The 111834-nt window shown below is 70.3% G+C and carries 102 protein-coding genes and 2 pseudogenes (1 of these 104 only partly in view); 55 read left to right on the forward strand and 49 right to left on the reverse strand.

What is annotated here, in order from left to right; genetic code table 11:
• The 10 genes and pseudogenes from ABIC63_RS17975 to ABIC63_RS18020 all read right to left on the reverse strand — a co-directional run.
• Positions 1–158, reverse strand: a pseudogene (locus ABIC63_RS17975) (energy transducer TonB); the annotation flags it as partial.
• A complete protein-coding gene (locus ABIC63_RS17980; RefSeq protein ID WP_354320788.1) occupies positions 155–829 on the reverse strand; it encodes a DJ-1/PfpI family protein in 675 nt (224 codons plus the stop codon). The gene ABIC63_RS17980 and the pseudogene ABIC63_RS17975, both read right to left, overlap by 4 nt.
• 167 nt (positions 830–996) lie before the next feature.
• On the reverse strand, positions 997–3165 hold the full coding sequence (locus tag ABIC63_RS17985) for a TonB-dependent siderophore receptor (protein WP_354320789.1): 2169 nt from the start codon (positions 3163–3165) through the stop codon (positions 997–999).
• Positions 3166–3240: 75 nt separating this feature from the next.
• Positions 3241–4881, reverse strand: coding sequence for a PepSY-associated transmembrane domain-containing protein (locus ABIC63_RS17990; protein WP_354320790.1), 1641 nt, complete (start codon positions 4879–4881; stop codon positions 3241–3243).
• A gap of 13 nt (positions 4882–4894) precedes the next feature.
• Entirely contained in the window at positions 4895–7078 is a 2184-nt protein-coding gene (locus ABIC63_RS17995; protein ID WP_354320791.1) for a TonB-dependent receptor, read from the reverse strand.
• A gap of 106 nt (positions 7079–7184) precedes the next feature.
• Positions 7185–7646, reverse strand: a complete 462-nt coding sequence (locus ABIC63_RS18000) for a DUF2946 family protein (protein WP_354320792.1) — start codon at positions 7644–7646, stop codon at positions 7185–7187.
• A gap of 9 nt (positions 7647–7655) precedes the next feature.
• Positions 7656–7973: a c-type cytochrome gene (locus tag ABIC63_RS18005; protein ID WP_354320793.1), complete on the reverse strand. Its 318-nt coding sequence runs from the start codon at positions 7971–7973 to the stop codon at positions 7656–7658.
• Between the two features lie 107 nt (positions 7974–8080).
• Entirely contained in the window at positions 8081–8554 is a 474-nt protein-coding gene (locus tag ABIC63_RS18010) for a copper chaperone PCu(A)C (protein ID WP_354320794.1), read from the reverse strand.
• Positions 8555–8603: 49 nt separating this feature from the next.
• Entirely contained in the window at positions 8604–8771 is a 168-nt protein-coding gene (locus tag ABIC63_RS18015) for a hypothetical protein (protein WP_354320795.1), read from the reverse strand.
• Positions 8772–8864: 93 nt separating this feature from the next.
• Positions 8865–9236 carry a DUF2946 family protein gene (locus ABIC63_RS18020; protein ID WP_354320796.1) on the reverse strand — a complete coding sequence of 124 codons (372 nt, stop codon included), beginning with the start codon at positions 9234–9236 and terminating at the stop codon, positions 8865–8867.
• Positions 9237–9340: 104 nt separating this feature from the next.
• Between ABIC63_RS18020 and ABIC63_RS18025 the strand changes: the two genes are divergently transcribed.
• On the forward strand, positions 9341–10363 hold the full coding sequence (locus ABIC63_RS18025; protein ID WP_502935885.1) for a formylglycine-generating enzyme family protein: 1023 nt from the start codon (positions 9341–9343) through the stop codon (positions 10361–10363).
• Positions 10364–10403: 40 nt separating this feature from the next.
• Here the strand turns inward: ABIC63_RS18025 and ABIC63_RS18030 are convergent, their stop codons facing one another.
• Positions 10404–10898, reverse strand: a complete 495-nt coding sequence (locus ABIC63_RS18030; RefSeq protein WP_354320797.1) for an Lrp/AsnC ligand binding domain-containing protein — start codon at positions 10896–10898, stop codon at positions 10404–10406.
• Between the two features lie 86 nt (positions 10899–10984).
• Here ABIC63_RS18030 and putA point away from each other — a divergent pair, with 86 nt between their 5' ends.
• Positions 10985–14836, forward strand: a complete 3852-nt coding sequence (gene putA / locus ABIC63_RS18035) for a trifunctional transcriptional regulator/proline dehydrogenase/L-glutamate gamma-semialdehyde dehydrogenase (protein ID WP_502935886.1) — start codon at positions 10985–10987, stop codon at positions 14834–14836.
• A gap of 3 nt (positions 14837–14839) precedes the next feature.
• On the opposite strand, the gene ABIC63_RS18040 is transcribed toward putA, so the two are convergent.
• The 3 genes from ABIC63_RS18040 to ABIC63_RS18050 all read right to left on the reverse strand — a co-directional run bounded on the left by ABIC63_RS18040 (position 14840) and on the right by ABIC63_RS18050 (position 17952).
• Entirely contained in the window at positions 14840–16765 is a 1926-nt protein-coding gene (locus ABIC63_RS18040; RefSeq protein WP_354320798.1) for a glycoside hydrolase family 15 protein, read from the reverse strand.
• Entirely contained in the window at positions 16762–17547 is a 786-nt protein-coding gene (gene fabG, locus ABIC63_RS18045) for a 3-oxoacyl-ACP reductase FabG (RefSeq protein ID WP_354320799.1), read from the reverse strand. The genes ABIC63_RS18040 and fabG overlap by 4 nt, the downstream gene beginning before the upstream one ends.
• A gap of 237 nt (positions 17548–17784) precedes the next feature.
• Positions 17785–17952, reverse strand: coding sequence for a hypothetical protein (locus ABIC63_RS18050; RefSeq protein ID WP_354320800.1), 168 nt, complete (start codon positions 17950–17952; stop codon positions 17785–17787).
• 210 nt (positions 17953–18162) lie between these two features.
• Between ABIC63_RS18050 and ABIC63_RS18055 the strand changes: the two genes are divergently transcribed.
• Complete coding sequence (locus ABIC63_RS18055) at positions 18163–18387, forward strand: DUF3606 domain-containing protein (protein WP_354320801.1); 225 nt, start codon at positions 18163–18165, stop codon at positions 18385–18387.
• A gap of 47 nt (positions 18388–18434) precedes the next feature.
• On the opposite strand, the gene ABIC63_RS18060 is transcribed toward ABIC63_RS18055, so the two are convergent.
• From ABIC63_RS18060 to ABIC63_RS18075, 4 genes are all read right to left on the reverse strand, one after another.
• Complete coding sequence (locus ABIC63_RS18060; RefSeq protein WP_354320936.1) at positions 18435–18893, reverse strand: copper chaperone PCu(A)C; 459 nt, start codon at positions 18891–18893, stop codon at positions 18435–18437.
• 92 nt (positions 18894–18985) lie between these two features.
• Positions 18986–20929: a hypothetical protein gene (locus tag ABIC63_RS18065; RefSeq protein WP_354320802.1), complete on the reverse strand. Its 1944-nt coding sequence runs from the start codon at positions 20927–20929 to the stop codon at positions 18986–18988.
• An 87-nt stretch (positions 20930–21016) separates the two neighbouring features.
• The gene (locus tag ABIC63_RS18070; protein ID WP_354320803.1) at positions 21017–21331 is read right to left on the reverse strand and encodes a hypothetical protein; all 315 of its coding nucleotides are present in this window, start codon (positions 21329–21331) and stop codon (positions 21017–21019) included.
• A 12-nt stretch (positions 21332–21343) separates the two neighbouring features.
• Entirely contained in the window at positions 21344–22327 is a 984-nt protein-coding gene (locus tag ABIC63_RS18075; protein ID WP_354320804.1) for a tripartite tricarboxylate transporter substrate-binding protein, read from the reverse strand.
• A gap of 74 nt (positions 22328–22401) precedes the next feature.
• Between ABIC63_RS18075 and ABIC63_RS18080 the strand changes: the two genes are divergently transcribed.
• The gene (locus ABIC63_RS18080; RefSeq protein ID WP_354320805.1) at positions 22402–23349 is read left to right on the forward strand and encodes a tripartite tricarboxylate transporter substrate binding protein; all 948 of its coding nucleotides are present in this window, start codon (positions 22402–22404) and stop codon (positions 23347–23349) included.
• Positions 23350–23355: 6 nt separating this feature from the next.
• On the opposite strand, the gene ABIC63_RS18085 is transcribed toward ABIC63_RS18080, so the two are convergent.
• Positions 23356–24303 carry a LysR family transcriptional regulator gene (locus ABIC63_RS18085; protein WP_354320806.1) on the reverse strand — a complete coding sequence of 316 codons (948 nt, stop codon included), beginning with the start codon at positions 24301–24303 and terminating at the stop codon, positions 23356–23358.
• 113 nt (positions 24304–24416) lie between these two features.
• On the opposite strand from ABIC63_RS18085, the gene ABIC63_RS18090 reads away from it, so the two are divergent.
• The 11 genes and pseudogenes from ABIC63_RS18090 (at position 24417) to ABIC63_RS18140 (ending at position 34784) form a co-directional block, all read left to right on the forward strand.
• Positions 24417–25613, forward strand: coding sequence for a CaiB/BaiF CoA transferase family protein (locus ABIC63_RS18090; RefSeq protein WP_354320807.1), 1197 nt, complete (start codon positions 24417–24419; stop codon positions 25611–25613).
• A 70-nt stretch (positions 25614–25683) separates the two neighbouring features.
• Positions 25684–26760, forward strand: a complete 1077-nt coding sequence (locus ABIC63_RS18095; protein ID WP_294372348.1) for an AraC family transcriptional regulator — start codon at positions 25684–25686, stop codon at positions 26758–26760.
• A 124-nt stretch (positions 26761–26884) separates the two neighbouring features.
• On the forward strand, positions 26885–28084 hold the full coding sequence (locus ABIC63_RS18100; RefSeq protein WP_354320808.1) for a lipid-transfer protein: 1200 nt from the start codon (positions 26885–26887) through the stop codon (positions 28082–28084).
• Positions 28081–28524, forward strand: coding sequence for a MaoC family dehydratase N-terminal domain-containing protein (locus ABIC63_RS18105; RefSeq protein WP_294372355.1), 444 nt, complete (start codon positions 28081–28083; stop codon positions 28522–28524). Before ABIC63_RS18100 ends, ABIC63_RS18105 begins: the two co-directional genes overlap by 4 nt.
• Positions 28517–28978 (forward strand): MaoC family dehydratase, encoded by a 462-nt coding sequence (locus tag ABIC63_RS18110; protein WP_354320809.1) that lies wholly within the window; start codon positions 28517–28519, stop codon positions 28976–28978. The genes ABIC63_RS18105 and ABIC63_RS18110 overlap by 8 nt, the downstream gene beginning before the upstream one ends.
• 43 nt (positions 28979–29021) lie before the next feature.
• Complete coding sequence (locus ABIC63_RS18115) at positions 29022–29849, forward strand: SDR family NAD(P)-dependent oxidoreductase (RefSeq protein ID WP_294372360.1); 828 nt, start codon at positions 29022–29024, stop codon at positions 29847–29849.
• A 22-nt stretch (positions 29850–29871) separates the two neighbouring features.
• Entirely contained in the window at positions 29872–31023 is a 1152-nt protein-coding gene (locus ABIC63_RS18120) for an acyl-CoA dehydrogenase family protein (protein WP_354320810.1), read from the forward strand.
• A gap of 64 nt (positions 31024–31087) precedes the next feature.
• Positions 31088–32788, forward strand: a complete 1701-nt coding sequence (locus ABIC63_RS18125; RefSeq protein ID WP_354320811.1) for a long-chain-fatty-acid--CoA ligase — start codon at positions 31088–31090, stop codon at positions 32786–32788.
• On the forward strand, positions 32785–33591 hold the full coding sequence (locus ABIC63_RS18130; protein ID WP_354320812.1) for an enoyl-CoA hydratase/isomerase family protein: 807 nt from the start codon (positions 32785–32787) through the stop codon (positions 33589–33591). Before ABIC63_RS18125 ends, ABIC63_RS18130 begins: the two co-directional genes overlap by 4 nt.
• Before the next feature lie 2 nt (positions 33592–33593).
• Positions 33594–33743: pseudogene (locus ABIC63_RS18135) on the forward strand (acyl-CoA dehydrogenase family protein); the annotation flags it as partial.
• Between the two features lie 45 nt (positions 33744–33788).
• The gene (locus ABIC63_RS18140) at positions 33789–34784 is read left to right on the forward strand and encodes a Bug family tripartite tricarboxylate transporter substrate binding protein (protein ID WP_502935887.1); all 996 of its coding nucleotides are present in this window, start codon (positions 33789–33791) and stop codon (positions 34782–34784) included.
• Positions 34785–34925: 141 nt separating this feature from the next.
• Here the strand turns inward: ABIC63_RS18140 and ABIC63_RS18145 are convergent, their stop codons facing one another.
• From ABIC63_RS18145 to ABIC63_RS18165, 5 genes are read right to left on the reverse strand one after another with little or no spacing between them, the layout of a single operon-like run.
• The gene (locus ABIC63_RS18145; protein ID WP_354320814.1) at positions 34926–35243 is read right to left on the reverse strand and encodes a hotdog fold domain-containing protein; all 318 of its coding nucleotides are present in this window, start codon (positions 35241–35243) and stop codon (positions 34926–34928) included.
• Positions 35240–36058 (reverse strand): SDR family oxidoreductase, encoded by an 819-nt coding sequence (locus ABIC63_RS18150; protein ID WP_354320815.1) that lies wholly within the window; start codon positions 36056–36058, stop codon positions 35240–35242. The genes ABIC63_RS18145 and ABIC63_RS18150 overlap by 4 nt, the downstream gene beginning before the upstream one ends.
• Positions 36059–36099: 41 nt before the next feature.
• On the reverse strand, positions 36100–37086 hold the full coding sequence (locus ABIC63_RS18155; protein ID WP_354320816.1) for a tripartite tricarboxylate transporter substrate binding protein: 987 nt from the start codon (positions 37084–37086) through the stop codon (positions 36100–36102).
• A gap of 46 nt (positions 37087–37132) precedes the next feature.
• Positions 37133–37579, reverse strand: coding sequence for a PaaI family thioesterase (locus ABIC63_RS18160; RefSeq protein WP_354320817.1), 447 nt, complete (start codon positions 37577–37579; stop codon positions 37133–37135).
• A complete protein-coding gene (locus ABIC63_RS18165) occupies positions 37576–39093 on the reverse strand; it encodes a class I adenylate-forming enzyme family protein (protein WP_354320818.1) in 1518 nt (505 codons plus the stop codon). The genes ABIC63_RS18160 and ABIC63_RS18165 overlap by 4 nt, the downstream gene beginning before the upstream one ends.
• A 234-nt stretch (positions 39094–39327) precedes the next feature.
• Here ABIC63_RS18165 and ABIC63_RS18170 point away from each other — a divergent pair, with 234 nt between their 5' ends.
• Positions 39328–40017: a LuxR C-terminal-related transcriptional regulator gene (locus ABIC63_RS18170; RefSeq protein WP_354320819.1), complete on the forward strand. Its 690-nt coding sequence runs from the start codon at positions 39328–39330 to the stop codon at positions 40015–40017.
• Between the two features lie 8 nt (positions 40018–40025).
• On the forward strand, positions 40026–41951 hold the full coding sequence (locus ABIC63_RS18175; RefSeq protein WP_354320820.1) for a sensor histidine kinase: 1926 nt from the start codon (positions 40026–40028) through the stop codon (positions 41949–41951).
• Here ABIC63_RS18175 and ABIC63_RS18180 read toward each other — a convergent pair.
• The gene (locus ABIC63_RS18180; RefSeq protein WP_354320821.1) at positions 41917–45213 is read right to left on the reverse strand and encodes a two-partner secretion domain-containing protein; all 3297 of its coding nucleotides are present in this window, start codon (positions 45211–45213) and stop codon (positions 41917–41919) included. The two genes, ABIC63_RS18175 and ABIC63_RS18180, sit on opposite strands and share 35 nt — an antisense overlap.
• Positions 45214–45248: 35 nt before the next feature.
• Positions 45249–46982: a ShlB/FhaC/HecB family hemolysin secretion/activation protein gene (locus ABIC63_RS18185; RefSeq protein WP_354320822.1), complete on the reverse strand. Its 1734-nt coding sequence runs from the start codon at positions 46980–46982 to the stop codon at positions 45249–45251.
• 192 nt (positions 46983–47174) lie between these two features.
• Between ABIC63_RS18185 and ABIC63_RS18190 the strand changes: the two genes are divergently transcribed.
• Positions 47175–47432, forward strand: a complete 258-nt coding sequence (locus ABIC63_RS18190) for a helix-turn-helix domain-containing protein (RefSeq protein ID WP_114803182.1) — start codon at positions 47175–47177, stop codon at positions 47430–47432.
• Positions 47433–47435: 3 nt separating this feature from the next.
• Positions 47436–48764 (forward strand): M16 family metallopeptidase, encoded by a 1329-nt coding sequence (locus ABIC63_RS18195; RefSeq protein WP_354320823.1) that lies wholly within the window; start codon positions 47436–47438, stop codon positions 48762–48764.
• Between the two features lie 47 nt (positions 48765–48811).
• On the opposite strand, the gene ABIC63_RS18200 is transcribed toward ABIC63_RS18195, so the two are convergent.
• From ABIC63_RS18200 to ABIC63_RS18210, 3 genes are all read right to left on the reverse strand, one after another.
• Positions 48812–49480, reverse strand: coding sequence for a universal stress protein (locus tag ABIC63_RS18200; protein ID WP_354320824.1), 669 nt, complete (start codon positions 49478–49480; stop codon positions 48812–48814).
• A 281-nt stretch (positions 49481–49761) separates the two neighbouring features.
• Positions 49762–50043 (reverse strand): ATP-binding protein, encoded by a 282-nt coding sequence (locus tag ABIC63_RS18205; RefSeq protein ID WP_354320825.1) that lies wholly within the window; start codon positions 50041–50043, stop codon positions 49762–49764.
• A gap of 86 nt (positions 50044–50129) precedes the next feature.
• Complete coding sequence (locus tag ABIC63_RS18210; protein WP_354320826.1) at positions 50130–51077, reverse strand: trypsin-like peptidase domain-containing protein; 948 nt, start codon at positions 51075–51077, stop codon at positions 50130–50132.
• Between the two features lie 402 nt (positions 51078–51479).
• On the opposite strand from ABIC63_RS18210, the gene ABIC63_RS18215 reads away from it, so the two are divergent.
• Together ABIC63_RS18215 and ABIC63_RS18220 are read left to right on the forward strand one after the other, a co-directional pair.
• Positions 51480–52787, forward strand: coding sequence for a hypothetical protein (locus tag ABIC63_RS18215; RefSeq protein WP_354320827.1), 1308 nt, complete (start codon positions 51480–51482; stop codon positions 52785–52787).
• 574 nt (positions 52788–53361) lie between these two features.
• On the forward strand, positions 53362–54390 hold the full coding sequence (locus ABIC63_RS18220) for a hypothetical protein (RefSeq protein ID WP_354320828.1): 1029 nt from the start codon (positions 53362–53364) through the stop codon (positions 54388–54390).
• A 485-nt stretch (positions 54391–54875) separates the two neighbouring features.
• Here ABIC63_RS18220 and ABIC63_RS18225 read toward each other — a convergent pair whose 3' ends face one another.
• The 9 genes from ABIC63_RS18225 to ABIC63_RS18265 form a co-directional block, all read right to left on the reverse strand.
• Positions 54876–55301 carry a PPC domain-containing DNA-binding protein gene (locus tag ABIC63_RS18225; RefSeq protein ID WP_354320829.1) on the reverse strand — a complete coding sequence of 142 codons (426 nt, stop codon included), beginning with the start codon at positions 55299–55301 and terminating at the stop codon, positions 54876–54878.
• Between the two features lie 33 nt (positions 55302–55334).
• Complete coding sequence (gene denD / locus ABIC63_RS18230) at positions 55335–56315, reverse strand: D-erythronate dehydrogenase (RefSeq protein WP_354320830.1); 981 nt, start codon at positions 56313–56315, stop codon at positions 55335–55337.
• A gap of 14 nt (positions 56316–56329) precedes the next feature.
• A complete protein-coding gene (locus ABIC63_RS18235; protein ID WP_354320831.1) occupies positions 56330–58381 on the reverse strand; it encodes an amidohydrolase in 2052 nt (683 codons plus the stop codon).
• A gap of 18 nt (positions 58382–58399) precedes the next feature.
• A complete protein-coding gene (locus tag ABIC63_RS18240; protein ID WP_354320832.1) occupies positions 58400–59389 on the reverse strand; it encodes a tripartite tricarboxylate transporter substrate binding protein in 990 nt (329 codons plus the stop codon).
• Positions 59390–59446: 57 nt separating this feature from the next.
• A complete protein-coding gene (locus ABIC63_RS18245; protein WP_294374556.1) occupies positions 59447–59812 on the reverse strand; it encodes a cupin domain-containing protein in 366 nt (121 codons plus the stop codon).
• A gap of 24 nt (positions 59813–59836) precedes the next feature.
• Positions 59837–60844 (reverse strand): quinone oxidoreductase family protein, encoded by a 1008-nt coding sequence (locus ABIC63_RS18250; RefSeq protein WP_354320833.1) that lies wholly within the window; start codon positions 60842–60844, stop codon positions 59837–59839.
• Positions 60841–61731 carry a beta-keto acid cleavage family enzyme gene (locus ABIC63_RS18255; protein WP_354320834.1) on the reverse strand — a complete coding sequence of 297 codons (891 nt, stop codon included), beginning with the start codon at positions 61729–61731 and terminating at the stop codon, positions 60841–60843. The genes ABIC63_RS18250 and ABIC63_RS18255 overlap by 4 nt, the downstream gene beginning before the upstream one ends.
• A 79-nt stretch (positions 61732–61810) precedes the next feature.
• The gene (locus ABIC63_RS18260; protein ID WP_294374551.1) at positions 61811–62575 is read right to left on the reverse strand and encodes an SDR family NAD(P)-dependent oxidoreductase; all 765 of its coding nucleotides are present in this window, start codon (positions 62573–62575) and stop codon (positions 61811–61813) included.
• A 48-nt stretch (positions 62576–62623) separates the two neighbouring features.
• Positions 62624–63490: a dioxygenase family protein gene (locus tag ABIC63_RS18265; RefSeq protein WP_354320835.1), complete on the reverse strand. Its 867-nt coding sequence runs from the start codon at positions 63488–63490 to the stop codon at positions 62624–62626.
• Positions 63491–63613: 123 nt separating this feature from the next.
• On the opposite strand from ABIC63_RS18265, the gene ABIC63_RS18270 reads away from it, so the two are divergent.
• Entirely contained in the window at positions 63614–64645 is a 1032-nt protein-coding gene (locus ABIC63_RS18270) for a LacI family DNA-binding transcriptional regulator (protein ID WP_354320836.1), read from the forward strand.
• Between the two features lie 18 nt (positions 64646–64663).
• On the opposite strand, the gene ABIC63_RS18275 is transcribed toward ABIC63_RS18270, so the two are convergent.
• Together ABIC63_RS18275 and ABIC63_RS18280 are read right to left on the reverse strand one after the other, a co-directional pair.
• Positions 64664–65671: a Bug family tripartite tricarboxylate transporter substrate binding protein gene (locus tag ABIC63_RS18275; protein WP_502935888.1), complete on the reverse strand. Its 1008-nt coding sequence runs from the start codon at positions 65669–65671 to the stop codon at positions 64664–64666.
• Positions 65672–65724: 53 nt separating this feature from the next.
• Positions 65725–66756: a Bug family tripartite tricarboxylate transporter substrate binding protein gene (locus tag ABIC63_RS18280; RefSeq protein WP_354320838.1), complete on the reverse strand. Its 1032-nt coding sequence runs from the start codon at positions 66754–66756 to the stop codon at positions 65725–65727.
• Between the two features lie 142 nt (positions 66757–66898).
• Here ABIC63_RS18280 and ABIC63_RS18285 point away from each other — a divergent pair, with 142 nt between their 5' ends.
• The 6 genes from ABIC63_RS18285 (at position 66899) to ABIC63_RS18310 (ending at position 74016) form a co-directional block, all read left to right on the forward strand.
• Positions 66899–68353, forward strand: coding sequence for an FAD-dependent oxidoreductase (locus ABIC63_RS18285; protein WP_354320839.1), 1455 nt, complete (start codon positions 66899–66901; stop codon positions 68351–68353).
• Positions 68354–68421: 68 nt separating this feature from the next.
• The gene (locus ABIC63_RS18290) at positions 68422–69267 is read left to right on the forward strand and encodes an IclR family transcriptional regulator (RefSeq protein ID WP_354320840.1); all 846 of its coding nucleotides are present in this window, start codon (positions 68422–68424) and stop codon (positions 69265–69267) included.
• A gap of 59 nt (positions 69268–69326) precedes the next feature.
• Positions 69327–70619: an aconitase X gene (locus tag ABIC63_RS18295; protein ID WP_354320841.1), complete on the forward strand. Its 1293-nt coding sequence runs from the start codon at positions 69327–69329 to the stop codon at positions 70617–70619.
• A 130-nt stretch (positions 70620–70749) separates the two neighbouring features.
• Positions 70750–71229 (forward strand): aconitase X swivel domain-containing protein, encoded by a 480-nt coding sequence (locus ABIC63_RS18300; RefSeq protein ID WP_354320842.1) that lies wholly within the window; start codon positions 70750–70752, stop codon positions 71227–71229.
• The gene (gene ilvD, locus ABIC63_RS18305) at positions 71226–72938 is read left to right on the forward strand and encodes a dihydroxy-acid dehydratase (protein ID WP_354320843.1); all 1713 of its coding nucleotides are present in this window, start codon (positions 71226–71228) and stop codon (positions 72936–72938) included. Before ABIC63_RS18300 ends, ilvD begins: the two co-directional genes overlap by 4 nt.
• Before the next feature lie 103 nt (positions 72939–73041).
• Positions 73042–74016, forward strand: coding sequence for a Bug family tripartite tricarboxylate transporter substrate binding protein (locus tag ABIC63_RS18310; RefSeq protein ID WP_294374519.1), 975 nt, complete (start codon positions 73042–73044; stop codon positions 74014–74016).
• On the opposite strand, the gene ABIC63_RS18315 is transcribed toward ABIC63_RS18310, so the two are convergent.
• Entirely contained in the window at positions 74003–74938 is a 936-nt protein-coding gene (locus ABIC63_RS18315; RefSeq protein WP_354320844.1) for a LysR family transcriptional regulator, read from the reverse strand. The two genes, ABIC63_RS18310 and ABIC63_RS18315, sit on opposite strands and share 14 nt — an antisense overlap.
• A gap of 95 nt (positions 74939–75033) precedes the next feature.
• On the opposite strand from ABIC63_RS18315, the gene ABIC63_RS18320 reads away from it, so the two are divergent.
• Positions 75034–76566, forward strand: a complete 1533-nt coding sequence (locus ABIC63_RS18320) for an MFS transporter (RefSeq protein ID WP_354320845.1) — start codon at positions 75034–75036, stop codon at positions 76564–76566.
• Between the two features lie 6 nt (positions 76567–76572).
• Here ABIC63_RS18320 and ABIC63_RS18325 read toward each other — a convergent pair whose 3' ends face one another.
• The 4 genes from ABIC63_RS18325 to ABIC63_RS18340 form a co-directional block, all read right to left on the reverse strand.
• Entirely contained in the window at positions 76573–77451 is an 879-nt protein-coding gene (locus ABIC63_RS18325; RefSeq protein ID WP_354320846.1) for an EAL domain-containing protein, read from the reverse strand.
• Between the two features lie 4 nt (positions 77452–77455).
• Complete coding sequence (locus tag ABIC63_RS18330; RefSeq protein WP_017760111.1) at positions 77456–78202, reverse strand: Crp/Fnr family transcriptional regulator; 747 nt, start codon at positions 78200–78202, stop codon at positions 77456–77458.
• A gap of 161 nt (positions 78203–78363) precedes the next feature.
• Positions 78364–79080, reverse strand: a complete 717-nt coding sequence (locus ABIC63_RS18335; RefSeq protein ID WP_294374467.1) for a hypothetical protein — start codon at positions 79078–79080, stop codon at positions 78364–78366.
• Between the two features lie 10 nt (positions 79081–79090).
• On the reverse strand, positions 79091–80416 hold the full coding sequence (locus tag ABIC63_RS18340; protein ID WP_354320847.1) for an EAL domain-containing protein: 1326 nt from the start codon (positions 80414–80416) through the stop codon (positions 79091–79093).
• 263 nt (positions 80417–80679) lie between these two features.
• Here ABIC63_RS18340 and ABIC63_RS18345 point away from each other — a divergent pair, with 263 nt between their 5' ends.
• Positions 80680–81426 (forward strand): GntR family transcriptional regulator, encoded by a 747-nt coding sequence (locus ABIC63_RS18345; protein WP_354320848.1) that lies wholly within the window; start codon positions 80680–80682, stop codon positions 81424–81426.
• A gap of 57 nt (positions 81427–81483) precedes the next feature.
• On the opposite strand, the gene ABIC63_RS18350 is transcribed toward ABIC63_RS18345, so the two are convergent.
• Positions 81484–81699, reverse strand: a complete 216-nt coding sequence (locus tag ABIC63_RS18350) for an acyl-CoA carboxylase biotin carboxyl carrier protein subunit (protein WP_294374459.1) — start codon at positions 81697–81699, stop codon at positions 81484–81486.
• A gap of 113 nt (positions 81700–81812) precedes the next feature.
• Between ABIC63_RS18350 and ABIC63_RS18355 the strand changes: the two genes are divergently transcribed.
• The 6 genes from ABIC63_RS18355 (at position 81813) to ABIC63_RS18380 (ending at position 88366) form a co-directional block, all read left to right on the forward strand.
• Entirely contained in the window at positions 81813–83078 is a 1266-nt protein-coding gene (locus ABIC63_RS18355) for a CaiB/BaiF CoA transferase family protein (protein WP_354320849.1), read from the forward strand.
• The gene (locus tag ABIC63_RS18360; protein ID WP_294374454.1) at positions 83075–84649 is read left to right on the forward strand and encodes an acyl-CoA carboxylase subunit beta; all 1575 of its coding nucleotides are present in this window, start codon (positions 83075–83077) and stop codon (positions 84647–84649) included. The genes ABIC63_RS18355 and ABIC63_RS18360 overlap by 4 nt, the downstream gene beginning before the upstream one ends.
• A 34-nt stretch (positions 84650–84683) precedes the next feature.
• The gene (locus ABIC63_RS18365; protein ID WP_294374451.1) at positions 84684–85673 is read left to right on the forward strand and encodes a tripartite tricarboxylate transporter substrate binding protein; all 990 of its coding nucleotides are present in this window, start codon (positions 84684–84686) and stop codon (positions 85671–85673) included.
• On the forward strand, positions 85670–87082 hold the full coding sequence (locus ABIC63_RS18370) for an acetyl-CoA carboxylase biotin carboxylase subunit (protein ID WP_354320850.1): 1413 nt from the start codon (positions 85670–85672) through the stop codon (positions 87080–87082). The genes ABIC63_RS18365 and ABIC63_RS18370 overlap by 4 nt, the downstream gene beginning before the upstream one ends.
• A gap of 140 nt (positions 87083–87222) precedes the next feature.
• A complete protein-coding gene (locus ABIC63_RS18375) occupies positions 87223–87783 on the forward strand; it encodes a dihydrofolate reductase family protein (RefSeq protein ID WP_354320851.1) in 561 nt (186 codons plus the stop codon).
• Between the two features lie 133 nt (positions 87784–87916).
• Positions 87917–88366, forward strand: coding sequence for a carboxymuconolactone decarboxylase family protein (locus ABIC63_RS18380; RefSeq protein ID WP_354320852.1), 450 nt, complete (start codon positions 87917–87919; stop codon positions 88364–88366).
• Positions 88367–88602: 236 nt separating this feature from the next.
• Here ABIC63_RS18380 and ABIC63_RS18385 read toward each other — a convergent pair whose 3' ends face one another.
• On the reverse strand, positions 88603–89931 hold the full coding sequence (locus tag ABIC63_RS18385) for a GGDEF domain-containing protein (protein ID WP_294374444.1): 1329 nt from the start codon (positions 89929–89931) through the stop codon (positions 88603–88605).
• A 162-nt stretch (positions 89932–90093) separates the two neighbouring features.
• Here ABIC63_RS18385 and ABIC63_RS18390 point away from each other — a divergent pair, with 162 nt between their 5' ends.
• Both ABIC63_RS18390 and ABIC63_RS18395 read left to right on the forward strand, forming a co-directional pair.
• Complete coding sequence (locus ABIC63_RS18390; protein ID WP_354320853.1) at positions 90094–90570, forward strand: prepilin-type N-terminal cleavage/methylation domain-containing protein; 477 nt, start codon at positions 90094–90096, stop codon at positions 90568–90570.
• Between the two features lie 5 nt (positions 90571–90575).
• On the forward strand, positions 90576–93182 hold the full coding sequence (locus ABIC63_RS18395; RefSeq protein WP_354320854.1) for a putative bifunctional diguanylate cyclase/phosphodiesterase: 2607 nt from the start codon (positions 90576–90578) through the stop codon (positions 93180–93182).
• 44 nt (positions 93183–93226) lie between these two features.
• Here ABIC63_RS18395 and ABIC63_RS18400 read toward each other — a convergent pair whose 3' ends face one another.
• Positions 93227–94306, reverse strand: coding sequence for a LacI family DNA-binding transcriptional regulator (locus tag ABIC63_RS18400; RefSeq protein ID WP_294374438.1), 1080 nt, complete (start codon positions 94304–94306; stop codon positions 93227–93229).
• Between the two features lie 96 nt (positions 94307–94402).
• On the opposite strand from ABIC63_RS18400, the gene ABIC63_RS18405 reads away from it, so the two are divergent.
• The 5 genes from ABIC63_RS18405 (at position 94403) to ABIC63_RS18425 (ending at position 99842) form a co-directional block, all read left to right on the forward strand.
• The gene (locus ABIC63_RS18405) at positions 94403–95395 is read left to right on the forward strand and encodes a Bug family tripartite tricarboxylate transporter substrate binding protein (protein WP_354320855.1); all 993 of its coding nucleotides are present in this window, start codon (positions 94403–94405) and stop codon (positions 95393–95395) included.
• An 11-nt stretch (positions 95396–95406) separates the two neighbouring features.
• A complete protein-coding gene (araD, locus tag ABIC63_RS18410) occupies positions 95407–97152 on the forward strand; it encodes an L-arabinonate dehydratase (protein ID WP_354320856.1) in 1746 nt (581 codons plus the stop codon).
• Positions 97153–97160: 8 nt separating this feature from the next.
• Positions 97161–97970 carry an HpcH/HpaI aldolase family protein gene (locus tag ABIC63_RS18415; RefSeq protein ID WP_294374432.1) on the forward strand — a complete coding sequence of 270 codons (810 nt, stop codon included), beginning with the start codon at positions 97161–97163 and terminating at the stop codon, positions 97968–97970.
• Between the two features lie 31 nt (positions 97971–98001).
• On the forward strand, positions 98002–98967 hold the full coding sequence (locus ABIC63_RS18420; protein ID WP_354320857.1) for a tripartite tricarboxylate transporter substrate binding protein: 966 nt from the start codon (positions 98002–98004) through the stop codon (positions 98965–98967).
• Positions 98968–99050: 83 nt separating this feature from the next.
• Positions 99051–99842, forward strand: a complete 792-nt coding sequence (locus ABIC63_RS18425) for a TSUP family transporter (RefSeq protein WP_354320858.1) — start codon at positions 99051–99053, stop codon at positions 99840–99842.
• A gap of 20 nt (positions 99843–99862) precedes the next feature.
• Here ABIC63_RS18425 and ABIC63_RS18430 read toward each other — a convergent pair whose 3' ends face one another.
• A complete protein-coding gene (locus ABIC63_RS18430; protein WP_354320859.1) occupies positions 99863–100885 on the reverse strand; it encodes a LacI family DNA-binding transcriptional regulator in 1023 nt (340 codons plus the stop codon).
• Positions 100886–101071: 186 nt separating this feature from the next.
• On the opposite strand from ABIC63_RS18430, the gene ABIC63_RS18435 reads away from it, so the two are divergent.
• From ABIC63_RS18435 to ABIC63_RS18490, 12 genes are all read left to right on the forward strand, one after another.
• On the forward strand, positions 101072–102370 hold the full coding sequence (locus ABIC63_RS18435; protein WP_354320860.1) for an ABC transporter substrate-binding protein: 1299 nt from the start codon (positions 101072–101074) through the stop codon (positions 102368–102370).
• A gap of 5 nt (positions 102371–102375) precedes the next feature.
• On the forward strand, positions 102376–103149 hold the full coding sequence (locus tag ABIC63_RS18440; protein WP_354320861.1) for an SDR family NAD(P)-dependent oxidoreductase: 774 nt from the start codon (positions 102376–102378) through the stop codon (positions 103147–103149).
• A 10-nt stretch (positions 103150–103159) separates the two neighbouring features.
• Positions 103160–104029 (forward strand): carbohydrate ABC transporter permease, encoded by an 870-nt coding sequence (locus tag ABIC63_RS18445; RefSeq protein ID WP_354320862.1) that lies wholly within the window; start codon positions 103160–103162, stop codon positions 104027–104029.
• Positions 104030–104039: 10 nt separating this feature from the next.
• Positions 104040–104855 carry a carbohydrate ABC transporter permease gene (locus tag ABIC63_RS18450; RefSeq protein ID WP_354320863.1) on the forward strand — a complete coding sequence of 272 codons (816 nt, stop codon included), beginning with the start codon at positions 104040–104042 and terminating at the stop codon, positions 104853–104855.
• Between the two features lie 11 nt (positions 104856–104866).
• Positions 104867–105841 (forward strand): alcohol dehydrogenase catalytic domain-containing protein, encoded by a 975-nt coding sequence (locus ABIC63_RS18455; RefSeq protein ID WP_294374417.1) that lies wholly within the window; start codon positions 104867–104869, stop codon positions 105839–105841.
• A gap of 10 nt (positions 105842–105851) precedes the next feature.
• Positions 105852–106922, forward strand: a complete 1071-nt coding sequence (locus tag ABIC63_RS18460) for an ABC transporter ATP-binding protein (RefSeq protein ID WP_354320864.1) — start codon at positions 105852–105854, stop codon at positions 106920–106922.
• A complete protein-coding gene (locus ABIC63_RS18465; RefSeq protein ID WP_354320865.1) occupies positions 106919–107869 on the forward strand; it encodes a PfkB family carbohydrate kinase in 951 nt (316 codons plus the stop codon). Before ABIC63_RS18460 ends, ABIC63_RS18465 begins: the two co-directional genes overlap by 4 nt.
• 2 nt (positions 107870–107871) lie before the next feature.
• Positions 107872–108921, forward strand: a complete 1050-nt coding sequence (locus ABIC63_RS18470; RefSeq protein WP_354320866.1) for a tagatose 1,6-diphosphate aldolase — start codon at positions 107872–107874, stop codon at positions 108919–108921.
• Positions 108918–110069 (forward strand): mandelate racemase/muconate lactonizing enzyme family protein, encoded by a 1152-nt coding sequence (locus tag ABIC63_RS18475; protein WP_354320867.1) that lies wholly within the window; start codon positions 108918–108920, stop codon positions 110067–110069. The genes ABIC63_RS18470 and ABIC63_RS18475 overlap by 4 nt, the downstream gene beginning before the upstream one ends.
• A gap of 107 nt (positions 110070–110176) precedes the next feature.
• The gene (locus ABIC63_RS18480) at positions 110177–110779 is read left to right on the forward strand and encodes a DUF4337 domain-containing protein (RefSeq protein ID WP_294374403.1); all 603 of its coding nucleotides are present in this window, start codon (positions 110177–110179) and stop codon (positions 110777–110779) included.
• Between the two features lie 266 nt (positions 110780–111045).
• A complete protein-coding gene (locus ABIC63_RS18485) occupies positions 111046–111399 on the forward strand; it encodes an alpha/beta hydrolase (protein ID WP_114803130.1) in 354 nt (117 codons plus the stop codon).
• Positions 111400–111722: 323 nt separating this feature from the next.
• On the forward strand, positions 111723–111834 hold the 5' portion of the coding sequence (locus ABIC63_RS18490; RefSeq protein ID WP_354320868.1) for an SDR family oxidoreductase. Its footprint extends 677 nt past the window's final position; the window shows 112 of its 789 coding nt (coding positions 1–112); the start codon lies at positions 111723–111725; its stop codon lies beyond the right edge, outside the window.

Genomic DNA, 111834 nt, shown 5'->3' on the forward strand with positions numbered 1-111834 from the left:
AGGATCTCCACCGGCACGATCACTTCGGCGGCCTTGCGGATGAGCCCGCTCTGCAGCGCCCAGAGCGCTGCGGCATGGAAGAGCACCACGCCGCCGACGATCAAGGTCGTGCGGGAGACGCCGAGGGGAGAAGAGGGGGGAGAGGAAAAGCGGCTCACAGGGGCCTTGTTCGCGCGGCATGCCGCCCGAGGGCGGCGCGGCCCTGTTCGTTGAAGTCGTCGAACATCGGTTCCACGATGGCCTTGACCGATGCGGACGCTGTGCGCGGCGAGCCCGCATCGAAGGGCGGTTCAGGCGCGTACTCGGCCAACAACTGTACGGCCTCTGCGTAGGGCCGGTCACGCAGCATCGCCACCATCGTGAGCCCCAGATCGAGACCGGCGCTGACACCGGCACCGGTGATGCGGTTGCGGTCACGCACGACACGCGACGGGACCGGAACCGCGCCGGCAACAGGAAGCAACGGCATCGTGGCCCAGTGCGTGGTTGCGCGATACCCGTGGAGCAGTCCTGCGGCACCAAGGACGAGCGCGCCTGTGCAGACGCTGCTGACCCATCTGGCCCGTTGGCCCCGGTCCTGAACGAAGCGCAGCAGTGCCTCGTCGCGCATCGCCGCGAGCGTGCCGTCTCCACCGCCGGGCACGAACAGGATGTCCAGATCAGCGGGGCACTGGTCGAACGTCGCGGTCGGCGAAAGCGCGAGCCCGGAATCACTGACCACCGGATCGAGGGTCTTGGCGACATGGTGGACCGTGGCGCCTATCAGGCTCGCGAACATGTGCTGGGGCCCGACGAAGTCCAGTGCGGTCAGGCCGGGATACAGCAGCATGCCGATCTGCTCCTTGCCGGTCCACTCCGGTGGCAGGGCCGACATGTCATGGGGCGCAGGCACGGGGGTACCGGAGGCTTGCGCGCCAGCAAGCCATGGCGAAGCCGCAAGTGCTGCTGTGGCTGCTCGGAGGAATCGTCTTTTTCCGTGTTCCATGTGCAGCGGCCTCAGTAGTCGACGCGCAGTGTCAGCTTGGCCGTGCGCGGGGTGCCGAGCTTGATCCAGTCCTGCACGAACTGGTGGCTGCCCGTGTAGTACTTCTTGTTGAAGACGTTGTCCAGGTTGAACTGCAACGACGCCTTGGAAGCGCCCCAGCCGAAGCGATAGGCCAGCATCGCGTCGACGCGGCCATAGCCGGGAAGCTGGAACGTGTTGGCTGTGTCGCCTGCCCGGCTGCTCTGCGCGAACACGCCGGCGCCACCGCTCCACTGCGCGTCGAACGCGTAGCGGGCCCAGATGCTGCCCGTGTGACGGGCAACGTTCGCCAGGCGCTTGCCCTGGTAGGTCGGATCCTCGGTCACCTCGGCATCGGTGTAGGCATAGGAGGCGATGACCGAAAGCTTCTTCGTGATCTCGCCCATCACATCCCATTCCAGGCCACGCGAACGGGCCTTGCCGACCGTGAGCAGGTTGTAGAAAGGCGGCTGGTCGATCACGACGTTCGCGGCGCGGTTGCGCTTGACGAGTTGAAAGAGGGCCACCGTCGATGTCAGCTTGCCGTCGAAGAGCGCCGCCTTGTGGCCCACCTCGAATTGCCGCGCCTTCTCGGGCTGCAGCGCAGCCAGCGTCACGGTGTCGCGGCCGTTGTTCGTGGCCAGCGAATCCTGATACTGCGCGTACACCGCCTGGTTGGCGGCGAACTGCCAGACGGCGCCCACGCGCGGTGAGGTGTAGGACTGGTCGTTGGGTGCCACGCTCGCGTCGCTGGAGTAGATGGCACTGGTTCGGTCGTGGCGCAGCGCGCCGGTCAGGAAGACGCCGTTGCCCAGTGCCAGCTGGTCCTGAAGGTAGAAGCTGGTCCAGCGGTTGCGGTCCTGCACGTCCATCGGCATGGCCGTCGTGGTGTCGAGCTTCGGCGTCTTTCCGAAGACCGGCGCGTAGACGTCCACCGCCGACAGCTGCTGGAAGTACATGGTCCCGGTCTTGCGGCTGTCGTAGGTGTCGAAGCCGGCCAGCAGCGTGTGCTGGATGCTGCCGGTGCTGAACTTGCCGATCAGGTCGACGTTGAACTGATCCAGCTTGTAGCGGCCGTCCGGCCGGACGTTGAAGTAGTAGCGACACAGCGTGGCGCCCGAGCCGTCGCAACTTTCGAGCGGCGACACGCCGGCACCAAGGTCCACCCGATAAGGCGTCACGTCGACCTCGGCGGTGGTCCCGCGTGCGCTGAGCGCCTTCGCCTTGACCTGCCAGGTGTCGTCGATCTGGTGGGAGCCTTCGACCTTGAAGACGGCGGTCTTCGCGTTCGACAGGTCCGGCGCATCGTTGAACTGGCGAGACCAGGGCAAGTTGGCGGGGCGGTCGCCGTTGGTCGGCACGCCGTAGTCGGTTCGATAGCGATGCTCGGAATAGTCCAGCGTCGCGCTCAGGCTGGTTCGGGTGTCGGGCACCCAGGACAGGGTGCCCGTGAACGCGCCGAGCTTGTCTCGAACGTAGTCGCGGACCGAATCCGAGCTGTAGTAGGAGGCGCCGAAGCGGCCCAGCAGAGTGCCGTCGCTGTTGACGGGGCCAGAGCCCTCGATGGCCGTGCGGGACAGTCCGTACTGGCCGACGGTCTGCTCCAGACTGAACTGCGGGACGCGGCTGATGGGCTTGCTGACCACGTTCACCAGGCCGCCTGGCTCGGCGCGGCCGTACAGCACGCTGGCGGGTCCCTTGACGACTTCCACCGATTGCACGTTGGCCATGTTCACCGGCAGGCCCGACACCTTGGTGCCGTCGAGGTAGTAGGTGGAACTGCCGGACATGGCGCCCATGGCGGTCATCGAAACGCTGGGGAAGCCGCGCAGGATGACGAGGGGTTGCATCGACCCGTTGAAGCCGAAGTCGAATTGCACGCCCGAGACATTGCGCAGCGCGTCCGACAGCGTCAGCGCGCTCTGGTCGTCGATCACGGCCTTGGGCACCACCTGTGTGCTTTGCGGTATCTGGATCCACGGCGTGTCCGTGCGGGTCGCAGTGCTGCTTTCAGGCGCGCTGTAGCCATTGCGCTCGCCGATCACGGTGACCGAGGGCAAAGTGGCGCTGCCGCTCTGCGCGCGGACCGCAAGTGGGAAAACAGCCAGGCCCAGCGCCCACAGGGCCGCGGTGAGTGGGTGTAGGAGCAGTTTGTTTTTCATGAGGGGGCGTCTTCAATCAGGGGTGGGGTTGCTTGGAAGCGGAGGGAAGGGCTTGCTCACGCCGGTCTGTCTGCTTCACGGGAAAGAAGAGGGCGACGGATGCGACCGGGCGGGGTCGGCAAGCTCGCGGGTGTTCATTGATGGCGGCGGAACCTTGCTGCGGCGCGAATGCAGCGAACGCGACTTGAGCCGCAGACGTCGCCAGCCGATCACCACACCGGTCAGGCTCACCACGGCGCCGCCCAGGCTCAGCGCCACCAGCAGCACATCCCACAGCGGCCGGCGATCCAGTAGGGGCAGCCAGTCCCAGCTGTGCAGCAGCGCGAACAGCCAGCGGCTGGTACGGCGACCGCTGTCGCTGCGGCCCAGCACGGTGCCGGTGGCCGGGTCGATGTGGACCCAGCTGTGCTGCGCATCGCCGAACACGGCCCGCAGCACGGGGAGCGGGCGCTCGGTGCCGCCGGTCATGGTGTGGGCTGCGCGGTCGTAGTAGTGGAAGTCGTAGGCCTGGAGGCGCTCGATGCGAAGCAGCGGCGCGGGCAGGATGCCGGCAATGGCGGCCTGAAGCTGGCCTTCGTCGACCGTATGGGCAGACGCGTCCGCGGCCTTCAGAAGCGTCGGCCGACCCACGGCGCCGTTCGCCTGGACGACAAGTACGCCCAGCACCGGCGTCCAGCGCAGTTCGCGCGTGCCCGCGCCGGCAACTGCCAGCAGGGCCGCGGGCGTGGCGTCGCCTGCCATCGGTTGCAGCGGCATGCCCCGCAGCGCCTGCACCCTCAACGGCGCGGCACCGGTGTCGAAGATCCGCCACGGATTCATCGACATCAGCCCGCTGAAGGTCCAGGTCAGCGTCACGGCGCCGAACAGCAGTCCCCCGATGTGGTGCCAGCGCATGGCCCGGCTGCCGTAGGGTGAGCGGGCGCCGCTCTTGTAGGGCCGGCCGAAGCGCCATCGCATCAGGCCCACCGCCATGCCGGCCAGCACGAGCGCGATACCCGCGATGGACAGCCCGTTGACGATGTCGGTCCACCACCCGTCTAGCACCCCGCCGCGGAAGGGGTAGAGCCAGTGGATCCAGGCACCGACATAGTTCCACCGCCGCTCGGTGCGCGTCGCGTCGCGCACCACCTCGCCGGTCAGACTCGACACATAGAGCCGCGTGTCCTCGGCATCGCCGAGCTGCAGCACGTGCAGCGGCCGGTGCGCATCGAGCGCACGCGAATGGGTGAACGCGTCTTCCTGGACAAGGCCGACGTGCCGAGGCTTCGGTGTGTCCACCGGGGACGCGCCGCCAAAGGCGGCAGCGCTGGCCGTGGCCGTGGCTGCGTCGGCGTCGTATAACCGCTGCCCGCTGCGGGCATCGATGACCACCGTGCCGGCCCCGGGTGAGGGACGGCGCCGGCCGCCCGGCGCCGTTGCCGGGGGGGCGTCGGGCACGACCAGGTACACCGGCCGGCCAGCGCGGGCCGCGGCCAGCCGCAGTTCGCGCAAGGGACCGGCGACGCCCGCTCTCTCCAGCGCCTCGTGCGGGCCGAGCAGCCCGGCGCCGTCGCCCAGCGGCGGCAGATGCGCCAGACGTTCGGCGGGCGTGAGCTTGGGATAGCCCACGTACATCATCACCACGCCCGACACGAACCACGTCGCGAAGAAGGCGCACAGCCCCACACCCATCCAGCGGTGGACGAGAAAGAGCCAGCGCTTGCAGCGCACTCGCATGGCGGGCCTCCGCTCAGAAGCCGACGCGCAGCGTCAGGTCGGCAGTGCGCGGCTCGCCCAGGTAGGCCATGGTGCCGGTCAGGTTGGCGGCATAGACCCGGTCGGTCGCATTGCGCAGGCGCAGCGTCAGTTCGGCGTTGCGGTGGACCTGATAGCTCAGGCCCAAGTCCAGCAGCGTGTAGGCCGGCCAGCGCAGGGTGTTGGCCGCGTCGCCATACACGGCACCGACCCGACGGATGCCGATGCTCGCCTGCCACTGGGGCGCGAAGGCGTAGGACGTCCAGAGGTTGGCCACGGTGCGCGGGGTGTTGGTGGGCGTCTTGCCCGCATAGTCCACACCGCCCTGCCTGTACGCGTCGTATCGCGCGCGGGCGTAGCTCCAGTTGGCCTGCACCGACCAGTCCCGCGTGGGCTGCAGGCCCACGGCGATCTCGCCGCCGCGGGACGACTGCTGACCCACGAGCACGGTCAGGCTGCTGTTGGCCGGATCCTGCGTCGCGATGTTCTTGCGCACGATGTCGTAGACCGCCAGCGTCGCCGTGCCCTTGCCCTGCCAGAAGTCCAGCTTGCTGCCCAGCTCGACCTGGCGGCCGGTCGTGAGCTCGCTGTTGTCGCGCACATTGGCGAAGCTGGCGGTACTCAGCACGCCAGCCGGCGGGTCCGCCGCCGTCGCGTACTGCGCATACAGGTTGGCGCCTGGCGCCACGTCCCACACCAGGCCGGCGCGGCCGGTGGTGGGGTTGTAGCCACGCGAATAGGTGGCCGGACTGGCCGCGGTCACCTCACGGCGATTGATCAGGTCCAGGTCGATGCGCTCGTGGCGCAAGGCCGTCACCAGGCTGAGCGAAGGCGTGAGGAAGGTGCGGTTCTCGGCAAAGGCTGCCAACGTGCGCACCTTGTTCTCCCGGTCGGGCCGGAAGCCCGGCGTCATGCCGCGGATGGTGAAGAAGGGCTCGGTGGTGAAGACGTAGGGGTTGACCGTGCTGACCGTGGCCGACAGGCTGTTGGGGAAGCGGGTCTGGCGGTTCAGGCTCACGTCCAGCCCGAAGGACCAGTCGCTGCGCAGGCCGGCCAGCCGGCCCTGGTAGCTGCCGTCGATGCGGTTGCCCACCATCCGCTGGTCGTGCCGCTGCAGCAGCGTGGCCGAGCGCGTGACCGCCGTGTTGCTCCGGTTGAAGGTGTAGCTCTCGACGTTGCGGTAGTCGCGCAACGCGTCGTAGACGTAGAAGGTGTTGCGCAGCTGCAGCGCATCGCTCACGCGCCAGTCGGTGAGCGAGCGCAGCCACTGCACGCGCTGGGCGTAGATGCCGTCGGCGCTGTTGTAGTTCTTGGTCCGCGTGCCAGGGTCGATGCGCGCGGTGCCGGCCAGCGGCTGCATCAGCGGCGTTCCCCAGTAGGGCCGGTCCACGTATTCCTTCTGGTACTCGTAGGCCAGCGTATGGCTCAGGCCGCCGCCGAAGTCCGAGAGCAGCGAGGTCGCCAACTGGGTCGCGTCCTTGCGCGTGCCATCGGTCCAGCCATCGCCGTGGCGACGGTTGAGGTCGATGCGCAGGTAGTGGTCGCCGCTGCCCAGGCCATCGCCTGCGATGCGTCGGTTGAGGCCGACCGATGCCTCCTTGAGCCGGTCGCTGCCCAGCCGCAGTTGCGCCTCCGAGATGTCGTGGCGGGCTGCGAGCTTGGTGATGTAGTTGATGGTGCCGCCCACGCCGCCTGCGCCGTACAGGAAGCTGGAGGCGCCGCCGATGGCTTCGACGCGGTCGTAGATCCAGCTGTCCACCGGACGTGCGGCGATCGTGTACTGCACATTGATGCCGTTGAAGAGCTGGGTGAGCGAGGCGCCGCTGAAGCCGCGGTACTGCACGCCGATGTTGCCGGGCGCGTCATGTGCCGTGACGCCCGGAATGGCACGCAACACTTCCTGCGTGTTGGTGGCGCCGCGGGCATCGATGGCGGCACGGTCCACCACGGTGACCGTGGCGGGCGTCTCGCGCGGCGTGAGGCCCAGCTGGCTGCCGGTCGTCACCGGCACGTCCAGCGGAAGGCGGCCATTGGGCTGGGCAGGCGTCTCGCGCACCTGCACGGGCGGAAGGCTGTCGGCAGACGCGCTCTGCGCATGGGCGGGAGCGACAGCGGGCAGGGCCAGAAGGCAGGCCCACGCGAGCGGCGTGGGGGCGAAGGGAAGGCGAAATAAGGACATGGTTCTCGTCGAAGGGACACAGGAATCCGCGGCGGTGTCGGTGCACCGCCCAGGCAGACGCTGGCCCGCGCGGCCTGGGCGGCCGCGGGGCGTCGGTGGCGCAGAGTCAGCCGGCCAGCGCTGGCGGCGGTGCGCGCGCCTGCAACGGACGCCAGGACGTGTCCGCGAAGAGAACCAGGGGCCGCTGCGGGACGGGCAGCGGCAGAGGGATCGCCCGCAAGGGCAGGCCGGCCGTCCAGACCGGCAAGGGCATGAGCACGCGCGCATGGCAGAGCGCGCAGCCCGACGACGTGGGAACGGCATCGGACGTCTCGCCGCCCTGGTCGGCGTCGTCCTCCGTGCCGGTGCGGGCCGTGGCTGCCGCGCCTTGCGCCACCGGCAGTGCCTGCATCCCCTGCGCCGTGCAGACCATGAAGGCGCCGGCCGGCTGGCGTGCGCCCAGGGCCTGCACCCCGTTCAGGGCCGGCCACATGGGCAGCAGGAGCAGCAGGCAGTGGGCAAGCAGCAGCCAGCGCGCCACCCTGCCCGGGAAGGGCATCTTGGGTGACGGGCGGCGGCAGGCGTGCATGGATGGCGCTTACTTCAGGCCCAGCACCCAGGTGGCGAGCTTCCGGGCCTCGGCGTCGCTCACCTGCGTATTGGCCGGCATCGGCACCGGGCCCCAGACGCCGCTGCCGCCCTTGAGGATCTTCTGGGCCAGGAAACTGGCGGCATCCTTGTTGCCAGCGTACCTGGCGGCCACGTCCTTGAAGGCGGGACCGATCACCTTCCTGTCGACGGTGTGGCAGGCCATGCAGGCCTTGGCGGTGGCCAGGGCCTGATCGGCCCACGCGGGGGCGCTGGCGAGGAGGGCGGTGGCCAGAACGAACGGGGCGAAGGGGAAACTTCTACTCATCGGAGGCTCCATGACCTGAAAGGGTGGAAAAGAGGTTGGGCGACCCCACGGGCCATCTGCCGCGCGGCATCGCACGTCGTACTCGGCCGGCATGTGGCGTCCGGGATTCAGTGCTTGTGCTCGCCGTGCGTCATCGGCATGGTGTCGTTCTTGAGCGGCCGCACCGGCGCCTCCACCTGCACGGTCTGCCGCTTGCCGTCCTTGCCCTCGAACACCAGGCTCAGCGGCACGGTGTCGCCTACCTTCACCGGCTGCTTCAGGTCCATCAGCATCACGTGGTAGCCGCCGGGCTTGAGTTCCACCGGCTTGCCGGCGGGCAGGTCGATGGCCGTCACCTGCCGCATGCGCATCACGTTGTCCTGCATGGCCATCTCATGCACTTCGGCCGTCGGTGTCAGCGGCGAACTGACCGAGACCAGGCGCGCATCCTGCGCCGACTCCAGCCGCATGAAGGCGCCGGTCGCCTTCTGCTGCGGCACGGTCGCACGGACCCACGCGTCCTTGACGGTGACCTGGGCGTGGGCCGCCGCAGCTGCGAAGAGCAGGGCGCCGAGTGCGAGGGGGCGGAAGGGGAAGGTCATGCGAAGGCTCCTTGGTGGTGGGTGAAAGGAAGAAGAAAAAGGGAAGCGGTCAGGCCGGCTTCGGCAGCAGTTGCCGCACGTCCGCCGCACGCGGCTCGGCGCTCCGCTCGCGCGGCAGCAGGACGCACATGCGGCCCTGGGGGTCGTACAGGTCGCTGAAGGCCGATTGCTCCAGCGTGGAGAGGGCGCCAGTGCGAACCGCCCTCAGGGGCCACACGGCACAAGCCGGGGGCGCAGGGGCGAACGAGGCGAGCCGGCCATCCGAATCAGCACGACGTCGTCGCCTGATGGGCGACGGGAAGCGCTGCGGTCAGGCCGTCGGCAGCGGGGCGGCGGGCGGCCCTCGGGGCGGCAACGGCGCCCCGACCAGCGCGGCGATGCGCGCGCGAATGATGGGATGAAGGGCATGCGCCAGCGGGCTGGGCTGGGGCAGCGTCGGCACATCGGCCGATGGCGGCACGCCCATCGCCAGGCAGAGCGGGCAGTCCAATCCGTGGTGGACCGCTGCCTGCGCCTTGCCGTCGTCGTCGACGACCACAAGCTTGACGGAACCGCCCTGTGCGCAGACCAGTTCCATGGCCTGGGGCGCGACCCAGGGCGATGCGAAGGCCACGCCAAGTGTCAGCAGCAGCCACGCCAGGACGAGGCGGACCACCGTGAACGAATTGCGCAGCCAATGCATCAGGGCATTATGCATAGGCCTTGCTGCAGGCCACCGCCCAAGGCCGTACTGTCCTGGCCGTTCGCACTGTTGGCGCCAAACCAGCCGCTCGCTAGCATGGACCGATGGACTTCCGCCGCCGCCTCTGGATCGTGTCTGCCGCGCTGGCCGTTGCCGGATGCGCGGCGCCCGTCGCCTCTCCGCCATCGCCCGCCCATGCGCCCTCCGTGCAGACGAACAGCCTCGGCATGCGCTTCGTGCGCATCGCAGCCGGCGAGTTCATGATGGGCAGCGACGAATCCGCCGCCACCCTGGCCCGCGACTTTCCGCAGCTGCCGCCCGAGCGCTTTGCCCAGCTGGGCGACGAAGGCCCGGTGCACAAGGTGCGCATCACGCACGCCTTCTGGATGGGCCAGCACGAGGTCACGGTGGGCCAGTTCCGCCGCTTCCTTGAACGCTCGGGCTACGTGCCGGAATCCATCGCCGATGGCACCGGCGGCTATGGCTGGCGCGCCGACTACGACCCCGCCAAGACCGCGCGCGGCGATGCCTTCGAAGGCCGCGACCCGCGCTATGCCTGGAACAACCCCGGCTTTGCGCAGGGCGACGACCACCCGGTGGTCAACGTCACTTGGAACGACGCGCAGGCCCTGGCCGCGTGGCTCAGCCGGACCGAGGGCCGCCGCTACCGCCTGCCGACCGAGGCCGAATGGGAATACGCCTGCCGGGCCGGCACCCGCACCCGCTACAACACCGGCGACGACCCGACCTCGCTGCGCGGCGCGGCCAACGTCTTCGACCAGCGCACGGCGGCCTACTGGCCGCAATGGAAGACCATGGCCCTGCCGGCCGACGACGGCTTCTCGTTCACCGCGCCGGTGGGCAGCGGCGCCCCCAATGCCTGGGGCCTGTACGACATGCACGGCAACGCCTGGGAATGGGTGGCCGACTGGTACGGCGAGGACTACTACGCGCACTCGCCCATCGACGACCCGCAAGGGCCGGCCGACGGTTCCGTGCGCGTGCGCCGCGGCGGTTCGTGGCACACCTGGCCCTTCTATGCCCGCGCCAGCTATCGCAACTGGAATGCGCCGGACACGCGCTACACGCTGGTGGGCATCCGGCTGGTGCGCGAGGACGGGCCCTGAGCCTGCGGGCAGCGGTACCGGACCACCGCCGCCGCAGGAATCAGCCTCCCGGCAGATGCAGCCGGGCCGAATCCTTCACCTCTTCCATCACCGCATAGGTGCGCGTCTCGCGCACGCCCGGCAGCTGCCAGAGCACCGCGCCCGCAAAGCGCCGGTAGTCGGCCATGTCGGCGCTGCGGGTCTTGAGCAGGTAATCGAAGCCGCCGGCCACCATGTGGCATTCCATGATCTCGGGATGCACCTGCACCGCGGCCTTGAAGGCATCGAAGACGTTGGGCGTGGTGCGGTCCAGCAGCACCTCGACGAAGACCAGCATGCCCGCGCCCAGCTTGAGCGGGTTCAGCCGCGCCTCGTAGCCCAGGATGTAGCCCTCGTCGGTGAGCCGCTGCACCCGCGCCAGCACCGCCGTGGGCGAGAGGCCGATGGTCTCGGCCAGCTTGACGTTGGTGATGCGGCCATCGGCCTGCAGCGTGGCCAGGATGCGCAGGTCCAGGCGGTCCAGTTCCGGCGCTGAATCCAGTGGTTTGTTCGGCATGACGAGAAGAATTCGAACGAATATTCGGCGAAGTCTGCGGGATTATTCAGGCATCCGCTAACCCAGCGCCCATCTGCGGGACTGCCATGACTGCCCTCGCCACGCCTCGACCGACCCTCGCCGTCCCCGCTGCACACCATGCCGGCGGCGGCGCCACCGATGCAGCCACCATGGCACCGCGCCTGCGCCATGCCATCGCCGGGGCCTGCCGACAGGACGAGGCCACGGCGGTCCAGGCATTGCTGGGCGAGGCCCGCCTGTCGCCCGCACAGGCCCTCGCCACCCACGAACTCGCCTGCCGCCTGGCCCAGCACCTGCGCGAGCGCGGCACGGGCAGCGGCCGCAGCGGCCTGGTGCAGGGCCTGCTGCAGGAATACACCCTGTCTTCGCAGGAGGGCGTCGCCCTGATGTGCCTGGCCGAGGCGCTGCTGCGCATTCCCGATGCGGCCACCCGCGATGCCCTCATCCGCGACAAGATCGCCCAGGGCGAATGGCAGGCCCACCTCGGCCGCAGCCCCTCGCTGTTCGTCAACGCCGCCAGCTGGGGCCTGCTGCTCACGGGCCGGCTGGTGGCCACGCACAGCGAGACGGGTCTCTCGGCTCAGCTCGGCCGGCTGGTGGCCAAGGGCGGCGAGCCGCTGATCCGCAAGGGCGTGGACCTGGCCATGCGCATGATGGGCGAACAGTTCGTCACCGGCCAGACCATCGGCGAGGCGCTGACCAAGGCGCGCCCGCTGGAGGCGCAGGGCTTTCGCCATTCCTACGACATGCTGGGCGAAGCCGCCATGACCGCCGAGGACGCCGCGCGCTACCGCCGCGCCTACGAAGAGGCCATCCATGCCATCGGACGGGCCTCCGCCGGCCGCGGGCCCGCCGACGGGCCGGGCATCTCGATCAAGCTCTCGGCCCTGCATCCGCGCTACAGCCGGGCGCAGAAGTCGCGGGTGATGAATGAGCTGTACCCGGTGCTGCGCGACCTGAGCGCCCTGGCCCGGCAGCACGACATCGGCCTCAACATCGACGCAGAAGAGGCCGACCGTCTGGAACTGTCGCTCGACCTGCTGGAGCGCCTGTGCTTCGAGCCGGCCCTGGCGGGGTGGAACGGCCTGGGCTTCGTGGTGCAGGCTTATCAGAAGCGCTGCCCCTTCGTCATCGACTTTCTCATCGACCTGGCGGCGCGCAGCGGCCACCGGCTGATGGTGCGCCTCGTCAAGGGCGCCTACTGGGACAGCGAGATCAAGCGTGCCCAGGTGGATGGACAGGACGGCTTTCCGGTCTACACCCGCAAGGCGCACACCGACGTGGCCTACCTGGCCTGCGCACGCAGGCTGCTGGCCGCGCCCGCGCAGGTATATCCGCAGTTCGCCACCCACAACGCCCACACCCTGGCGGCCATTTACACGATGGCCGATCCGGCCCGCTGGCAGCCGGGCCAGTACGAATTCCAGTGCCTGCACGGCATGGGCGAGCCGCTGTACGAACAGGTGGTAGGCCGTACCGAAGACGGCCGGCTGGGCCGGCCCTGCCGCATCTACGCGCCCGTGGGCACCCACGAGACGCTGCTGGCCTACCTGGTGCGTCGCCTGCTGGAGAACGGTGCCAACACCTCCTTCGTGCACCGGATCGCCGACCGAACCCTGCCCATCGATGCACTGGTGGAAGACCCGGTGGCCACGGTGGACCGGCAGGCGGCCGAGGAGGGCAGGGCGGGCGCCCCGCACCCGGCCATCGCGCATCCGCTGCGGCTTTACGGCGAGGCGCGGGCCAATTCGCGTGGCATGGACCTGGCGGACGACGCGCAACTGGCCGTGCTGGACGCCGCCGTCGCAGAGAGCAGGCGCGTCGAATGGCAGGCCGCGCCCATGGTCGCGGCCGGGCCGCAGGCGGCGGGAGTGCCAGTGGCAGATCCTTCGGCCGCCGCCTGCTTGCCTGGGACGGCCACCGCGAGCTCCGCGCCCGGGCCCGTGCGCAACCCCGCCCGGCATGACGACATCGTCGGCATCGTGCGGCCCGCCACGCCCGACGACGTGGCCGCCGCGCTGGCCGCAGCGCACGACTTCGCCGGCCCCTGGGCCGACACGCCGCCCGCAGAGCGCGCCGCTTCGCTCGAACGCGCGGCCGATCTGATGCAGGCCCGCATGCCACGGCTGGTCGCGCTGCTCTCCCGCGAGGCCGGCAAGACCTTCGCCAACGGCATCGCCGAAGTGCGCGAGGCCATCGACTTCCTGCGCTTCTACGCCGGCCAGGCCCGCCGCGCGCTGCAGGGCGACGACCACGCGCCGCTGGGCCCTGTCGTGTGCATCAGCCCCTGGAACTTCCCGCTGGCCATCTTCACCGGCCAGATCGCCGCCGCACTCGCGGCCGGCAACCCGGTGCTCGCCAAGCCCGCCGAGCAGACGCCGCTGATCGCGGCCGAGGCCGTGCGCTTGTTGTACGAGGGCGGCATTCCCCGCGCGGCGTTGCAGTTGCTGCCCGGCGACGGCGAGACAGTCGGTGCTGCACTGGTGGCCGACGGCCGCGTGCAGGGCGTGATGTTCACCGGCTCCACCGAGGTCGCGCGCCTGCTGCAGCGCAGCCTCGCGCAGCGAATCGGCGCACATGGCGGCCCCGTTCCACTGATCGCCGAAACGGGCGGGCAGAACGCCATGATCGTGGACTCGTCCGCGCTCACCGAGCAGGTGGTGGCCGACGTGCTGGCCTCGGCCTTCGACAGCGCGGGCCAGCGTTGCTCGGCGCTGCGCGTGCTGTGCGTGCAGGAGGAGTCGGCCGACGCGCTGCTGCACATGCTGCGCGGCGCCATGGCCGAGCTGAACCTGGGCGATCCTGCGCTGCTGCCCACCGATGTCGGCCCGGTCATCGACGCCGAGGCGCAGGCCGGCATCGAGGCTCATGTGCAGGCCATGCAGGCCCGCGGCCGCCGCGTGCACCGCGCGGGCCGCACGCGCCCCGGCACCACCGAAGGCGGCACCTTCGTGCCGCCCACGTTGATCGAGATCGACAGCCTGGTCGAGCTGCAGCGCGAGGTCTTCGGCCCGGTGCTGCATGTGCTGCGCTGGCGGCGCCCCGAACTCAACGCGCTCCTCGCACAGATCGCCGCAACGGGCTATGGCCTGACCCTGGGCCTGCACACCCGCATCGACGAGACCATCGACCGCGTGGTGCAGGCCGCGCCGGTGGGCAATGTCTATGTGAACCGCAACATCGTGGGCGCCGTGGTGGGCGTGCAGCCCTTCGGTGGCGAAGGCCTGTCGGGCACCGGGCCCAAGGCCGGCGGGCCGCTGTACCTGTACCGGCTGCTGGCGCGGCGACCGCGGGGCTTCCTGGCCCACGCCGTGGCGTGCGCACTGCCGATGGGCGAGGCCGACCACGTGGACACCGCCGACCTACCCGCGCTACGCGTCTTGCAGGACTGGGTTCTCCGCAGCGGCGATGCGCCCTTGGCCGAGCACTGCGAGCAGTTGCACAAGGCCATGCCGCGTCCCATCGCCTGGCTGCTCGCCGGCCCAACCGGCGAGCGCAACCGCTACGCCCTTCACCCTCGCCGCGCGGCCCTGTGCCTGGCCGACGAAGACCGCGTGCGACTTGCCCAGCTCGCCGCCGTGCTGGCCGCCGGAAGCCACGCCGTGTGGCCTGTCCATGCTTCAACGACGTCACTGCATGCACGGCTGCCGCCGCCCGTTCGGGCGCAGGTCAGCTTGGTCGACGATCCGCTGGATACCGAGGGGGCGTCCTTCGAACTGGTCCTGCACCACGGCGACGCGGCCCAGCGCCTGGCCGTCGCACGCCAATTGACCGAACGGCCCGGGCCCCTCGTCGCCCTGCACGCCTGGCCGGCGGCAGAGCCTGCCGCGGCGCTCGCGGCACTGCTCGGCGAGCGCTCGCTGAGCGTCAACACCGCCGCCGCCGGCGGCAATGCCAGCCTGATGACGATGGGTTGAAGCTCAGCCGCCCAAAGGCCGCTCGCCCCCAGCCGATCGCCGCGGCGCCACCCGCCCGGCTCGTTGCCGCGCCGGCCCCTGCGCGGTCGCCAGGTTGTGCGCCGTGTTGATCAGCCCGATGTGGGAGAAGGCCTGCGGAAAGTTGCCCAGTTGCCGGCCGGCCTGCATGTCGTATTCCTCCGAGAGCAGGCCGACGTCGTTGCACAGGCCCAGCAGGCGGTCGAAGAGGGCGGCGGCGTCGTGGTGCCGTCCCGCCAGCACATAGGCATCGGCCAGCCAGAAGCTGCAGGCCAGGAAGGCGCCTTCCCGACCGCCCACGCCATCGTCCGTGGCGCCGGTCGAGTAGCGCTGGACCAGCCCGTCCTGCATCAGCCCGCGCTCGATGGCGGCGATGGTGCCGGCCACGCGCGGATCCGTGGCCGGCAGGAAGCCCACCTGCGGCATCAGCAGCAGCCCCGCATCCAGGCTCTTGCCGCCGTAGTACTGCACGAAGGTGTCGAGCTGCGAGTCGAAGCCGTGCACGCAGATGTCCGCATGAATGGCGTCGCGCACCTCGCGCCAGTGCTCGACGGGGCCGTCCCGGCCATGGTGTTCCACGGCAGCGACCGCGCGGTCGAAGGCCACCCAGGCCATCAGGCGCGAATGGGTATACGCCTGAGGCGGGCCACGTGTCTCCCAGATGCCCTGGTCCGGTTCGCGCCAGACCTTCTCCAGGTGCACCAGCAGGGCCTTCTGCATGGCCCAGCCCTCGGCATTGGGCTGCAGCTCGGCGCACCGGGCGGCATGCAGGGTGTCCATGAGCTCGCCGTACACGTCGATCTGCATCTGGCCCGCGGCGCCGTTGCCCACGCGCACCGGCCGGCTGCCTTCGAAGCCGGGCAGCCATGGCAACTCGTACTCGGGCAACCATCGCTCGCCGCCGATGCCGTACATGATCTGTAGCTGGTTCGGCGAGCCGGCCACGGCGCGCATCAGCCACTGGCGCCAGTGCTGCGCCTCCTCGCGGTAGCCGGCATTGAGCAGCGCATACAGCGTGAGCGCGGAGTCGCGCACCCAGCAGTAGCGGTAGTCCCAGTTGCGCGTGCCACCGATGGCCTCGGGCAGCGAGGTGGTGGGCGCCGCGACGATAGCGCCGGTGGGCGCATAGGTCAGCAGCTTGAGCGTGATGAGCGAGCGCACCACGGCGCCGCGCCAAGCCGGCGGCATCGGCGGCAGGGTGGCGCGGCCGACCCAGTCGTGCCACCAGAGAACCGTGCGCTCCAGCGATTCGTCCCGGTCCTCCACGAAGTGCGGGCGCCGGTTGGAGGGGTGATAGGCCAGCGTCATCGGCACGCGCTCGCCGGCGCGTACGGTGAAGCGCGCACGCGTGCTCATGCCGTGGCCTTCCAGCGGCATGTCGGCATGCAGCTCGATGGCATCCGGCCCCGCGACCATGCTGAGGCCATAGTCCTTGCGTTGCACCCACGGCACCGTGCAGCCATGGGCGAAGCGCACCGTCAGGTCGAGTTGCATCGCCACCTCGCCCTCGACGCCCGCCACGATGCGCACCACGTCGACATGGGCGGGGTCGTCGTCGCTGCGGGGCATGAAGTCGGTGACAGTGACCACGCCGGTGGCGGTCTGGAAGCGGGTCTCCAGCACCGCCGAGTCGGCCAGGTAGCGCCGGCTCACCTGCGGGTCTGCGTCGACGGGGGCCACCTTCCAGCGACCATGGCGCTCTTCGCCCAGCAAAGCCGCGAAGCAGGCGGGCGAATCGAAGCGCGGCAGGCACAGCCAGTCGATGGCACCGTCGCGGCCCACCAGCGCCGCCGACAGCATGTTGCCGATGAGCGCGTAGTCCTCGATGCGGCGGTGCGGGACGGAAGGCACGGCGGCTTCGCCCTCGGCCACCGCGGCGCGAGGGGTCGTGGTCGGACGCGGGCCGTTCATCCGCCGTGCGCAAAGTCGGGGTAATCGGTCATGCCGCCGTCCACGAACACCGTGGTGCCGGTCATGTAGCGCGCCGCATGCGAGGCCAGCACCACCGCCATGTCGGCGATGTCCTCCGGCTCCCCCATGCGGCCAAGCGGGATCTTGCGCAGCAGGTCGGCATGGCCTTCCGGGTCTTCCCACACGTCGCGGTTGATCGGCGTCCTGATGGCGCCGGGCGCCAGGCTGAGCACGCGCACGCCGTGCGGCGCCGCCTCCTGCGCGAGCGTGCGGCCCATCATGGTGAGGCCGGCCTTGCTGGCGCAGTAGGCGCTGTAGCCGCTCCAGGCGATGGTCTCGTGCACGCTGGTCGTGTTGAGGATCACGCCCGACTTCTGCGGCACCATGCGACGCAGCGCATGGTGCGCGCACAGGAAGGCCCCCTTGAGGTTAACGTCGATCACGCGGCCCCAGGCCTTCGCATCGGCTTCCCAGGCCAGGGCATGCTCGCCGTCGATGCCGGCGTTGTTGACCAGCACATCGATGCCGCCCCACGCCTGGTCGAGCGCCTCGAACATGCCGTCCACGGCCTGCGCGTCGGCGATGTCGGCATGCACCGTGATCGGCCGGCCAGCCGGCGTGTGACGGCAGGCATCGGCCAGCGCCTCCGCGGCCTCGGGCCTGGAGCGGTAGTTGATGGCCACGCGGGCACCGGCGTCGGCGAAGGCCTTGACGATGGCGGCCCCCAGGCCGGAACTGCCGCCGGTCACGAGCACGCGCTTCTGTTCGAGATGAAGGTCCATGCGAATCCCTGTTCGACACAGCCCGCCGGTGCGGGGGCCGCGGCGCCACATTGATGGCACGGATTCATTGGCGCATCGGCCGGGGCGCCTTCGCGTCGGACGAGGCAGACAGCGGTTGAGCGTCCGGACGGATGGTTGGCTGACGGAAAGCCTTGCCGGTCGGTGCCGGCAGGTCGAACGCCGTCGAGCGGCCGTGCTGAAGCGGACGCCGGCAAGCAGCCCCGTCCGCACCCGCTCTCAGCGCTTGGCCGCCTGGACGATCAACGCCGTGGACAGCAGGATGCCCGTCACCAGTGCCGCAATGGCCAGCATGCCGCCGGGCGTGACCTCGACCCGGGCGCTGACCGAGAAGGGTCGCGTGCTCACATTCAGCACGGCGGTCTGGGGCGAGGCGGATGAGGACACGGCAACTCCTTGCAAAAGAGGGCAGTGTGCCAGCGGCCCGGCGCCACGCCCCGGGTGGGCAGCGCCACCCGCTATCGGACGAGGCTTCATCCGCCCCCAGCAATCCCCAAGGCTTGAATGGCCCGCGACGGCGAGCGGCGGCCGCCTACAGGCCCCACGGGCCTATCGCCGCAGCATGAGCCGTCAACCCTTCCACTGGAGACCCCGAACATGACCCCTTCCGACGACTCCACGCGCGCCGACGGCATCGAACGCATCGACGTCGACTCTCCCGAAGCCCTCGAACGCTGGGGCCGCAAGCTCGACGTCACGGCGGCCCAACTGAAGGAGGCCGTGTCCGCCGTGGGCGACAAGGCCCCCGACGTCGAGATGCACCTCAAGGGCACGCGGGCCTCCACCAACGACGACCAGGTCGACAAGGCCGCCGGCAATTAGGAAAGACGGACGCGAACAGGCAGCCCGCAAGGGCACCCTCCTGGGCGTCAATGTTCGTCATCCTCCGGCACAGGGCTGTAGCTGCGAGGCGCCACCACACGGGCCTTGAGCGCCACGCTGTGGATCTGCCCGCCGCTGCGGATGCGCAGTGTCATGGGCACGACGTCCCCCGGCCTGAGCGACCGCTTCATGCGATGGAGCATCAGGAACTGGCGTCCTTCGCCGGTCCGAAGCAGGGTGTCGGCGCCGGGCGCCAGCGGGATGCTGGGCACGGGCGCCATGCTCACCTCGTCTCCACCTCGGCGGATCGTCTGCAGATCCGTCCGGGCCGCGTAGGGTGTGGAAGCAGCGATGAGTTCGGCCGCCCGATCAACGCGAATCGTCATGCCGGCCACCGTGTTGGTAAAGCCGGCCTTGGGGATACGCACCGACGCGTCCGTCACTCGCACGTCGAAGCCGCTCGTGGACGCGATGCTGGCTTGCGCCGCACCCGCCATCAGCAGCATGGTCACCAGACGCCGCAATGACGTGGCAGAAAGAGCATGGATCATGGGAGTTGGCGCGCCGCCCCGCAAAGGGCGGCGCTGGGACACAGGTTTCAGGAAGGCAGGTTGGCGCCCTTGTCCGCCAACGCAATCGCGCGATCGACATTGGCCAGGGCGTTGGTGGCCGCCGTGCCACTGACGGAGGACTGGATGGCCGCGCGCAGCTCAGGCAGCTTGGTCTTGGCCGTCGCATAGTCGCCCTGACGGACTGCCGAGAAGATGACATCGAACCGGTCGAGCAGCGATTGCCGCAGGGCGGTCGCGTCCGCACCCGACTGGAAGTTGCTGGCCGTCAACGACTTCAGGTTGGTCCGGACGATCCCCCAGTCGGGCGCGTACCTCGTCAGGTCCTCCGTCTCCAGGGTCTGGAAGAGCCGTACCGACACCTTGACCATGGTCCGGAAGTATTCGGGATCAACCCGAACGCCCACCGATGGGTAATAGGCCTGGTAGCCGGCGCTCGGCCAGTCGCCGCTCACATGCCAGGCGGGCAGCCGACCGTTGTCCACGAAGGGCGACATGAAGCCTGGCCCCAGCCAGCTGCCTTCGCCCAGCCCATTGACGCCAGTGGCGCTGTACACGCCGGACAGGCCGGTGGCCGTGGGTGTGGACACGGTGGCGCGCTTCAACTTCACCTCCTTCGCGGCCGCGATGACCGTGTCCATGGCCAGGGGGTTGGGAAAGGAATACAGATTGGTGTGGGCGGGCCAGCCGGTCGCCTTGTAGTCGTTCCCCACTTCGGCGAACTGCATGCCACCGAAATGCTCCATCGCCAGTCCGCCGACCAGCCCGTCCGCCGCATCGGGGAAGTCGTCGAAGTAGTCATACGGGTAGGCGTTCTCCGCGCCGGCCACGAAGTGCCGGTTGTCCAGGTAGACCATGATGGTGCGGTCCCGCTGGGCCTGGGGGATCTGCGCGAAGTAGTTCAGCACGCCCAGGATGCCCAGCGAGCCGTTGTCCTCCACATTGCTGGGCCCGTCGGTGTGGGTGATCATGAGCAGCTTCTGATCGTTCGCCTTGCCATAGTTCCTGCCGGGCAGGTAGGCGACGATCTGCGCCGGCCGCGTGTCGGTCGTGGTCGCATTGAGGACCACGGTGGCCTGCTTGCCGGCGGCCGCGTCGGCGGCAATGGTGACGCCCACGTTGCGGTCGACCATCACGCCCGGGCAGTTGTAAGGCTTGGGCGTGGTGTGCTGGCGTGCGCCCTGGGCCGCCAGCGGCGACATGTCCAGGATCCAGATCGCCGCAATGCCGCCCGCCGATGCACAGACGTTGGCGCCGTAGGAAGTCGCACTGCCCAATTGCTGTCGGTTCCGGAAATCCGCATCCGCAGACGCCGGCACCACCTGGCCAGTGGGCGTGAATGTCTCGGGATCGGTGCGGAACTCGTAGTCCGGCAGCGCTGAACCGGAGGTCACGCTCGCATAGGTCTGCTGCTTGATGACCACGATCTTGCCGCTCATCTGGGCCGCCGTGGGCCGCTGGGCAGCCGGCACGTTGAGGTCGTACAGGATCATCTGGCCGGTGACGCCGTTCGCGCCGGTCGAGCCCGAATTGACGGCATAGGCCGCCACGTCCTGCTTGACCCCGTTGGACATCAGCGTCCAGCCGCTCTTGTCAGGCCATTCGGTCGTCTCCCAGAAGGGATAGGGAAATGTGTAGCGGGTGAAGTCCACCATGCCCAGTGCGCGCATCTTGCCCTCGAGGAAGGCGATGTACTGGTCGTACTTCTTGGAGCCGGCATAGGCCGGGCCAAGGTTGTCTTTCTCTGTCAGCCAGGCGGATGCCTCGGCGGCGGTGACGATCTTGCTCTCGTCGAGCGTCGTCATCGGATTGACGGACGGCGCCGATGCCGGCGCCGGTGCCGGCGCGGTCGTCGAAGCGGTGGTCGCCGACGAAGGGACGAAGCCCGACAGGCTGCCGCCACCGTCTCCGCCGCAGGCGGTGGCCGCGATGACGGCAGTGGCCATCGTGGCAAGTGCGAAGGATCTGTTCATGTCTCTGGAATGGTTGGAAGTGATCGAGGGCAGATACCCTTTCGGGCGGACGCCTGCGGCCCACAGGCGCCGCAGGGAGAGGAAACATCAACTGGGCGGCGGCTCTTCGTCGGCGGCCGCGGCACGCCGCAGCTTGGGCGAGGCATCGATGAGGACGGCCGGGCCGCGCGAGGCAGGGTGCATGGCCGCGGCCCGCTGTGCCGCGGGGCTGAGTTCGGGCAGCAGTTCGATGCGGGACGATGAGGCGGTGGCCTCGGCCGCCACCGTGCCATCTGGCAACGATGCCGCCTGCGGCGCCGACATCGGCCGCGTGTCCACAGGGATGGGCTCATCGTCGGGCCGCATGAGGAACGCGACCACGGCCGCTGACACCAGCACTGCCAGGCTCAAGGCGAACCGCATGCGCGCCTCTCCTCAGTCGGCATAGACGCCGGCACCCTTGATCAGCGGCGTCCAACGCGCGATCTCGGCCGCAACGAATTGCCGGTGGCCTTCCGGCTGGGTACGCCCGTCCTGGGCGACCACGGCACCCAGTGCCTGTTCACGCTGGATGAAGTCCGGATCGCGCAAGGCGGCTTCCAGCGCGGTGTGCAAACGGTCCAGTACGGCGGGCGGCGTGCCCTTCGGGGCATACAGGCCATGGAAGATGCTGACCTGGAAGTTCTTCAGGCCGGCCTCCTGCAACGTCGGCACTTCTCGCAGCGCTGGCGTCGCCAGGCGCGTGGGCGAGGTCACGCCGAAAACCTTGACCTTCTTCGCCTCGATGTGGGCGGTCGTGCTCGTCGTCTGGTCGCACATCAGGTCGATCTGCCCACCCATGAGGTCGGTCATGGCAGGGCCTGTTCCCTTGTAGGGCACGGCGGTCATCTCCGTGCCGAGGGCCTGCTGCAGCAGCATCCCGCACAGGTGCGAGGCCGAGCCGACGCCCGCGTTGCCGAGGTTGATATGCCCCTTGTTCTGTCCGATCCAGGCGACGAGTTCCTTGAAATTGGAGGCGGGCAGCGTGGGCCTGCCGATGAGCGTCATCGGTACATCGTTGACGATGCCGAGGTAGGCGAAGTCCTTCTCCACCGAGAAGGGCAGCTTGCGAACCAGGCCCGGCATCGTCGCCATGCCGATGTGGTGCAGCAGCAGGGTGTAGCCGTCCGCCGCGGCGTGTGCGACCTTCGCGGCACCGACGGCACCGCCAGCGCCGGCGGCGTTGTCCACCACCACGGTTGCACCGCCGAGCGGTTTGCGCAAGGATTCGGCCAGATCGCGCGCGACGCGGTCGGTGGGACCGCCCGGTGCGAAAGGCACCACCAGCGTGATGGGATGACTGGGAAAGGACTGGGCACTTGCATGCAGCGGTGCCAGCACCGCGGCAACAATCGCAAGGGCCTTCTGGAAACGGGTCATTGGCGGATCGGGTCTTTCAAGGAAGGCCGCGATTCTTTTCGGACCCTGGCCGCAGGTCGAATTCGTTTGTTCGCATGCTTATCCAAACCATGAATGCCGGGTTTTCACTGAGCGCACGGCGTTGCCTGGCAGCCCTGGTCACGACCGTCCTGTCCACGGCGGCATCGGCCTGCCCAGCCTCCCGGCCGCTGTCCGTCGTGGTGCCGTATCCCACGGGGGGATCGCTGGACGCCACGTCCCGGCTACTGGCGGCGGCGGTGTCGGAGCGACTGGGCCGCGAGCTCATCGTGCGCAACGTGCCAGGCGCCTCGGGCGCCATCGGTGCGCGTGAGGCCATGGCGGCGCCACGCGACGGCTGCACGGTGCTTGTCGGTGCCATCAACACGCTGGTGCTGGTGCCGATGCTCAATGCGCAGGCCGGCTTCGGCATCGGGGACTTCCGCCCGTTGGCCAAGGTCGGCCATACCGAGATGGCCGTCATCGCGGCGGCCACGGTGCCAGTGGCGGGACTGAGCGATCTCGCGGCCCACACGCGCGCGATCGGTCGGCCGCTCAATGTGGGACATCCCGGCAACGAAACGGTCCAGGCGCTCGCACTGGATCTGCTCGAAGAGCGCGTCCATGCAGGGCTGGTCCCGGTGCCGTATGCCGGCTCGGCACGGATGGTGAGCGATCTGCTGGGCGGGCACCTGGATCTGGCCGTGGTGGCCCTTCCGGTGGCGATGCCGCTGCTGCGCCAGCAGCGCATCCGGATCCTCGGCAGCTTCACGCCCGGCGAGGGCTTCGAACTGGACTCCTGGAGCGGATGGTTCGTGGCTGCCGGCGTGGCCGTTTCGGCCACCACCGCGCTCGAAGCCGCATTGCGCGAGGCGCTGCGCGACGAGGACGTACAGCGGGCGCTGCTCCGGCTGGGCGCGCCCACGCCGCGGCGAGGCGAGCAGGAGCGCTTTGCGGAAGACGTGCGCAGGTCGAGCCAGCGCTACGCGCGGGTTCTCGGTGCGACGCGGCGCACCGCGCCGTGAGCGCCGCTACGCATCCGCCAGGTCGCCGTCGAGCTTGAGCTGCTCCAGCAACTGCATCGCTGCGGCATGGAAGGAGGACTGGCCATGCGTGATGGCCCCGAGGGCCGGCAACGGTGTCTTCCACGGCACCTGGATCTCGCAGAAGACGCCCGATTCAAGGAAGGGGCGGGCCACGTTCAAGGGAAGGAAGACCAGCAGATCGCGCTGCGACAGCATCGACGCCAGCAGCACGGGCGAGCGTGCATTCACCCGGCACAGCGAAGGCTGCACGGCGCTGTCATCCCAGAGCCGGGCAAACGCAGCGCCGGCGATGGTGCTATGCGGAGGCATCAGCCAGAGCTCGCCGGCCAGCTCCTCGATGCCCGTGACCTGTCGGCGGGCCAGCGGATGCTGCCGGCCGCAGACGATGGCATAGCGGTCGGACAGCAGCTCCACGAAGTCGACACCCTCGGGCAGCATGGCCGGCCGCCGGCACAGTCCGATGTCGATGACGTCCCGGGAGATGGCGCGGACCAGTTCGTCGGGGCTCAGCTGGATCACGTCGACCAGCATCTCGGGATGCATGGCACTGAAGCGCGGCAGCGTCGCCGACAGAAGCCCGGAGGTGGCGGCGCCGATCGCACCGACGCGCAGGGTGGTGGATTTGCCCGCGGCCAGGGCCGCCGCCAGTTCCGCGCACTGTTGCAGCGAACGCACCGCGTTGGCCATCAGCGGCAGCATCGCCTGCCCCAGTGGGGTGGGGCGCATGCCCTTGGAATGGCGCTCGAACAGGGGGGCCTCGAACAGCGACTCCAGCTCGGACAGGGCATGCGTCGCGGCCGGCTGGCTCAGCCCGACCTGCGCAGCGGCCTTCTGCAGACTGCCAAGCTCTGCCACGCAGACCAGCAGCTGGAGGTGCTTGAGCCGCGCCTTGCTGGCCAGGCGCGCGACGAGAACGGAAGCAGGTGGACGCATCGGGGCGGATCGTACCGGGCCGAGACGCGGGGCCATCGCCTGATCGTTCCTGCGAAGCCGGATGAGGCTTTGGGCCATTCCCGCGCAGCCCCGCGCTGCCTAGAGTGGTCCGCATGTGGAACGACACCCAAGACCGACTCCCGACCTCGCCCGCCGCCAGCGCCCAGGGCGCGCCGCTGGCGGGCGTGCGCGTGCTGGACCTGACCCGGCTGCTGCCGGGCCCCATGTGCACCCTGCACCTCGCCGACCTGGGCGCGGACGTGATCAAGATCGAGGACCTGGGGGCCGGCGACTATGCCGTCGACGGCGTGCGCCGGCAGGTCAACCGCAACAAGCGCGGCATCCGCCTCGACCTCAAGCAGCCCCAGGGCGTACAGACGCTGCTGCGGCTGTGCGAGCGGGCCGACGTGCTGGTGGAGTCCTTTCGCCCGGGCGTCATGGACAGGCTGGGCGTGGGCGTGTCCGCCGTCCAGGCGCACAACCCTCGGCTGATCTACTGCAGCATCACCGGCTATGGCCAGACCGGGCCGATGCGCGATGCCGCGGGCCACGACATGAACTACGCCGCGTTGACCGGCGTGGCCGACCAGATGGGCCGCGCCGACGCGCCGCCCGCGCTGTCCAGCATCCCTGTGGCCGATCTGCTGGGCGGCACCATGCCCGCGGTGATGGGCATCCTGGCGGCGCTCTTCGACGCGTCTCGCACCGGCCGCGGGCGCCATGTGGATGTCGCCATCGCCGACGGGCTGCTGGCCCATGCCGTCATTCCCCACATGGCCGTCGCGCGCGGTGGCCGGGCTCGGCCCCTGGGCACCGACAAGCTCACCGGCGCGCTGGCCTGCTACGACCATTACGCCACCGCCGATGGCCGCTGGATGGCGGTAGGCGCCCTGGAGCCGAAGTTCTGGCGCCGCTTCTGCGCCTGCATCGGCCGGCCCCATCTGGCGGACCACCCGCCCGACGCCGAGGCGCCCGATCGCCATGCCGTCAAAACCGAGGTCGCCGCCGTGCTACGCCAGCACAGCCAGGCCCACTGGGCGGCCCTGTTCGCGCAGGAGGACTGCTGCGTCACGCCCGTGCTGCGGCTGGACGAGGCCCTGGCCCATCCGCAGATGCAGGCCCGGGGCATGGCCGTCACGGCCCCCGCGGGCGACCGGCAGCTCGGCCCGCCGGTTCGCATCAGCGGCCACGACTTCGCCGTCCGGCACGATGCACCCGCGCCGGGCCAGCACACCGACGAGGTGCTGGCCGAACTCGGCTGGAGCGAGGAGGAGCGGGAGCAGCTCCGGCGCGTGGCCGCCATCGGCTGAGGCCCCATTGAGCCGCTGGTGGCTTTCGGGTACGGTCGGCGCCGGCCCGCCGCGGCCCGCGCCCCTTGCCATGCCTCCCAGCTTCGCCCGCCCCGTCCAGCACACCATCGCCATCGCGCAGGTCGACCAGATCCTGCAGGGGGCCCGCGCACGCGGGCTGGACTGCGATGCGCTGCTGCGCCGCGCGGGCATCGCGCCCACGCTGCTGGGCTCGAACCTCGCACGCGTCACGCAGGCGCAGTACGCCACGCTGGTCGTGCAGCTCACGCGCCGCATGCGCGACGAGCTCTGGGGCCTGGCCGGCCGACCGGTGCCGCTGGGCACCTTCGCCACCGGCTGCCGCATGCTGGTGCGCTGCGAGACGCTGGGCGAGGCCCTGCGCCAGGGCGCCCGCTATGCGCACCAGGTGCTGCCCGATATCGGCGTGCATGTGCAGCGCCACGGCGGCCTGGTCACGCTGCGCATCGACACGCGGCAGCCCCCTTCGGCACCGCTCGAGTATGCCCAGCGCTCCTTCATGTTCTTCGCCTTCGGCGTGGCCTGCTGGCTGGTGGCGCGCCGCATTCCCCTGCAGGAGGTGGTCTACGACCGCTCGGTCAATGTGCAGCGCTCCGAGGCCTCGCGCCTCTTCCAGGCGCCGGTCAGTGCGGGCCGCGACTGGATGGGCCTGCGCTTCGAGTCGCGCTGGCTCGACCTGCCGGTGGTGCAGAGCACCGAGAGCGTGGAAGGCTTCCTGCGCAGCGTGCCCGGCGACCTGCTGGTGCGCTACCGCGACCACACCAGCCTGACCGAACGCATCCGCCGCGTGCTGCGTCGTCACCTGCACGAGGAGCTGCCTTCGCTGGAGCAGGTGAGCGCGTCGCTCGCCATGACGCCGCAGACCCTGCGCCGGCGGCTGCAGCGCGAAGGGCAGGGCTTCCAGGCCATCAAGGACAGCCTGCGCCGCGACGTGGCGGTGGAGTACCTGTCGAGGCCCGACCTCACGCTGATCGAGATCGCCGAGCGCCTGGGCTATTCGGAGGCCAGCACCTTCCACCGTGCCTTCAAGGCGTGGACGGGGCTCGCGCCCGGCGCGTATCGCGAGCGCTACCTGGCGCGGGCGCAGGACGCGGCGGCGCCGTCCGCCGAGCCGCAGCTGTCGCACTGACGGCGACTGTCGGCCCCCGGGCCGGCGATGTTTTCTGCCAATCCTTTTGCGCCGATCCGCGATTGGCCGTCCGGGGGGCGCTGGCCACACTGGCTGCCATGGAGCAACGCCAGAGGAACCACCGATGACCCGAACCGGCCGAACCGTCCACGTCGTGGGCGTGGGCATGATCCCCTTCACCAAGCCCGGCGCCAGCGAGCCCTACACCGTCATGGGCATGCGCGCCGCCCAGGCCGCCCTGCGGGACGCGGGCGTCGACTATGCCGAGGTGCAGCAGGCCTACGTGGGCTATGTCTACGGCGACTCCACCGCCGGCCAGGCCGCGATCTACGGCGTGGGCCTCACCGGCATTCCGGTGTTCAACGTCAACAACAACTGCTCCACGGGCTCCAGTGCGCTCTTCCTGGCGCGCCAGGCGGTGGAAAGCGGCATGGTCGAATGCGCCATCGCCCTCGGCTTCGAGCAGATGCAGCCCGGTGCGCTCAAGGGCGCCTGGGACGACCGCCCGTCGCCCATGGCCCGCTTCGCCGAGGTCATGACCGAGCACCAGGGCTTCGACGCGGCCGCACCGCGCGCGGCGCAGTTCTTCGGCGGCGCGGGGCGCGACTACATCCGCGCGCATGGCATCCGGCCCGACACCTTCGGCCGCATCTCGGTCAAGGCGCGCCAGCATGCGGCCCGCAATCCGCTGGCCGTGTTCAGGCAGACGCTCACCCTCGAAGAGGTGATGGCCGCGCCCACGGTGTTCGACCCGCTCACGCGCTACCAGTGCTGCCCGCCCACCTGCGGTGCGGCGGCCGCGGTGATGTGCTCGGCGGAGTTCGCCCGCAAGCACGGCCTGGATTCCAGCGTGGCGATCCGCGCCCAGGCCATGACCACCGACCGCCCCAGCACCTTCGACAGCGGCGACATGCGCCGCGTGGTCGGCTACGACATGAGCGTGGCCGCCGCCAATCAGGTCTACGAAGCCGCCGGCGTGGGTCCGGAAGACCTGGACGTGGTCGAACTGCATGACTGCTTCACGGCCAACGAACTCATCACCTACGAGGCGCTGGGCCTCACGCCCGAGGGCACGGCCGAGCGCTTCATCCTCGAAGGCGACAACACCTATGGCGGCCGGGTGGTGACCAATCCGTCGGGCGGCCTGCTGTCCAAGGGCCATCCGCTGGGCGCGACGGGCCTGGCCCAGTGCGCCGAGCTGGTCTGGCAACTGCGCGGCCAGGCCGAGCAGCGGCAGGTGGAAGGCGCACGGCTGGCGCTGCAGCACAACCTGGGGCTGGGCGGCGCCTGCGTGGTCACGCTCTACGAGAAGGTCGGCGCATGATCGACCGCCAGTACATCGGCCATGCCATGCCGCCCTTCGAGGTGGACGTGGAGCCGGGCCGGCTGCGCTTCTTTGCCAAGGCCACCGGCCAGACGGACCCCGTCTACGCCGACGAGGCCGCAGCCCGCGCCGCGGGCCATCCGGGCCTGCCGGTGCCGCCCACCTTCCTGTTCTGCCTGGAGATGGAGTCGCCCGACCCGGCCGCCATCCGCAACCTGCTCGGGCTGGACTACCGCCGGCTGCTGCATGGCGAGCAGGGCTTCGCGTACCACCGGCTCGCCCATGCCGGCGACCGCCTGCGCTTTGCGCAGCGCATCGAGGACATCTACGACAAGAAGGGCGGCGCGCTCGAGTTCGTCGTGCGCCAGACCCATGTGAGCAACCAGCGCGGCGAGCATGTGGCCGACCTGCGCAGCGTGACGGTGATGCGCCATGGCTGAAGTCCTGGCCGACACCGCGGCCGCCGCCACCCGGCTCGCGCCCGCACAGCTGGCCGCACTGCGCGTGGGCGACCGGCTGCCGCCGCTGCAGCTGCCACCGGTGAGCCGCCTCACGCTGGCGCTGTACTGCGGTGCCTCGGGCGACCACAACCCCATCCATGTGGACAGCGATTTCGCCCGCGCCGCCGGCCAGGCCGACGTGTTCGCGCACGGCATGCTGTCCATGGCCTGGCTGGGCCGGCTGCTCACCGACTGGGTGCCGCAGCAGGCCCTGCGCCGCTTCGATGTGCGCTTTGCCGCCATCACCCAGGTCGGCGAGGCCATCCGCTGCACCGGCGAAGTGGCCGACATCGTCGTCGAGCAGGGCGAGCGCCGCGCGCGGCTGCTGCTGCAGACGACCAACGAGGCCGGCCAGATCAAGCTGCAGGGCGAGGCCGTCGTCGCCCTGGGCTGAACCACCGACCACCGCATCCGCCCCATTCCCCCGAAGGAAATCCATGTCAAGAAAACTCGAAGGCAAGGTCGCCATCGTCTCGGGCTCCGGCCGCGGCATCGGCCGCGAGATCGCCCTCAAGCTCGCAGGCGAAGGCGCCCGCGTGGTCATCAACGACCTGGACGCCGGCCCGGCCGAGCAGACCGTGCGCGACATCCAGGCCCGCGACGGGCAGGCCGTGGCCTGCATCGGCAGCGTCACCGAAGCCGGCTTCGCCGAGCGCTTCGTCGCCACCGCCATCGACACCTTCGGCGGGCTCGACATCATCGTCAACAACGCCGGCTACACCTGGGACAACGTGGTGCAGAAGATGAGCGACGAGCAATGGGAGGCCATGCTCGCCGTGCACCTGACGGCGCCCTTCCGCGTGCTGCGTGCGGCCGCGGACTTCATCCGCGACGCCGCCCGCCGCGAGGCCGACGAGGGCCGGCCGGTGCATCGCAAGGTGGTCAACATCTCGTCGGTGTCGGGCGTCTACGGCAATGCCGGCCAGGCCAACTACGCCGCCGCCAAGGCCGGCATCAACGGCCTGACCAAGGCGCTGGCCAAGGAATGGGGCCGCTACCGCGTCAACGTCAACAGCGTGGCCTTCGGGCTCATCATGACGCGCCTGACCGAGGCGGCCGCGGGCAGTGACGCGAGCATCGACATCGCCGGCCGGCAGATCCGCGTGGGCGTGAATCCGCAGATCCTCAAGTCCATCGAGCAGACCATTCCGCTGGGCCGCGGCGGCACGCCCGAAGAAGCCGCGGGCGCCGTCTACCTGCTGTGCATTCCCGAGTCCGACTTCGTCAGCGGCCAGGTGCTGGTCTGCGGCGGCGGCAAGCCCTGACACGGCGCACGCGAGGGCGACCATGGAAAGCATCCTCACCTACCCCCGCCAGGTCTTCCGCGACGACCATGAGCTGCTGCGCCAGACCGTGCGCCGCTTCCTGGACCGCGAATGCCGCCCGCGCCAGGCCGAGTGGGACCGCGAAGGCCGCGTGGACCGCGAGACCTGGCTCAAGGCCGGCCGCGAGGGCCTGCTGTGCCCCACGCTCGACAGTGCCTGGGGCGGCGGCGGCGGCGACTTCGGCCATGCGGCCGTGATCGTCGAGGAGATCGGCCGCTCGGGCATCTCGGGCCTGGGCTTCGGCCTGCATTCCGATGTGGTCGCGCCGTACATCGCGCGGCTGGGCACCGAGGCGCAGAAGGCGCGCTGGCTGCCCGGTTGCGTGAGCGGCGAGACCATCCTGGCCATCGCCATGAGCGAGCCCGGCGCCGGCAGCGACCTGCGCGCCATCCGCACCACGGCCCGGCGCGAGGGCGACGACTACGTCATCGACGGCAGCAAGACCTTCATCTCCAACGGCCTGAACTGCGACCTGGTGGTCGTCGTCGCCAAGACCGCCCCCGACCTCGGCGGCAAGGGCGTCTCGCTGCTGCTGGTGGAGGCCGACCGGCCGGGCTTCCGGCGCGGGCGCAAGCTCGACAAGATGGGCCAGGAGGCCGCCGACACGGCCGAGCTCTTCTTCGATGGGGTGCGCGTTCCCGCCGGCAACCTGCTGGGCGAGGAGAACAAGGGGCTGGGCTACCTGATGCAGGAGCTGGCCCAGGAGCGCTTCGTCATCGCGCTCGGCGCGGCGGCCAAGCTGGAGGCCATGTACGAGGAGACGGTGCGCTACACCCGCGAGCGCATCGTCTTCGGCAAGCCGCTGCTGGACATGCAGAACACCCGCTTCGCACTGGCCGGCATCCGCACCCGCGCGACGGCGGTGCGCATGATGGTCGACCAGTACCTGGCGGAACACCTGCGCCGCCGGCTGACGCTGGACGAGGCCGCCATGGCCAAGCTCTTCGCCACCGAGGAGCTCGGGCGTGCGCTCGACGAGATGCTGCAGCTGTACGGCGGCTACGGCTACATGATGGACTACCCGATCTGCCGGGCCTTCGTCGACTCGCGCGTCATGCGCATCTACGGCGGCACGAGCGAGGTGATGAAGGAGCTCATCGCCCGCAACCTGTGACCGCCCCGTGATCCCACTCCGCCGCCCCGGTGCAGGGCGGCGCGCATGAACGGAGACAACGCCGATGCCCTCGCTCCCCCGTCCCTTCTGGCCCCGTGGCGTGCCCGCCGACGTGCGGGTGCCCCAGGTGCCGCTCACGCATTTCCTGCAGACCGCCGCCGAGCGCTGGCCCGACAAGCCGGCCATCGCGTTCGCCGGCAGCACGCTGGACTACGCGGGCCTCTGGCAGCGCAGTTGCGCGCTGGCCGGCCATCTGGCGCAGCGCCTGGGCGTGCGGCCGGGCGACCGCGTGCTGCTCGTGGCACAGAACTGCCCGCAGTTCGTCGTCGCCACCTTCGGCATCCAGCGCGCCGGCGCGGCGGTGGTGCCGGTCAACCCGATGAGCACCGCGCCGGAGCTGGCCCACTATGCCCACGACAGCGGCGCACGCGTCGCCATCTGCGCGCAGGAGTTGCTTGGGCCGGTGCAGCAGGCGGTGGCCGACGGCCTGCTCGATGCGGTGCTCGTGCTGGCCTATGCCGATGCGCTCTCGGGCGACGGCGCCTCGACGCAGGCCGAGGCCGTGCAGGGCGTGCCGGCGCTGGCCGAGGCACGACGCCCGCTGCCCGACGGGCCCTACCACGGCTTCGAGGCGGCCATTGCCGAAGGCCTGGCACCGCCGCCTTGGCATGCCGATGTGCATGCGCTGGCGGCGCTGCCCTACACCTCGGGCACCACCGGCGCGCCCAAGGGCTGCCGGCATTCGCACGCCACGCTGCTGGCCTCCAACCTGGCCTCGCAGGTGTGGCGCGGGCTGCATTCGGAATCGGTCTTCCTGTGCGTGGCGCCGCTGTTCCACATGCTGGGCATGCAGAACGGCATGAACCTGCCCATCACCCTGGGCGCCACCGTGGTCATGATGCCCCGCTGGAACGCGGCCCAGGCCGTGGCCCTGGTGGCCCACCACCGCGTGAGCGTGTGGGCCGCACCGCCGGCCATGGTGATGGACTTCTTCGCCCAGCCCGAAGCGGCCACGGCGGACCTGAGCAGCCTCTCGATGCTCTCCGGCGGCGGCGCCGCCATGCCCGAGGCAGTGGCCGGCATGCTGCAGGCGCGCTTCGGCCTGGCCTACAACGAGGCCTACGGTCTGACCGAGACCGCAGCCTTCCTGCATGCCAACCCGGTGGACCGCGGCAAGCGCCAGTGCCTGGGCCTGCCCACGCAGGGTGTGCATTCGCTGGTGGTCGATCCGGAGTCGCTGGCGCCGCTGCCGCCCGGCAAGGTGGGCGAACTGGTCACGCGCGGTCCGCAGCTCATGCTCGGCTACTGGCGCCAGCCCGAGGCCGATGCCCAGGCCTTCGTCACCATCGATGGCCAGCGCTACCTGCGCACCGGCGACCTCGCGCATGTGGACGAGGAGGGCTACTTCTTCATGCGCGACCGCCTCAAGCGCATGATCAATGCCAGCGGCTTCAAGGTCTGGCCCGCCGAGGTCGAGGCCATGCTCTACGAGCACGAGGCCGTGCTGGAGGCCTGCGTGGTCGGCGTGCCCGACCCGCGCCGCGGCGAGACGGTGCGGGCGCTCGTCGTCGCGCGGCACGGCCGCACCCTCACCGAGGCCGGCCTGCTCGACTGGTGCCGCACGCGCATGTCGGCCTACAAGGTGCCGCGCAGCGTGCGCTTTCTGTCCGCGCTGCCGCGCTCAGCCACCGGCAAGGTCGCCTGGCGTGCCCTGCAGGAGGCCGAAGCCCGCGCGGCCCTCATCCCCACCCAGGAGGCCGCATGACGGCATCGCCAGAAGCCCGGCGCATGGTGCGCCTGGAGGTGCGCGAACAGGTCGCCACCCTCACCCTCGACTGCCCCGAGAAGCGCAATGCCTTCGACCTGGTGCTGCGCGACCAGCTGGCCGAAGCCGTGCGCACGGTGCGGCGCGACCGCGACATCCGCGCCGTGGTGCTGACCGGCGCGGGCGGCCACTTCTGCGCCGGCGGCGACCTGCGCAACATCGGCAGCCTGCAGATCGACAGCGGCCAGTGGCGCGAGCGCCTGGGCAACGTGCACGAATGGCTGCGCGACCTGCTCACGCTCGACCGTCCGGTGGTCGCCGCGGTCGACGGGGCCGCGGCGGGGGCGGGCTTCAGCCTGGCGCTGGCGGCGGACTTCGTGATCGCCACGCCACGCGCCTGGTTCGCCATGTCCTTCATCAAGGTCGGGCTGGTGCCGGACGTGGGCGCCTTCTACACGCTGCCGCGCGTGGTGGGCGTGCAGCGGGCGCGCGAGCTCATGCTTTCGGGCCGCGACGTGCGCGCCGACGAGGCCCTGCGCCTGGGCATCGTGAGCGAGCTGCATGCACCGGAGGCGCTGCTGCCGCGCGCCTGGGCCATTGCGCGCAGCTTCACCGGCGCATCGCCCACGGCCGTGAGCCTGATCAAGCGCGCACTGGCCGACGGCACGCCCTCGCTGGCCCAGGCGCTCGACGCCGAGGCCAATGCCCAGACCGTGGCCGCCGGCACGCCGGCCCACCGCGAAGCCGTGGCAGCCTTCCTGGACAAGCGCCCGCTGCCCTTCAGCTGGCCGCCCGCGGCCTGACAGTGCAGATCCTCGGCGGCGTGGGCTACATGGCCGAGTACGGCATCGAGCGCTTCTACCGCGACGTGCGCCTGTTCCGCATCTACGAGGGCACCACGCAGATCCAGCAGATGGTCATCGCGCGCAACATGGTGCGCCAGGCCGCGCGCTGAGCCGCTTCCCGCATCCACCACGAAGAACCCAGGAGACACACCATGATGCGCATTGCACGCCGTTCGCTGCTCGGGCTGGCCCTCGCCAGCACCACCGCAGCGCTGGGCCTCGCCGGCTCGCTGCCGGCCGCGGCCGAGGCCTCGCCCGCCTATCCCGATCCCAACCGGCCCATCCGCATGGTCGTGCCCTATCCGGCCGGCGGCGCCACCGACGTGCTCGCGCGCCTGGTGGCGCAGAAGCTGGGTGAGGCCTGGAAGGTGCCCGTGGTGGTCGACAACCGCCCCGGCGCCAGCGGCACCCTCGGCACGCAGCTGGTGGCGCGCGCCGCGCCCGACGGCCACACCGTGCTCTTCAGCATCGTGGCGCTCGTGCAGCAGATCCCGCTCATGAACCTGCCCTATGACCCGCTCAAGGACTTCGTGCCGGTCACGCGCGTGGCCCTGAGCCCCAGCATCCTGGCCGTGCCGCGCAGCACGCCGGCCTCGAACGTGCGCGAGTTCGTGGAACTGGTGAAGGCGCAGCCGGGCAAGTACAGCTATGGCTCCTACGGGGCGGGCAGTTCGTCGCACATCCAGGGCTCGCTGCTGAACCTGCAGGGCGGTCTGGACATGGTGCACGTGCCCTACCAGGGCGGCGCCCCGCTGGTCAACGCGATGATGGGCGGGCAGCTGTCGGCCGCCTTTGTGGACGCGGGCTCGTCACGGCCGCACCTCCCCAAGTTCAAGCTGCTGGGCATCACTGGCACGCAGCGTGTGAGCTGGCTGCCCGATGTGCCCACCTTCAAGGAGCAGGGCCTCACCGGCTTCGAGCCGCTGGGCTGGTTCGGCATGCTGATGCCCGCAGGCACGCCCCAGCCGGTGGTGCAGAAGTTCTCGGCCGAGTCGCTGCGCATCCTGGCGCTGCCCGACGTCCGCGAGAAGATCGAGGCGCTGGGCCTGGTTCCCGCCGGCGACACGCCGGCCGAATTCGCCGCCGTGCTGCGCAGCGATGCGGCGGCCTATGCGGCCATCATCCGGGACGCGCAGATCCGGTTGAACTGAAGAAGCCCCGACTGCGGTGGTTGGCTCAAGGCGAGCCGCATCGCGCCGCAGCCAGAGCCTCTCTCCCCTCGCGGAAGAGGGGTTGGGGAGAAGGGGGCATCCATCGGCCCCTTCGTTCCAACACCGCCCTCGCTCTCCACCCTATCTCGGCGCCCCCGTCTGCGCATAACGGAAGGTCGCCATGGCCCGCGCCACCGTCCGCCCCTGCGCATCGCGCAACTCGGCCTCGCAGAAGCACACCGACCGTCCGCCACCGGTCGCCTGGGCCTGGGCCTGTGGCGCATCCCCCGGCACGCCGCTGAACATCAGCTGCATGTCGATGGCCGCCAGCGGGCGGCGAACATCGTCCAGCCGGCTGCGGGCCGCGCGGGCCAGGGCGGCATGCAGCAGCACGGTGCTGCGCAGGGCGTCGTCGCCTGCCGCGCAAGCCTCCACGTCGCTGCCGGCACCGGCGCTCATCGGCGGCTGGCCGCGGCAGCGGCGCTGAAGTCGCGCGGGCCGGTCAGCGCCAGGCCGCCGTCCACCGGGATGATGGCGCCGGTCACATAGCTGCCCCAGTCGCTGGCCAGCAGCATGGCCATGCGGGCGATGTCCTGCGTCTGCCCCAGCCGGCGCAGCGGCACGCGCCGGGCCATGGCGGCCAGCGTGTCGTCGGTGGGCGCCAGGCGGCGCAGGCCTTCGGTGTCGGCGATGGGCCCGGGCACGATGGAATTGACGCGGATGCCCTGCGGGCCCCACTCCATGGCCAGCACCTGGGTCAGCATGTCCACGCCCGCCTTGGCCGCGCACACATGCGCCTGGAAGGGCGTGGGCGTGAAAGCCTGGCTGGCCGAGATCTGGATCACGCATGCCCCCGGCTGTCGCAGGTGCGCATGGGCCAGCCGGGCCACATGGAAGCTGCCCAGCAGGTCGATGTCCACCACCGTGCGGAAGGCATTGGGCGACATGTCCAGCACGCTGGCCAGGAAGTTGCCGGCCGCGCCGGACACCAGCACGTCGATGGGCCCGAAGCGGGCGGCCGCGGCCTCCAGCGCGGCCTGCACGGCCTCGGGCTGGCGCACGTCGGCCGCCTGGCCGAAGGCCTCGGCGCCTTCGGCTTCGAGCTGCGACACGGCAGTGGCCACCTTGTCGGCCGAGCGGCTGATGAGCGCGATGCGCGCACCGGCCCGCGCAAAGCCCTGCGCGATGCCGAAGTTGATGCCGGAAGAGCCGCCGGCCACGAAGACATGGCGGCCGGAGAAGTCGAACACGGGAGCGGCGGGGGATGCAGTCATCGCAAAGGTCCTGTGAAAAGGCGTGGGCAGCGGGGCCTGCGCTACTCGGGCTTGAAGCCGATCTCGGCCAGCATCTTCTGGTCGCGCGCGAACTGCTCGCGGGCGAAGGCGGCATGGGCCTCGGGCGAACTCGGCTGCGGCACCATGTCGTACAGGTCGAGCTGGCGCAGGTAGGCCGGCGAGGCGGAAGCGGCACGGAAGGCCTCGTGCAGGCGCTGCACCATGGGCGCGGGCAGCCGCTTGGGCGCGACCAGGCCCACGGGCGAATCGATCACGAAGTCGTAGCCCAGCTCGCGCAGCGTGGGCACGTCCGGATGGTTGGGCAGCCGCTGCGCGGTGAAGGTGGCCAGCAGGCGCACGCGCCCGCCCTGCACCTGGGCACCGAAGCCGGGGTCGGAGTACACGTCCAGGTGGCGTCCGATCAGCGCCTGGAAGGCTTCGCCACCGCCCTTGTAAGGCACCATGTTGAAGGAGGTGCCCGCCGAGCGGGCCAGACGCTCGGCCGTGATGCGGTTGATGCTGATGGCGCCCACGTTGCCCCAGCTGATCTTGCCGGGCCGCGCCTTGGCGTCGGCCATGAGCTCGTCGAAGCGCTTCCAGGGCGCATCGGCCGCCACGCACACGCCGGTGGTCAGGCCGAACAGGTTGCCCAGGTAGCTGAAGTCCCTGAGCGGATCCCAGTTCACGCGCTGCACCAGCGGGGCGCGGATCACGGAGTTGTGGATCACGGCGATGGTGTAGCCGTCGGCCTCGTTCATCAGCGCCACGTTGGCCGTGCCCGTCACGCCGCCGGCGCCCGGATGGTGCATGAGCACCACGGGCTGGCCGAGCTCGCGCGAGGCGGCCTCGGCCAGCGCGCGGATCACCGGGTCGAAGGAGCCACCCGGCGGAAAGGGCAGCACCAGCTGGATGGGCCGGCTGGGGTAGGGCGCATTGGCCCGGGCCGTGAAGGCCATCGGGACGGCCCCCAGGGCGGCCAGGCTGGCGACGAGGCGCCGGCGGCGCGGCGAGGCGATGACGGTGGTCATGGTTCGTGTCTCCTTCGTTGGGGTTCGATCGACAGGCCGCACGCGGTCAGCGTGGAAGCGGCAGGTAGCGAAAGCTGCCCTGCGCCCGCGCCACCGTGCGGCCCTCGGCATCGGTGGCGACGGCGCGGCACCAGGCCACCTGGCCATCGGTGGCCACCACCTGCGCATCGGCGGTGAGCGTGCCGTGGCCCGGCTCCAGGAAGCTGGTGCTCAGGTTGAGCGTGACGGCGGTGCGCGCGAAGTCCACCTGCGAGACGGCCGCGCTGGCCATAGCCACGTCCAGCAGCGTGGACACCACGCCGCCATGCACGGCGCCGATGACATTGCCCAGCTCTTCGCGAGCATCCAGGCTCATGCGCGCGCGGCCGCCCGCGGAATGCTCGCGCCGCATCTGCAGCAGCGCGCAGAAGGGCACCCTCGCAAAGAGCTGGCGCGGATCGTCGCCCGTCACCGGGCGCGGACCGGCGACGGGGGCCTGCGGCGCGCCGGTCATGCGTCGGCGTGCGCCTGCTCGCGCAGCACGTTCTTGAGCACCTTGCCAGCGGCCGACAGCGGCAGTTGCGGCAGCACGGCCAGGCTGCGCGGGCACTTGTAGCCGGCCAGCCGCTCGCGGCACCAGTCGCGCAGTGCCTCCAGCGTCGGCGCTTCGGTGCCCGGCCGGGCCACCACCACCGCATGCACCCGCTCGCCCCAATGGGCATCGGGCAGTCCGATCACGGCCGCCTGGGCCACGGCGGGGTGGCTGCGCAGGGCGCCTTCCACCTCGGCGCAGTACACGTTCTCGCCGCCCGTGATGATCATGTCCTTGATGCGGTCGACGATGCGCAGGTAACCCTCGGCGTCCATGCAGCCCGCATCGCCCGTGCGGAACCAGCCGTCGCGGAAGGCGGCCGCGGTGGCCTCGTCGTTGCGCCAGTAGCCGCGCGTGACCATGGGCCCGCGCACCACGATCTCGCCCACCGTGCCGCGGGGCACCGCCTGGCCGCCTTCGTCGACGATCTCGATCTCGGCGCCCAGCCCGGCGCGGCCCACGGACTGCAGGCGGCCCGCGGCACGCGCCTCGGCCGAGCGGTGGTTGACCGGCAGGTTGATGCACACCGCGCCGGCCGTCTCGGTCAGGCCGTAGGCCTGGAAGAACTCGGCATGCGGCCAGGCCTGCAGGGCCCGGTCGAGCAGGTCGGGCGGCATGGGTGCCGCACCGAAAGCGATGCGGTCCAGGCTGCGCACGCGCCGGGGCGCGAAGCCCGGCTCGTCCAGCAGGGCCTGCAGCATGGTCGGCACCAGGATCACGTCGGTGATGCCGTGGCGCTCGATGGCCGCGAGCACATCGGCCGGCCGGAACTGCGCCATGGTGATGGCACTGCCGCTGACCAGCGTCTGGCCCACCAGCCGGCCCAGGCCCGCCACGTGGAAGAGCGGCGCCACCAGCAACGACACCGACTCCGGCGCGTTGTTGAGCTCCGCACCGCGCGTCATCGACGCCGTCCAGAAGTTCGCATGGCTGAGCACCACGCCCTTGGCGCGCCCGGTGGTGCCGCCGGTGTAGAGCAGGCAGGCCACCGCATCGCCGCCGGTGCGGGTGTCGGGCACCGGCGGGCAGGTGGCGGCTTCGTCCGCCAGCGCCGCCAGGCGCAGCACCGGCACGTCGAGGCCGTCCGGCATCGCGGACGCCAGGCCGTCGCTCACCAGCAGCAGCCGCGCGCCGCTGTCGGCCACCGCGTGGGCCACCTCGGCCGCCGACCAGCGCACGTTGAGCGGACAGGCCACGGCCCCCAGCCACCAGCAGGCATGGAGGGCGCGCACCAGCAGGTCGTCGTTGGGCGCCAGCAGGGCCACGCGATCGCCGGCCGCCACGCCGCGCCCGCGCAAGGCCGCAGCATGGCGCGCGACGTCGTCCAGCAGTTGCGCAAAGCGGTGCTGCCGCACGAAGCCGTCACCGACGTGGGTAAGGGCAATCTTCTCGGGATGTCTCTGCAGGGCGCGATGCAGGCCTTGGGTGAGGTACACGGTGCGGACGCTCGGGGCGGGTTCGTTCAGACGGCCCGAGCGTAGGCAGCGCCGGCGCCGCACCCAATGGCTGGATCGGTCGGGGGCGTTGGCGAAACCTTCCAATCGGGCCGGTGCGTGGGAGCGGTGCCCAAGTACCCCTCGCCGCCAGCGAGGATGGCCGACCGGACGCAGGGTGCCCCCATGTCCATGGGGGTTCCACCTGCAAGCCTGACGCTAAGCTCGGGCCTGCCCATGCCCAATCCGCCCCCTTCGCCGACCTCGCGCTGGCGCGTCGTCCTCCTCGAGGACGATGCAGACATCCGACGCTTCTTCGCCGACTGCGTTCGGGCGCATCCCGATCTGGCGCTGGCCGGCGAGTTCGGCCTGCTGGCCGACGCGCAGGCCTGGTTCCGGGATGCGGGCCAGGCCGACATCCTGCTGACGGACCTGGCACTGCCGGACGGCAATGCGCTGGCGCTCCTGCGCGAGGTGGCGCGCAGCCAGCCGGGGTGCGACGTGCTCGTCATCTCCGTCTTCGGCGACGAGGACACGGTGCTCGCCTGCGTCGAGGCCGGCGCCGTCGGCTACATCCAGAAGGACTCCACCCCGGCCGACGTGGCCCGCACCCTCGTGGAGATCAAGCAGGGTGCCTCGCCCATCTCGCCGATGATCGCGCGCAAGCTCCTGCTGCGGATGCGGCGTCCGGCGGACGAAGCACCGGCCGCGGAGCAGGGTGGCAGCCCCGGCCTGACGCCGCGCGAGGCCGAGGTGCTGGACCTGATCGCCCGCGGCTATTCCTATGCGGAGATCGCCCGGCTGCAGGGCATCACCAAGCACACGGTGCAGGGCCACATCAAGAACCTCTATGCCAAGCTCGCGGTGCATTCGCGCGGTGAAGCCGTTTTCGAGGCAGGCCGCATGGGCCTGCTGGGCGGGCGCTGAGGCGAGCCGTGGGCCGGGCGCCGTTGTCATCGCTGGCGCTGTGGCTGCTGCTGGTGCTGACCGGCGTCGCCGCATCGCCGTGGGCCCATGCAGCCGGCGTGCAGACGCTGGACACGGGCGTGGTGGACATCCGCCTCGCGCGCGGTGGCACTGAACAGGCCCTGCCAGTTCGACTGCCGTTGCATTGGGACGTCCTTCGCCCCCGCCAGGCCGGCTGGGCCGTGCTGCGTCTGCGCTTCCAGTCCGACATGCCCGCTGGCGCCGAGTCGATGGCCCTGATGATCGGGCGCATCGGCAATGCCTACCGTGTGCGGCTCAATGGCGCGGTGGTAGGCGCCGCTGGCCGCATCGACCGCATCAACGACGGCTGGTCCAACAAGCGGCCCGTGCTGATCCTGCTGCCCGTCGCACAACTGAGGGCGGACAACGAACTGGAAATCGTCATCCGCGCCGACAGCAGTCGGCGCGCCGGCATCGGCGTGGTCCAGGTCGGACCGGAGCACACCATGCGCGTGGCGTGGGACACCCAGGAATGGCGCCGCGTCACCCTGCCGCGCGCGGTGTCGCTGCTGTCGGCCATGATCGCCGCCTTCGCGCTGATGCTGTGGCTGCAGCAACGCGAACGCCTGTACCTGCTGGCGGCCGGCTGCGTGCTGCTGTGGAGCCTGCGCATCGCCACGCTGACCTGGGAAAGCGACCACTTCGACTGGCCCTTGTGGTTCCGCATCACGCTGCTGATCTTCTGGCTCGGATGCCTGATCACCTACCTGCTGGTGCGCAGCGTCTGGGAGCGGCGGCCCCACGTGGAGTCGCGCCTCGCGTGGGCGCTGTTTGCTGCCGGCCCGATGGTCGCGGCATCCGGATGGTGGTTGCCGCCCCTCGTGGCGGCCAATGCCGTGACCGCATGGATGGTCGCGCTCGTGACCGCCTGGCTGGCCCTGGCGCTGCACCTGGGATGGACGCTCTGGCGCGCAGGCGTCCGACCCGACAGCGCGCGCCTGTGGATGCTGGCCATGCTGCTCATCGGCTGGGCCAGCCTGGTGCGCGACGTCCTGCTGGCGCGGATCCTGGGAGCGGGCTACGAAGCACTGGGCTGGACCGTCCTGGCTGCGATGTTCGTGGACATCGCCGTGCTGTGCATCGCCGGGACGCGGTTCCAGCAGGCACGCCGGCAGGTCGACCGCTTCCAGCAGTCGCTGCAATCGCGTCTGGCGGAGCGCGAGCGCGAGCTGGCCGTGCAGCACGCGCGGCTGCAGAGCCTGGAAGTGGAGCGGTCGGTGGCCGCGGAGCGCCAGCGCATCCTTCGCGACATGCATGACGGCGCCGGGGCCCACCTGGTGACGGCGATGCGTCAGATCGAAGGCGGCCAGGCATCCCGGGCGCAGGTCATGCAGACGCTGCGCGATTCGCTGGACCAGCTGCGCCTGTCCATCGACGCGCTGAACCTGCCGTTGGGCGACGTCAATGCCCTGCTGGCCAGCCTGCGCTTTCGCCTGCAAGGGCGCATCGAGGACGCCGGCCTGCAGCTGGAATGGTCGGTCCCCATGCTGCCGCCCTGGGCGGGCGCCACCGAAGCCGCCATGCGGCACCTGCAGTACATCCTGCTCGAGGCCATCTCCAACGTGCTGCAGCACGCCCGCGCCACCACGCTCGTCGTGCATGCCGAGGCGGAACCGACGGCGATCGCGCTGCGCCTGGAGGACGACGGCTGCGGCCTGGGCGAGGGACGCGGCAACGGGCTGGCATCGATGGCGCAGCGTGCACGGCAGGCCGGCGTGGATCTGGTGGTCGCGCCCCGCCGGCCGGGCCCCGGCACCCTGGTCCGGCTGCGGCTGCCGGCCGCCGCACCGGGACCTGCGGCCGCGCCCGGCGCGGCGGCCGGTCCCGCGACGGAACGCGTCACTGCGTCTGCCGCACCTCGCCCTCGGGCGTGATGACGACGCGCGTGCCGCCCTTCGCGCCTTCGTAGATCACCACATCCTCGGTGTCGTCCACGGTCTCGCCGGCTTCCTCGCGGCCGGCGATCACCATCTCGCGCAGGATCCGGGCCCGGACGGCGTCGCGCTCGGCAGGCGTCTCGGCCTGTTCCAGCTCGGCGGCCAGGATGCCCAGCGGCACCTCCAGCGGCGTGCGTGCGACACCGGGTGTGCCGTCGGGATTGGTGCTGGACTTCTTGACGGTCAGCGCGCGCTGCAGGCCTTCCCAGAAGGGGTCGCTCTCGCCCTCGCCGTAGCCCAGGCCCTGCAGCGTGCCGAGCCCCTTGAACAGTGCCTGGCGCATGTGCGGCCCCATGTACTCGGTGGCCTGGTACAGCTCGGGGCCCACGGCCTGGGCATAGCCAGCCTCGGCGAGCACCCCGTCCTGCTCGCGGCGCGACTCGGCCTCGCGGAAGCGCTTCAGTCCACGCTCGCCCAGGGTCTCGCGCACCACGTCCTCCGCCGCCTGCGTCCACTCGGCCAGCCCACCGTCCCCGCTGTCGTCGCGCACCACAGAAGCCGGCACGCCCGGCATGCTCGATGGTGCCGGCGGCCCCGGCTCGAACAGGGGGCGCGGCGGCGGTGGCAGATCGCTGGGCCGGGGCTCTGGGACCAGCGCAACGCCCGGCGCGGGCGCGGCCGGTACCGGGGGCGCGGTGGGCGCTGCCGCAGGCGCTGGCGCCGGCGTAGGTGAAGGCGCAGACGGCGGTGGCGCTGGAGATGGCGGCTGCGGAGCCGGGCCAGGGCCAGGGCCCGGAGGCGGAGGCGGAGGCGGAGGCGATGGTGGCGGTGGCGCGGGGGGCGGGACCTCCCTCACCCCATTCGACTGGCCAGGGGCGGTCGCCAGCTGCGGCGGCGTGGCTGCCGAGGCAGTCACCGTGGCCAGTGCCTCGGGCGTCTGGACCAGCACCCGGCGCAACTCGCTGACCGCCAGCGTGCGGGCCTCGGTCGAGCTGGAATTCAGGCCTTCGCGCTGGCCCTGCTGAGCCAGGGTGCTCACGGTCAGCACCTGGCGGCCGAAGCCGACGGCCCGGACGCCGGCCAGGCTCTCGTCGTAGTGCATGGCCTCTGTGGACGCCGAGGTGCGCTCGGAGACCCTGCGGCTGCTGCTGTCGGGCAGCCGGAAGAAAAACTGGCCGTCCAGCAGCGCGCCGCTGGTGGTCTCGCTGAACTCGGATCGTCCTCCGCTGGCGGCGCTGCTTTGAACCGGCGACCCCCGCAGCGTCAGCGTCGGATAGGCGATGGCATCGACACCGACGCCATTCGTCAGCCCGCGCAGGTCCGCCATCGGCACGCTGCGCTCGACTTCGCCCGTGGCGCGGTCCACGTATTCGACGGTGGTGCCGTCGGCGCCCATGCGCCAGCCCCGACGTTCGTCCAGTCCGGGCTGCACGCTGAACTGCAGATCCGGCCGTCCCGGCGCCACGGCGACCGTCGGCGGCTCGGCCGCCAGGACTGCCGCGGCGTTGGCCACCCGTCGGCCGTCCGCGCCGTACACCTGGCGTGTCGCGGCATCCCCGGTGTCGACCAGGACACCGCCACTGGCCAGCACCTGCACCACGCTGCCGGAGGCCAGTGCCACCGTGGCGGCTTCACGTCCACTGGCGTCGAGGAAGCGCATCCGGTCGCTGCCGCCGCGCTCGACGATCACCCACCCGCCCTGGCTCAGGCCCTTCACGCTGTATTCCGTCGCCGGTGCGGTGTCGGTGTTCGACCGGGTCTGGGTGCCCACCGCGAGTGTCTGCACCACCCGGCCCGTGGCGTCGATGCGGCGCAGGGTATAGGTCTCGAAGACGGATCGGCTCTGCGACTCGGTGTGCGTTTCGTCGGCCGCGGTGGTCGACGTGCTGACGCCGCTTTCCAGGCGCTGCACGGTGAGCACGACGTACTGGCCGTCGCCGGCCTGCGCCACATCGACCAGCGTGTGCGTGTCCGCCGAATCGCTGCTCTGCCACTGGAAGCCGCCGTTGCCGACCGGTCCTGCCGTGTTGGTGGACTGCCCGGTGCCGGTCAACTCGACGAGGCTGGATCGTTCGTAGGTGAATTCGCCCGTTTCGCGCACGTCGACGCGGCCGTACTGCCTCAGGTCGGGGCCCTCCGCGGAATGGCCGCGTGCGTGCACGACTCGCGTCGCCGGTGGCAGGAGCACCTGCGCTGCCTCGATGTCGATCAGCCCGCCGGTGGCCAGGGGTTGGCCCGCCACGGCAGTACCACCATCGGCCGCCACGTCCACCGACGGGGCCAGGCGCACGGTCTGGCCGGCCGAGAGCCGGATCGCGCCCGCATCGGCACCGGGCGTGCCCGACACGTCCAGCCGCGCATCGCCTTCCACGCGAAGTTCGCTGGCGGCGCGCGCCACGATCTGCCCCGCCGCCCGAGGATCGGACAACGCCCTCACCGGCCCGGCCAGCCGGACGGTGTCCGCAAAGAAGCCGGCCGCCCCCCGTGGCGCCTCGATCTCTCCGGCCAGGTCGACGCGGCTGCCCACGGGCCCGGTGAGCGTGAATGTCATCTGTCCCAGCTGCGGGCTGGCGATGCTGACCTCGCGCGCGGCGGCGGCGATCACCTGGCCGCTGGGGGCCTCGATGCGGCTGCCTTTTTCGCTGACGATGCGTTCGCGCGCGATGAGCCACACCTGGCCGCCTTCGCCGGCCGTGCGCGTGGTGATCTGCGCGCCGTCCTGCAGCAGGATGCGGTTGGCATTCGGGTTCAGCACGTCCACGCCGGACTCGCAGGCGATGGCGTTGGCGCAGGCGAAGCGGTAGTTGCCGGCCAGGAAGTCCTCGTCGCGCAGTGCCAGCGTGGAAGCCACGAGCCCGGCCACATCCACCCGCGCACCGGCACCGAAGACGATGCCGTTGGGGTTGATGAGGAACACCCGGCCGTTGGACTGCAGCGTGCCCTGGATGTCGCTGAAGGCGGTGCCCGTGACGCGGTTGAGCACGGCGCTGAGCGCCGTCTGCTGGTCGAAGCGCACGGTGCGGTTGGCGCCGATGGAAAAGCTGTCCCAGTTCAGGATGGCGCCCGGGCTGTTGATGATCTGCAGCCCGTTGCTGAACTGGTTGATCACGGCCGAGCCGTTGACCAGCTGGGCATTGAGCGGCAACTGGGCGCGGGCCGACGGGGCGCAGGTGAGCAGCGCGGCCAGGGCCAGCGGTGCGAGACGCAGCGGTCGCCTCGGCCGAAGCGGGCGGCGCGCGGAGCAGGTGTTGGGTTTCATCGGAAGCCTTTGCGGGCGCAAGCCCATGCCGCACATCAGAAGGGCCAGTCGAGCTGCAGGTGCAGCCGCCGGTCGCCGCGCCGGCTCACAGGCAGATGGCGCTCGCGCAGCACCTGGCCCAGGGCGGCCGACAGGCGCGGGCCGCGGGCCGCGTTGGGCTGCCATTGCCAGCCGAGCCCCGCCGTCACGGCGCTGGCCGAGCGGGCCTCGCCCGCCTGCGGCGCCTGGCGATGCAGGGCGGCGGCATCCAGCATCAGGCCCCAGCGATGGCCAGCGCCGAGCGGCCACCAGTACTCGGTCGCCAGCGCCAGGCCCCGGTCGCCGGACAGCTCGCTTTCTTCCAGGCCGCGGACCAGGATGGCGCCGCCGGTGCGCATCTGCTGGGCCGGCACCAGCGCGTCGTCGCTCCATTGGCTTTGCGCGCGCAGCACCCATTCCTGGCCGGCGCCCTGCGTGCGGCGCAACTCGGCCGCGACTTGCAGGCTGTTCCAGTGCACCGGCGCCTGGGCGCGGGCACGGGCATAGTCGGCCGCCGAGGAATGGGCGCCCCAGCCGGTGTTGTGCCGCCACTGCACCTGCCCGAATGCGCGCCAGGGCCCGCTCTGCCAGGTGGCGCCCAGCGCGAGTGCCAACGGCGCCATGCCCACCTTGCCGCCGAGGTTGGTGCCCGAGAAATCGATCACGTCCTCATGCACCGCGTACTCCAGCGCCACCTCGGCATAGGGCTCCAGCCCGGCCACGCGCGGCAGCAGCCGGCGCAGCGCCAGCACGCCGCCGTCGCTGTTGCCGGCCACGTCGAAGTAGTCGTTCACGCGCCCGGGCCGGCTGCGCGAGGACTGCAGTTCCACCGACAGCAGGCTGCTCCAAGCCGGCAGCGGCTGCTGGTAGCGCAGCGCGAACTGGTGTTGGCGCGAGGGCTGGCGCAGCGAGGTCATGGCCGTGAGGTCCAGCGACCGGCCCGCGCCGAACAGATCGCCATGGCCGAGCTGCACGCGCGCCCGCTCGCGGCCGGTGGCCTCCTGGCCGGCGTTGTCCAGCAGCGCACGGCCGTAGAACGCGCCGTCGCCCTCGACCCGCACGCGGGTCTCCAGTGGCGGCGGGACATCGCGGGGCGCCAGCCGCGGACGCCCCGGCGGCGGTTGCGTGCGCGGCGTGTCCTGCGCGGAGGCGATGGTCTGACCCGGCTGGCTGTCGAAGGACTGCGTGGGCGCGGGCGGCGCAGCGGGCGCCGCAGGCGCGTCGACCGGCCGGAAGTCCAGCGCCCAGCGCCGGTGCGGCTGCAGATTGGCCAGTCGCAGCTGCTGGTCCAGCACGTCCAGATTGGGGCTCTCGCCTTCGCGCAGCGCGGGCAGCGCCGCGTGTACAGCCTCCAGGCCCACGGCGGAACCGTCCGTCGTCCCGTCGTCGGCCAGCACGGCGATGCGCGCGACCCGCAAAGCATGCACCCGGACCAGCAGCACGCCACCCTGTGCCAGGGGGCGGTCCACGCTGACCAGCCGCAGTCCTGCCGCATCGTGGGCTGCGGCCACCGTCAAACGCACACGTTCCAGCAGGGCCTCGTCCATCGGCTGCCCCTGCAGGTCCGCCACGGCGGCCTGCAGCCGCTCCGCCGGAACACCCGAGCGGCCCAGGATGACCACACTTTCGAGGCGCGGCGGAACGGGTGCCTGTGCGCCAGGCAGGGGTTGCGCCTGCGAGGGCATCCAGGCGCCGACGGCCAGCGTGCCGACACACCACGCGCCGGCCTGCCATGCCCTCGCACGCCTCATGCGTGGCAGGCTGCGTTGTGCCGAATCCGCATCCATCACCCTTGTCATGCCCCGCTTGGTCTGTCTGGCGGGCAGTATGGAAGTGGCGGCACAGGGCTCGACAGCCATACTCATGGCCTTGACAGCGCGATGCGGGCGTGATGGGGCCGACGTGGCGCAGCCCCACGCCGGGCTGCCAGCGACAATGCCCCGATGGCCCAAGGCAAGCGCATTTCCACCGACATCGGCGACGACGCCCTCCACACCATCCAGACCCTCGGCGCCGCGGCCAAGGCGGCCCGGCTGGCCGCCGGCGAAGGCCAGGCCGCCGCGGCTGCGCGCCTGGGCGTGCACGTGCAGACCATCGGCCGCATCGAATCCGGCGAGCCGGGCGTCTCCGTCGGCCACATGGTCGGCCTGCTGGCGCTGTACGGCATCGGCGTGCAGCCGCAGCCACCGCAGGACCGCTGAACGATGGCGTCGATCTCCCGCTCGCCCGCGGCCACCGTCCTTCGCACCTTGCCCAACGGCGTGCGCCTGCTCGCCGTGCCGATGCCGCAGGTGCAGAGCGCCAGCGTCGGCGTCTTCCTTCGCGTCGGCTCGCGCGACGAGACGCCGGCCACCAACGGCATCAGCCATGTGCTGGAGCACATGGCCTTCAAGGGCACGGCCACGCGCTCGGTGCAGGCCATCAACCTCGACGCCGAGCGCCTGGGGGCCGACGTCAACGCCTTCACCGGCAAGGACAGCACCGCCTACTTCATGACCGGCCTGGGTCGGCATGCGAACGACCTGCTTCGCATGACGGCGGACATCGTGCTCAACAGCACCTTTCCCGAGCACGAACTGCAGCGCGAGCTGGAGGTGATCCGGCAGGAGGCCATCGAGTACGACGAGGACCCCCAGGACAGCACCGACGACCTGCTCGACCGCGCCATCTGGGGCGATGCCCCGATGGGCATGCCGGTGATCGGTACGCTGGAGAACATCGAAGGTTTCCGCCGTGACGATCTCGTGCGCCATGTGCAGGCGCACTACGTGGCCGGCAAGACCATCGTGGCGGCCGCCGGCCACTTCGACGTCGAAGGCTGGATGGCGCTGGCGGAAGAACTCTTCGGCGCCATGCCGGCCTCACCCGCTGCATCAGCGACGCAGGCGCCTGCGCCTGCCGCCTACGTCGGCCAGGCCCTGGCGCGGCGCTTCACGCAGGTGTCGCAGGTGTTCGTGAACATCGCCTATCCCATCGCGCCGTCGGACACGCATGCGGTGGCGCAGACACGCTGGCGCCTCACGGCCCAGCTGGCCGCCAACCTGCTGGGCAACGGCATGTCGTCCCCGCTGTCGGACACCATCCGCGAGAAGCTGGGTCTGGCCTACACCGTGGACGCCAGCGTCGACAAGGGCGACATCTGGGCCAACTTCGTCGTCAGTGCCGTGACCACGCCGGACAAGCTGGACGCGCTGGTCACGGCCACCGGCGACCTTCTGCGCGCGCATGCGACGGCCGTCGATCCCGTGCACCTGGAACGCGCGCGCAACCAGCTGACCGTGTCGCGCGTGCGCACCGCTGAACGCACCTACGGGACGATGGAGCAGGCGGTGGAAGAGCTGCTGGCCACCGGCACGGTGATGCCCATGGACGAGGCCCTGGCGCTGATCGAGGACATCGGCGCCCATGAAGTGCGCGCCGTGTTCGAGGGCATGCTCGCGCATGCGCCGGCGGTGGCGATCACGGGCAAGGCCGCCACGGCACGGCAGGCCAAGGCGCTGTCGGCACGCCTGAGCGCGCTGCCGCGAGGGTAGACGCAGGCTGCACGGAGCCGGCGCCTGCGCCCGGCGTGAGTCGCCCGTCAGTGCACCATCAACACCGGCAGGGTCATCGATGCCAGCACGCTCCGCGTCATGCCGCCCGTCGCCCACTCGTGAACGCGACTGTGGCCCCAGCAACCCATGACCAGCAGCCCGGAGCCCAGATCCGCGGCGAGCGACAGCAGGCGCTCGGGCGCGTCGCCGTGCTCGCGCCCGCCGTCATGCACAACGGCGTCGATGCCGTGCTGTTGCAGGTACTCCTTCAACGGCGCCAGCCCCTGCAGGGCCGCGTCCGAATACGACACCAGGTCGACGCCCCGCGCAAGCCGCATCCACGGGATGGCCGCTGTGACGGCCCTCGCGCATTCCCGCGTCGGCCGCCAGGCCACCAGCACGCGCCGGCCCAGGATGTCGAAGCGGCCCGGCCACGGCACCATCAGCGTGGGCTTGCCGCTCGCGATCATCACGGCGCTGGCAAAGCCGGCGGAAACCTCGTCCACCTGCGGATCGGACGGATCGCGCTGGCCCAGCACCACCAGGTCGTGGAACAGCGCGCACTGCGCGAAGGCCCAGGGCGTGCTGCCGCGCGGCGACAGCCAGCCGATGCGGTCCGTGTCGGCGGCCACGGTGTCGAAGGTCGTCCGGGCCCGGTCGAGCGCCTCCCGATCCACGGTCTGGAGCGACGACAGCGCCGCTCCGGTGAAATCCATGGCGTAGGGGTAGCGCTCGTACGCGCTGAGGACGCACGGGAGCGCATGGCAGTGCGCATCGAAGGCCTGCGCGAGCTCCGCCGCGAGTCTCAGCCGCGCGGCGAGCTGTCGAGGTGGACGAGGATGGATCGGGCTAGGGTCGACATGGTTGCGCCTCTCGCATGCGCCGACGGCACGAGCGTCTCGCCGCGTCGGCGCTCAAGGCGGAACGGACGCATCCCATCGACGAAGAAGGGATGTCGCCATCGTGCGCGTCCTTCAGGAACGCGATTTGCGCTCTGTCAAATGCCCGGCTGGGCAGGTCCGCCGGCACGGCGGCTCTTGATCTCGCCGAGCGTGGCGCCAGCAGTAGCTTCCTGCTCAAGCCGCGCCGCCAACCTGCTGCCGTCTGTGTTGCCGCCTGGCATACGAAAGAAGCGGTCAAAGACCCGTGCTTGGTATTCGGGCGGGACATCGGGGCCGGTGTCCACGCCTCCCGTCTTCAGCGGCGGCTTTGCAGCGGTTGCGGTCGGTCGGCGGAGGACGACGTTCACTTTCTCAGCCTCAATGCGGTCGTTGAGCAACCCCGACGTGTATACGCGCGACCGACGGCAATGGGGTCGGAAGCTGATGTTCGCGAGGATCTCGACGCCTCGCTAGGACCGGAACTTTATGCCGAGCGCCGACGCAGCGCACCTGACGCGACCAGCCCGGGCCCATTCTCTCCGCACAGATTGCACAGACGGAAGCACTCCCCCAATGAGGCTGCGTACTCGTGATGTTGCAAACGTCCGGTCCCGGGATGGATGATCCCGGAATAGATGCCAAACAAGCGCGGATGACCTTGCTGATCCCATATGAAGACAGGTGCGCCAGACATGCCGGGCGTACCTGGCCCGTCCACGATTAATCTGTGAGGTAAGCCCTGCCGCGTCATCCCCGCCGCCACATTCCTGGTGAGCACCACGGCGGTGAGGTCATCTTCTCCATCAGCACTGTAGCCGTGTGGATAGCCAACGACCGAGATCCTGTCGCCAGCTAGTGGCCCTATCGAACTGAATTCCTCGCGAAGAAGCGTGAGAGATGAGACTGCGAAGGAGGAGGGCATTTCGAGCTTCACCACGTCGACGTTGCGAGGCACTCGAAGCCCGATCGCGTTTAGGTCGGGTTGCTCCTGCTCGTCAGGCTCTTGGAGCCACAGCGGCAATCCGGTCGAATCGAGCAACGGTAGATCCAGCTGGTCCAAACCGCCGATTGCCTCATACGCGCCTCGCTTTTCGACGAGCTGTACGAACACTCGAAGTGCCGCCCGGTCTTGGCGGTGCTTTACCGCGAGCCTCAGGGGCGCCCCGTACCCGCTTACAACATGCCAGCAGGTGTAGAGGAAGTTCTTGCCGCCTTCCAATCGCACAAATCCGGAAGCATATGCCCCCCTGATTTCTTGTCCGGCGGAATCAAGGCACTGTAAGCGCACAGCCGTGTAGCCGAGATTGGCCTGCTTCTGGCGCGCGAGGATCGAAGCTCTCTCTTCAGGCGTGCGCCGGGCTAAAAATTCCTCGAATGGGTCAGGGCTGCTAAAAACTGCGTCAGGCGAAGGCACGACATGCTTACTGGCCAAGGTCTATCTCCAACAAGTTCCATTTCGACTGCGTAACCAGCGTTGCCTGCTCTGGCCTCATCCCCCGAACGCAGTAAATTCCATGTACGCGATTTTTGTACATCGGCAATAACGAGCGCCTCTACATGACAGCTACAGCGTCTGCTCCCTGTCAATTCTGTTGACAACTCGGCTGAGCGCCGCTCGGACCGCTTTTCAGGAGTGCCCACCTCTTGGCTGCTGTGAGATCGCGCGTTGTAGGCGGTTCTAGACGCCACCTGTGCCCACACGCATCGCCGCCGGCTTGCCGAGGCGAGTTCTTCAAACTATGAAATGGAAGCGGACAGGCTACCTTGCTCGAGGGCATTCCGCAAGTCCAATGCGCTGAAGTAGACTGCCGCCAGACGAATATGCGGGGTTGCTATGGCAAAACTTGAAGAGGTTTTCGGCGTCACCTCGAAGCCGGTGCTTTCATACGTGGAGCGCAAGGAGGTGGACGACAGCTTCCGCGAGGCGTTGACATCTCACAAGCAGATCATCGTGTACGGATCGTCGAAGCAGGGCAAGACGGCGCTGGTGTCGAAATATCTGCCGTACGACGACAACATCCTGGTAAGTCTCACGCCGAAGACGAGCCTACTGGACGTGTATCAGACCATCTTGTCGAAAGCCGGAGTAAAAATCCTCAGTGCTACTGTCGAGAAGGCGAGCACAGAGTCTGCGGTCTCGATAGGTGCTAAGTTCAGAGCCATGATCCCTTTCTTCGGAGAGGGCAGCGGTGAGACGACCGGCTCGCTCAAGGCGGCGTCGGGGAATGAGCTCAAATACGAAGAGATAGTCGTCAATCTCGAACTGCCACAAACCGTCGCGGACCTGCTCAAGCGCGTGAACTGTGACAAGTGGGTGATTCTTGAGAACTTTCACTACCTGACCGACGAGGTTCAGCAGCAGTTCGCCTTCGATCTTCGCGCGTACCAAGAACTGGGAGTGAAGTTTGTCATCTTGGGGGTGTGGCGCGAAAAGAATCGAATGGCCCAATTTAACGGGGATCTACTAGATCGGACTATCGAGGTCCCGGTCGAGCCTTGGAACGAGGCAGACTTCCGCCGGGTGGTCGCCAAGGGTGGTGCGGACCTAAGAGTTGCCCTGACGGACCCTTTGATTGATGCCACGATCGAGGCATCGTTCTCCAGCATCGGTGTCTTCCAAGAACTGGTCAAGAACATTTGCCTGAAGGCCAGCGTCAAGGAGACGATGCCGAACACTTTGGTTATCGGTGATCTCGATTACCTGAAGGATGCGATCCGGATCAAGACGGACGACTATGCTGCTCGCCACTCGCGCGCCTTGGAGGCCATTGCTGCTGGTCACAATTCGGGAGGGGGTCAAAAGGGAGATTTGCCACCTTTGTTCTTGCCGTACTACCTAGTACGTGTGATTCTTGAGGGTGGCTTTGACGGCATCGCTAACGGAGCAAGGCGAGGGACCATACACGAGAAAATTAAGGCGCAGCATCACCGCGGCAACGACGTGCGAGCGTCTGATATGACGAATCTGCTTGGGGGGATTGCCAACCTCCAATCGGTCAAGGCGATCTCGCCCCCAATTTTTGCCTACGACGCGCAGCAGCGTGTACTCCAGGTCGTTGACTCAACGTTTTACTTCTTCATTAAGAACGCGGACGTGGCCGACGTATTGGAGGCGCTCCCCAACCCCTTGGAGCAGGCCTAGACAAGACTGTTGACCAACAGCCATGGAGGTTCACGAGATGAGCCGTCAGTTCGGACTACGAGTGCGCGACCTCTGCGTCAAGCCGGCATGAGCGTCCGGAGCGTGAGTTGATAGCGCCGCATCGTCGGGGCGTACGTGGCCCGATGCCCGCTTCCGGGCCAATCGCGCTCGCTTGCCCCGCCTGTCGGTCAATGACCGGTCTCGGTGGCACCTTTCATTCGCGCGACCCGACCCGACCGACCGCCCCCAGTCTGGATCGGGCAATCCTGAAGGGCGGCTACGCAGCGATTCTGTTGAAAAACTCAGGTAGTGCTCCCTTTGGCCCGTTCGTGGGGGTGGTCAAACCATTCCGAGGGTTGCGTTCATCGATCCTGGGACGATCTGAGAGGTCGATTCTTGCCGCGGGGCATCGGCGAACGCTACGACCGAGTTTTTCAACACAATCCAGCGTTGCGGTCGGTCAGCGGAGGACGCCAAGTGAGGTCTGGGGCGAAAAGAGCCATTCGCTTCTGAGTTCGGTCAGAATCTACCGATCAGAAGTAGACGGCATCGTCCACGCAGCTCGGATTCAACGATGTTTTCCAAAGTAGAAGACCTTGCCAATCACCTGAGGGATCTGCTCAGGGGAAGCAGTCATTCTGACTACTGGTCGAACGTGGGATCGGTGATTGAGTCCCTCCCGATATACGCGACGGGTGACAACTACTGCTTTGAGATTCGCAGCTTCGAAGAACTTGCCGAGCCTCCAGCGAAGCTGTTTGCGCTTCCGGCGGCAGGTCTTGAAGAACACTGGGAGTCGATTGCATTTGCGCAAACTGCGCTAGAAGGAATGGCGGGCAGCGAGACGCTTCAAGCATTCTCTGCGACTTTGAGAGCCGCGCGCGTTGAAATCGTTAAGTCTCGAATGTTCTGTGTTGCCCATCACGTGTTCTGGGCCGCAACAGAGACCACTGACGTTGAGTATGCGTCGCGGGTGAGGGAGTGGCTGGCGGTGATTGGGAGTGATCGAATCGGTTACGCAGACGAAGCCTACTTTCGCGGATTAGCTGAGCCTGCTGGCACCATAAATCGTGGGAGCGCGACATGGCTTTTAGATTGGCTAAGGTTTCGATATGACACGCTGCAATGCCCCGTTAGCATTGACCCACGTTACCGGGATTCGGAGGCAGATCCCGAGTTGTCACCTGTTGATGTCGATCGAACCATCGTTCTCGCGGCCGCCGCATTCACTTGGCAAGACTACGCTCTAGTCCAGGGAGTTAGCGCGAGAGAAGCGGTTCAACTCACCGCGGCCGCCGGGCAAGCCCTCTTCTTGGCACTTCAGTCTTCCAGTGAAGACGACGCTACTGAGGAGGGCCCTGAAGATTGGGGGCGGAAGGGGGGCTTGGAAAGGCACAGACACACACGAGCGCTCAAAGACTGGGCGCTCGCGGAGGCGGAGCGGATGACAGGTTCGGACCGATCTATCGCACGTGACCTAGCCGCTCGCCTCCCGCCGAAGTTCACGCAAGTCTCTGAGGATCCGAGCCGACTTATTTACGACGCGATCCGCGCAAAGCGCGTCGAGCAAAAGGGCAGGCGATCGGGGAACTCAAAGCGGTAGTCCGGCTAGGCGCTGCCGTTACGGCTAGGCTCTTACCGTATCGGCAAGTCTGCTGCCGTCACCTTCTCCTGGGCGAAGCTGGTTCAATCAGGTGATGTTCACTCATGCCTGACGCTGTGATGCCGCTCCCAACACGCCCGCACCAAAAATTCCCAGATTACCTGAAGCACTTCCGCCCTCATGGTCCGGGTTGGAAGCTCGCAGCACTCCTGATTTGTCGGCTGCATGTGATCTTGCCAGCCGCCGCAGGATTCATTAGCGTGTGCGGAATCCTATGGTGGGCTCGCTAAACCATCCCCTTGGGAACATCTGATCAAGTCGTAAATTGACTTGATGACCAGAATGCGTGTTGTGCCGCTGCGGATAACGTCTAAGCGTCGGTACGTACACTTGCCTGAGCTGATCCGATCGCAGATGACTGCTATTAGCTTTTAGCTCAGACATAGCTTTCAGGCGTCGAAACTTCCGCAATCAGTCTGAAGCGGTCATTGCCCTGAGCTTTGTCGAACGACGCCCTCCGCGCTGATCGTCAATTCCAAGTACCCGGTCCCCGCATCCACCTCCCGCCCCAACCGCCACCCCACCATCTCCGCCACGACCAGCTCCACCGTCGTCCACACCACATTCCCATACCCCACATGCCCGCCCCACACGCGCCCCTGCGCGTCGGCCACGCTCATGTGCAGATGTGCGCCTTGAGGTGACAGCGAGCCCGAGAGGCTGAGGATTTCGAAGGGCCCGGTCCAGCGGGTTTCCTGCTCGGCAGCGGCCAAGCGCAGCACGGCACCGTCCAGGCTGCCGATGCCGGCGACGACGAAGAGGGCCGGGCCGTCGGCGTGATCGACGGCGTGCTGTTCCAGCGTGCGCCGCAGGTCGGCGCCGGGCGGCAGGCGCAGGGGAGTGACGCTCATGGCGCCATCGTGCCCGGAATGGGCAGTTGGCGCTCAGCGCGCCAGCGCCCGGAACTGCGCGATGACAGCGTCGAAGCTCGCATCCGCCTGCAGCCCCAGCCGTCGTGCACGCTCGCTCTCGAAGCGCGAGGGCCAGCCACCCACGATGCGAGCGACGGCCGCGTCGGGCTTGACGGTGACTCGGGCGGCCACCGCCTGGCCGGCGCTGCGCTCCAGCGCCTGCAGCATCTCCGCCACGGTCACGCTGAGGGCGGGCAGGTTCAACGCGGTACGACCGCCGAACTCGGCGCGGCTGGCCTCGGCCACGCGCAGGATGCCGGAAATGGTGGTGTCGGGCGAGGCCAGGGCGACGGCGGTGGAGGGGTCCACCGGGCAGATGACATCGATGCCGGCCAACGGCTCGCGCACGATGCCCGACAGGAAGCCCGAGGCCGCCCCATTGGGCCGGCCCGGCCGCACCGACACGGTCATCAGCCGCGCGGCGCGCCCATCGATATAGCCCTTGCGGGTGTAGTCGGCCACCAGCTGTTCGCAGATGAACTTCTGGATGCCGTAGCTGGACTGCGGCGTGGGCAGGGTGTCGTCGCGCACCACGGGCGGCAGCGGCACGGCCTCGTCGCCACCATAGACGGCGACCGAGCTGGCAAAGAAGAACAGCGGCGCCTGGCCGGTGCGCGCCTGTTGGGCGCGCAGCGCCTCCAGCAGGCGCCGCGTGGCTTCGAGGTTGCTGCGCAGGCCCAGCGCGAAGTCGGCCTCGCATTCGCCCGACACGGCCGAGGCCAGGTGGAAGACGGCGTCATGGTTGCCCGCCATCAGACTTTCCAGCCGCTCCAGCAGATCACCTGCATCGCGCTTGACCCGCCGGTCCGCCAGCAGGCCCGGATCGGCGACCGGATGCAGGTCGGCCAGGGTGAGCGTGTCGATGGGCTGGCCGCACAGGGTGCCGCGTTGCAGCAGGCGGTGCGCCAGCAGGGTGCCGAGGAAGCCGGCGCCGCCGGTGATGAGGATGTTCATCCCGCCACTATCGGTTAGATCACCGCGCAGCCGCAGCTCATGCGCCAGTTGCCCCGGTCGCCCACGATGATCGGCGCCGACGCGGGCCCGGCGCAGCAGCCGGCGCCGTGCAGCGCCGCCCCACCGGGCGCCCGCGCCATGCCGCTCTTGCGCCGCTGCTGGTAGCCGCCGTACACGTTCACCGGCAGCCAGTCGGGCATGGGCTTGACCACGGCCGGTGCCTGCGCGGCGAAGGTGCCGCTGCCATGCACCACCGTGCCGCCCACCACGGTCAGCACCGCGGTGATGTCGCGGATGTCGTCCTCGGGCACGGCAAAGTAGTCGTCCGACAGAAGCGCGAAGTCGGCCAGCTTGCCCGGCTGGATGCTGCCCTTGCGCGCCTCGTCGCCGGTGAGGGCAGCGCCTTCCAGCGTCCACATGCGCAGCGCCTCGTCGCGGCTGACGAGGTTGCGGTCGGCATTCAGGCGCGTGTCGCCCATGGTCTTGCCGGTCACCAGCCAGTGCAGCGAAACCCACGGGTTGTAGCTGGTGGCGCGGCTCGAATCGGTGCCGCAGGCCACGGGCAGGCCCATCGCCCGCATGCGGCCGATGGCGGGCGCGTCCGCCGCGGCCTCGCGGCCCCAGGTCTGCGCGAAGACTTCGCCGTCCAGCGACATGCGGTTCTGGATGGCGATGCGTCCGCCCATGGCGGCCACGCGCTCCATGGAGCGCGGCGACAGCGTCTCGCAGTGGTCCAGCGCCCAGCGCACGTTCTTCATCGGCACCTCGCGGTTGACCTTCTCGAGCACGTCGAGGATGCGCGTCGCGGTGCTGTCGTAGCTGGCATGCATGCGGATGGGCCAGCCCTTGCCCACCAGGTAGGTCGCCACCTCGGTGAGCTTGCTTTCCATGATGGCCGGCGCGGGCGTCACGCTCTTGCCGAAGTTGGCGGGGTCGGTGGCGGCCCACAGGATGTACTCGCCCGCGCCCACCATGCGCAGCCAGTCGTCGCCCTGGCCGGGCGCGACGCGCTGCGACCAGGCCTGGTAGTCGGCCAGTTCCTGGCCCGGGCGCTGCGCGAACAGGTTGTACGAGATGCGCAGCGTCATCCTGCGCTCGGCCGCCAACTTGGCGATGCCGCTGTAGTGCTCGGGGTAGTTCTGGCCACCGCCGCCGGCGTCGACCACGCTGGTCAGGCCCAGGCGGTTCATCTCGCGCATGTAGAGCTGGGTCGAGAGCGCCTGGTCGTCGTCCGACAGCTTGGGCACGCGCGCGAACAGCGCCACCAGCCCGCCCAGGCTGGTGGTGTTGACCACCAGGCCGGTCGGATTGCCGGCGGCGTCCTTCTCCAGCACGCTGCCGATGGGATTGGGCGTGTTGCGGTCGAAGCCCAGCACCCGCAGCGCCGCGCGGTTCAGGAAGGCGCGGTCGTAGAGGTTCATGACGAAGCAGGGCACGTCGCCGGTGGCGGCGTTGATCTCCTGCAGCGTGGGCAGCCGCTTCTCGCGGAACTGGTAGGGCGAGAAGCCGCCCACCACCTGCACCCAGTGCGGCGGCTGCGTGCGCCGCGCCTGGTCGCGCAGCATGACCAGCGCATCGGCCAGCGAGGGCACGCCGTCCCAGCGCAGCTCCTGCGTGTAGGTGAGCCCGCCGCGGATGAAGTGCGCATGCGAGTCGATGAGGCCCGGCACCACGGTGCGGCCCTGCGCATCGATGACGCGGGTGCGCGGGCCGATCCAGCGCTGCATGTCGGCATCGCTGCCCACGGCGGCGAACTGCTCGCCCACGATGGCCAGCGCCTGGGCGCGCGGGCGTTGGGGGTCTACCGTGGCGATGCGGGCGTTGAGCAGCACCAGGTCGGCCGGGCCGGCGGGCGCGGTGCTGGCACAGCCGGCCAGCGCACCGCCCAGGCCCAGGCCCGCGATGCCACCGGCCGTGACCAGGCCCAGCGAGCTGCGCAGGAACTGCCGGCGCGGCGGCTCGGGTTCGGCCTCGTGGGCACAGGCGGGGTCGCACCAGTGGCGGTAGCGGGGCGTCTCCGGATTCGTCGTGGCGGCGGCAGGGCCGCCCAGGCTGAAGCGCTTCATGGCGAGGCGGCTCCGGGCTCAGTCGACCTTGATGCCGGAGGCCTTGACGATGCGCGCGCTCTTGGCCGTCTCGTCCGCCAGGAAGGTGTCGAACTGGGCCGAGGGCATGGTGAACGGCTCGGCGCCCAGCCTGTCGAGGCGGTCCTTGAGGTCGGGCGCGGCCATGATCTTCGCGACCTCGGTCTGCAGGCGGTCGATCACCGGCCGCGGCGTCTTGGCCGGCGCGAACAGGCCGACCCAGAACAGGTACTCGGAGCCGGGCACGCCGGCTTCCACCGTGGTGGGCAGGTCGGGCTGTACCGACGAGCGCTTGCCCGTGCCCACGGCCAACGCCTTGAGCTTGCCGTCCTTGATCAGCGGCAGGGCCGACACCATGGGCGCGAAGAACCAGTCCACGCGCCCGCCCATCACCTCGGTCATGGCCTCGGGCGTGCCGCGGAAGGGCACATGCTGCGCCTGGATGCCCGCCGCCAGGCGGAAGACCTCGGCATTCATGTGCGTGGCCGAGCCGTTGCCGGCCGAGGCGTAGTTGAAGCCGCCCGGCTTGGCCTTGACCTGCGCGACCAGGTCCTTCACGTCGGCGAACTTGCCGGGCGAGGTGACCAGCACGTTGGGCAGGCTGGCCATGGGCGTAATGCCGGCGAAGTCCTTGAGCGTGTCGTAGCTCAGGTTGGGATAGATCGACGGGTTGACCAGGTGCCCGGCCGAATGCACCAGCAGCGTGTAGCCGTCGGCCGGCGCACGCGCCACCTGCACGGCGCCCAGCGTGCCGCCGGCGCCGGGCTTGTTCTCCACCACCACCGAGGTGCCCAGCGCGGGGCCCAGGCGCTCGGCCACCAGCCGGGCCACGATGTCGGTGCCGCTGCCGGCCGTGAAGGGCACGATCAGCCGGATGGTCTGGCCGCGCGGCCAGTCGCCCTGGGCATGCGCGCTGGCGAAGGCCGTGGCGGCCAGGGCGCCAGCGATGAAGAGGCGGCGGCCGAGGCCGCGGGTCGAGGGGAAGGTCATGTCTTGTCTCCGTCTTTGTCTTCTGTGGGGGATGGGCGATCAGCCGTTGGGGCTGCGCTAAGTCTTCGGCCCTGGCGGCTCGTGCGGCATCACGAGCGCCACCAGCACCGGCCGGTTGCTGCGGTTGACCAGCTGCCGCTTCTCGCCCGGCGCGAAGCGGCAGGAGTCGTAGGGGCCGAGCTCCTGCTCTTCGGTCTGGCCATCGAGCTCGCCGATGACGGTGAGCCGGCCTTCGAGCACGAGGTAGAGCTTTTCCATGGGCGAGCCGTCCAGGCCGGTGTGGCCACCGGGCAGGATCTGGCTCATGCCCATCCACATCTGCTCGGATGGCCCGGCCTCCTTGCCCTGCAGGCGCAGGCAGCGCATGTCGAAATGGCGAGGTGCCTCATAGGCAGGCGCCTGGTCGAAGCGGGTGACGTGCATCGCGGTTGTCTCCGTATCTCGCGCTCAGGGCCGCAGCACCACACGGTCGGTGCTGCCCGAGAGCACCTGGCGGTAGGCCTGCAGCGCCTCGCCCAGCCCGAAGCTGCGCGCCACCGGAAAGGGCTTGAGGGTGCCGCGCTCGAAGCCCTCGCGCATCGCGTCCAGCTGCGCGGTCGAGGCCACGCAGTCCATGGCCAGCGAGTCGATGCCCACGTAGGTGTGCATGCCCCGGTAGAAGGCAAAGATGTCGAAGGGCACGGCCCGGTCGTGGGTGGCGATGAAGATCTGCGTCGCCCCCTTGGCCATGGACTTGTTGGCGGCCTCGAAGTAGGCGCTGCCCACGGTGTTGTAGACCACGTCGGCCCCGCGCCCGCCGGTGAGTTCGAGCACGCGGGCGGCGACGTCCTCCTGGCTGGCGTCGATGACGTCGACCGGCGCACAGGCAAAGCCCTCGAAGGGCCCGGGCCGGCGCTGCACCGCGATCACCTTGGCCCCGGCCTGCGCCGCGAGCTGCGCCGCCGCCTGGCCCACCTTGCCGTTGGCGCCCAGCACCAGCACCACCTGGCCCGCCTGGGGCATGCCGCTGCGGCGGAAGCCCTCGTAGGCCGTCACGAAGGGCACGCCCACGGCGCCGGCCTCGTCCATCGAGATGTTGCGCGGGCGCTCGCGCAGCGCCGCCTCGGGCAGCAGCAGGTAGCGCGCATGCGAGCCGTCGCGGGTGATGCCCACGTCGCCGCCGGAGCCGTAGACCTCGCGGCCGATCCAGGCGCTGGGCCCGTCGATCACGGTGCCGGCAAAGTCGCGGCCCGGCGTGCGCGGCCACACGGCCTTCGGCATCAGGCCCAGCGTGGCCTTCACGTCGCTGGGGTTGACGGCGGCGGCACCGACCTGCACCACCGCCATGCCGGCGGCGGGCGTGGGCGCCGGCTGGTCGACGATGGCGAGCTGCAGCGACGCCAGATCGGCGGCCTTCTGCTCCACGCGCAGGGCGCGCGCGGCGCTGTTGACTTTGGGGTTCGAGACGGCGTTCATCGTGCGGCTCCTGCGGCCGGCAGGCCGAGCATCTGGCGCGCCTCAGCGGCGCTGGCCACCTGGCCGCCCAGGCTGCGGATGATGTCGCGCGCCTTGGCCACCAACTGGGCATTGCTTTCTGCCAGCACACCGTGCGACAGGTAGATGTTGTCTTCCATGCCCACGCGCACATGGCCGCCCATGAGCCAGGCCTGGGCCACGATCGGGAACTCCATGCGGCCGATGCCGAAGGCGCTCCAGAAGGCGCCGCGCGGCAGCATGTTGCGGGCGTAGAGCAGCGTCTCGGGCGTGGGCGCGAAGCCGTACTTCACGCCCAGCACGAAGGTCCACATGCCGGGGCCGTCGAGCGTGCCGTCGGCGATCAGGTCCAGTGCCAGGTGGATGTCGCCGGAGTCGAAGATCTCCAGCTCGGGCTTCACGCCCGCCTCGCGGATCACGCGGGCCATGCGGCGCACGTTCTTCGGCGTGTTGATCACCACGTCGGGCCCGCTGTTCATGGTGTTGAGGTCCAGCGAGCAGACGTCGGGCTTGATCAGCGCGATGTGCTCGACGCGTCGCTCGGGCGGCAGCAGCGAGGTGCCGGGGGCGTAGACCTTGGGGTCGTCCTCGCTGGGCACGAAGCGCCCGCCCGGGCCGGTCGTGAGGTTGATGACGAGTTCGCGGTCGTGGCGGCGGATGCGCTCGACCACCTCGCGGTAGAGCGCCACCTCCATCGACGGCTTGCCGGTGCCGGGGTCGCGCACATGGATGTGCACCTGGCCCGCGCCCGCCTCGGCCGCGGCCAGGCATTCGTCGGCGATCTGCGTGGGGGTGATGGGCAGGTGCGGGGTCTGCTCCGGCTTGACCAAATTGCCGGTGACCGCGCAGGTAATGAGCGTCTTGTTCATTGGACCCCCACGCTGGTCACTTCGTGTACTGCGCTGCCCCCCGAGGGGGCCTTCGCGCCTTTGGGCGGCCATGCGGCGCTCATAGGTGACGTCCTCCGTCGACGACGATGCGCGTGCCGGTCACGAAGCGCAGCGTGGTGGCCAGCGCCTCGACGGTGGCGGCCACGTCGTCGGGCAGGCCGATGCGGCCCAGCGGCGTGGTGGTGGCCATCTTGGCCTTGAAGTCCTCGCCGCGGCCGGGCACGAAGCCCGACTCCACCGCGCCGGGTGAGACCGACACCACGCGCACGGCCGGTGCCAGCGCCTTGGCCAGCGCATCGCCCACCACGTCCAGGCCGGCCTTGGCGGCCACATAGGCCAGGTTGCTGCCCACGCCGGTGAAGCCGGCGATGGAGGACACGTTCACGATCAGCCCGTCGCCGCTTGACTTGAGCAGCGGTGCGAAGGCGCGGATGGTGGCGAACACGCCGCGGAAGTTGGCCTGCAGCAGCTCGTCGATCAGTTCGTCGGTCAGGCCGTCGAGGTCGGCCGCAGCCACCGGCCGGGTGTGGCCGGCGCTGTTGACCAGGATGTCGCAGCGGCCGTGATCGGCCTTCACCTGCGCGGCGGCGGCCTGCAGGCTGGCGCTATCGACGATGTCGGCGCGCAGCGCGCCGTGACGCTGGCCTTCGGCCGAGGGCAGGGCGGCGGCGCGGGCGTCGGCGTCCTCGGCCTTGCGGTGCAGCAGCACGCAGGTGGCGCCCAGGGCGGCCAGGCGCTGCGCGCTGGCATAGCCGATGGCGCCCAGCCCGCCGGTGATGACGGCCACCTTGCCGTCCAGGCGTGAAACAGGGGTGAAGCTCATGGTCTTGCAGTCATGAAGGAAGGGTTGAATGAGGGAGAGGAAGAGGGATCAGGGAATCGGCGGACGCGGGAACTTGGTCTCGCCCGGCTCCAGCTGGAAGTCGTAGGCCAGCGTGGCGCTCTTGCCATCGGGCTGCAGCGCATAGCGGCCGATCAGCCGGCGCGTGACGCCGAAGGTCGGGTCGCTTTCGAGGTTCTCGTCGTCGTCGGCATAGACCTGGCTGACCAGCACCTTGAAGCCCGGCTTGCTGACCATGAAGTGCAGGTGGGCCGGCCGGTTGGGGTGGCGACGCTGGGCCTTCAGCAGAACGCCGCAGGGCCCGTCCACCGGCACGGGGTAGCCGGCGGGGCGCACGCTGCGGAAGTGGTAGCGGCCCTCGGCATCGGTGCGAAAGCGCCCGCGAAGGTTCATGTTCTCCTGCGTCGGGTCCTGGTTCTCGTACAGGCCCACGGGCGAGGCCTGCCACACGTCCACCATGGCATCGGCCAGCGGCCGGCCCTGGCCATCGCGCACCACGCCCGAGACGAACAGCGGCACGCCCGGCGTGCCCGAGCGGGCGATGGAATCACCACAGGCGCAATCCGGCGCATTGGCGCGCCAGAAGGGGCCGAGCAGGGCGGAGGGCGACTCGCCCTGCGGATCCTGGTTGTTCTGCAGCGCCACCAGGGTCGAGATGCCGAGGATGTCGGCCGCCAGCACCACCTCGTTCTTCTTCTCGCCGGTGGCCTGGCCGATGGCGACGATGAAGTCCAGCGCCTGCTCGAACTCTTCTTCGCTGAGCTTCACCTCCTGCACGAAGGCATGCAGGTGGCGGGTGAGCGCGGCGATCACCTCGCGCAGCCGGGGGTTGGGGGTACGGGCCATCGCATCCAGGGCGATGGGCAGGACCGAGTCGGGGGTCGTCACGATGTTCATGACCGGGGCTCCGTGTGCAAACGTTTGCACATTATTGGTTCCGATCCAGCGCAAAGCAAAGGGCACAATCGCAGCATTGACCCTCTTGACAGCGAGCCCGCTGCCAGGCAAACGTTTGCACACATGAAAGCCACCAAGCCGCCCAAGGTCACCATCCGCGATGTCGCCACCGCCAGCGGCGTGCATGTGTCGACCGTCTCGCGCGCCCTCGATCCGGCGCGGCGCAAGCGCATCAGCAAGGAGGTGCTCGAACTGGTCGAAGAGACTGCCCGCCGCCTGGGCTACCAGCCCAACCGCGCGGCCTCGGCGCTGCGCACCGGGCGCACCCACACCATCGGCGTGCTGCTGCCGGACATCACCAACCCGGTGTTCCCGCCCATCCTGCAGGGCATCGAGGCCGCGGCGGCGGCGCGCGGCTACTTCGTCTTCGTGGCCAACGTTGGCGACCCGCAGCTGGCGCAGCCCATCCTGGCGCGCATGAAGGCGCAGCAGATCGACGGCCTGGTCATGGCCATCGCGCTGCGCGAAGACCCGCTGATCGACTTCGTGCGCGACAGCGGCATGCATGCGGTGATGATCAATCGCGCCGACGAGAGCGGACGGCTGCCCGCCGCGGTGAGCGATGACCGCCTGGCCATGAAGCTGGCCGTTGACCACCTGGTGGCCCTGGGCCACCGCCGCATCGCACACCTGGCCGGCCCGCAGACCGTGCCCACGGGCGTGGGTCGCCGCCAGGGCGTGGAGCAGGCGCTGCGCGACCACCGCCTGCCCGCGCCGCGCATCGTCGAATGCGACAGCTACAGCCGCGAGGCGGGCCAGCAGGCGATGCGCGTGCTGCTGGAGAGCGGCGGCAAGCGGCCCCAGGCGGTCGTCTGCTGCAACGACCTGGTGGCGCTGGGTGCCTACGACGTGCTGCGGGCGGCGGGCCTGCGCATCCCGCAGGACATCTCCATCACCGGCCACAACGACATGCCGCTGGTGGACATGGTCGATCCGCCGCTCACCACCATCCGCCTGCCGCACCGCGAGCTGGGCTGGCAGGCGGCGGAGATGCTGTTCCAGGCCATCGAGGGCCAGGCGCTGCTGGCTTCGACGGTAGTGCTGCGGCCGGAGCTGGTCGTGCGTGCGTCGACCGCAGCGCCTGCGGCGGCCTGAGCGGCTTCTTCTGCTGAGTTAGCGCTGCACCGCCAGCCCCAGCTGCCGGATGATCCCGCCCCAGGCGTCGTAGGTGGAGCGCGTGAGCGCCGCCAGTTCGCGCGGGCTGGAGGCCTCGGCCTCGTAGGCGCCCTGGCGGAAGAAGGCGCGCGTCTCCGGCTGCGACAGCACCTTGGCGAGCGCGGCGCTCAAGGTGTCGACCACCGCGGGCGGCATGCCGGCCGGGCCGTAGAAGCCCAGCCAGCTCGGCATGTCGACACCGGTGATGCCCTGCTCGCCCATGGTGGGCACATCGGGCAGCAGCGGGCTGCGCTTGGGCGCAGCCACCGCCAGCATGCGCACCTTGCCGCTGGCGCTGTTCTGGATCGCATTGGGCGCGGCGTCGAAGTAGAACTGCACCCGGCCCGCCAGCACATCGCGCGCCGCGTCGGCGCCGCCCTTGTAGGGCACGTGCACCGCGTCCAGCCCGGCCTGGCGGCAGAAGGCCTCGCCATAGATGTGCGACGAGGTGCCGGCGCCGAAGGAAGCATAGCTCACCGTGCCCGGATGGGCGCGCACATAGGCCACCAGCTCCTGCACGGAATGCACCGGCAGGCTGCTGTGAGCCGTGAGCACCAGCGGGCCGCGGGCGCCCAGCGAGATGGGCGTCAGGTCCTTGAAGGGGTCGTAGCGCACCTGCGCCAGCGTCTGCGGGTTCTGCGCCACCACGGACGAGGGCGCATACATCAGTGTGTAGCCGTCGGGCGCGGCGCGGATCACCTCCTCGGTCGCGAGGATGAAGCTGGCGCCCGGACGGTTCTCCACGATCACCGGGATGCCGAGCACATCGGGCAGCCGGTTGGCGACGAAGCGGGCCTGCGCGTCCGATGCGCCGCCCGCGGCCAGGCCCAGCACGATGCGCAGGGTGCGCCCGGGCTGGGGAAAGGCCGCCGGTGCAGCCCGCACCACCGTCCAGGGCGGGAGCACCAGCGCGGTGGCGAGGCCCGTCAGGGCGCGGCGGCGGGACAAGGGAAGGGTGGGGATCATGCTCACGGAAGGTCCTCGGAGATCGCGTCGGGCGTACAGGGGCATGCGCGGGCTCACTGGGCCGCCTGCAGGCCGACCTGGCGCACCATCGCGCCCCACTGCTCGTAGGTGCGACGGGTCAGCTGCGCAAAGGCATCGGGGCTGTTGGCGCCGGCCTCGTACCCGCCGTCGCGGTAGAACTTGCGCACCTCGGGCAGCGCCAGCACCTGCGCCAGCGCCGCGTTGAGCCGCTGCACGGTGGGCGCCGCCATGCCCGCCGGGCCGTAGAAGCCCAGCCAGCTCGGCAGGTCCAGCCCGGTGAAGCCCTGCTCCGACAGCGTAGGCACATCCGGCAGGGCCGGGATGCGCTGCTCGGCCGCCACGGCCAGGATGCGCACCTTGCCGCTGCTGGCCGCGATGACGGCCGACGAGGCCGAGTCGAACATGAAGGGCACGCGTCCCGCCATCAGGTCCTTGGCGGCATCGGATCCACCCTTGTAGGGCACATGGACGGAATCGATGCCCGCCTTGCGCACGAAGGCCTCGCCGTAGATGTGCGAGGAGGTACCCGCGCCGAAGGAGGCGTAGCTCGTCTGGCCCGGCCGCGCCTTCACATAGGCGACCAGCTCGGCCACGTTGGCCGCCGGCACGCCGCTGCTGATCGACAGCACCAGCGGACCGCGCCCGCCCAGCGAGATGGGCGTGAAGTCCTTGAACGGGTCGTAGGGCACCTTGGCGAAGGTGTGGGGGTTCTGCGCCATGGTGGAGGAGGGCGCATACAGCAGCGTGTGCCCGTCGGGCAGAGCGCGCGCCACCTCGCTGGCGGCCAGCATGGTGCTGGCGCCGGGGCGGTTGTCCACCAACACCGCCGTGCCGAGCACCTCGCCCAGGTGCTTGGCCACGATGCGCGCCTGCGCGTCGGTGCCACCGCCGGCAGTGAAGCCAACCACGATGCGGATGGGCTTGCCGTCGACCGGGAAGGCGGCGCCGGCGGCCAGTGCGGCGGGTGCCAGGCAGGCCAGGGCGGGCGCGGCGGCCGCGAGCGCCAGCAGGCGGGCCAGCGTGCGCCGGCGCACGGCACGAGGAAGGAAGGGGCCAGGTCGCATGAAGTCTCCAAGTTCCGTTTTGCACAGACTATCTTTCCGGTAAGCAGCAATTCATGACCGTGTTAACCCTAAATTCGGCGTCATTCGATTGACTTTATGGACTTCATGTCCAAAAAATGAACTCACTTTGACCGACGCCGCCATGAAAACCATCGTCCGCTCCGACGAGCGCATCCTCACTTCCGACATCTTCGACCGCGATGCCCGCGTGGTTCGGCCCGACCATGGCTTCTGGGACGAGCCCGGCCGCCGGGTGCCCATCTACCACCGCTGCGGCGTGCTGGTCGTGGGCGGCGGACCGTCGGGCACGGCCGCTGCAGCGGCGGCGGCGCGCGCGGGGGCCGACGTGGCCCTGCTGGAGCGCTACAACCACCTGGGCGGCCTGTCGACCGGCGGGCTGGTGATCTGGATCGACCGCATGACCGACTGGGAAGGCCAGCCGGTGATCCGCGGCTTTGCGGAAGAGCTGTTCGACCGCCTGCCGGCCGATGCCGTGGCCGGCCCGGCCCGCGAGGACTGGGGCTCGCAGGACCCGGCCAAGGCGGCCCACTGGTCGCAGCGCACGGCGGCCTACCACGGCGTGGTGACCTGGTCGCCAACGGTGGACCCGGAGCGGCTCAAGCTGCTGAGCCAGGAGATCGTGCTCGAACGGCAGGTCAAGCTCATCTACCACTCCTGGGCGGCCGTGCCCATCGTGCAGGACGGCCAGGTGCGCGGCGTGGTCTTCGAGAGCAAGGAAGGCCGCATGGCCATCATGGCCGACGTGGTGGTGGACGCCACCGGCGACGGCGACCTCTTTGCCCGCGCCGGTGCCGCCTTCGTCAACGACATCGAAGAGGCCGACGTGCACCACTGCATGAACACCTCCTGGCTTTTCGGCGGCGTGGACATGAAGCGCTGGATCGACTTCAAGGCCGGTCAGCCCGAGGCCTTCTCGCAGTTCATGGCACAGGGGCGCGAGGCCATCGGCCTGTTCGAGCGGCCCTTCGTCTCCTGGCGCGACGACATCGCGCTCTTCATGGGCCCGCGGCAGACCGGCTACTCGGCGCTGGACGTGGACGACCTGACCGCCGTGGAGGTGCGATCGCACCGCGCCATGGCCGCGCACCTCGACTTCTTCCGCGCCCATGCACCCGGCTTCGAGAACGCCTTCCTGATGTTGAGCGCACCGCAGATCGGCGTGCGCCATGCGCGCCGGCTGGTGGGCACGGGCGCCGTGCTGCGCAGCCAGTGGCCGGACGGCGTGCCGCTGGCGGACGAGATCGGTGTGTCGCCCGCGGTCTCGCCCAAGTTCCCCAACATCTCCATTCCCTACGGCGCGCTGGTGCCGCAGTCGCTGGACGGGCTGCTGGCCTGCGGGCGCCACATCTCCTGCGACCGCAACTCGCACGGCTTCATGCGCGAGATCCCGCAGTGCTGGATCACCGGCCAGGCTGCGGGCGTGGCGGCGGCGCTGGCCTCGCGCGGCGGCGTCGCGCCGCGCGACGTGGACATCGGCGCCCTGCAGTCGGCGCTGATCGCGCAGGGTGTGTACCTGCGGCCCAGGGCGCCCGGCCGTGCGGCGGCCCCGGCCGGCGAGACGGCCACCACGGCCTGAACACAGGCGTGGCGCGCATGACGATCTACAGTGGTCGGTCCTCCTCAGCCGCATCCGCATCCCTGCCCATGACGCCCTCCGACAAGGCCGCCGTGCCCGATTCCTCCGACCTGCGCGCCGAGCGCGGCGACACCGTCAGCGCGCTGGAGCGCGGCCTCTCGCTGCTGCGCTGCTTCAGCGAAGACCGGCCCGTGCTGGGCCACGCCGAGATGGCGCGCATGACCGGCATCCCGCGGCCCACGGTCAACCGGCTGGTGGCCACGCTGCTGGCCAACGGCATGCTCAAGCCGGCGCTGGTGGCGGACCGCTTCATGCTCGGGCCGGGCGTGGTGTCGCTGGCGCGCGTGTTCCTCGGCAGCCTGGATGTGCGTGCCGTGGCCCGGCCGCACATGCAGGCGCTGGCGGAGGAGGGCGGCGCCTCGGTCTACCTGGCCGTGCGCGACGGCATGGAGATGGTGCTGATCGAGGCCTGCCGGCCGCGCTCGTCCATGCTCTCGCCGCGGCTGGACGTGGGCTCGCGTGCGCCGCTGCCGAACTCGGCGTTGGGTCGGGCCTACCTGGCGGCACTGACGCCCGCCGCGCGCGAGCAGCTCATCGACTCCATGCGGCTGCTGCGCGGACCGGAGTGGGACGCCATCGCCCAGCCGCTGCAGCGCGCCCTCTCGCAGGCTTCGCGCACCGGCTGGACGCTGTCGCTGGGCGAGTTCCACCGCGAGATCAATTCCGTCTCGGTGCCGCTCATCGGCCCCGGCGAGGAGGTGATGGCCCTCAACGCGGGCGGCGCCGCCTTCGTCTTCACCGAGGAGCGGCTGCGCGAGGAGGTCGGCCCGCGCCTGCGCGAGCTGGCCCGGCAGATCGCCGGGGAGATCGGCGGGCGCCTGCCGCTGGAAGCCACGGCCGCACCGCCGCCCTGAGGCGCGCCGCGCACCCCACGACCCCATCCAGAAAAAAGACAGAGACAAGGACCCGCCCCATGCACCTGAGCGACGAAGAGAAGGCCATGTACGACGGCCGCGACGGCCCGGCCGTGCAGAAGGCCATGGACCTGCTGGTGCGCTACGGCGAGGCGCTGGGCGCCGAGCGCCTGGTGGAGACGCGCAACGTCTGCGCCACCATCACCTCCACCACGCCCTTCCAGCGCGATTTCGCGCAGACCCGCGGCGGCATGGACGCGGTGTTCTCCGAATTCAGCCTGGACAGTCAGGAGGTGGTGCCGATCCCGAAGTTCAAGGTCTTCACCAGCCACCTGCAGCTGGGCTTCGACCCCGGCCAGCCCGAGCGCATGGGCATCGACACCCAGACCCTGCAGTTCTACGAACGCAGCGAGCGCCATGCTGCCGGCCTGGGCGCGCAGATCATGAACACCTGCACGCCCTACCAGGTGGGCAACGTGCCCACCCGCGGCGAGCACTGCGCCTGGATGGAGTCGTCGGCGGTCGTGTACTGCAACTCGGTGCTGGGGGCACGCACCAACACCGAGGGCCGCGAGAGCTGCGGCGCGGCCATGCTCACCGCGCGCATCCCCGACTGGGGCTACCACCGCGACGAGAACCGCCATGCCACCCACCTCGTCGAGCTGGACGTGGAGGTCGAATCGGTGCAGGACTGGGGCCTGCTCGGCTACTTCATCGGCGAGCAGGTGCAAAGCGGCGTGCCCGTGGTGCACCGGCGCGAGGGCTTCGGCCGTGCGCCCAACCTGCCGCGGCTCAAGCACTTCGGCGCGGCGGCCGCCTCCTCCGGCGGCGTGGAGCTGTTCCACCTGGTGGGCATCACGCCAGAGGCGCCGACGCTGGACCACGCCCTGGGCGGCAAGAAGCCCATCGAGGTCCTGCGCTACGGCCCGGCCGAGCGCCGCGCCGCCTACGAGCGGCTCAACACCACCGCGCGCGAGGCCGAGATCCAGTACGTGATGCTGGGCTGCCCGCACTACACCATCGAGCAGATCTGGGAAGCGGCGCAGCTGCTGGAAGGCCGGCGCCTGCATCCCGATGTGCAGCTGTGGATCTTCACGCCGCGCGCCATCAAGGCGCTGGCCGACCGCAGCGGCCACACCCGCATCATCGAAGCGGCGGGAGGCGTGCTGATGACCGACAGCTGCTCGGCCATGAGCCGAGCCGTGCCGCCGGGCACCCGCGCTGTGGCGCTGGACTCGGCCAAGCAGGCGCACTACCTGCCGGCCATCCTGGGCGTGCAGGCGTGGTTCGGCAGCACGGCCGAATGCATCGAGGCCGCCTGCACCGGTCGCTGGCAAGGAGGTCTGAAGTGAAACACCCCCCATGCCGCTTCGCGGCTCCCCCCTCTCTCGCGCCTTCGGCTTGGAGGGGGGCGCACCCGCAGGCCTGGCAAAGCCAGTTCCTGGGGTGCCCTGGCTTGGCCTGCTCCGCGGCCACTCGATCATGAGCGACCGTCACGACACGGCACCGAACCCGGCGCCCGACTTGGTGCTGCACGGCCGCAAGGTGGTCGGTGGCGTGGTCGAGGCCGAGGCGCTGGTCACGCACGAGCGCATCTCCGGCTGGGGCGGCATCGATCCGCGCACCGGTACCGTCATCGAGATCGGCCATGCGCTGCGCGGCCAGAGCTTCGCGGGCAAGGTGCTGGTGTTCCCGGGCGCCAAGGGCTCCTCGGGCTGGTCGGCCATGTTCCACACGGCGCGGCTGCTCAAGGCGGCACCAGCCGCCTTCCTGTTCAACGAGATGACCACCAAGATGGCCCTCGGCGCGGTGGTTACCCACGCCCCCGCGCTCACCGACTTCGACCGCGATCCGCTGGCCTGCATCGAGACCGGCGACCGCGTCCGCGTCGATGCCGACCGCGGCACGGTGGAAGTGTTCAAGCGGCCCCGCGCCGCCCACGATGGAGACAAACCGGCATGACCGAACGACGACGCCCGCTGCGCAGCAACTTCCCGCGCGGCTCCTACCTCTGGTCGGTGCGCAATGCGCACTGGCGCGCCCTGGGCATTCCCGAGGCCGACTGCGAGAAGCCCAAGATCGCCGTGGTCAACAGCTCCTCCGAGCTGGCCGCCTGCTTCAGCCACCTGGACCGCGTGGCCCAGGTGCTGAAGGACGCGATCCGCGCGGCCGGCGGCGTGCCCTTCGAGATCCGGACCGCCGCGCCCAGCGACTTCATCACCGGCGCTGGCGCCCGCGGCGCCTACATGCTGGCGGCGCGCGACCTGGTGACCAACGACATCGAGGTGGCCGTCGAAGGCGCGCAGCTCGACGGCATGGTGTGCCTCACCTCCTGCGACAAGACGGTGCCCGGCCAATTGATGGCGGCGGCGCGGCTCAACATCCCGACGCTGATGGTGCCCTGCGGCTACCAGCCCAGCGGCGAGTGGCAGGGCAAGCATGTCGACATCGAGGACGTGTTCATCGGCGCCATGCATGCCGTGACCGGCAACCTGCCCGTCGACGACCTGGTGGGCATGAGCCGCGAGGCCATCCGCGGGCCTGGCGTGTGCTCGGGCATGGGCACGGCCAACTCCATGCACATCGTCTGCGAGGCGCTGGGCATGGCCCTGCCCGGCAGCGCCCCGGTGGCGGCGCTGGGCGACAAGATGATGGCGGACGTGCGCGCCGCCGGCACCCGCATCGTCCACATGGTGTGGGACGACCTCAAGCCCCGCGACATCCTGGTGCCCGGCGCCTTCGCCAACGCGGTGCGCGCCGTGCTGGCGGTCGGTGGCTCGCTCAACTGCGCCAAGCATCTGCAGGCGGTGGCCACCGAGGGCGACTGCGGCGTGGACGTCTATGGCCTGTTCGACCAGCTGGGACCGAAGACGCCGGTGCTGGCCGGCGTGCGGCCAGTGGGCGACCAGACCATCGAAGCCTTCGAGGCCGCCGGCGGATGCCGGGCGCTGATGAAGCAGCTGGCGCCGCTGCTGGACCTGGGCGCACCCACCGTCACCGGCGCCACGGTGGCCGACAACCTGCGCCATGCCGAGGTGGCCGACGCCAAGGTGATCCGCCCCATCGACCGGCCGGTCAGCGCCCATCCCGCCATCGTGCTGCTGCGCGGCAACCTGGCGCCGGAGTCGGGCCTCATCAAGGCGGGCATCGGCGAGCGCAAGGTGCGGCGCTTCACCGGCCCCGCGCTTTGCTTCTGGAGCAGTGACGAGGCCATTGCCGCGCTGCGCGATGGGCGGATCCAGCCGGGCCAGGTCGTGGTGATGCGGGGCGCTGGCGTGCGCGGCGGCCCGGCCATGGGCGGGGGCGCCTCGCGCGTGGTCTTCGCCATCGACGGCGCGGGCCTGGGCGACCAGGTGGCGCTGCTGACCGACGGGCATCTTTCGGGCCTGGTGTGCAAGGGCCTGGTCGTGGCCGAGGTGGCGCCCGAGGCCGCGCTCGGCGGGCCCCTGGGCCTGGTGCGCGACGGCGACCTCGTCACCATCGACCTGGACGAGCGGCTGCTGGCCGTGGACTTGAGCGACGCCGAACTCCAGCAGCGGCGCGACACTTGGCAGGCACCGCCGCTGCAGCACGACCGCGGCTGGCTGCAACAGTACCGCCGCATGGTGGGCCCGCTGCCGAAGGGCGCGGTGATGGTGCGCAGCGAGGCGCCCGTCGAACCCGGCGGCTGAGGCCCGGCGCCCTTTCTTCTTCTCTGTATCCCTGTTTCAGGCTGCCGGTCGAAGGCAGCCGGGGCGCCTGTGCGCGCCTTCCTGACGACGAAAGGAATCGACGATGCGACGCAGAACCTTGCTGGGCGCAGGCAGCGCGCTGGCCACGCTCGCCCTGGGCATGGCCACCACCCATGCCGCCACCGACGGCTATCCCAACCGCCCGCTGCGGCTGTTGGTCGGCTTCTCGCCGGGCGGCGGGGCCGATTCGCTCACCCGCGTGATCGCCGAGGGCCTGGGCCGCGAACTGGGCCAGCAGGTGGTGGTGGACAACCGCCCCGGCGCCGACGGCGTGATCGCGGCGCAGGCCGTCTCGGCCGCGGCGCCGGACGGCTACACGCTGCTCATGGGCACCAACACCGCGATGGTGGCCGCGCCCACCGTGCGGCCCAAGCCGCCCTACGACCCCTTCAAGGCCTTCACGCCCATCAGTTCGGCGGGCCAGTTCTCGATGTTCCTGGTGGTGCCCGCGAGCCTGCCGGTGCGCAGCGTGGACGAGCTGCTGGCCTGGATCGACAGCGGCAAGGGCGCGCCCTACAACTCGGCCTCCAGCAACAGCGCCTCGGAGCTGGCCATGCTGCAGCTGCTGGGCAAGCGGCCGGTGGTCAACGCCCGCTACAAGGGCGACTCGCAGGCCATGACCGACCTGCTGGGCGGCCAGGTGCAGATGATGTTCACCACCGGCACGCTGGCGCCCGGCTTCGTCAAGGACGGCCGCATCCGCGCGCTGGTCACCCTGCTGCCCAAGCGCAGCGAGCTGCTGCCCCAGGTGCCCACCGCCACCGAACTGGGCCTGGGCAAGCTCACCATCACGCCCTGGGCCGGCTTCTTCGGCCCGCCGGGGTTGCCGCCCGCGCTCACGCAGCGCCTGTCCGAGGCGCTCCAGCGCACGCTGGCCCAGCCGGGCGTGCGGGCCCAACTGGCGGAACAGGCCTTCGATGGGCACGGCATGTCGCCGGAGCAGTTCGCCCGCTTCTTCCGGGTGCAGTACGACGCCTTCGGCGAGACGCTGCGGTCCAGCGGCATCAAGTTCGAGTAGCCGGCGTCGCGGATGGCGGCACCGTGCTGCGCCCGTCGTGGAACACGCGCGTCACGCAGGTACGCAGCCACTGGTGCGCCTCGTCACCCTCGTGGCGCGGATGCCAGGCCATGCGCGTGGGCTCGGTCTGTACCACCACCGGCAGCTTGAACAAGGCGAGGCCGAGCGGCTCGGCCATCTTGCGGGCGGTGCGGGTGGAGGCGGTGGCCACCAGGTCGGAGCGCGAGGCGGCGATCAGGGCCGTGAAGGTGCTGGGCACCAGCAGGGCCACGTCGCGCGCCAACCCCGCCTCGGCCAATGCGCGATCCACGGAGGAGGGCTCGCCCGCGCGGGGCGAGGTGTCGACGTGGCGGGCGCCGGCGTAGCGCGCCAGCGTCATGCGGCCCTTGAGCAGCGGATGACCGGCGCGTGCCGCACCCACCAGCGGCTGCGCGGCCAGAAGCACGGCCTGGGCGCGGGTGTCGGCCCGGCGCACGGCGCCGATCTCCAGGTCGATGCGGCCTTCGCGCAGGGCGCCAGGGTCGTGGGGTGCTTCGGGCAGCCACTGCAGGCTGGCGTGCGGCATGCGTTCGGCCAGCGCCTGGGCGATCGCGACGCCATAGGCCACGGCCCAGCCCTCGGGCGCGCGCACGACGAAGCGGCGCGGCTGGGCCTGCCAGTCCTGTCCTGCCGTGGCGCGCAGCGCCTGGGCCTGGGCCAGCAGCTGGCGCACCGGCTCCGCCAGCGCCAGGGCGCGCGGGGTGGGGACCAGCCGGCGGCCGGCTCGAACGAGGATCGGGTCCTCGAACACCTCGCGGATGCGCGCCAGGGTGTGGCTCATGGCGGGCGTGCTCAGGTGCATGCGGGTCGCTGCGGCCGTGACGCTGCCCGTGGCCAGCAGGGCGTCCAGGGCGGCCAGCAGGTTGAGGTCGTACTGTTTCATCGGGCGAAATCATCGATTTCGGACATTGCACTGTACGGAATTGCCGGGCATCCGGACACTGCGGCGCATCGCCCATCCCCGGAGCTTCTCCCGCCATGCCGCCGCCCGTTGCCGTGCCGTCGCCCTCGTCCGACTTCCCGCCCGCCCGCCAGCAGCGCATCGCCTTCGCGATGCTCATGCTCACCCTGGCCATGGCGGCGCTGGACCAGACCATCCTGTCCACCGCGCTGCCGGTGATGGCACGCGAGCTGCCCGGGCGATGGCCGCTCGCCTGGGCCTTCTCCTCGTACCTGCTGGCCGCCACGGTGGTCATCACGCTCTACGGGCGCCTGGCGGACCTGCTGGGCACCCGGCGCGTGCTGCTGTGGGCGCTGGGGCTGTTCCTGCTCGGTTCGCTGGCGTGCGGCGCCAGCCGCAGCGTGCCCCAGCTCGTGCTGGCGCGCGCCGTCCAGGGCGCGGGCGGTGGGGGCCTGATGACGCTGGCCATGCTCAGCGTGGCCAGCCTCTTTCCGCTGGAGCAGCGGCCCCGCTTCCAGTCGCTGCTCGGGGCGGCCTACGGCATCGCGACGCTGTTCGGCCCGCTGCTGGGCGGCACGCTGGTGGAACACCTGACCTGGCACTGGGCCTTCTGGCTCAACGTGCCGCTGGCCTTGCTGGCCGCAGGCCTGCTGGCCATGACGCTGCCGGCCGGGCGCCGGCATGACGCGGCCGACGCCCGCATCGACTGGCCGGGCGGTGCGCTGCTGGCCGGTGCGCTGGTGCTGCTGTTGCTGGCCACGCAGCGCGGGCGGCTGGGCCTGCCGCCCGCGCTGGGGCTGGGCCCGTTGCTGGCAGGCGGGCTGGCGTTGGCCGCGCTCTTCCTGTGGCGGCAGCAACGGGCCGCGCATCCGCTCCTGCCGCTGTCGCTCTTTGCGCCTGCGGCCTACCGGGCCGCGAGCCTGATGGCCATGGCCTCGGGGGTGGCGCTGTACGCCGCGGTGGCCCTGCTGCCGCCTTACCTGCAGGACCGCCTGCACCTGTCGCCCACCGGATCGGCCTGGCACCTGCTGCCGCTGATGGGCGGCGTCACCTTCGCCGCCATCGGCAGCGGACGCCTTCTGCGTGCCCGCCGCTCGCCGGTCACCGTGGCCCGCGCGGCCTGCGCGTCGATGGTGCTGGGCTTCGTGCTGCTGGCGGGTGCCCTACAGTGGTGGCCGACGCAGCCGCTGGCGCTGTCGCTCGGCCTGCTGCCGCTGGGCATCGGCCTGGGGCTGGTCTTTCCGGTGGTGACGGTGGTGTCGCAGCGGACCTCGCCCGTGCAGCACCTCGGCATTGCGACGGCCGTGCCCGTGATGCTGCGCAGCCTGGGCGGCGCGGGCGGCGTGGCGCTGCTGGCGGCGCTGCTGGTGCACCGGGTGGAGGCGGAAATGGCCACGGTCACGGCCGTGGCAGCGGCCGCGCCCGCCGGGCTCGCATCGCCGGCCGTGGCGCAGGCGCTGACCGGCGCCCATGGGCACGGGCTGCGGTCCGTCTTCCTGATCGCCGGGCTGGCCGTGCTGGGCGCCGGACTGTGCACCCGCTGGCTGCCCGTGCGGCTGACGCCCGCAGCCGACGGCGCGGGCAGGCCCGCCGCCCGCCCCGCGACCTGATGGCATTCAGCCGATGAGCGCCGAAGGCGCGGCCCCGTGCGGCGCCGGCGCGTCCGCCGCCCGCATGCGCCCCCGCACCCACAGCGAAAGCTGGGCCGGGGGCAGCGCGGGGCTGAACACGTAGCCCTGCAGCTCGTCGCAGCCCAGGCGCACCAGCGCCTCGCACTGGGCCTCGGTCTCCACGCCCTCGGCCACCAGCCGCATCCCCAGCGCATGGGCCAGGTCGACCGCGGCCTTGACCACGATCTGCACGGCCGGGTCGGCCGCCACGTTCTGCACGAAGTAGGCGTCGATCTTCAGCTCGTTCGCCGGCACGCGCCACAGCCGGCTGAGCGAGGAGTAGCCCGAGCCGAAGTCGTCGATCGACAGGCCGAAGCCGCGCTGGCGCAGCACACGGAAGAAGTCGTCGGCCGCGCCGCTGGCGGCCAGCGACCAGCTTTCGGTGATCTCGAAGCTCAGCTGGTCGGGCTGCAGTCCATGCTCGCGCATCTGCTCGTCGAAGTAGTCGGCCAGCGAAGGACTGTCCAGTTGCAGCGGCGACAGGTTGATGGAGGCGGCGATCCGCAGCCCTTCCGTCCGCTGCCAGTCCGCCAACTGGCGGCACACGGCGCGCACCACCCAGCGGCCCAGCTGCACGATCAGCCGGTGGCGCTCGCAGAAGGCGATCAGGTCCTCCGGCGGCACCCAACCCACGCGGGGGTGATGCCAGCGCACCAGGGCCTCCACGCCGCTGAGCCGGCCGTCGCAGGCATGCAGCTTGGGCTGGTAGTGCACCTCCAGCTCCTCGCGCTGCAGCGCGTGGGCCAGATCCGCCTGCCATCCGGCCACGGGCCGGACCTGCCGGCGGCGACCGGACTGCAGACCATGGCGGAAGGCGTCGGGCATGAGATCAAAAACGCGACCCGAAGTCGATCGGGAAATCCTTGTCCGGATGGTCCGGCGCGCGCGACGGCGGCGCCAGCTCGTCCGGGCCCAGCGGCGCATGGAAGTCGGTGTTGAACGCCAGGTCGTCGCGCACATGCACCGCATCGCCATCGCGCTGGACCACGCCGCGCTCCTCCAGCTCCTTGAGCACCTTGTTGACCATGGGCCGCGACAGCCCGGCGTAGGAGGCGATCACGCCCTGCGAGATGCGCCGGTCGAAGGCATGGTCGCCCTCGGGCGCCAGCTGCGTGAGCTCCTGCAGCACGCGGCCGACCAGATGCTCGGCCGACATGGTGGTGCGTCGGCGGATCTGCTTGCGCAGCGCCAGCATCTGCCTGCACTGCATCTGCATCAGCACCAGCGGCACGCTGGGGTAGCTCTCGCACAGGCGCCGCAGGGTCCACAGCGGCATCACGTAGACCGACGAGGGCAGGGCGGCGATCAGGCTCAGGTCGGACGGCTGCTTGGGGCCGTCCAGGGGCGCGCCCAGGTGCAGGTCGTCGGGGCTGAGGAAGTTGGTGGTGACGGTCGCGTCGTTGGGGCCGGGCACCACCACGCGCAGCAGGCCCGAGCCCACGCAGTACAGGGCGTCGATGTCGTCGCCCACGTTCAGGACGACCTCGTTGCGGCGGAAGTTGCGCAGCTCGATCAGCCGCACCAGCGCCTCGCGCGCGCGGGGCGGTACCGACGAAAGCAGAGGGTGGATGTACATCAGTCGTCTCCTGCACGAGGCCACGGCCCGCGCAGCAGCTTCACGTCAAACCGGATTTCGGGGAAGAGGTGCCCGGCAGGCACCCAGCGTCGCTGGCTGCCGGCCACGCAAGCACCTTTCAGGCCGCACGGGCGCGGTGCGCCCCATTGGCGCACGGATCTTCAGAGCGACGGGGCCGCCGAACGCAGCCAGCGGCCGCTGCCTGGCGGGCGGCCCGGCGGCCGGGTGCCCACGCCACCGAACTGGTAGCCGCCGCCCACGGCGCGCAGTGGCAGATGGCCGCCGGCAATGCGCGCGCGGCCCCGCAGGCTGCGCACCACCTGGTCGATGGCGGCGACGTCGTCGGCGAGCTGGTAGGCCGCAAAGATGGCCTGCATCGCCCCGCGGCCGAGGCGGTGGCCCCGCGTGAGGGCCAGCGACATCATCAGCAGCCGCTCTTCGCTGTTGAGCGGCATGCGCAGGCCGGCGCCGGGCAGCACCAGCGTCCAGCCCTCGTCGACCAGCCGGTGGTCGGCGAAGTTCAGGCCAGCCGCGGATGCGCCGGGGGATTCGAGTTGCTCCAGCAGCGGCGCCAGGGCGGGCTCCGCCGAGGCGGCGACGACGCGGGAGTGGCGGCTCGCCTGCTCGGCGATGGCCTGCTCCAGCATCCGGTACTGGTGCTGGAGCATGAGATCCAGGCTTTCGCCGTCGTGGCAGGCGCCGTCGGCCGCAGCACCGCAGGTGCAGGCGCTGCGGGCGGCGGGCGCCTCCTTCGGGCCGCGCTCGCGCAGGCCGGCCCAGGGAGAGACCGTCCCCGGCAGCGGCGTGGGCGCGCGGACGGGGGTCATCAACGGCGGGCGCGTCTCGGGTCGCGCCCGAAGGCCGGCGAAGCTGCTCATGCGAATCTCCTCAATGCCAAAAATCGATGTGGGGCCGGGCCACCTCGGGCGCCGCCGCGGCGACCGCCAGCGGCGCCACGCGCCTTGCGGTGGGGCGGCCCAACGCCACTGCCTCGCGCCGGACTGGGCTGCGGGGCACCCCGCGGCCGCAGACCCACTGCGCGCCGGCAGCGCGGGCATGCGCCAGATCCTGTTCGCCGTCGACACCGGCAACGACGGTGTGCGGCACCAGCGCGCCACAGGTGCGCACCATGTCGCGAAGCTCCTGCCGGCCGGCCTCCGAATGGCGGGCACGCAGGATGCAGAGTTCGTCCAGCACCAGCATGTCGGGCCGGCAGGCCTGCAGGCCTTCGAGGCCGATGCTGTCGCTGCCGCTGCCGAAGCGCGAGACGGCGATGCGCACGCCGCGCTCGCGCAGCTTCTGGCAGAAGACACGGGTGGATTCCAGCGCCGGCAGGGCGGCCCGGCCGCCGATCTCGAGCGTGAAGCGGCGTGCCATGGCCGGCCGCTGTGCCAGGGCATCGAACACGCTCGTCCAGTAGGCGTCGTCCAGCGCACTCAGCGGCGAGATGCGGCAGGACAGGTGCAGGCGGGTCATCCGGTCCAGGCGGGCGAGGGTGAGCAGCACCATCGTCCGGTCGAGGTGGCGCGTGAGGTTGAGCCGCTCCAGGGCCGGCACGAAGATGTCGCTGGACAGCGCCTGCATGCCTTCGGCCATCGGCACCAGGCAGGGCGTGCCCCGCAGGCACAGGCTGTCGCCGGGCGACTGGGCGTTGGCCACCTCCTGCCAGTCCAGCGCCACGCGGCTGGCGCCCAGCGCGCCGACCAGTTCGCTGGCGGCCGACATGTCGGCACGGAAGCGGTCGGCGGCCGCCTGCCAGCCACCGGCCGCACTGGGACTGGGCGTGGCGACGAAATGGGCGTACGCGGACTCTTCCGGGGTCAGCATCCGCGCCTGGTCGCCCTCGATGTCGAGCCAGTCGGCATGCAGGGCGGGCAGGCAGGCCTGGCCGTCCACCGGGAAGGACTCGCGCCCGGCACGGGCCAGCAGGCGCTCCAGCGCGGTGGCATCGCCATCGACCCACAGCACCAGGCAATCGTCGGCCACGCGTTCGGCCCGCAGCGGGTGGCCGAGCCATTGGCGCACGCCATGGAGCAGTTGGGCGCTCAGGCTGGATGCCGCCACCGCGCCGTAGGCCTCGGCAATGGCGGCCGCGTTGGTGATCGAAAGAAAGGCCGCGCGCAGCGGCGGCGCGCTCCGGCCTGCGGCGCAGAAACCGCTTTCAGGATGAGGCGCGACAGCGCCGGCGGGCAGCGGGCCCTGCGTCAGCGCCACGGGCGGAGCGTCGTGCTCTGCACACGCGCCTCCATGCCCAATGCCGCGACTGCCCATGAACCGACTCCTTGACCTTGATGGGGCGGATCGTAGGCAGCGGGTTCCCGGGCCGCAGCCGAAACACAAGTGTTTCTGTAGCGTAGTTAACAAACGTAAATGAAGCCGGTCAGAAACAGGTCAGCGCCTGCGCCAGGCACGGCTGGTGGGAGGGTCAGACTTTGTTGACAATGCGCAGGTTGACCGCCTGAATTGATCCTCATCCTGTGCCCCATCCTTCCGACCTCCTCGCCGATCCCGACTTTTCCCGCTGGGAGAAGGAGGTGGCATTCCGGCTCTTTGCCGACGCCTCCGGCCTCACGTTGACGGTGCCCGAGCAGGTGGCGGCCCGGCTCGGTGACCGGATCCTTTCGGGCGAGCTGGCGCCGGGTGCCCGGGTTGGCGAGCAGGAGGTGGCCGACGAATTCGCCATCAGCCGTGGACCGGTGCGGGAGGCGATTCGGATCCTGGAGCGCGAGGGCCTGATCCAGGTGCTGCCGCGTCGCGGCGCCATCGTGGCGGTGCTGACGGCGCAGGAGCTGCGCGAGCTGTTCGAGATCCGCGCCGGCCTGTTCGACGTGGTGGTGCGCAAGGTGGCGTCGCAACGGCCGCCCGAGCTGTTGGCCCTCATGCGGGCCGGCGTGGCGCGGCTGGAGGTGCTCGCTGCCTCGCCCGATGGCGGCGACGCCTACGCGGAGACGGTGCACCGCCTGCTGCAGCTCACCGCCCGCTTCGCCGGCAACGAGCGGCTGCGCCGCATGATCGCGGCGCTGTCGCTGCAGACTCTGCGCTACAGCAAGCTCGGCCTGGCCTCGGTGGAGCGGCGGCAGCAGTCGGCGCAGTTGTGGATCGAGGCCCGCGACGCGCTGGAGCAGGGCGACACGGCCCGCATGATGCAGCTGGCCCGCGCGCGCAGCGAGGCGTCGGCGGAAGAGGCGGCGCGGCGCCTCGAGGAACAGGCCGGCGGCACGTAGCCCGCCGCGCGCCGCCGGCGCGCCCCGGCTTGGGCCTGCGCATGGCCCCGGGCCTTGTCAGCCCAGTACAACCACCGGCTGGCCCTCTGCCACCGCCTCGCCCTCTTTCACCAGCAGCTGCCGCACCACGCCGGCAGCGGGTGCGCAGACGGGAATCTCCATCTTCATGCTCTCCAGCACCAGGAGGGACTGGTCGGGCTGCACGGTGTCGCCCTCCTGGACTTCGATCTTCCAGACGGTGCCCGTGACTTCGGATTGCAGGGTGGTGTTCATGGCGTCTCCTTGATGGCCTTGTTGAAGCCCAGATAGTAGTCACCAATAAGATTGTTGACAATAAGAATGTCGGATGCTTCAATGCCGCCCGGAGACAACAACGAAAGGGCACCATGACCCCGAATCCGGAAGACCGCGATCCATCCAGCCGCGGCGGCGCCGCTGCGAGCACGGCCTCGGAGCGCAACCCTACCCGCGGCAGCGCGCTGCAGGGCCTGAAGGTGATCGAGATCGCCAGCACCATCGCCGGACCGGCCTGCGCGCGGCTGCTGGGCGACTTCGGCGCCGACGTGATCAAGATCGAGCCGCCCGAGGGCGACCCGGTACGGCAGATGGGCCGCCATGTGCCCAGCGAGCAGGGCGACGTGTCGCTGTACGCCGCGTCCATCCTGCGCAACAAGCGCAGCGTGGCGCTGGACCTCAAGGATCCGCAGGACCGCGCGCTGGCGCGGGCGCTGATCCTGCAGGCCGACATCCTGGTCGAGAACTTCCGCCCCGGCGTGATGGAGCGGCTGGGCCTGGACTACGAGGCGCTCTCGGCCCAGAACCCCGGGCTGATCATGGTTCGCATCAGCGGCTACGGCCAGCACGGGCCCTATGCCCAGCGCCCCGGCTATGGCGCCATCTGCGAGGCGCTGGGCGGCGTGCGCCACCTCACCGGCGATCCGGACCGGCCGCCAGCCCGCGTGGCCGTGGCCGCCACCGACTACCTCAGCGCCACCTATGCCGCCTTCGGCGCGCTCGCGGCCGTGCACGAGCGCAGCCGCTCGGGCCGAGGCCAGGTGGTCGATGTGGCGCTCTACGAGGCCGCCTTCACGCAGCTCGAACCGCTGGTGCCCGCGTACGAGAAGCTCGGCGTCGTGCCCACCCGCGAGGGGCCCAACTTGCCCTCGATGGCGCCCAACAGCCTGTACCCGGTGCAGGGCGGCGGCTATGTGCTCATCGCCGCCAACAGCAACCGCACCTTCGAGCGGCTGGTGCGCCTGATGGGCCAGCCCGGGCTGCTGGACGACCCGCGCTTCAGCACCATCCGCAGCCGCGGCGAAAAGCCCAACATGCAGGCGCTCGACGCGCTGATCGCGCAGTGGACGGCCTCTTTCGAGGGCGCTGCGCTGGAGGCCCTGCTGCAGGAGGCCGAGGTGCCGGCTTCGCGCATCTACACCATCGCCGACATCTTCCAGGACCCGCAGTTCGCGGCGCGCGCCATGCTGCAGCAGGTGCCGCATCCGGCGCTGGGCCACACCACCCAGGCCGGCGTGGTGCCGCGCCTGTCGGCCACGCCGGGGCGCATCCGCCACACGGGTCCCGAGCTCGGGGCCCACACGCAGGCCGTGCGCGACGAACTGGCGGCCACCCTTTGCGCCCAGGAGACCCCATGAGCATGACCCTGCCCCTCGAACTCGATGCCAGCGGCGAATGGGCCGACGAACTGGCCGAGCTGCAGCAACGCCGGCAGATGGCCGCCCGCATGGGTGGCGAGGAAGCCGTCGCCCGCCACAAGGCACGCGGACGGCAGACGGCGCGCGAGCGCATCGACACGCTGTTGGACGCCGGCAGCTTCCGCGAGCTGGGCCGCATCACCGGCCGCGGCCGCTACGACGAGCAAGGCCGGCTGCTGGATCTGCAGCCCGTCAACGCCATCATCGGCACGGGCCGCATGGAAGGCCGCCGCATCGTGGTCTCGGCGGACGACTACACCATCCGCGCCGGCTCGTCCGAGGGCACGCTCTCCGACAAGTGGATCTATGCCGAGCGTCTGGCGCTGGCCCAGCACATGCCGCTGGTGCGCCTGGTGGACACCGCGGGAGGCAGCGTCAAGCTGCTGATGCAGCAGGCCGCCGCCAAGATCCCCGGCTATGGCAACTGGCCCGGCGTGGAACTGCTCAAGACCGTGCCGGTGGTGGGCGTCGCGCTGGGCGCCTGCGCCGGCCTCGGGGCGGTAAAGGTGCTGCTGTCGCACTTCTCGGTGATGGTGCGGGACCAGGCGCAGGTCTTCGCCGCCGGCCCGCCGGTGGTCAAGCAGGCCTACGGCATCGACGTCGACAAGAACGACCTCGGCGGCTACAAGGTCCACCGCAAGAGCGCGCTGGTGCACAACGAAGCCGAGGACGAGGCCGAAGCGCTGCGTCAGGTGCGGCAGTTCCTGAGCTACCTGCCGGCCAGCGCCCATCGGCTGCCGGCACGCACCACGCCCACCGACGACCCGGCCCGTGCGGACGACTGGCTCAAGAACGCCATCCCGCACGACCGCCGCAAGATCTACGACCCGCGCCGCATCATGGCCTCGCTGTTCGACCGTGACTCGGTGTTCGAGATCGGGCGCTGGCAGGGCGGCTCCATCATCACGGCGCTGGCGCGCCTGGATGGCTGGCCGGTGGGCGTGCTGTGCAGCGACCCCAAGGTGGCCGGCGGCGCCATGACCCTGGCCGCGGCTTACAAGACCGAGCGCCATGCCAAGCTGTGCGACACCTTCGGCCTGCCGATGGTCAACCTGGTGGACCAGCCGGGCAATGCCACCGGCCCCGAGGCCGAACTGGCCGGCACGCTGCTCGGCGCCGTGCGCGTGGTGCAGACCATCGAGGACGTGCGCATTCCCTGGCTGAGCATCATCCTGCGGCGCGCTTTCGGCATGGCCGGCGGCATGCATGCGCCCAAGTACTTTCCGGCGCTGAACCACCGCTTTGCCTGGCCGTCGGCGCGCTGGGGTTCGATCCCGATCGAAGGCGGCGTGGACGCGGCCCACAAGGCCGAGATCGAGGCCGCCGCCGACCCGGCCGCCGCCCGCGCCGCGCTGGAGGCGCGCTACCACCGCATCGGCTCGCCGTTCCGCACGGCTGAGCACTTCGGCATCCTGGACATCATCGACCCGCGGGAGACGCGGGCCCTGCTGTGCGACTGGATGGCCGATGCGCGGGCGGTGCTGGAGAACACGCGCGGCGCCCGCGCCTGACGCGCCATCCCGAGAACAAGCAAGGAGACAACCCATGGCCCTTTCCCGCCTCCGGCGCAGCGTCGCCGGCCTGCTGCTCACGCTGCCCCTGCTGGCCACGGCACAGGACTGGAAGCCCGAGCGCACCGTCGAATACATCGTGCCTGCCGGCGCCGGCGCGGCGCTGGACACCGCAGCGCGCGAGATCAAGTCCCTGATCGACCGCGACAAGCTGCTGCCCGTGCCCATGCTGGTGGTCAACAAGCCGGGCGGCGCCGGCATGGTGGCCATGGGTGCGCTGGCCGCGAAGCCGGGCGATGGCCACCTGCTGGCCACGCTGACGCACTCCTCGATCAACAACAAGCTGGTGGGCGAGGTGTCGCTGGGCTACGAGGACTTCACGCCGTTGGCCATCCTGTTCGACGAAACCATCACCGTCGCCGTGCGCGCCGACTCGCCCATCAGGAGCGGTCGCGATCTGGTCGAGACGCTGCGCAAGAACCCGGCGGCGCTGTCCATCGGCGTGGCCACCTCCATCGGCAACCACATCCACGCGGCCATCGCCAAGCCGCTGCAGGTGGCCGGCGTGGACATCGCCAGGCTGACGGTGGTGCCGTACAAGTCCTCGGCCGAGTCCATGACCAACCTGCTGGGCGGTCACCTGGACGTGGTGTCGGCCTCGGCCATCAACGTGGTGCCGCAGCTCAAGGCCGGCAAGATCCGGGTGCTCGCGGTGGCTTCGGCCGAGCGGCTCGGCGGCGACCTGGCCGGCGTGCCCACCTGGCGCGAGCAGGGCGTGGACGCGGTCTATGCCTCGTCGCAGGGCCTGCAGGGGCCCAAGGGCATGACGCCAGCGCAGATCGCCTTCTGGGAAGGCGTGCTGCGCCGCATCTCCGCCACGCCGGAGTGGAATGCCTTCCTTGCGCGCAACTACTGGCGCCCGCGCTTCATGGGCGCCGCCGAGACCGTCAAGTACCTGGACAGCGAGGCCGAGGGCGCACGTGCGCTGCTGGGCGAGCTGCACTTGTTGAAGAAGCAGCCATGAGCGGCCCCGCCGCAGACATGGGCGGCGCGCTCGGCGCGCTGCGCCGGGTGCTGGTCGCCAACCGCGGCGAGATCGCAGTGCGCATCGTGCGCGCCTGCCACGCGCTGGGCCTGGAGGCGGTCGTGGCCGTGTCGGACGCCGACGCGGGCGGGATGGCGTCGCGCCTGGCCGGCGCCGAGGTTCGCATCGGGCCCGCGCCCGCGGCCCAGAGCTACCTCAACATCCAGCGCCTGGTGGACGCCGCGCTCGAAAGCGGCTGCCAGGCCGTGCACCCCGGTTACGGCTTCCTGTCCGAGCGGGCCGGCTTTGCCCGCGCCTGCGCGCAGGCCGGCCTGGTGTTCGTGGGCCCCTCGCCCGAAGCCATCGAGGCGATGGGGGACAAGATCGCCGCCACCCGCATGGCCCTGGCCGCCGGCGTGCCCCGCGTGCCGGGCTCGGGCGCGCTGCCCGATCTGGCGGCGGCCGAGGTGGAAGCGGCGCGCATCGGCTATCCGGTGCTGCTCAAGGCCAGCGCCGGCGGCGGGGGCCGGGGCATGCGCATCGTGCGCGAGCCTGCGCAGCTGGCCTCGGCCTTTGCCAGCGCAAGCGCCGAGGCGGGCGCGGCCTTCGGCGATGCCACGCTCTATGTCGAAAAGCTGATCGAGCGCGCCCGCCATGTGGAGATCCAGCTGATGGGCGACCACCATGGGGCGCTCGTGCACCTGGGAGAACGCGACTGCTCCACCCAGCGCCGGCACCAGAAGCTGATCGAGGAAAGCCCGTCGCCCTGCCTCGATGCGGCCACGCGCGAGGCCATGGCCCAGGCGGCGCTCGCGCTGGCGCGCGCCGTGCGCTACCACGGCGCCGGCACCGTCGAGTTCGTACTGGACGAGGCGAGCGGCGCTTTCTACTTCCTGGAGATGAACACGCGCATCCAGGTCGAGCATCCGGTCACCGAGATGGTCAGCGGCCTGGACCTGGTGGCCGAGCAGCTGCGCGTGGCCGCGGGTCTGCCGCTGTCGTTCACGCAGGAGGACGTGCGCCTGTGCGGCCACGCCGTCGAATGCCGCATCAACGCCGAGGATCCGGCCAAGAACTTCCTGCCGCGCCCGGGCACGGTGACGCGCTTCGTTGCGCCGACGGGGGAGGGCGTGCGCTGCGACAGCCATGCGCATGACGGGCTGGTCGTCACGCCGTACTACGACTCGCTGCTGGCCAAGCTGGTGGTGCACGCCCCGACCCGCGGCGAGGCCATCGCGCGCATGCGGCAGGCGCTGGCGGAACTGGTGGTCGAGGGCGTGGCGACCACGGCGGCCTTTCACCGGGAGCTGCTGACGCATCCGGACTTCGTGGCGCGCGGGGTGTGCACGCGGTGGGTGGAGGAGGTGTTGGTGCCGCAGCGGCAGAAGCGGGCGGTGGGGCAAGGCTGAGGAGTCGCGCCGGCAGCGGGCAAGGGCGGCGCCGCAGGGCACAGGGGCCACGGCCGGCGCGCCGATGACTATGCTTGGGCGCGCCCACGGCCGGGCAGGAACGGCCGGCCGCTGCCACTCAAACCCTGCAGCAAAGAACAATGAAGACCCAGTACTACACCGCCACAAGCCTGGATGGCTTTCTCGCCACCGAGGACGACTCGCTCGACTGGCTTTTCGCCCTGGGGAGCGTGAACGAGTCCAGCTATCCCGCATTCATCGCCAACGTCGGCGCCCTGGCCATGGGCTCTTCCACCTACGAATGGATGGTTCGCAACGCCGAGAAGGTGGCCGCCGAAATGGGTTCGCCGTGGCCCTATGCCCAGCCGGCCTGGGTGTTCACGAGCCGCACGCTCCCGGCCATCGACGGCGCGGACATCCGGTTCGTCAACGGCGACGTGCGAGCCGTGCACCAGGAGATGCAGGCCGCCGCGGGCGACCTGAACATCTGGATCGTGGGGGGCGGCGACCTGGCGGGCCAGTTCCACGACGCGGGTTTGCTGGATGAACTCATCGTCCAGATCGGGGCTGCCACCCTTGGCAAGGGAAAGCCGCTGTTTCCTCGCCGCGTGGTCGGGTCAGGCCTGCGCCTGCTTTCCGTTGACCGGATGGGCCCGGGCATGGCGGAGTTGCGGTACGAGGTGCAGCAGGCCGGGCGTTGATGCGATCTGCGCCCGCAGGTCGAAGCGTCGGAACGGGTCAGGCGCCTGTCACAGCGCCTTCGCGTCGAACGTCTGAGGGGATGGGAGGTCGATTCCGGCCTCCGTCCCCCCCCAGATCGAAGGAAACCGTTTCATGGATCGCGCTGTCTGGTTCCAAGCATCTCCCGAGGGCGCCAAGGCTGTCGGGGCGCTTCACCACTTCGTCAGCAAGGGCACCGGCCTTCCGAGCCTGCTGACACACCTGGTCTTCCTGCGTGTGTCGCAGATCAACGGCTGTGCGCACTGCATCGACATCCACACACGGGACCTGCTCGCCGAAGGCATGTCGGTCGAGAAGCTCGTGCTCGTTCCGGTATGGCAGGAGGCACAGTACCTGTTCACCGAGCAGGAGCGTGCCGCGCTGGCCTGGTCGGAGGAGGTCACCCGCGTGAGCGAGACGCATGCCAGCGACGACGCCTATGCGGCCGCGCTGGCCGTATTCGGCGAGAAGGATCTCGTCGACCTGACGCTCACGATCGCCACCATGAACGCCATCAACCGCATGGGCGTGAGTTTCCGCATGAAGCCGCGGGCGAAGGCGTGAACCGCCGGACCGCCGCGGCGCTTCGGCGTTCGGCGTTCGGCGCCCATGGGCTCGCGAGGTCCACGGCGTTGTCCTTGCCGAGGGGCACAGGCTGCCGGCGGGCTGCGCGGCGGCAGGGCAGCCGCGATTCGATGCGAGTCTTAAATTAGACATAATAAACATTGAATTATTCAAAGCAGTACCGACAGCCCCGTCTGCACCCGGCAGCGCCCCACGGGCGCCGCCCCGTCCAGCCCTCATCCCGCCACGCCCACCCGGTTCCGCCCGGCCTTCTTCGCCTCGAACATGGCCAGGTCCGCTTCACGCATCGTCTCGGCCGGGTCGCCCTGGGCGCGCAGCGCGGCCACGCCGACCGAGACGCTGGTGCGGATCGCCTGGTCGGCCGTTCCCGGCAGGGACAGACGCTCCACCTCGGCGCACAAGGTCCGGGCGCGGGACGCCGCCTCGTCCAGGCCGGCATCCTGCAGCACGATGGCGAATTCCTCGCCGCCCAGGCGGGCCAGCACGTCGCCGGGGCGCAGCGCCGTGCGCATGCAGCGTCCCACCTCGGTGAGCACGCGGTCGCCCACATCGTGGCCGAAGCGGTCGTTGATCGACTTGAAGCGGTCGATGTCCACCACGGCCACCGCATGCCGCGCGCCCTCGTCGACGGCCCGCTGCGCGCGCGACAGGGCCGCCTCGAAGTGCCGCCGGTTGGGCAGGCCGGTCAGGCTGTCGGTCTCGGCCCGGTCGCGCAGTTGGGCATTGAGCGCCATCACCTCGCCGTAGGCCGCCTGCAGCGCCTGGCCGCGCTGCATGAGGTCGGTCACGTCGGTCCAGACCGAGGCGACGCCGCCGCGCCAGTCCTCCTCGGCGATGCGGAACCAGTGCCCGGTGCGGGCCTGCAGCGTCACCGGCCGGGGCAGCCGGCCGCCCCCCGGCAGGCCGCACAGGGCCTCGTAGGCCGGGTCGCCCCCGAAGATCTCGGCAAACTGCCGCCAGAACGCGGCATGGGTGCCGCGGGTGCGCACGTCCGGCAGCGCGGTCAGCACGTGCAGGAACATCTCGGAGAAGTAGCGCGCGTTGCTGTAGAGCAGCCGCCCCTGCGCGTCATGGACGATGAGCCCCACATGGGCCACGGTGAGCAGTTCCAGCATGCCGCGGTCACCGGCATCGGCGGCGGCCTGCTGCTCGGCGGTGACGTCGTTCCAGATCTTGATGCGGCCGCCATCCGGCTGCGGAAACATGCGCAGTTCCAGCCAGCGGCCGCCGTCCGCGCGCTGGTAGCGCACCGGGCCCTCCAACGCACGGTGGCGGCGCAGCGCCGCCGCGACGCCCTCCTCGATCTCCTGCGCGCCCGCATCGGGATGCTGCAGCCGCAGAAAGGGACGCACCGTGTCCGTGAAATGCAGGCCGACCTTCAGCAGCGGCGCCACCTCGGGGAAGAACTCGGGGTAGCGCGCATTCCAGCGCGTGATGCGCTCCTGCGCGTCATAGACGCACAGGGCCGAAGCGCCATGGGACAGCAGCAGCTGCGCTGCGGCGTCGGCGGGCTCGGGTCGGGTGGTCTTCGGGCGCCGCGGCATGAAATCGTGTCGAGTTTGCAACCGCTGGCATTGCAGCACAGGCCCGGTCCGCTGCGGACACCGACACTGCGCCGTGTCAGAAATAGCATCTGTCCTGCTTTCATTTTTTTACATTCATAGGATGCTGTTGGTATTGCCACTGACTTCTGGATGCCTGCGCGAATGAGAGAACGGCTGCGTGCCGCCACCACCCGTCGACGGTGGTTGTTCGGGTTCACCCTGCTCGAACTGATGATGGTCATCGGCCTGATCGGCGTGCTGCTGGGCATCGCCCTGCCGCGCTATGCCGACTACCGCGACCGCATGAAAGTGGCCGACGCGGTGCGCGACATCGGCGTGATCGCCGCCAAGCTGAGCATGTACGGCTTAGACAACAAGGGCTTTCCGGATTCGCTGACACAGATCGGCTGGACCCAGCCCGACCCCTGGGGCAACCCCTACCAGTACCTGTCGATGGCCGGTGCCACGGTGGGCCAGAAGCGCAAGGACCGCGCGCTGCATCCGCTCAACAGCGACTTCGACCTCTACAGCATGGGGCCGGACGGGCGCAGCGTGCCGCCATTGACGGCCCAGGCCAGCCAGGACGACATCATCCGGGCGAACGACGGCGCCTTCATCGGCAAGGCCTCCGACTACTGACGGCGATGCCCGCGAACTGGCAGCGCTTTGCCGTCGTCTTCCGCAGCCGCTGGGGCTGGCGCATCTTCCTGGGCGCCTTCGTCATCGTCGCGCTGCCGCTGCTGGCGGTGTCGCTCATCTCCTACGAGCTGACCGACGCACTGCAGCGCCGTGCCACGCAGCGGCTGATGGCCGAGACGACGAAGGCGGCGAGCCTGAACCTGTTCGACCGCCTTCGCGCGGCCGAGCTGCTGCTGCGGGCCCGGGCGCAGGCCCAGGCCTCGGGCGCGCCCAACGAAGCGCTGGAGCTGCAGGCCGCGAAGGTGTTCGAGGGCATCACGTCCCTGCGCGAGGCGCCCGCCCATGAACGCAGCGAAGTGCTGCTGCAGCCCCTGCCGGGCGGCATCGGCATGCGCCCCGTGATGCGCGTGGCGGCACCCGATGGCGGCGTGGTCGAAGGCCGCATGCGGCCGGAATACCTGCTGGAGAACCTGGCCAGCAGCAGCCACACGATCTGCCTCCAGAGCGAGCAGGCGCCCGGTCCGCACTGCCTCACGCCGCTCCAGGGCGACATGCTGGCACTGGCCCACACCCGCCCGCTGTACCTCGCGCCCGTGTTCGAGGGCGCCAGTTGGCTGATCAGCGCCGCGCCGCAGCGCAATGCCTATCGCTTTCTGCCGCTCGGGACCGGCGCGGCCCTGGCCCAGGCCACGGGCCTGGCCTTCCTGCTAGCGCTGATCGCCAGTTCCTTCTACGCCCGGCGCATCACGCTCCCGCTGGAGACGCTGATCGAGGCCACGCGGGCCGTGCGGACCGGCGATTTCGGCCAGCGCGTCGATGCCTCGGCCATGACCGACGAGTTCCGCGAGCTGGCGGACTCCTTCAACGGCATGGTGGGCGAGATTGGCGCCGACCTGGCCTTCTCGCAGGTGCTCGCGCAGATGGACACCGCCATCCTCGCGCGCCAGCCGCTGCACGACATCGCGGCGCTGGCATTGCAGCACCTGGCGCAGTCGGCGCCGCAGCTGCAGTTCATGCTGCGCATCCATCCCAAGGACGGGGCGCCGCCGGAGGCGCTGGTGCTCGACGCCGACCACCGGCGCCTGCGCCACGCACCGTCGTCGCAGGCGTCGTCGCCCGTCGCGCCGTGGCATGCCGAGGTGCTGCCCGTGGCCCAGCGGCCGGACAGCACCTTCACCCTGCAGGTGACGAGCGCCCACGGCGCCCCGTGGCCCGCGCGCACCCGCCACGAGCTCGACGCCCTGTGCGCCCGGCTCGCCGTGGCGGTGCAGGCCGACGAGCGCGAGCGCCAGCTGGTGGCACGGGCCGTGGTCGACAGCCTCACCGGCCTGCTCAACCGCCTGGGCCTGGTCGACGCCGTGGACCAGGCCATGGAGCGCGCCGTGCGCCGCGACCAAAGCCTGGCCCTGGCCTTCATCGACCTGGACGGCTTCAAGGACGTGAACGACGCCTATGGCCACAGCGTGGGCGACCGGCTGCTGCAGCAGGTGGCCTACCGGCTGCGCACGAGCTTGGCCAAGGCCGACGCGCGCCTTGCCCGCATGGGCGGGGACGAGTTCGTGCTGCTGCTGTGCAACGAGCCGCCGGAGGCCCTGCACGCGCTGCTGCACGGCGTGCTGGCGGCCCTGCAGCAGCCCTTCCGCATCGATGCGCTCGACGTGCAGATCGGCGCCAGCATCGGCGTGGCGGCCTTTCCCGACCATGGGCGCGACCACGAGACGCTGCTGAAGAACGCCGACGCCGCCATGTACGCCGCCAAGACGGGCGGGCGCAACCGCGTGGTCGACTACACGAGCACGCTGAACGCGTCCACGGCCGAGCGGCTGGAACTGCGCCGCAGCCTGGCCGGTGCGCTGGCGGCGGAACAGTTCTTCCTGCTCTTCCAGCCGCGCGTGCGTGCCAGCGACGGCGCGGTCGCCTCGGCCGAGGTGCTGCTGCGCTGGCAGCACCCGATCAAGGGCCGCATCCCGCCCGACCGCTTCATTCCCATCGCCGAAGAGGCCGGCCTGATCGGCGAGATCGGCTTGTGGGTGCTGCGCGAGGCGATGCAGCAGGTCAGCCACTGGCGCATGCAGGCCAATCCGCCGCTCACGCGGCTGTCGGTCAACCTCTCGCCGCTGCAGCTGGCGCACCGCGACTTCCTGCCGCAGGTGGAGGCCCTGGCCGCAGAGTTTCCGCAGGCGCGCGGCGCCATCGAGCTGGAGATCACCGAAGGCGCCTTCTTCCGCGACATCGAGGGCTGCGTGCACAAGCTGGGACGGCTGCGCGCCATGGGCTTCGACATCGCGCTGGACGACTTCGGCGTCGGCTACTCGGCGATGAGCTACCTGAGCACCCTGCCGCTGGACACGCTCAAGATCGACAAGAGCTTCGTGCAGGCCTTCGGCCGCCAACCCACGGCCTATGCCATCGCCTCCGCCATCGTGGCCCTGGCCACAGCCCTGGACAAGCGCGTGGTGGCCGAGGGCGTGGAGACCGAGGCGCAGGCGGCCATGCTGCGCCAGCTGGGCGTGGACGAGCTGCAGGGCTATCTCTACAGCGAGCCGGTGCCCGTGGCTGCGCTGACGCAGCCGCCCGACGGCGCCCGCGAACCCGCATCGGTCGGCAGCTAGGGTTGCGCTTGCACGATCCGTGAAGCGCAGCCCGGGCCCGCGCCTCAGCGCCCGACGCGGCTGCTGTCGCGTACGACGAGCGTACAGGGCACGAGCGTGCGGGTGGCCACCGCCGCCTCGTCGCGTGCACCCGCCAGCAGGCCCAGCACGCGCCGGGCGGCCTGCTGCCCGATCTCGTAGCGGGCGGGGCGCAGCGTGGTCAGCGCCGGCCGCAGCCGCACCGAGATCGGTGCGTCGCCGAAGCCGGCAATGGCGGCATCGCGCGGCAGCGCGAGGCCCAGCGAAGACGCCTCCAGGATGGCGCCGGCCGCCATGTTGTCGTTGGCGAAGACCAGCGCCTGAGGCCGGGCACCCGGCGCCTGCGCGGCATGGGCGGCCATCACGCGCGCGCCCGCCTCGTAGTCGTCGTCGACCTCGGCCACGGCCACATCGGGCGGCAGGCCGGCGGCCTGCATGGCCTGGCGGTAGCCGGCGGCCCGCTGTTCGGCGCGGAAGTCCTGGCTGGCCCGCGGCAGCACGAAGCGGATGCGCGTCGCGCCCTGCGCCAGGAAGTGCTCGGCCAGTTGCACGCCCGCCTCGGGATGCGGAAAGCCGACCTGGTGGAAGGGCCGGCCCTCCACCAGCCCCCAGGCCTCCACCACCGGGATGTGGAGCGCCTGCAGCATGGCTTCGGCCGCCGGCGTGTGGTCGTCGCGCGTAAGGATCAGCGCGCTGGGATGCCAGCCCGCGAAGGTGCGGATGGCCGACTCCTCCAGCTCGCGCGAGTACTGCGCATTGGCCAGCAGCAACTGCAGGCCCGAGGCCTTGAGCTCGTCCGTCATGCCGTTGACGAGGTCGGCGAAGGTGCTGCTGGCGATGTTCTGCATCACGGCGCACACCACGCGGCCGCGGCCCGAGGCCAGGCCGCCGGCCATCTGGCTGGGCACGTAGCCCAGGCGGTCCACGATCTCCTTGAGCCGCTCGCGTGCGGCGGCCGACACCTTCTCGGGCGCATTGAAGTAGCGCGACACCGTGATCGCGGAGACGCCGGCCAGGGCGGCCACGTCATGGATGGTGTGCGTGCCCGCCTTGCGGCGCGGCGCGCGGGAAGCGGAGGAGGAAGACGACGAGGAGGCAGGCTTCATGGTTAGCACCGATGGCCGGCAAGCGGCCCGGGCGCCTAGACTAACAGCATGTTAGCGGTAACAGTTACCGCTGACATCCCTAATCAGGAGACTTCCATGCCCGTCGACCGCCGCCTGTTCGCCCAGCTGGGCCTGGCCGCCTGCGCTGCCTGCGCCCTGGGGCCGGCCGCTGCGGCCGAGTCCGCGGCCTACCCCACCCGGCCGCTGACGCTGGTGGTGCCCTACCCGGCCGGCGGCGTGGCCAACCAGTTCGCGCGCAGCTTCGCGCAGGGCCTGTCGGAGCGGCTGGGCCAGCCGGTGGTGATCGACAACCGCGCCGGCGCCAATGGCAACATCGGCTCGGCCTACGTGGCGCGCAACCAGCCGGCGGACGGCTACACGCTGCTGCTGGGCTCGCTGAGCACGCTGGCCATCAACCCGCAGCTCTACGCCAGCATGGGCTACGAGCCGCAGAAGGACCTGCAGCCCATCACCCTCATCCACCAGATGCCCAACGTGCTGCTGGTGGGCGCGCAGACGCCCTACCGCAGCGTGGCCGACGTGGTGGCCGCGGCCAAGGCGCAGCCCGGCCGGCTGGTCTTCGGCTCGGCCGGCAACGGCAACACCATGCACCTGGCGGGCGTGCTGTTCGAGAAGAACAGCGGCACGCAGCTGGTCCACGCGCCCTACAAGGGCGGCCCGCCGGCCCTCACCGATGTGCTGGGCGGGCAGATCCCCATGATGTTCAACAACCTGCCGGCCGTCACCGGCCACAGGCAGGCCGGCAAAGTGCGGGTGCTGGCGGTGGCCGACACCAAGCGCTCGGCCGTGATGCCCGACGTGCCCACCTTTGCGGAGGCCGGCGTGCCGGGCGTGGTCTCGGTGGTGTGGAACGGCATCCTGGTGCGACGCGGCACGCCGCCCGATGTCGTGCAGCGGCTGAACCGCGAATCGGTGGCCGTGCTGCAGCAGCCGGCCTTCCGCCAGCCGCTGGAGGCCCAGGGCTACGAGGTGCTGAACTCCACCCCCGACGAGTTCGAAGCGCTGATCCGCAAGGACGGCATCGCCATGCGCGCCCTGGTCAAGGACGCCGGCGTGAAGATGGATTGAAAGGAAGACGCTTGCGCCGCAGCATCGATCAATTGCGAAGCCAGCGCTGGTTCGCCAGCAACGACATCCGCGGCTTCGCCCACCGCCAGCGCATGCAGCAGCAGGGCCTGGCGCGCGAGGAATTCATGGGCCGGCCCATCGTGGGCATCCTCAACACCTGGAGCGACCTGTCGCCCTGCCACGCCCACCTGCGTGAGCGGGCGCAGGCCATCAAGCGCGGCGTGCTGCAGGCCGGCGGCTATCCGCTGGAACTGCCCGCCATGAGCCTGGGCGAGGTGATGGTCAAGCCCACCACCATGCTCTACCGCAACTTCCTGGCCATGGAGGCCGAGGAGCTGATCCGCAGCCTGCCGCTGGACGGCGTGGTGCTGCTGGGCGGCTGCGACAAGACCACGCCGGGGCTGGTGATGGGCGCGCTGTCGATGGACGTGCCCGCCCTCTTCTGCCCGGCCGGGCCCATGCTCAACGACCGCTACCAGGGCCAGAGCGTGGGGGCCGGCACCCACACCAAGAAGTACTGGGAGAAGTACACCGTCGGCGAGATCGACCATGCCGAGTGGATCGCCCTGGAGGCCCGCATGACGCGCGCGCCCGGCACCTGCAACACCATGGGCACGGCCAGCACCATGACGGCCATCGTCGAGGCCATGGGCCTTGCGCTGCCCGGCGCCAGCAGCATCCCGGCCATGGACGCCAGCCACACCCGCATGGCCTGGGCCTGCGGCCAGCGCATCGTCGAGATGATGTGGGACGACCTCAAGCCCTCGCGCTTCATCACCCGCGCGTCCTTCCTCAACGGCGTGGCGACCTGGATGGCGCTGGGCGGTTCGACCAACGCGGCGGTGCACCTGCCGGCCATGGCGGGACGCACCGGCATCCCGCTGGGCCTGGACGACTTCGACGCCATGGCGCGTCGGGTGCCGGTGCTGGCCAACCTCTTTCCGGCCGGCGACCGGCTGATGGAGGACTTCTATTACGCCGGCGGCCTGCCCGCCCTGCTGCAGCGCATCGCCGACGCGCTGGACCTGGAGGCACAGACCTGCACCGGTCGCACGCTGGGCGAGAACATCGCCGACGCCGTGCCGCTGGACGACGCTGTGATCCGCCCGCTCGACCAACCCGTGGTGGTCGCCCCTGCCGACTGCCCCGAGGCCGGCCTGGCGCTGGCCGTGCTGCGCGGCAACCTGGCACCCGACGGCGCGGTGATCAAGCCCTCGGCCGCCAGCCCGCGGCTGCTGCGCCACACCGGGCCGGCGCTGGTGTTCGACTCCAACGCCGACATGCTGGCCGCCATCAACGACCCTGCGCTCGACGTCACCGAAGACAGCGTGCTGGTGCTGCGCAACGGCGGACCGGTGGGCGGTCCCGGCATGCCCGAATGGGGCAACCTGCCCGTGCCCAGGAAGCTGCTGCAGCGCGGCGTGCGCGACATCCTGCGCCTGTCCGACGCGCGCATGAGCGGCACCCACTACGGCACCTGCGTGCTGCACATCTCGCCCGAGTCCGCCGTCGGCGGCCCGCTGGCGCTGGTGCGCACCGGCGACCTGATCCGCATCGACATCGGCGAGCGCCGCCTGGAGCTGCTGGTGCCCGACGAGGAACTCGCCGCCCGCCGGCGCGACTGGACGCCACCGCCCCAGCCCTATGTGCGCGGCTTCACCCGCATCTACCAGCGCGAAGTCACCCAGGCCCATCTGGGCTGCGACTTCGACGTGCTCGCCGGCAACGCCGTCACCCCCGAACCGCCCATCTACTGACCCGACGCATGCCTGCCTATTCCGATCTGCTCGACAACCCCTTCCGCCGTCGCCTGGGCCAGCCCGGCGCGCCGCTCGGCACCTGGCTCATGTCCGGCGCGGCCAGCACCGCCGAGGCCATGGGCCGCGCCGGCTTCGACTGGCTGCTGGTCGACCTGGAGCATGTGCCCATGGACGAGAAGGACACGCTCGCCGTGCTCCAGGCCATTGCCGGCACCGACGCCTGCCCGGTGGCCCGCCTGGCCGCCAACGACGCCGTGCTCTTCAAGCGGGCGCTGGACCTGGGTGCGCAGACGGTGATGGTGCCCTTCGTCGACAGCGCCGAGGCGGCGGCCCGTGCCGTCTCGTACGCCAAGTACCCGCCGCAGGGCGTGCGCGGCTTCGCGGCCGTGCACCGTGCCTCGGGCTACGGCACCGCGCGCGACTACGGCCAACGCGCCAACGATTCGGTGTTCACCATCATCCAGCTCGAGACGCCGCAGGCGGTGGCCGCGCTGGAGGAGATCGCCGCCGTGCCGGGCGTGGACGCGCTCTTCCTCGGCCCCGGCGACCTGTCGGCCAACATGGGCCACATCGGCAACATCGCCCATCCGGACGTGCAGGCCGTCATCGCCGACGTGGCCCGGCGCTGCCGCGCGGTGGGCAAACCCTGCGGCATCGTGGGGCCCACGCCGCAGATGGTGGGCAGCTTCGTGCAGCTCGGCTACGACTTCGTGGCCGTGGCCTCGGACATGGGAATGATGATGCGGCAGGCCACAGCCTTCATCGAGGCGATCCGTCCTTCGCTCGCCAAGGGATTCGAGAGCAGCGTGTACTGACGCGCGCCCGACCACATTCAAGGAGACAACGATGAAGATCCAACCGGCCGCCGTGCGCGGCCTGCTGTGGGCCGCCCTGGCCTGTGCCGCCGCACTTCCGGCGCAGGCGCAACCCACCTATCCCGACAAGCCCGTGACCATGGTCGTGCCCTTCGGGCCCGGCGGCACCTCGGACATCATGGCCCGCATCCTGGAGCGCCACATGGGCGAGCAGCTGGGCCAGGCCATGGTGGTGGACAACAAGGCCGGCGCGGGCGGCGCCATCGGCATGCTGCAGCTGATGCGCGCCCGGCCCGACGGCTACACCGTGGGCCTGTCGGTGATCGGGCCCGAGGTGCTGCAGCCGGCCATCCGCAAGACGGGCTACAGCCACCAGAACTTCGACCACGTCTGCCGCACCTACGCCGTGCCGCTGATGATGATGGTGCCCAAGGACTCGCCCTTCCAGAGCGTGGCCGACGTGCTGGCCTTCGCGCGCAAGAACCCCGGCACGCTCACCTACGGCTCCTCCGGCCGCGGCACGCTGCTGCACCTGGCCATGGAGATGCTGCTCGACAGGGCGCAGGCCAAGGGGCTGCACGTGCCCTACAAGAGCTCGGGCGAGATGGTCACCGGCCTGCTGGGCAAGCAGGTCATGCTGTTCAGCGAGACGCCCACCGTCTCCAGGCAGTACGGCCTGCGGCCACTGGCCGTGTTCGCCGAGCAGCGCCTGCCCGGCTATCCGGACGTGCCCACCATGGCCGAGGCCGGCTGGCCGATCACGGCCTCGATCTGGGGCGGCGTGATCGCGCCCAAGGGCCTGCCCGCGCCCGTGCTGGCCAAGCTGGAGTCGGCCTGTCAGGCCGCGCTGGCCGGCGAGGCGTACAAGAGCGAAGCCCAACGCCTGGAGACGCCGCCCGCCTACCTGGACGGCCCGCGCTTCGCGGCCTTCGCCGCGCAACAATCCGAGGCCTACGGAAAACTCATCCGCGACCTGGGCCTCGCCGACAAGGACTGAACAGCTGAACCCCTCGGCGACGACCGAAGCGGGCTCAGGCGTCGAGGCTCCGTGCCGGCCGCCGCGCCGACCTTTTCTTTCGCATGCCGCCCTCCTTCGCTTCGCTCGCCGCCCTGCTCGGCTCGCCCACCACGCTGGCCCTGTACCTGCTGTGCGTCGCCATTGCCACCTTCGCCCAGACGCTCTCGGGCTTCGCCTTCGGGCTGGTCTTCCTGAGCCTGGTGGCCAGCTTCGACCTGGCCTCGGTGGCCGATGCGGCCAACGTGGCGACGGTGCTCACGCTGGCCAATGCCTGGGCCTACTTCCGCGCCCACCGGCAGCCGGTGCCCTGGCCGCTGATGAAGCCGGCCATCCTCACGAGCTGCGTCGGCGTGGGCGGGGGCCTGGTGCTGCTGCACTGGCTGAGCGCGGGCGCCACCACGGCGCTCAAGCTGCTGCTGGGCGTGGTGATCGTGCTGTGCGCGCTGGTGCTGCTGCGCCGGGGCGCGGTGCGCGCCACGCTGGCGCCGCCGCGGCAGTTCGCGGTGGCCGGGCTGGTGTCGGGGTTGATGGGCGGGCTCTTCGGCACCTCCGGGCCGCCCATCGTCTACCACCTCTACCGCCAGCCGTTGGCGCTGGACGTGGTGCGGCGCGGCCTGCTGCTGATGTTCGCGGCCAATGCGCTGACGCGCATCGCGCTGAACGTGCCCACGGGCGGCTTCTCGCTGCGGGCCGTGCTGCTGTCGGCCATCGCGCTGCCGCTGGTGCAGGTGCTCACGCGGCTGGCGCTGCGGCTGCAGCCGCATGTGCCCGCCAACGTGCTGCGCTGGGGCGTGGCGGCGCTGCTGGTGGCCACGGGCGGCTCGCTGGCGCTCGGGGCGCTGCACGCCCGCTGATCGGCCGCGCGTCCGGCGGCTCAGGCGCCCGCGCGCGGCGGCGCGGTGGATTCGCGCACGACCAGCGTCGCGTCCACCTCGTGGTGCATCACGCAGGGCTGGCCGCTCAGCTGCTTGACCAGGTGCTCGCCGGCCCGCGTCCACACCTCGTCGGTGGGCAGGTGCATGGTCGTGAGGCTGGGCCGCAGGTGGCGACTCCACTCCAGGTCGTCGAAGCCCATCACCGAGATGTCGCCTGGCACCTGCAGGCCGTGGCGCTCGACCTCCAGCAGCACGCCGTAGGCCAGCACGTCATTGCCGCAGACCACCGCCGTCGGCCGCTCGGGGCGGGCCATGAGCGCCCGCGCGGCCTGGCGGGCATCGTCCAGGCGGTAGTGCACCTCGTAGTACCAGTCGTCGGGCAGCGGCAGGCCCTGCTCCTTCAGCGCGCGCCGCACACCGGCCACGCGGGCCGAGGCACGGTCGTTGTGGGCCGACATGGCCGCCACCATCGCGATGCGCGTGTGGCCCAGCCCGATCAGGTAGCGCGTGGCGCGCCAGGCGGCGTCCTCGTTGTTGGCGCCGATGGAGGCATAGGGCTTGTCGGGGTGGTAGACGCCCACGTTCACGAAGGGCATGCGCTGGGTGGCCAGCAGGCGCCGCAGACCTTCGGTGTGCATGTCGCCGCGCAGGATCAGGCCGTCGACGCCGCGGCTGACCATGTTCTGCGCCTGGCGGAATTCGATCTCGGGGTCGTAGCCGCTGGTGGCCAGCAGCAGCAGGTAGCCCTGCAGCGACAGGTAGCGCTGCAGCGCCTCGATGCCGCGGGCGAACATGGCGTTGTCCACCGTCGGGATGATGGCGCCGATGGTGCGCGTGCGCCGCGACGACAGGGCACGCGCCGCCGCGTCGGGGATGTAGCCGAGCGCGGCGATGGCGGCGTCCACCTTCAGGCGCAGGGCCGGGCTCACCGATTCGGGGCTGTTCAGCGCCCGCGAGATCGAGGCGGTGGACACGCCCGCGTGCTGCGCCACTTCGCGGATGCCGACAGATTTGTTCTTCATCGATGAAACAGTTTACATAAAACGGGTACATCGGCCGCAGCCCTATTTTCAAGGGCAAACCCCAATCAAAAACCACTGTCGCAAGGCCTCGCAACGGTTGATCCAGGCCCGCCAAGCACCCACAATTCTGTAAACGGTTACATCGCTTCGACCCGTCGGCATGGCCGACAGAACAAGGAGACATCCATGCGTTCCATCCACCGTCCCCTCGCCGTGCTCGGCACGGCCGCCCTGGCCACGCTGTCGCTCACGGCCGGCGCCCAGGAGTTCAACTGGAAGAAGCACCAGGGCACCACCCTCACCTTCCTGGCCAACAACAACCCGGTGGCGGCGGCGCTGCTCAAGCACAAGGCGGACTTCGAGAAGCAGACCGGCATGACGCTCAAGGTGGACAGCTACCAGGAGCAGCAGATGCGCCAGCGCATGGTCACCGTGATGAACTCGCGCAGCGACGAGGTGGACCTGTTCATGTCCCTGCCCTCGCGCGAGGGCCTGCAGTTCGCCAAGGCCGGCTGGTATGCCGACCTGACCGACCTCATCAAGACCTCTGCAGCCCCCGACTACGACTTCGCCGACCTCAGCCCCGGCCTGGTGAAGGACGCGAGCTACAACGGCCGGGTGATGGGCGTGCCGCTCAACATCGAAGGCCCGGTGTTCTACTACCGCAAGGACCTGTTCCAGAAATGCGGCGTGCAGTTGCCCAAGAGCCTGCCCGAACTCGAAGGCGTGGCCGCCAAGCTCAAGAGCTGCGAGCCGGGCGTGACGCCCTTCGTGTCGCGCGGCCTCAAGCCCGCGCTTCCCTTCAGCTACAGCGTGTTCCTGCACAACTTCGGCGGCGACTACATGAAGGACGGCAAGTCGCAGCTGTGCAGCAAGCCGGGCCAGGAGTCGCTGGCCCTGTATGCCAAGCTGCTCAAGGACTACGGCCCGCCCGGCGTAGTGAACTACAGCTTCTACCAGATCAGCAGCCTGTACCGCGAGGGCAAGGCGGCGATGGCCTTCGAGTCCTCCAACGAGCTGCGCAGCGTGATGGAAGGCGGCGCCCGCCTCAAGGACACGGCCATCGCCGTGCTGCCTGCCGGCCCCGGCGGCTCGCGCCCCACGGTGATCGGCTGGACCATGTCCGTCTCGGCCTACAGCAAGAAGAAGGAGGCCGCCTGGTACTTCGTGCAGTGGGCCAGCGGCCGCGCCGTGCAGGAAAAGCTGGCGCTGGACGGCGTGGCGCCCCCGCGCGCCTCGGTCGCCAACGGCGCCGACTACAAGGCCTGGATGGACGGCGAGCCGGTGCGCCGCGAATGGGCCGCCACCGTGAACGAGCTGGGCAAGACCGGCACCTCCGAGGTGGGCTACCCCATCGTGGCCAACCCCGCCTCGCGCGAATACGTGGGCCAGGCGGTCAACGAACTTCTGCTGGGCCAGAAGACCGTCGCCCAGGCCTGCGCCGACGCGGACAAGCAGCTCGACGCACTGATCGCCAAGGACTGATGGACGTGATCGCCGAAGACAGCCGCCCGCGGGCGGCCGGGAGCCCCTTCGCCTTCGCGCCGGGCCACCGCGTGCTGGTGGTGGGCGGCGCAGGCGGCATCGGCAGCGCCATCGCGCAGGCCTTCGCCGACGCCGGCTGCGAGGTGGTCGCCACCGGCGTGGACGACGCCGCGCTGGCGGCGTCCACGTTGAAGCCGGCCGCACACCTGCGCCTGACCACGCTGGACGTGACCCGTGACGACGACGTCGCGCGGCTCGTGGGCGAACTGGACGGCCTGCAGACCCTGGTCAACTGCGCCGGCATCCTGGCGCGCTTCAAGGAATTCGAGGTCGCCACCTTCCAGCGCGTGCTGGACGTCAACCTCACCGGTACCTTCCGACTGTGCACGGCCTGCAAGCCGCTGCTGGCCGCGCATGGCGAGGCCGGGGGCAGCATCGTCAACATCGCCTCGATGAATGCCTTCGCGGCGCTGCCGTGGATTCCGGCCTACTGCGCCAGCAAGGGTGGCGTGGTGATGCTCACCAAGTCGCTGGCGCTGGCCTGGGCGGCCGAGGGCATCCGCGTCAACGCGGTGGCGCCCGGCTACGTCGAGACGCCGATCAACGCCGAAGGCCGCCAGGACGCGGCCCACTACGAACGCATCCGCGCGCGCATCCCACAGGGCCGCTGGGCCCAGCCCACCGACATCGCGGGCAGCGCGCTCTTCCTGGCCTCGCCGGCCGCCCAGTACATGACCGGCACCGTGCTGGCGGTGGACGGCGGCTTCCTGGCCGGATGAGGAGCCGAGCATGAGCCAATCCATCGGAACCCGCCGGCAGTTGAACATGCTGTCCACGCCGGCCGTGATCTTCACGCTGGCGCTGATCGCTTTTCCCTTCGCCTACACGATCTGGCTGAGCCTGCACGAATTCAGCTTCGGCGGCAGCGCCACGCTCAACTACGGCCAGAACTACCTGCTCATGCTGCAGGACGGCGAGTTCTGGAACGGCCTGAAGATCACGCTGGTGCTGTACCTGCTCTCGCTGGTGCTGCAGCTGGTGCTGGGCACCTACGTCGCGCTGCTGCTGCATTCGTCCAGGAAGCTCTCGGGCATCGTGCGCACGCTGATGATCTCGCCCTTCGTGCTGCCGCCGGTGGTGGTGGGCATGATGTGGCTGGTGGTGCTGGACCCGTCCATCGGCGCGGCCAACTGGCTGCTGCAGAGCGTGGGCCTGCCGCGCTCGGACTGGCTGGCCTCGCCCCAGTGGGTGATCCCGACCGTCGCCTTCATCGACACCTGGCAGTGGACGCCCTACGTGGCGCTGATCGTGCTGGGCGGCCTCCAATCCTTGCCGCCCAACGTGTACGAGGCGGCGCAGATCGACGGCGCCTCGCGCTGGAAGACCTTCTGGCGCATCACGCTGCCGCTGCTGATGCCGACCATCGTCACGGCCGCCATCCTGCGCAGCGTCGACCTGCTGCGCTTCTTCGACATCATCTACATCACCACCCAGGGCGGACCGGGCAATGCCTCGAACACGCTCAACATCTACGGCTTCCGCAAGGGGTTCGAGTTCTTCGAGATCGGCTACGCGAGCGCGCTGATGATCACGCTCTCCACGATCGTGCTGGGCGCGGTGGTGTTGCTGACCCAGGCGCGCAAGCGCGTGGCCTGGTGAGGAGAGACGCATGCACGACGACGCCCTCATCCGCCGGCTGAACACGTTGCAGATCGCGCTGGTGGGCCTGATCATCCTGGCGCCCATCGCCTGGATGGTGCTGGCCTCCTTCAAGCCCTCCGCCGAGGTCACGGCCTATCCGCCCAAGCTGTTCTTCACGCCCACGCTGGACAACTACCGACAGCTCTTCGGCACCACGCCCTTCGCGCACTACACCTGGAACAGCCTGGTCATCACCGTCGGCTCGACCGTGATCGGCATCGTGCTGGGCGTGCCGGCGGCCTTCGCGGTGTCGTGGACGCGCATCACCTGGCCGGCCACCGTGACGCTGCTGGCGCGCATGGCGCCGGGCACGCTCTTCCTTCTGCCGTGGTATGTGATGTTCCGCGAGCTGAACCTGATCGGCACCTACACGGCGCTGGTGGTCACGCACGCCGTCATCACCATGCCCATCGTCATCTGGGTGCTGCTGCCCTTCTTCGACAACATCCCGCGCAGCGTGCTGGAAAGCGCGCAGGTGGACGGCTGCAGCGTGCCGCGCATCCTGTGGCGCATCGCGCTGCCGCTGGTGATGCCGGGGCTGGTGGTGTCGGCCATCCTGGCCTTCGTCTTCTCCTGGAACTACTTTCTCTTCGCGCTGGTGCTGTCCAACGGGGACACCAAGACGCTGATCGCCGCCTCGTTCAACTTCATCGGCGAGGGGGCCTCCAACTGGGGCGCCCTGATGGCCGCGGCCACGCTCATCGCGCTGCCGCCGCTGGTGCTCGCCTTCTTCGTGCAACGCCGTCTGGTGTCGGGCCTCGCGCTCGGCGCCGTCAAGGGCTAGGAGCCAATCTCATGCAAGCCGCTGTCTTCCATGGCGACAAGACCATCACGGTCGCCGACATCGAACGTCCCGTGCCCGCCGCCGGCGAGGTGCTCCTGCGCGTGCGCCGCACGGCGCTGTGCGGCTCGGACACCAAGCTCTGGATCAAGGGCGCGACCTTCACGCCCGGCCACGAGATCTTCGGCGTGGTCGAGCAGCCGGGGCACGCCCTCGACGGCCGCCGCTGCCTGGTCTACATCCCGGTGCATTGCGGCCACTGCGAGAGCTGCCGCCGCGGCGACACGCAGATGTGCCTGAACGAATCGGTGCTGGTGGGCTGGAACCGCCCGGGCGGCTACGCCGAATACCTGGCCGTTCCCGAGCAGTGCCTGCTGCCCGTGCCCGACGACATCGAGGACGAGCTCGCGCCGCTGCTGCTGGACACCATCGGAACCGCAGCGCACGGCATCCGCTTCGTGCAGAACCTGGTGCCGCCGCAGGGCGCCGGCCCGGTGCTGGTCACGGGCGCGGGCCCGGTGGGCATGGGCGCCATCGTGGCATTGCTCAACCTGGGCTACACCGAGGTCTACGTGTCCGACCTGAAGGAGGAGCGACTGCAGCTGGCCGAATCCTTCGGCGCGCGCCGGCATCCGGTGGGCGACAACAGCAAGCGCTTCAAGCTCATCGTCGAGTGCAGCGGCTCGCACGCGGCGCGCTCGCTGGGCATGAACATCGTGCTGCCGCGCGGCGTGCTGATCCTCATCGGCGAGAGCGACGCCCCCTGGCCCGTGCAGGAGACGCCGGCCATCCGCCGCAAGGACTTCTACATGGTGCGCACCTTCTACTTCCCCAAGTCGGACTTCGCGCTCAACGTGGAGCTGCTGCGCAAGGAGAAGGCGCGCTACCGCCAACTGGTGGACGCGCAATTCGGCATCGAGCAGCTGCCCGAGATGTTCGGCCGCTTCGTGGCGGGCGAGCTGGTCAAGCCGCTGCTGGCTTTTTCCTGAGGCGACGCGAATGGCAGCGATCCATCTGCGGGGCCTCACCAAGCGCTACGGCGACATCACCGTGGTGCCCGCCATCGACCTGGAGATCCGGGACCAGGAATTCGTCGTCTTCGTCGGGCCCTCGGGCTGCGGCAAGTCCACCCTGCTGCGCGTGATCGCAGGGCTGGAGCCCATCGACGGCGGCGAGCTCTACATCGGCGACACCTGCGTCAACGACGTGCCGCCCGCGCAGCGCGACATCGCCATGGTGTTCCAGGACTATGCGCTCTACCCGCACATGAGCGTCTACCAGAACATGGCCTTCGGCCTGGAGATGCGCGGCATGGACAAGGCCGAGATCGACCGGCGCGTGCAGCGCGCGGCCGGCCTGCTGCACATCGAGCCCTTCCTGCAGCGCAAGCCCAAGGCGCTGTCGGGCGGCCAGCGCCAGCGTGTGGCCATGGGCCGCGCGATGGTTCGCAACCCCAAGGTCTTCCTCTTCGACGAGCCGCTGTCCAACCTGGACGCCAAGCTGCGCGGCGAGGTGCGCACCGAGATCAAGGCGCTGTCGCAGCAGCTCAAGACCACCATGATCTTCGTCACCCACGACCAGGTGGAGGCCATGACCATGGCCGACCGCATCGTGGTGCTCAAGGCCGGCGTGGTGCAGCAGTTCGGCACGCCCGACGAGGTGTACCGCCAGCCGGCCAACCAGTTCGTGGCCGGCTTCATCGGCTCGCCCACCATGAACTTCTTCGACGTGGGTGTGGAAGCGGGCGGCCTGCGCCTGACCGATGGCACCCTGCTCGCGATGCCCGCCGAGCGGCTGCAGCCGATGCTCGCGGCCGGCCGCGCCAGCGCCGTGCTGGGCATCCGCCCCGAGCACCTGCTGGCGCAGGCCGACGGCCCGCTGCGCACGACCGTGAGCGTGGTCGAGCCACTGGGCTCGGACACGCTGGTGTACTTCGACTTTGACGGCAAGCGCCATGTGGCGCGTGTCGCGCCCGAGCTGGCGGTGAACGCGGGCGCGCCCATCGCGCTGGGCTTCGACGCGGCCAAGGTACACCTGTTCGACGCCGCCACCGGGGACGTGCTGCGGTGAACGCCTTGTCCCCTTTGCACGATTCGCTGCGCGAGGCGCGGCCCGTGGTGATCTGCCTGGGGCTGTCGGCCTTCGACCTGACCTGGGGCGTGGACGCCCTGCCCGCGGGCGGCGGCAAGACCCGGGCCGTTGATTTCCACGAAGGCGGTGGCGGCATGGCCGCCAATGCCGCGGTGGCCGCCGCCCGGCTGGGCGCCGACGCGCGCTTCTGGGGCCGTGCCGGCGACGACAGCGCCGGCCGGGCCATGCGCGACGAGCTGGCCCGCGATGGCGTGGACGTGGCGCAGTTCCGGCTCTTCGAGGGGGCCCGCTCTTCGGTCTCGGGCATCGTGGTCGATGGCCGCGGCGAGCGCATGATCGTCAACTTCCGCGGCGACGGCCTGCCGGCCGATCCCGCCTGGCTGCCGCTCGACGCGGTGGCCCGCGCCCAGGTGGTGCTGGCCGACCCGCGCTGGCCCGAGGGCGCGCTCGCCCTCTTCCAGGCCGCCCGCCGGCACGGCCTGCCCTCGGTGCTCGACGGCGACATGGCCGAGCCCTGGATCTTCGACCAGCTGCTGCCGCACACCGATGTGGCCGCCTTCTCGGAGCCGGCGCTCGCCGCCTACAGCGGCGGCGGCGCACTGCACGCGCAACTGGGCGTGGCCCGCGCCCGCGGTTGCCGGCTGGCCGCCGTGACCCTGGGCGAGCGCGGCGTGGCCTGGCTGGACGAAGCCGGCGCCCTGCAGACGCTGCCCGCCTTCGCCGTCGACGCGGTGGACACCACCGGTGCCGGCGATGTTTTCCACGGAGCCCTCGCCTTCGCCCTCGGTGCCGGACTGGCACCCGCGCAGGCCTTCCGTCTGTCCGCCGCAGCCGCGGCACTCAAGTGCCGGCAGGCCGGGGGCCGCTCGGGCGCGCCCCGGCTGGGCGATGCACTCACCTTTCTTCAAGAGATCCAGGAGCACTGAACATGGCGAACAACCTCCGTCTGGGCAAGCAATGGGGCCTGCGCCGCATGGCCACGCCCGCCGGGCATTTCACGATGGTGGCGCTCGACCAGCGCCCGCCCATCGCCAGCCTCATCGCCAAGAAGCAGGGCATCGCCCCGGCCGACGTGGCCTTCGCCGACATGGTCGCCGTCAAGCGCGTGCTGGTGGACGTGCTGGGCCCGCATGCCAGCGCCATGCTGTTCGACCCCAACTACGCCTTTCCGGCCGGCCTGAAGAAGCTGCCGGCCCACACCGGCCTGGTGGTGACGCTGGAAGACCATCGCTTCCGCGACCAGCCCGGCGGCCGCCTGTCGCATTCGATCAAGGACTGGAGCGTCGAGAAGATCAAGCGCGCCGGCGGCGACGGCGTCAAGGTGCTGGCCTGGTACCGGCCCGATGCCGATGCCGACATCGTGGCCCACCAGCAGCGCTACGTGGCCGAGATCGGCGAGCAGTGCCGCATCCACGACATCCCGCTGGTGCTGGAACTGCTGGTCTATCCCTTCCCCAAGAGCGAGCGCCACACCACCGACTATGTGGAGTCGCCCGAGAAGCTGCCCGAGCTGGTACTCGACAGCGTGCGCGAGTTCGCCAAGCCGCATTACGGCGTCGACCTGTTCAAGCTCGAAAGCCCGCTGCCCGGCGCCAGCCTGCCCGCGCATGGCGACAGCGCCGAGTCGCGCCAGGCCCAGGCCCTGTTCGACCAGATGGGCGGCATCTGCCGCGATGCCGGCATTCCGTGGGTGATGCTGTCGGCCGGCGTCACGCCCCAGCAGTTCCTGCGCGTGATGGCGTACGCCTATGCGGCCGGCGCCCACGGCTTCCTGGCCGGTCGTGCCGTGTGGTGGGAGGCGCTGCAGCAGTTTCCCGACCTGGCCGGCTTCGAGGCCCAGTTGCGCCGCGAAGGCACGGCCACGCTGGCCGAGCTGGCCGCCCTCACCGCCCGCGCCGGCAACGCCTGGCAGCCGGACTACAGCGCCTTCGACACGCTCAAGGCCGAGGGCGACTTCTGCCTGGCCTACGCGGGATGACGGCAGCGGCGACCACAGACCTGCGCCTCGAACGCATCGAGGCCATCGTCTTCCGCGCGCCGGCCGATCCGCCGGTGCAGACCTCCTTCGGCATCATGCGCGACCGGCCGGCCCTGCTGCTGCGTGCCATCGCGGACGACGGCGCCGAGGGCTGGGGCGAGGTCTGGTGCAACTTTCCGACCGTGGGCGCGGAGCACCGTGCGCGCATGGCGCTGACCTACCTGCCGCCGCTGGCCTGCGGGCCGCAATGGACGAGCCCGCAGCACTGCTTCGAGACGCTCAGCGCCCGGCTGGCCGTGCTGGCCATCCAGTGCGGCGAGCCCGGCCCGCTGGCGCAGATCGTGGCCGGCCTGGACATCGCGCTGTGGGACCTGCTGGGCCGCCGCCACGGCCTGCCGGTGTGGAAGCTGCTCGCGCCTGACCTGACGGCGCCTGCGCCGGTGCCGCTCTATGCCTCCGGCCTCAATCCGACCGCGCCCGGGAAGCTGGCAGCAGCCAAGCGCGCGGAGGGCTACCGCGCCTTCAAGCTCAAGGTCGGCTTCGGTGCCGACCGTGACGAGGCCAACCTGACTGCCATGCGCGAGGTGATCGGCCCCGCGGCGCCGCTGATGGTCGACGCCAACCAGGCCTGGGACCTGGACGAGGCCATCGCCGCCGGCCGCCGCATGGTCCGGCACGACCTCGGCTGGCTGGAGGAGCCCGTGCGCGCCGACACGCCGCTGGCCGACTGGGCCCGGCTGGCGCGCGAGCAGCCGCTGCCGTTGGCCGGTGGCGAGAACCTGGCCGGCCTGGACGCCTTCGACGCCCACATCGGCGCCGAGGGCCTGTCGATCCTCCAGCCGGACCTGGGCAAATGGGGCGGCTTCAGCGGCTGCCTGGCCGTGGGACGGCACACGCTGGCGCAAGGCAAGCGCTTCTGTCCACACTGGCTCGGGGCCGGCATCGGCCTCACGGCCTCCTTCCACCTCAAGGCGGCGGTGGGCGGGCCGGGCTATGTGGAGGTGGACGCCAACCCCAATCCGCTGCGCGACCTGCTGGCCATGCCGGTGTTCTCGCTGGAAGAAGGCGCCGTGCACCTGGGCACGAAGCCGGGCCTGGGCGTGCAGCCCGACCTCGGCGCAGCCCAGGCTTTCCGCATCGCGCTCTAGGCTGCGTCGGCGCCGGCCGTACGGCGTGCGTTCATCGAAGGCTGGGATCATCCCGGCCGCTGCCATCCGGCGGCGTCCAACACCTCCAAGAACGCACGCCTTCCGCCATGTCCTCTTCCGGTTTCCACGTCCACGGTCCGCACGACCACGAACTCCAGCATGCCGCCGAACACGAGGCCGAGCATGCCGCCGCTGCCAAGAAGCAGCGCAGCATCACCAACGAGGTGGCCGTCTTCACCGCCGTGATCGCCACGGTCGGCGCCATCTTTGCCTACATGGGCGGGCTGACGCAGGCCAATGCCGGCCTCTACAAGAACAACGCGGGCATGAAGCGCACCGAAGCCGCCAACCAGTGGAATTACTACCAGGCCAAGAGCACCAAGCAGGCGCTGGCCGAGTTCGCGCGCGACCTGTCGCCCGAGGACCGCAAGCCGGCCATGCAGGAAAAAGCCGCGCGCTACGACAAAGAGAAGGCCGAGATCCAGTTGGCCGCCCAGAAGCTGGACAAGGAGGCCGACGACTGGGACCACCGCTCCGACGCCGCCCTGCACGAGCATCACCGCTGGGCCCAGGCCACCACCGCGCTCCAGGTCTCCATCGCGCTGGCCGCCATCGCGCTGCTCACGCGCAAGCGCTGGCTGGAGTGGGGCATGTTCGGCGTGGCCGGGCTGGGCCTGGTGATCGGCGGCCTCGCGCTCGCCCACGTCTGAGACGACGGTTCGCAGCGCAGCCCCCACACCGCGGTCCGCCGGTCCGGGGGCCGCGCGCAGAGTTCTATCGATGCAACGACGTAGGTCATCACGCCGCGATTGTTTCGCTGGCGTGAACGTGACGTTCGTCAAAGACAAGGGTTTTCCCTAGATCTTGGGTCCACAATTCTTCTCACGGGCCAGCGATTGAACGCAGACCCGAAGCCGGCGAGGCGGGTGCCTTGCCAGCTCTGTTCAACGCAATGCCTGCCTACAGGAGAAAAATCATGACCAAGACCTCGAAGATCATCGCCCTCGCCGCCCTGTCGTTCGCCGCTGTTGCCGGCGCCAGCGCCGAGGAATACCAGGGCGTCGTCGCCCCCGTGTCGGCCTTCAGCCGCGCCGAAGTGAACGCCCAGGGCGTGCAAGCCGCTCGCGCCGAGCAGAACCTGGAATACGTTGGCCAGCAAGTCGCCGTGGCCCCGGCCGCTCCCCGCAGCCGCGCCGCCGTGCAGGCCGAAGCCGTGGCTGCCGCCCACAACCCGACCGCCAACCTGGACTCCAAGGCTTTCGTGAACAGCACGATCCCCACCCAGTACACCCAGGGCAGCCTGTCGGTCTACCGCAAGGCCGGTCTGTAAAAGACCCACGCCGCCCGGCGCCTTGCCCGTTGTCAGCGGGCAAGGCGCAGGGTGGATGCCTTCGGGCACCCCGAAAGCCGGTATGCGAAAGCATGCCGGCTTTCTGCTTTGGGGCGTCGCAGCCGCCTGGGGCCAGGCAGCCCCCGGCCTGCTTCCGTCGCCGGGCTGTCCAGGCCGCGGCCAAGTGTTCGCAGTCTGCGGATAGCCACCGCCGTGCGCGGCTAGGCCCGCGGGGACGGGCGCCGCACCATTCATCCACGCGCCGGGTCGGGCTCGCAGAGCCCGACCTGCGGCGCCGACACCACGGATGAAAGGCAACTCACATGCATCGCTTGGACGGAAAGGTCATCGTGCTGACCGGCGGCGCCACCCTCATCGGCGCGGGCGTGGCCCAGGTGCTCCTGAAGGCTGGCGCGAAGGTGGCGGTGTTCGACA

Origin of the sequence: Pseudacidovorax sp. 1753, from assembly GCF_040544975.1 — a bacterium.
Classification (GTDB): domain Bacteria; phylum Pseudomonadota; class Gammaproteobacteria; order Burkholderiales; family Burkholderiaceae_C; genus Xenophilus.

Bases quoted from the DNA above. Each gene is read 5' to 3' on its own strand.
- ABIC63_RS17980 (WP_354320788.1), bottom strand. From the start codon at position 829: ATGCTGCTGTATCCCGGCCTGACCGCACTGGACTTCGTCGGGCCCCAG.
- ABIC63_RS17985 (WP_354320789.1), bottom strand. From the start codon at position 3,165: ATGAAAAACAAACTGCTCCTACACCCACTCACCGCGGCCCTGTGGGCG.
- ABIC63_RS17990 (WP_354320790.1), bottom strand. From the start codon at position 4,881: ATGCGAGTGCGCTGCAAGCGCTGGCTCTTTCTCGTCCACCGCTGGATG.
- ABIC63_RS17995 (WP_354320791.1), bottom strand. From the start codon at position 7,078: ATGTCCTTATTTCGCCTTCCCTTCGCCCCCACGCCGCTCGCGTGGGCC.
- ABIC63_RS18000 (WP_354320792.1), bottom strand. From the start codon at position 7,646: ATGCACGCCTGCCGCCGCCCGTCACCCAAGATGCCCTTCCCGGGCAGG.
- ABIC63_RS18005 (WP_354320793.1), bottom strand. From the start codon at position 7,973: ATGAGTAGAAGTTTCCCCTTCGCCCCGTTCGTTCTGGCCACCGCCCTC.
- ABIC63_RS18010 (WP_354320794.1), bottom strand. From the start codon at position 8,554: ATGACCTTCCCCTTCCGCCCCCTCGCACTCGGCGCCCTGCTCTTCGCA.
- ABIC63_RS18020 (WP_354320796.1), bottom strand. From the start codon at position 9,236: ATGCATTGGCTGCGCAATTCGTTCACGGTGGTCCGCCTCGTCCTGGCG.
- ABIC63_RS18025 (WP_502935885.1), top strand. From the start codon at position 9,341: ATGGACTTCCGCCGCCGCCTCTGGATCGTGTCTGCCGCGCTGGCCGTT.
- ABIC63_RS18030 (WP_354320797.1), bottom strand. From the start codon at position 10,898: ATGCCGAACAAACCACTGGATTCAGCGCCGGAACTGGACCGCCTGGAC.
- putA (WP_502935886.1), top strand. From the start codon at position 10,985: ATGACTGCCCTCGCCACGCCTCGACCGACCCTCGCCGTCCCCGCTGCA.
- ABIC63_RS18040 (WP_354320798.1), bottom strand. From the start codon at position 16,765: ATGAACGGCCCGCGTCCGACCACGACCCCTCGCGCCGCGGTGGCCGAG.
- fabG (WP_354320799.1), bottom strand. From the start codon at position 17,547: ATGGACCTTCATCTCGAACAGAAGCGCGTGCTCGTGACCGGCGGCAGT.
- ABIC63_RS18055 (WP_354320801.1), top strand. From the start codon at position 18,163: ATGACCCCTTCCGACGACTCCACGCGCGCCGACGGCATCGAACGCATC.
- ABIC63_RS18060 (WP_354320936.1), bottom strand. From the start codon at position 18,893: ATGCTGCTGATGGCGGGTGCGGCGCAAGCCAGCATCGCGTCCACGAGC.
- ABIC63_RS18065 (WP_354320802.1), bottom strand. From the start codon at position 20,929: ATGAACAGATCCTTCGCACTTGCCACGATGGCCACTGCCGTCATCGCG.
- ABIC63_RS18070 (WP_354320803.1), bottom strand. From the start codon at position 21,331: ATGCGGTTCGCCTTGAGCCTGGCAGTGCTGGTGTCAGCGGCCGTGGTC.
- ABIC63_RS18075 (WP_354320804.1), bottom strand. From the start codon at position 22,327: ATGACCCGTTTCCAGAAGGCCCTTGCGATTGTTGCCGCGGTGCTGGCA.
- ABIC63_RS18080 (WP_354320805.1), top strand. From the start codon at position 22,402: ATGCTTATCCAAACCATGAATGCCGGGTTTTCACTGAGCGCACGGCGT.
- ABIC63_RS18085 (WP_354320806.1), bottom strand. From the start codon at position 24,303: ATGCGTCCACCTGCTTCCGTTCTCGTCGCGCGCCTGGCCAGCAAGGCG.
- ABIC63_RS18090 (WP_354320807.1), top strand. From the start codon at position 24,417: ATGTGGAACGACACCCAAGACCGACTCCCGACCTCGCCCGCCGCCAGC.
- ABIC63_RS18095 (WP_294372348.1), top strand. From the start codon at position 25,684: ATGCCTCCCAGCTTCGCCCGCCCCGTCCAGCACACCATCGCCATCGCG.
- ABIC63_RS18100 (WP_354320808.1), top strand. From the start codon at position 26,885: ATGACCCGAACCGGCCGAACCGTCCACGTCGTGGGCGTGGGCATGATC.
- ABIC63_RS18105 (WP_294372355.1), top strand. From the start codon at position 28,081: ATGATCGACCGCCAGTACATCGGCCATGCCATGCCGCCCTTCGAGGTG.
- ABIC63_RS18110 (WP_354320809.1), top strand. From the start codon at position 28,517: ATGGCTGAAGTCCTGGCCGACACCGCGGCCGCCGCCACCCGGCTCGCG.
- ABIC63_RS18115 (WP_294372360.1), top strand. From the start codon at position 29,022: ATGTCAAGAAAACTCGAAGGCAAGGTCGCCATCGTCTCGGGCTCCGGC.
- ABIC63_RS18120 (WP_354320810.1), top strand. From the start codon at position 29,872: ATGGAAAGCATCCTCACCTACCCCCGCCAGGTCTTCCGCGACGACCAT.
- ABIC63_RS18125 (WP_354320811.1), top strand. From the start codon at position 31,088: ATGCCCTCGCTCCCCCGTCCCTTCTGGCCCCGTGGCGTGCCCGCCGAC.
- ABIC63_RS18130 (WP_354320812.1), top strand. From the start codon at position 32,785: ATGACGGCATCGCCAGAAGCCCGGCGCATGGTGCGCCTGGAGGTGCGC.
- ABIC63_RS18140 (WP_502935887.1), top strand. From the start codon at position 33,789: ATGCGCATTGCACGCCGTTCGCTGCTCGGGCTGGCCCTCGCCAGCACC.
- ABIC63_RS18145 (WP_354320814.1), bottom strand. From the start codon at position 35,243: ATGAGCGCCGGTGCCGGCAGCGACGTGGAGGCTTGCGCGGCAGGCGAC.
- ABIC63_RS18150 (WP_354320815.1), bottom strand. From the start codon at position 36,058: ATGACTGCATCCCCCGCCGCTCCCGTGTTCGACTTCTCCGGCCGCCAT.
- ABIC63_RS18155 (WP_354320816.1), bottom strand. From the start codon at position 37,086: ATGACCACCGTCATCGCCTCGCCGCGCCGCCGGCGCCTCGTCGCCAGC.
- ABIC63_RS18160 (WP_354320817.1), bottom strand. From the start codon at position 37,579: ATGACCGGCGCGCCGCAGGCCCCCGTCGCCGGTCCGCGCCCGGTGACG.
- ABIC63_RS18170 (WP_354320819.1), top strand. From the start codon at position 39,328: ATGCCCAATCCGCCCCCTTCGCCGACCTCGCGCTGGCGCGTCGTCCTC.
- ABIC63_RS18180 (WP_354320821.1), bottom strand. From the start codon at position 45,213: ATGAAACCCAACACCTGCTCCGCGCGCCGCCCGCTTCGGCCGAGGCGA.
- ABIC63_RS18185 (WP_354320822.1), bottom strand. From the start codon at position 46,982: ATGAGGCGTGCGAGGGCATGGCAGGCCGGCGCGTGGTGTGTCGGCACG.
- ABIC63_RS18190 (WP_114803182.1), top strand. From the start codon at position 47,175: ATGGCCCAAGGCAAGCGCATTTCCACCGACATCGGCGACGACGCCCTC.
- ABIC63_RS18195 (WP_354320823.1), top strand. From the start codon at position 47,436: ATGGCGTCGATCTCCCGCTCGCCCGCGGCCACCGTCCTTCGCACCTTG.
- ABIC63_RS18200 (WP_354320824.1), bottom strand. From the start codon at position 49,480: ATGGATTTCACCGGAGCGGCGCTGTCGTCGCTCCAGACCGTGGATCGG.
- ABIC63_RS18215 (WP_354320827.1), top strand. From the start codon at position 51,480: ATGGCAAAACTTGAAGAGGTTTTCGGCGTCACCTCGAAGCCGGTGCTT.
- ABIC63_RS18220 (WP_354320828.1), top strand. From the start codon at position 53,362: ATGTTTTCCAAAGTAGAAGACCTTGCCAATCACCTGAGGGATCTGCTC.
- ABIC63_RS18225 (WP_354320829.1), bottom strand. From the start codon at position 55,301: ATGAGCGTCACTCCCCTGCGCCTGCCGCCCGGCGCCGACCTGCGGCGC.
- denD (WP_354320830.1), bottom strand. From the start codon at position 56,315: ATGAACATCCTCATCACCGGCGGCGCCGGCTTCCTCGGCACCCTGCTG.
- ABIC63_RS18235 (WP_354320831.1), bottom strand. From the start codon at position 58,381: ATGAAGCGCTTCAGCCTGGGCGGCCCTGCCGCCGCCACGACGAATCCG.
- ABIC63_RS18240 (WP_354320832.1), bottom strand. From the start codon at position 59,389: ATGACCTTCCCCTCGACCCGCGGCCTCGGCCGCCGCCTCTTCATCGCT.
- ABIC63_RS18245 (WP_294374556.1), bottom strand. From the start codon at position 59,812: ATGCACGTCACCCGCTTCGACCAGGCGCCTGCCTATGAGGCACCTCGC.
- ABIC63_RS18250 (WP_354320833.1), bottom strand. From the start codon at position 60,844: ATGAACGCCGTCTCGAACCCCAAAGTCAACAGCGCCGCGCGCGCCCTG.
- ABIC63_RS18255 (WP_354320834.1), bottom strand. From the start codon at position 61,731: ATGAACAAGACGCTCATTACCTGCGCGGTCACCGGCAATTTGGTCAAG.
- ABIC63_RS18260 (WP_294374551.1), bottom strand. From the start codon at position 62,575: ATGAGCTTCACCCCTGTTTCACGCCTGGACGGCAAGGTGGCCGTCATC.
- ABIC63_RS18265 (WP_354320835.1), bottom strand. From the start codon at position 63,490: ATGAACATCGTGACGACCCCCGACTCGGTCCTGCCCATCGCCCTGGAT.
- ABIC63_RS18270 (WP_354320836.1), top strand. From the start codon at position 63,614: ATGAAAGCCACCAAGCCGCCCAAGGTCACCATCCGCGATGTCGCCACC.
- ABIC63_RS18275 (WP_502935888.1), bottom strand. From the start codon at position 65,671: ATGATCCCCACCCTTCCCTTGTCCCGCCGCCGCGCCCTGACGGGCCTC.
- ABIC63_RS18280 (WP_354320838.1), bottom strand. From the start codon at position 66,756: ATGCGACCTGGCCCCTTCCTTCCTCGTGCCGTGCGCCGGCGCACGCTG.
- ABIC63_RS18285 (WP_354320839.1), top strand. From the start codon at position 66,899: ATGAAAACCATCGTCCGCTCCGACGAGCGCATCCTCACTTCCGACATC.
- ABIC63_RS18290 (WP_354320840.1), top strand. From the start codon at position 68,422: ATGACGCCCTCCGACAAGGCCGCCGTGCCCGATTCCTCCGACCTGCGC.
- ABIC63_RS18295 (WP_354320841.1), top strand. From the start codon at position 69,327: ATGCACCTGAGCGACGAAGAGAAGGCCATGTACGACGGCCGCGACGGC.
- ABIC63_RS18300 (WP_354320842.1), top strand. From the start codon at position 70,750: ATGAGCGACCGTCACGACACGGCACCGAACCCGGCGCCCGACTTGGTG.
- ilvD (WP_354320843.1), top strand. From the start codon at position 71,226: ATGACCGAACGACGACGCCCGCTGCGCAGCAACTTCCCGCGCGGCTCC.
- ABIC63_RS18310 (WP_294374519.1), top strand. From the start codon at position 73,042: ATGCGACGCAGAACCTTGCTGGGCGCAGGCAGCGCGCTGGCCACGCTC.
- ABIC63_RS18315 (WP_354320844.1), bottom strand. From the start codon at position 74,938: ATGAAACAGTACGACCTCAACCTGCTGGCCGCCCTGGACGCCCTGCTG.
- ABIC63_RS18320 (WP_354320845.1), top strand. From the start codon at position 75,034: ATGCCGCCGCCCGTTGCCGTGCCGTCGCCCTCGTCCGACTTCCCGCCC.
- ABIC63_RS18325 (WP_354320846.1), bottom strand. From the start codon at position 77,451: ATGCCCGACGCCTTCCGCCATGGTCTGCAGTCCGGTCGCCGCCGGCAG.
- ABIC63_RS18330 (WP_017760111.1), bottom strand. From the start codon at position 78,202: ATGTACATCCACCCTCTGCTTTCGTCGGTACCGCCCCGCGCGCGCGAG.
- ABIC63_RS18335 (WP_294374467.1), bottom strand. From the start codon at position 79,080: ATGAGCAGCTTCGCCGGCCTTCGGGCGCGACCCGAGACGCGCCCGCCG.
- ABIC63_RS18350 (WP_294374459.1), bottom strand. From the start codon at position 81,699: ATGAACACCACCCTGCAATCCGAAGTCACGGGCACCGTCTGGAAGATC.
- ABIC63_RS18355 (WP_354320849.1), top strand. From the start codon at position 81,813: ATGACCCCGAATCCGGAAGACCGCGATCCATCCAGCCGCGGCGGCGCC.
- ABIC63_RS18360 (WP_294374454.1), top strand. From the start codon at position 83,075: ATGAGCATGACCCTGCCCCTCGAACTCGATGCCAGCGGCGAATGGGCC.
- ABIC63_RS18365 (WP_294374451.1), top strand. From the start codon at position 84,684: ATGGCCCTTTCCCGCCTCCGGCGCAGCGTCGCCGGCCTGCTGCTCACG.
- ABIC63_RS18370 (WP_354320850.1), top strand. From the start codon at position 85,670: ATGAGCGGCCCCGCCGCAGACATGGGCGGCGCGCTCGGCGCGCTGCGC.
- ABIC63_RS18375 (WP_354320851.1), top strand. From the start codon at position 87,223: ATGAAGACCCAGTACTACACCGCCACAAGCCTGGATGGCTTTCTCGCC.
- ABIC63_RS18380 (WP_354320852.1), top strand. From the start codon at position 87,917: ATGGATCGCGCTGTCTGGTTCCAAGCATCTCCCGAGGGCGCCAAGGCT.
- ABIC63_RS18385 (WP_294374444.1), bottom strand. From the start codon at position 89,931: ATGCCGCGGCGCCCGAAGACCACCCGACCCGAGCCCGCCGACGCCGCA.
- ABIC63_RS18390 (WP_354320853.1), top strand. From the start codon at position 90,094: ATGAGAGAACGGCTGCGTGCCGCCACCACCCGTCGACGGTGGTTGTTC.
- ABIC63_RS18395 (WP_354320854.1), top strand. From the start codon at position 90,576: ATGCCCGCGAACTGGCAGCGCTTTGCCGTCGTCTTCCGCAGCCGCTGG.
- ABIC63_RS18400 (WP_294374438.1), bottom strand. From the start codon at position 94,306: ATGAAGCCTGCCTCCTCGTCGTCTTCCTCCTCCGCTTCCCGCGCGCCG.
- ABIC63_RS18405 (WP_354320855.1), top strand. From the start codon at position 94,403: ATGCCCGTCGACCGCCGCCTGTTCGCCCAGCTGGGCCTGGCCGCCTGC.
- ABIC63_RS18415 (WP_294374432.1), top strand. From the start codon at position 97,161: ATGCCTGCCTATTCCGATCTGCTCGACAACCCCTTCCGCCGTCGCCTG.
- ABIC63_RS18420 (WP_354320857.1), top strand. From the start codon at position 98,002: ATGAAGATCCAACCGGCCGCCGTGCGCGGCCTGCTGTGGGCCGCCCTG.
- ABIC63_RS18425 (WP_354320858.1), top strand. From the start codon at position 99,051: ATGCCGCCCTCCTTCGCTTCGCTCGCCGCCCTGCTCGGCTCGCCCACC.
- ABIC63_RS18430 (WP_354320859.1), bottom strand. From the start codon at position 100,885: ATGAAGAACAAATCTGTCGGCATCCGCGAAGTGGCGCAGCACGCGGGC.
- ABIC63_RS18435 (WP_354320860.1), top strand. From the start codon at position 101,072: ATGCGTTCCATCCACCGTCCCCTCGCCGTGCTCGGCACGGCCGCCCTG.
- ABIC63_RS18445 (WP_354320862.1), top strand. From the start codon at position 103,160: ATGAGCCAATCCATCGGAACCCGCCGGCAGTTGAACATGCTGTCCACG.
- ABIC63_RS18450 (WP_354320863.1), top strand. From the start codon at position 104,040: ATGCACGACGACGCCCTCATCCGCCGGCTGAACACGTTGCAGATCGCG.
- ABIC63_RS18455 (WP_294374417.1), top strand. From the start codon at position 104,867: ATGCAAGCCGCTGTCTTCCATGGCGACAAGACCATCACGGTCGCCGAC.
- ABIC63_RS18460 (WP_354320864.1), top strand. From the start codon at position 105,852: ATGGCAGCGATCCATCTGCGGGGCCTCACCAAGCGCTACGGCGACATC.
- ABIC63_RS18470 (WP_354320866.1), top strand. From the start codon at position 107,872: ATGGCGAACAACCTCCGTCTGGGCAAGCAATGGGGCCTGCGCCGCATG.
- ABIC63_RS18475 (WP_354320867.1), top strand. From the start codon at position 108,918: ATGACGGCAGCGGCGACCACAGACCTGCGCCTCGAACGCATCGAGGCC.
- ABIC63_RS18480 (WP_294374403.1), top strand. From the start codon at position 110,177: ATGTCCTCTTCCGGTTTCCACGTCCACGGTCCGCACGACCACGAACTC.
- ABIC63_RS18485 (WP_114803130.1), top strand. From the start codon at position 111,046: ATGACCAAGACCTCGAAGATCATCGCCCTCGCCGCCCTGTCGTTCGCC.